Origin of the sequence: uncultured Bacteroides sp. (genome assembly GCF_958445495.1) — a bacterium.
In the GTDB taxonomy this organism is placed as follows: domain Bacteria; phylum Bacteroidota; class Bacteroidia; order Bacteroidales; family Bacteroidaceae; genus Bacteroides.
The window spans coordinates 1-115,343 of record NZ_CAUCSQ010000004.1; the positions used below are offsets into that span (position 1 = coordinate 1).

73 protein-coding genes and 4 pseudogenes (1 of these 77 running past the window's edge) are annotated in these 115,343 nt (G+C 47.0%); 22 read left to right on the forward strand and 55 right to left on the reverse strand.

Annotation, left to right across the window (positions count from 1 at the left end):
• Positions 1-93: 93 nt before the first annotated feature.
• The 8 genes from Q5076_RS02465 to Q5076_RS02500 are packed head-to-tail and all read right to left on the reverse strand — an operon-like array spanning position 94 to position 15,251.
• On the reverse strand, positions 94-927 hold the full coding sequence (locus Q5076_RS02465) for a DUF1573 domain-containing protein (protein WP_303010650.1): 834 nt from the start codon (positions 925-927) through the stop codon (positions 94-96).
• Between the two features lie 13 nt (positions 928-940).
• Positions 941-3,028: a S8 family serine peptidase gene (locus Q5076_RS02470; RefSeq protein WP_303010651.1), complete on the reverse strand. Its 2,088-nt coding sequence runs from the start codon at positions 3,026-3,028 to the stop codon at positions 941-943.
• Between the two features lie 50 nt (positions 3,029-3,078).
• On the reverse strand, positions 3,079-5,061 hold the full coding sequence (locus Q5076_RS02475; RefSeq protein ID WP_303010652.1) for a BACON domain-containing carbohydrate-binding protein: 1,983 nt from the start codon (positions 5,059-5,061) through the stop codon (positions 3,079-3,081).
• A gap of 18 nt (positions 5,062-5,079) precedes the next feature.
• Complete coding sequence (locus Q5076_RS02480; protein ID WP_303010653.1) at positions 5,080-7,806, reverse strand: DUF4458 domain-containing protein; 2,727 nt, start codon at positions 7,804-7,806, stop codon at positions 5,080-5,082.
• Between the two features lie 36 nt (positions 7,807-7,842).
• Entirely contained in the window at positions 7,843-9,801 is a 1,959-nt protein-coding gene (locus tag Q5076_RS02485) for a DUF5003 domain-containing protein (protein ID WP_303010654.1), read from the reverse strand.
• A gap of 21 nt (positions 9,802-9,822) precedes the next feature.
• Positions 9,823-10,734: a DUF4984 domain-containing protein gene (locus Q5076_RS02490; protein WP_303010655.1), complete on the reverse strand. Its 912-nt coding sequence runs from the start codon at positions 10,732-10,734 to the stop codon at positions 9,823-9,825.
• A gap of 18 nt (positions 10,735-10,752) precedes the next feature.
• Positions 10,753-12,288: a RagB/SusD family nutrient uptake outer membrane protein gene (locus Q5076_RS02495; RefSeq protein WP_303010656.1), complete on the reverse strand. Its 1,536-nt coding sequence runs from the start codon at positions 12,286-12,288 to the stop codon at positions 10,753-10,755.
• A 20-nt stretch (positions 12,289-12,308) separates the two neighbouring features.
• Positions 12,309-15,251, reverse strand: a complete 2,943-nt coding sequence (locus Q5076_RS02500) for a TonB-dependent receptor (protein WP_303010657.1) — start codon at positions 15,249-15,251, stop codon at positions 12,309-12,311.
• A 626-nt stretch (positions 15,252-15,877) separates the two neighbouring features.
• Here Q5076_RS02500 and Q5076_RS02505 point away from each other — a divergent pair.
• Positions 15,878-17,803: an NAD(+) synthase gene (locus tag Q5076_RS02505; protein WP_303010658.1), complete on the forward strand. Its 1,926-nt coding sequence runs from the start codon at positions 15,878-15,880 to the stop codon at positions 17,801-17,803.
• Between the two features lie 99 nt (positions 17,804-17,902).
• On the opposite strand, the gene Q5076_RS02510 is transcribed toward Q5076_RS02505, so the two are convergent.
• The 8 genes from Q5076_RS02510 to Q5076_RS02545 form a co-directional block, all read right to left on the reverse strand.
• Positions 17,903-18,466, reverse strand: coding sequence for a dual specificity protein phosphatase family protein (locus Q5076_RS02510; protein ID WP_303010659.1), 564 nt, complete (start codon positions 18,464-18,466; stop codon positions 17,903-17,905).
• A gap of 23 nt (positions 18,467-18,489) precedes the next feature.
• Positions 18,490-19,614: a bifunctional histidinol-phosphatase/imidazoleglycerol-phosphate dehydratase HisB gene (gene hisB / locus Q5076_RS02515; protein WP_303010660.1), complete on the reverse strand. Its 1,125-nt coding sequence runs from the start codon at positions 19,612-19,614 to the stop codon at positions 18,490-18,492.
• A gap of 6 nt (positions 19,615-19,620) precedes the next feature.
• Positions 19,621-20,661: a histidinol-phosphate transaminase gene (gene hisC, locus Q5076_RS02520; RefSeq protein WP_303010661.1), complete on the reverse strand. Its 1,041-nt coding sequence runs from the start codon at positions 20,659-20,661 to the stop codon at positions 19,621-19,623.
• 93 nt (positions 20,662-20,754) lie between these two features.
• On the reverse strand, positions 20,755-22,038 hold the full coding sequence (gene hisD / locus Q5076_RS02525) for a histidinol dehydrogenase (RefSeq protein WP_303010662.1): 1,284 nt from the start codon (positions 22,036-22,038) through the stop codon (positions 20,755-20,757).
• Positions 22,039-22,088: 50 nt separating this feature from the next.
• Positions 22,089-22,940, reverse strand: coding sequence for an ATP phosphoribosyltransferase (gene hisG, locus Q5076_RS02530; RefSeq protein ID WP_303010663.1), 852 nt, complete (start codon positions 22,938-22,940; stop codon positions 22,089-22,091).
• 301 nt (positions 22,941-23,241) lie between these two features.
• Positions 23,242-23,733, reverse strand: coding sequence for a PaaI family thioesterase (locus tag Q5076_RS02535; RefSeq protein ID WP_303010664.1), 492 nt, complete (start codon positions 23,731-23,733; stop codon positions 23,242-23,244).
• A 75-nt stretch (positions 23,734-23,808) separates the two neighbouring features.
• Positions 23,809-25,713: a fimbrillin family protein gene (locus Q5076_RS02540; protein ID WP_303010665.1), complete on the reverse strand. Its 1,905-nt coding sequence runs from the start codon at positions 25,711-25,713 to the stop codon at positions 23,809-23,811.
• A gap of 305 nt (positions 25,714-26,018) precedes the next feature.
• Positions 26,019-26,669, reverse strand: coding sequence for a DUF2490 domain-containing protein (locus Q5076_RS02545; RefSeq protein WP_303010666.1), 651 nt, complete (start codon positions 26,667-26,669; stop codon positions 26,019-26,021).
• A gap of 332 nt (positions 26,670-27,001) precedes the next feature.
• On the opposite strand from Q5076_RS02545, the gene Q5076_RS02550 reads away from it, so the two are divergent.
• A complete protein-coding gene (locus Q5076_RS02550; protein WP_303010667.1) occupies positions 27,002-27,706 on the forward strand; it encodes a pirin family protein in 705 nt (234 codons plus the stop codon).
• Between the two features lie 488 nt (positions 27,707-28,194).
• On the opposite strand, the gene Q5076_RS02555 is transcribed toward Q5076_RS02550, so the two are convergent.
• Together Q5076_RS02555 and Q5076_RS02560 are read right to left on the reverse strand one after the other, a co-directional pair.
• A complete protein-coding gene (locus Q5076_RS02555; RefSeq protein WP_303010668.1) occupies positions 28,195-30,267 on the reverse strand; it encodes a cytochrome c biogenesis protein CcdA in 2,073 nt (690 codons plus the stop codon).
• A gap of 15 nt (positions 30,268-30,282) precedes the next feature.
• On the reverse strand, positions 30,283-30,582 hold the full coding sequence (locus Q5076_RS02560) for a Dabb family protein (protein ID WP_303010669.1): 300 nt from the start codon (positions 30,580-30,582) through the stop codon (positions 30,283-30,285).
• 108 nt (positions 30,583-30,690) lie between these two features.
• Here Q5076_RS02560 and udk point away from each other — a divergent pair, with 108 nt between their 5' ends.
• Both udk and Q5076_RS02570 read left to right on the forward strand, forming a co-directional pair.
• Positions 30,691-31,305 (forward strand): uridine kinase, encoded by a 615-nt coding sequence (udk, locus tag Q5076_RS02565; protein ID WP_303010670.1) that lies wholly within the window; start codon positions 30,691-30,693, stop codon positions 31,303-31,305.
• On the forward strand, positions 31,305-32,717 hold the full coding sequence (locus Q5076_RS02570) for a transporter substrate-binding domain-containing protein (RefSeq protein WP_303010724.1): 1,413 nt from the start codon (positions 31,305-31,307) through the stop codon (positions 32,715-32,717). The genes udk and Q5076_RS02570 overlap by 1 nt, the downstream gene beginning before the upstream one ends.
• 391 nt (positions 32,718-33,108) lie before the next feature.
• On the opposite strand, the gene Q5076_RS02575 is transcribed toward Q5076_RS02570, so the two are convergent.
• From Q5076_RS02575 to Q5076_RS02615, 9 genes are all read right to left on the reverse strand, one after another.
• Positions 33,109-34,662 (reverse strand): sodium:solute symporter family protein, encoded by a 1,554-nt coding sequence (locus Q5076_RS02575; RefSeq protein ID WP_303010671.1) that lies wholly within the window; start codon positions 34,660-34,662, stop codon positions 33,109-33,111.
• On the reverse strand, positions 34,659-34,784 hold the full coding sequence (locus Q5076_RS02580) for a symporter small accessory protein (protein ID WP_303010672.1): 126 nt from the start codon (positions 34,782-34,784) through the stop codon (positions 34,659-34,661). The genes Q5076_RS02575 and Q5076_RS02580 overlap by 4 nt, the downstream gene beginning before the upstream one ends.
• A gap of 68 nt (positions 34,785-34,852) precedes the next feature.
• Positions 34,853-35,452, reverse strand: a complete 600-nt coding sequence (locus tag Q5076_RS02585) for a nitroreductase family protein (RefSeq protein WP_303010725.1) — start codon at positions 35,450-35,452, stop codon at positions 34,853-34,855.
• A gap of 16 nt (positions 35,453-35,468) precedes the next feature.
• Complete coding sequence (gene metH, locus Q5076_RS02590; RefSeq protein ID WP_303010673.1) at positions 35,469-38,216, reverse strand: methionine synthase; 2,748 nt, start codon at positions 38,214-38,216, stop codon at positions 35,469-35,471.
• A gap of 86 nt (positions 38,217-38,302) precedes the next feature.
• On the reverse strand, positions 38,303-38,755 hold the full coding sequence (gene smpB, locus Q5076_RS02595; RefSeq protein WP_303010674.1) for an SsrA-binding protein: 453 nt from the start codon (positions 38,753-38,755) through the stop codon (positions 38,303-38,305).
• Positions 38,756-38,765: 10 nt separating this feature from the next.
• Complete coding sequence (locus Q5076_RS02600; RefSeq protein ID WP_303010726.1) at positions 38,766-39,311, reverse strand: Yip1 family protein; 546 nt, start codon at positions 39,309-39,311, stop codon at positions 38,766-38,768.
• A gap of 37 nt (positions 39,312-39,348) precedes the next feature.
• Positions 39,349-40,113 (reverse strand): hypothetical protein, encoded by a 765-nt coding sequence (locus tag Q5076_RS02605; protein ID WP_303010675.1) that lies wholly within the window; start codon positions 40,111-40,113, stop codon positions 39,349-39,351.
• 82 nt (positions 40,114-40,195) lie between these two features.
• On the reverse strand, positions 40,196-40,696 hold the full coding sequence (locus tag Q5076_RS02610; protein ID WP_303010727.1) for a DMP19 family protein: 501 nt from the start codon (positions 40,694-40,696) through the stop codon (positions 40,196-40,198).
• Positions 40,697-41,289: 593 nt separating this feature from the next.
• Positions 41,290-41,694 (reverse strand): HsmA family protein, encoded by a 405-nt coding sequence (locus tag Q5076_RS02615; protein WP_303010676.1) that lies wholly within the window; start codon positions 41,692-41,694, stop codon positions 41,290-41,292.
• 238 nt (positions 41,695-41,932) lie between these two features.
• Between Q5076_RS02615 and Q5076_RS02620 the strand changes: the two genes are divergently transcribed.
• The 10 genes from Q5076_RS02620 to Q5076_RS02665 all read left to right on the forward strand — a co-directional run bounded on the left by Q5076_RS02620 (position 41,933) and on the right by Q5076_RS02665 (position 57,073).
• Positions 41,933-42,634, forward strand: coding sequence for an iron-sulfur cluster assembly scaffold protein (locus Q5076_RS02620; RefSeq protein ID WP_007759112.1), 702 nt, complete (start codon positions 41,933-41,935; stop codon positions 42,632-42,634).
• A 19-nt stretch (positions 42,635-42,653) separates the two neighbouring features.
• Positions 42,654-43,664 carry a GGGtGRT protein gene (locus tag Q5076_RS02625; RefSeq protein ID WP_303010677.1) on the forward strand — a complete coding sequence of 337 codons (1,011 nt, stop codon included), beginning with the start codon at positions 42,654-42,656 and terminating at the stop codon, positions 43,662-43,664.
• Positions 43,665-43,979: 315 nt separating this feature from the next.
• On the forward strand, positions 43,980-45,077 hold the full coding sequence (locus Q5076_RS02630; RefSeq protein ID WP_303010678.1) for a helix-turn-helix domain-containing protein: 1,098 nt from the start codon (positions 43,980-43,982) through the stop codon (positions 45,075-45,077).
• A gap of 177 nt (positions 45,078-45,254) precedes the next feature.
• Positions 45,255-45,638 carry a LytTR family DNA-binding domain-containing protein gene (locus Q5076_RS02635; RefSeq protein ID WP_303010679.1) on the forward strand — a complete coding sequence of 128 codons (384 nt, stop codon included), beginning with the start codon at positions 45,255-45,257 and terminating at the stop codon, positions 45,636-45,638.
• A gap of 182 nt (positions 45,639-45,820) precedes the next feature.
• Complete coding sequence (locus Q5076_RS02640) at positions 45,821-51,448, forward strand: alpha-2-macroglobulin (protein WP_303010680.1); 5,628 nt, start codon at positions 45,821-45,823, stop codon at positions 51,446-51,448.
• Between the two features lie 54 nt (positions 51,449-51,502).
• The gene (gene pbpC / locus Q5076_RS02645) at positions 51,503-53,881 is read left to right on the forward strand and encodes a penicillin-binding protein 1C (protein WP_303010681.1); all 2,379 of its coding nucleotides are present in this window, start codon (positions 51,503-51,505) and stop codon (positions 53,879-53,881) included.
• Between the two features lie 25 nt (positions 53,882-53,906).
• Entirely contained in the window at positions 53,907-55,082 is a 1,176-nt protein-coding gene (locus Q5076_RS02650) for an MFS transporter (RefSeq protein WP_303010682.1), read from the forward strand.
• Positions 55,083-55,127: 45 nt separating this feature from the next.
• Positions 55,128-55,562 carry a hypothetical protein gene (locus Q5076_RS02655; RefSeq protein ID WP_303010683.1) on the forward strand — a complete coding sequence of 145 codons (435 nt, stop codon included), beginning with the start codon at positions 55,128-55,130 and terminating at the stop codon, positions 55,560-55,562.
• Between the two features lie 168 nt (positions 55,563-55,730).
• Entirely contained in the window at positions 55,731-56,321 is a 591-nt protein-coding gene (locus Q5076_RS02660; protein WP_303010684.1) for a DUF4251 domain-containing protein, read from the forward strand.
• Positions 56,322-56,410: 89 nt separating this feature from the next.
• Positions 56,411-57,073, forward strand: coding sequence for a response regulator transcription factor (locus Q5076_RS02665; RefSeq protein ID WP_303010685.1), 663 nt, complete (start codon positions 56,411-56,413; stop codon positions 57,071-57,073).
• 57 nt (positions 57,074-57,130) lie between these two features.
• Here the strand turns inward: Q5076_RS02665 and mnmA are convergent.
• Positions 57,131-58,201: pseudogene (gene mnmA / locus Q5076_RS02670) on the reverse strand (tRNA 2-thiouridine(34) synthase MnmA).
• A gap of 166 nt (positions 58,202-58,367) precedes the next feature.
• On the opposite strand from mnmA, the gene Q5076_RS02675 reads away from it, so the two are divergent.
• Entirely contained in the window at positions 58,368-59,825 is a 1,458-nt protein-coding gene (locus tag Q5076_RS02675) for a S41 family peptidase (RefSeq protein ID WP_303010728.1), read from the forward strand.
• A 6-nt stretch (positions 59,826-59,831) separates the two neighbouring features.
• Positions 59,832-60,629 (forward strand): DUF4595 domain-containing protein, encoded by a 798-nt coding sequence (locus tag Q5076_RS02680; RefSeq protein WP_303010686.1) that lies wholly within the window; start codon positions 59,832-59,834, stop codon positions 60,627-60,629.
• Between the two features lie 62 nt (positions 60,630-60,691).
• Here Q5076_RS02680 and Q5076_RS02685 read toward each other — a convergent pair whose 3' ends face one another.
• Both Q5076_RS02685 and Q5076_RS02690 read right to left on the reverse strand, forming a co-directional pair.
• Positions 60,692-61,510 carry an alpha/beta hydrolase family protein gene (locus tag Q5076_RS02685; RefSeq protein WP_303010687.1) on the reverse strand — a complete coding sequence of 273 codons (819 nt, stop codon included), beginning with the start codon at positions 61,508-61,510 and terminating at the stop codon, positions 60,692-60,694.
• A gap of 23 nt (positions 61,511-61,533) precedes the next feature.
• Positions 61,534-61,971, reverse strand: a complete 438-nt coding sequence (locus Q5076_RS02690; protein WP_303010688.1) for a DUF2007 domain-containing protein — start codon at positions 61,969-61,971, stop codon at positions 61,534-61,536.
• Between the two features lie 181 nt (positions 61,972-62,152).
• On the opposite strand from Q5076_RS02690, the gene Q5076_RS02695 reads away from it, so the two are divergent.
• From Q5076_RS02695 to Q5076_RS02705, 3 genes are all read left to right on the forward strand, one after another.
• A complete protein-coding gene (locus Q5076_RS02695; protein ID WP_303010689.1) occupies positions 62,153-64,531 on the forward strand; it encodes a TonB-dependent receptor in 2,379 nt (792 codons plus the stop codon).
• Positions 64,532-64,692: 161 nt separating this feature from the next.
• Entirely contained in the window at positions 64,693-66,000 is a 1,308-nt protein-coding gene (locus Q5076_RS02700; protein WP_303010690.1) for a hemolysin family protein, read from the forward strand.
• Positions 66,001-66,060: 60 nt separating this feature from the next.
• The gene (locus tag Q5076_RS02705; protein ID WP_303010691.1) at positions 66,061-66,537 is read left to right on the forward strand and encodes a copper resistance protein NlpE N-terminal domain-containing protein; all 477 of its coding nucleotides are present in this window, start codon (positions 66,061-66,063) and stop codon (positions 66,535-66,537) included.
• Between the two features lie 401 nt (positions 66,538-66,938).
• Here Q5076_RS02705 and Q5076_RS02710 read toward each other — a convergent pair whose 3' ends face one another.
• From Q5076_RS02710 to Q5076_RS02770, 13 genes and pseudogenes are all read right to left on the reverse strand, one after another.
• The gene (locus tag Q5076_RS02710; protein WP_303010692.1) at positions 66,939-68,159 is read right to left on the reverse strand and encodes a glycoside hydrolase family 88 protein; all 1,221 of its coding nucleotides are present in this window, start codon (positions 68,157-68,159) and stop codon (positions 66,939-66,941) included.
• Positions 68,160-68,209: 50 nt separating this feature from the next.
• On the reverse strand, positions 68,210-69,859 hold the full coding sequence (locus Q5076_RS02715; protein WP_303010693.1) for a glycoside hydrolase 43 family protein: 1,650 nt from the start codon (positions 69,857-69,859) through the stop codon (positions 68,210-68,212).
• 232 nt (positions 69,860-70,091) lie between these two features.
• Positions 70,092-71,483 (reverse strand): alginate lyase family protein, encoded by a 1,392-nt coding sequence (locus Q5076_RS02720; RefSeq protein ID WP_303010694.1) that lies wholly within the window; start codon positions 71,481-71,483, stop codon positions 70,092-70,094.
• 33 nt (positions 71,484-71,516) lie between these two features.
• The gene (locus tag Q5076_RS02725; protein ID WP_303010695.1) at positions 71,517-73,067 is read right to left on the reverse strand and encodes an Ig-like domain-containing protein; all 1,551 of its coding nucleotides are present in this window, start codon (positions 73,065-73,067) and stop codon (positions 71,517-71,519) included.
• Between the two features lie 40 nt (positions 73,068-73,107).
• Positions 73,108-74,835, reverse strand: a complete 1,728-nt coding sequence (locus tag Q5076_RS02730) for a RagB/SusD family nutrient uptake outer membrane protein (RefSeq protein ID WP_303010696.1) — start codon at positions 74,833-74,835, stop codon at positions 73,108-73,110.
• A 12-nt stretch (positions 74,836-74,847) separates the two neighbouring features.
• Positions 74,848-78,072 carry a TonB-dependent receptor gene (locus Q5076_RS02735; RefSeq protein WP_303010697.1) on the reverse strand — a complete coding sequence of 1,075 codons (3,225 nt, stop codon included), beginning with the start codon at positions 78,070-78,072 and terminating at the stop codon, positions 74,848-74,850.
• 135 nt (positions 78,073-78,207) lie between these two features.
• Positions 78,208-78,723, reverse strand: coding sequence for a sigma-70 family RNA polymerase sigma factor (locus tag Q5076_RS02740; RefSeq protein WP_303010698.1), 516 nt, complete (start codon positions 78,721-78,723; stop codon positions 78,208-78,210).
• Positions 78,724-79,419: 696 nt separating this feature from the next.
• Positions 79,420-82,200: a two-component regulator propeller domain-containing protein gene (locus Q5076_RS02745; RefSeq protein WP_303010699.1), complete on the reverse strand. Its 2,781-nt coding sequence runs from the start codon at positions 82,198-82,200 to the stop codon at positions 79,420-79,422.
• Between the two features lie 108 nt (positions 82,201-82,308).
• Positions 82,309-83,853 (reverse strand): glycoside hydrolase family 28 protein, encoded by a 1,545-nt coding sequence (locus Q5076_RS02750; RefSeq protein ID WP_303010700.1) that lies wholly within the window; start codon positions 83,851-83,853, stop codon positions 82,309-82,311.
• Between the two features lie 66 nt (positions 83,854-83,919).
• Positions 83,920-84,468, reverse strand: a pseudogene (locus Q5076_RS02755) (beta-galactosidase); the annotation flags it as partial.
• Positions 84,469-84,816: 348 nt separating this feature from the next.
• Complete coding sequence (locus tag Q5076_RS02760) at positions 84,817-87,084, reverse strand: heparinase II/III family protein (protein ID WP_303010729.1); 2,268 nt, start codon at positions 87,082-87,084, stop codon at positions 84,817-84,819.
• A gap of 14 nt (positions 87,085-87,098) precedes the next feature.
• Positions 87,099-89,021, reverse strand: a complete 1,923-nt coding sequence (locus Q5076_RS02765) for an alpha/beta fold hydrolase (protein ID WP_303010701.1) — start codon at positions 89,019-89,021, stop codon at positions 87,099-87,101.
• 64 nt (positions 89,022-89,085) lie between these two features.
• Positions 89,086-91,017 carry a glycoside hydrolase family 127 protein gene (locus tag Q5076_RS02770; RefSeq protein ID WP_303010702.1) on the reverse strand — a complete coding sequence of 644 codons (1,932 nt, stop codon included), beginning with the start codon at positions 91,015-91,017 and terminating at the stop codon, positions 89,086-89,088.
• Between the two features lie 164 nt (positions 91,018-91,181).
• On the opposite strand from Q5076_RS02770, the gene Q5076_RS02775 reads away from it, so the two are divergent.
• Together Q5076_RS02775 and Q5076_RS02780 are read left to right on the forward strand one after the other, a co-directional pair.
• Entirely contained in the window at positions 91,182-91,964 is a 783-nt protein-coding gene (locus Q5076_RS02775; protein WP_303010703.1) for a HipA family kinase, read from the forward strand.
• Entirely contained in the window at positions 91,942-92,325 is a 384-nt protein-coding gene (locus Q5076_RS02780; RefSeq protein ID WP_303010704.1) for a DUF3037 domain-containing protein, read from the forward strand. Before Q5076_RS02775 ends, Q5076_RS02780 begins: the two co-directional genes overlap by 23 nt.
• A gap of 46 nt (positions 92,326-92,371) precedes the next feature.
• Here Q5076_RS02780 and Q5076_RS02785 read toward each other — a convergent pair whose 3' ends face one another.
• From Q5076_RS02785 to Q5076_RS02795, 3 genes are all read right to left on the reverse strand, one after another.
• On the reverse strand, positions 92,372-93,988 hold the full coding sequence (locus tag Q5076_RS02785; protein WP_303010705.1) for an alpha/beta fold hydrolase: 1,617 nt from the start codon (positions 93,986-93,988) through the stop codon (positions 92,372-92,374).
• Positions 93,989-94,013: 25 nt separating this feature from the next.
• The gene (locus tag Q5076_RS02790) at positions 94,014-95,969 is read right to left on the reverse strand and encodes a glycoside hydrolase family 97 protein (protein WP_303010706.1); all 1,956 of its coding nucleotides are present in this window, start codon (positions 95,967-95,969) and stop codon (positions 94,014-94,016) included.
• A 138-nt stretch (positions 95,970-96,107) separates the two neighbouring features.
• Positions 96,108-97,061 carry an AraC family transcriptional regulator gene (locus Q5076_RS02795; RefSeq protein ID WP_303010707.1) on the reverse strand — a complete coding sequence of 318 codons (954 nt, stop codon included), beginning with the start codon at positions 97,059-97,061 and terminating at the stop codon, positions 96,108-96,110.
• Between the two features lie 73 nt (positions 97,062-97,134).
• Between Q5076_RS02795 and Q5076_RS02800 the strand changes: the two are divergent.
• A pseudogene (locus Q5076_RS02800) lies at positions 97,135-97,473 on the forward strand (mannonate dehydratase); the annotation flags it as partial.
• Between the two features lie 654 nt (positions 97,474-98,127).
• Here the strand turns inward: Q5076_RS02800 and Q5076_RS02805 are convergent.
• The 9 genes and pseudogenes from Q5076_RS02805 to Q5076_RS02845 all read right to left on the reverse strand — a co-directional run.
• A pseudogene (locus Q5076_RS02805) lies at positions 98,128-98,499 on the reverse strand (PD-(D/E)XK nuclease domain-containing protein); the annotation flags it as partial.
• Between the two features lie 160 nt (positions 98,500-98,659).
• Positions 98,660-102,103 carry an alpha-L-rhamnosidase gene (locus Q5076_RS02810; protein ID WP_303010730.1) on the reverse strand — a complete coding sequence of 1,148 codons (3,444 nt, stop codon included), beginning with the start codon at positions 102,101-102,103 and terminating at the stop codon, positions 98,660-98,662.
• A gap of 220 nt (positions 102,104-102,323) precedes the next feature.
• Positions 102,324-104,861 (reverse strand): family 43 glycosylhydrolase, encoded by a 2,538-nt coding sequence (locus Q5076_RS02815; RefSeq protein ID WP_303010708.1) that lies wholly within the window; start codon positions 104,859-104,861, stop codon positions 102,324-102,326.
• Positions 104,862-105,028: 167 nt separating this feature from the next.
• The gene (locus Q5076_RS02820) at positions 105,029-106,435 is read right to left on the reverse strand and encodes a glycosyl hydrolase family 28 protein (protein WP_303010709.1); all 1,407 of its coding nucleotides are present in this window, start codon (positions 106,433-106,435) and stop codon (positions 105,029-105,031) included.
• Positions 106,436-106,549: 114 nt separating this feature from the next.
• Positions 106,550-107,848, reverse strand: a complete 1,299-nt coding sequence (locus Q5076_RS02825; protein ID WP_303010710.1) for an alginate lyase family protein — start codon at positions 107,846-107,848, stop codon at positions 106,550-106,552.
• 66 nt (positions 107,849-107,914) lie between these two features.
• A complete protein-coding gene (locus Q5076_RS02830; RefSeq protein ID WP_303010711.1) occupies positions 107,915-109,984 on the reverse strand; it encodes an IPT/TIG domain-containing protein in 2,070 nt (689 codons plus the stop codon).
• Positions 109,985-110,026: 42 nt separating this feature from the next.
• Positions 110,027-111,208, reverse strand: a complete 1,182-nt coding sequence (locus Q5076_RS02835) for a DUF5013 domain-containing protein (protein ID WP_303010712.1) — start codon at positions 111,206-111,208, stop codon at positions 110,027-110,029.
• A gap of 42 nt (positions 111,209-111,250) precedes the next feature.
• Positions 111,251-113,047, reverse strand: coding sequence for a RagB/SusD family nutrient uptake outer membrane protein (locus tag Q5076_RS02840; RefSeq protein ID WP_303010713.1), 1,797 nt, complete (start codon positions 113,045-113,047; stop codon positions 111,251-111,253).
• 30 nt (positions 113,048-113,077) lie between these two features.
• A protein-coding gene (locus Q5076_RS02845; protein ID WP_303010714.1) for a TonB-dependent receptor crosses the window boundary here: on the reverse strand, positions 113,078-115,343 show its 3' portion. The gene runs 989 nt beyond the window's last position; only the last 2,266 of its 3,255 coding nucleotides appear in the window; its start codon lies off the right edge, out of view; the stop codon is at positions 113,078-113,080.

A 115,343-nucleotide genomic window follows, 5' to 3' on the forward strand; every position in this document is an offset into this window, starting at 1 on the left:
GGAACCATATAAACAACTGTACTACAATATTTTAATTTATAGAACTCCTCTTAATTTAAAAATACTTTTCATATCTTCTTTTGATTTTTATCGTTATTCAATACGGTTTATTTTAATATCCAATGTCCGTTCCGACAATGTTCCGCCCACTCCTTCCATGACAATGGGAAAAGCGAACGAATCCCTTTTCTCTGCAAAAAACAATGAAACATCTATCGTAACTATTATATCAGCTTCATTGCCCGGATCAATCATTTCCGGTTCTGTACGAAAACTCATAAACTCCGGCATATCCGAAACCGATAAACGCAACGGTTCCTTTCCGCTGTTACCACACAAAATCCGTTCAGACGGATGCTCACCCGGATTCAAATTCTTAAATTCCATCCGTTTCTGTTTCAACCTTAATTTACCCATCGCATACGGGTAACGTGCCCATCCGTCCGCTGCAGGCAATACATTCCCTATTAGCGTAAGACGTGCCACAGGTATTTTATCTGACAAAGAAAGATAAATAAAAGCATCCGTATCTATCGTTCCGGGATGATTCCTCGGATTGTAAGTCAATGCAATATTTCTTTTCTCACCGACAAGCATTTCCCCGATAAAAGTGTCTGCCGCCGTACAGCCGCAAGTCGTTCGCACACGGATAAGATTTATGGTTTTTCCGCTCACATTCGTACACGCAAAATAAAAGGTTTTCGGAGCTTCATCCTCACTCAATGTCCCGATATTCAGCACCGTCTCTTCGAACCGCAGAATCTGTTCTCCTTGTTCCATCAACGGCGGATTTATCAGTGAATCAACCTTTTCCTGCAAAACGTCTTGCTTCTGTGAAGCAGAACGGACATTCCGGGCTTCAACCTCCCGGAATTGTCCGACTGCCACGCATAATAGAGATAACCGTATCCAAGCAATTGGTTTCATTGATTATCAGGAATTACATCCAACCGTTATTATTAGCTTTCTTGCGGACAGTTGCGGTAATGACCTGTTCGCTCCCATTGCTGACTTTCACTGCAATACGGGCCGTACCGGTCTTTACCCCGGACACCTTCATAAACGTTCCGTTTACAACTACCGCAGCAGTAGTTTCATCGCTTGATGTACAAGTATAAGTCAACTTTTCGCCATCTACAAAATAATAAGCAAGATTCAGAGTCGAAACTTCATTTTCTGCTACATACACATTCGGTACTAACATATCCGAACCGTTCCCCTCGATATTGTCAAGCAATATTCCGGCATCGGCCAATCCCGCTCCCATCTTGCCTACATATCTCGACAAGCTCACCCTTGTGGGCGAACCACCCGGAGAAAGATGGTTACGATAATAAGTTTTCACTCCACCGGTAGTGTACCAACTGTCCAACGGTTTGGCTGATTTTTTCAATAATTCAACAAACTCACTTGCTTTAAAATGCCGGCGTTGTTTAACAGCGTAAGATAATCCCAAAGCCGCCACCCCCGATACATGAGGACAAGCCATTGACGTACCATCCATAAACCCGTAAACCGGAGAGCCATTTTGTATCCATGTAGAGAGGATAGACCCCGAATATATACCTTCTGTCCAACTTTCGGGATCTTCCTGCCCCAACGGATTATAATATTCCGTATCGCCACCGGGAGCGGAAATCGTCACTTCCGTACCATAATTGCTATAGCAAGCCGGAGTAAAATCGGCTGCCAGTGCACTTACCGAAATACATTTGGAATAAGCGCCGGGAAACCCAGCCATTCCCGCGTATTCGTTACCGGCAGCGAAAATAATCAATCCTCCGTCAATCACTCCGTTGGGAGAACCGGCATTATTGATAAAATAGTCCAATGCTTCCTTTTCCAACGGATAAAGATTTCCCCATTCTTCTTCCGATCCCGGACCGGGAGTATATCCGTCAATCATACTGCCCAAAGAAGAATTGTATCCCCAACTGCACTGCAGAATAACGGCGCCGTTATCGGCAGCATATTTGATAGCTCTGGCTTCCGCATCCAATGTGACACCACTTTCTCCGGAAAACACCTGACATGACATAAGTTTGACGCCCGAATTTTTCGAACCGTCGCCGCCGGCAATACCGCAAACCCCTCTGTCGTTGTTGTTCACAGCGGCAATAGTTCCGGCAACATGAGTTCCATGCCCTGAATCACTGGCTTCCGACCATGAAATAACCCCGGTATTACTTACGAAATTGTAACCATATTTATCGTCTTTATATCCGTTGCCGTCAGCATCGGTATCGGCATACAATTCTTCTCCTTCATTTACCCAGATATTATCCGCCAAATCGGGATGAGTATTCATGACACCTTCATCCAATACGGCAACAATGATAGACGGATCACCCGTACATTTTTTCCAGGCTTCCGCGCAGCCGACATCACAGCCCACTTCCGAACCGTTGTGCAATTCATTCATATCGTCAAAATCATTATGCCCGCTATTGGCATAATGCCACTGATAAGACAATCCGGGGTCAGAGAAAAAGTTTGTTTCCGTTACGGCACGCACAGCCGTTTTTTGCCGCAAAGCGCCTTCATTGATATAACTCCGGTAACCATCAGTCCTATAAGCACGCTGAATACGACCGTTGGCCTGTACCTTTGATATTTCACCCAATTTGCCAAGACGACCGGCAGCCTTCTGCAAGTCTGTATCCCCATCGAACTTCACCCGATACCACAAGTGTAACCCGGCGATACGGGTACGTTCTTCGTTTTTGGTATCCACAGGAAATATACGTTCAAAATGATATGCACCCAAAATATCCAGTACTTCATCCGTAGAAGGGATTCCGGAACGGGTCATAGCCCCACCGCTTCTGGTTGCCACCGTAAGAGCCCGGTCAAGAATCTCCGTCATGGCAGGATCAAACTTAATCAGCAACTCACCGGAAGTACCGTCAGCCGGAAGCTGAACTTCCGTCCCCCCTGCGGGGGCGGACGGTTGTTCAATCGGTTCTTGCTCCGAACACGCGGCCAACATCAAGGCAAACAGTGCCGTATATAAGATTTTTTTCTTCATCGCTTCTTTTTAAAATTATTCTCGTTAATGATATTCATTCCGCAATTATGCTAATTTGTCGTATCCGATGATACAAATTTCCTGTAATACAATGGATAAGCAACTCCTTTAACCTTTTGGCCTGTTCCCTGCTCTCCTTTCCCATAGTAATAAGAATAATCGTAATTCACAACATCCACATTATCAAACCCGACAGCACTTCCTAGCGTATTTTTACCATCTTCCTGCTGGTTAAAGACCAGAGTCATCGGATTCCAATATGCAAAATAAGGATGGAACAAAATCCAGTTCGGGACCGTACCGGTCAAAAAATTCAAGTTTAAATAAATGGTACGGGTAAACGGTAACACACGCGGAATATCCTGACCGCAGACCGGAGTTTGTTTTCGGTATGCAACCAGATTATCCTCTGTCGTCAACCATTGGCAAGTATCAGTTGACAATTTATTCTGGTACACGGAAGGAGTAGTAGCCAATTCACTCTCACTAAAGAAATCATCAGCCTGGTAAGTCATAGGTTTACCGGCTGCTTCCAGTGCAACTTTCATTTCCTCATCCGTAGGAAGTTCGCCTTCAATGAAGTTGTTAAACATCATCAGCGAAAGCAAATTGTCCCAAGTAAGTAATTTCAAGAAAGCCTCCCTTTGCGGTTTCCCTTGCGAAATATCGATATGCAACCCTACATTCCGTCCGTTGTATTGATTATTTCCATTAATCAGAGTCAAATCCCTTAATGTTTCCGTAATGCGGCAACCACCCAACGACAAATGTCTTAGATGTGGGAAATTCTTTTCATTCACCGTATTTGTAATGGTTGATAACATCTGAAAATTATTGCCTGAGAAGTCCAAATATTCCAACTTTTTACCCAATTGAGCAAAATTATCCGGTAATGTCTCTATGCCTACAGAGAACATCGTCAGACTCTTCAGATATTCCAACTCGCCGATTTCCTCTCCCAAAGAAATAGTACGTCTCTGTCGATTGGCATTGCTCCGCAATGCAAACGATTCCAGATATTTCAGATGACGGATTTCTTTCGGCAGTGACTCACCGTCTGACAAATCAATCATAGTGAAACTTACAGAACGTACACGGCCTACGGCCTCAGAAGGAAGCTCGCCGTTTTTAATTTCTTTGTCAGTAGCTTCCCAAAGCGTCACAAAATTCCAATTCAACAGACTCTCACTGGTATCAAAACTCATCATGGACTGAAGCTTGCTGTTAATCGTGATAATAGCTAATGAGTCACCTGCGCGGTTATCTTCAATTTTCATAGCAGCTTTCTGTGTTACAGTAAGTATCACCGCGTCTATTTCACTGCCTTTATCATCCACCAGCTTGTCTTCCGAGTTTGCCGGAACCAAATGGATTTTAGCCACACGGGTATATGGAGCCACATTCATTCCCCAACGAAAATCAACCTTTATCGTACGCGGACGCGCTCCCCTGTCAAAGGCCATCTCCAAATCTTTGTTTTCCGGCAACGTTATCCAGTTAGTACGCTCACTTTCCATCTCCAGCTTTTCTTCATTACTCATTGCAGATTCTTCCGCAAAAGAATAATCAATCTTTTCAATCCTGAAACTGACATTTGCCGAAATAGTAGCTCTGAGATAACGTTTCGCATAAATTTCCGAACTCAGAATTTCCACCTCCGGCTCTTTCACCAGAATTTGCTTGCCAAACCCAAACTGCGTGACCGTAACCAGTCTCGGTTCCCGGCCGTCTGCCGTAAAACGCACCTGCGTCGTACGTGCAGTATTGGTCAGTGTAGAATCTATAGCCAGCTCACATACCGCCGAACCCAAACCATTTGCCGGTGAAACCGCTATCCAAGGTTGGGACGCGCGCGCCACCCACTGATTACCGGATGAAACGGCAATCTTCTCCGTACCTCCTTCAGCACCGACGGTAACCTCTTCCCTATCTACTGTTATGCCATCAATTACCGGTTCATCATCATCCTTACACGAAGTTATCAACCCCGCACAAAAAATCAGTCCTAATGTTATCTTATTCAAATATTTCATTCATCGAATCTTTTTATGTTATCGTTCAATACCCAAAGCATCACAACCGCGAATATCCTGCGTCGTGTCATAAAACAACATGTACATGCCTGCCTGAATGTAGGCACATACACTGGTTACGTCAATAGCGATATTCGGATTATCCGCAATATCCAATATATAAAGTTGCGGTGTCAGAGTCTCACTTACTTTACGGATATCATTTGATCCGATTTGCAATTGGAGCAGACTCGGACAAGCAGTAATACCTGTGGGCCATTCACGTAGGATACGGTTACCTTCCGCATCACGTTGATGACGGATACCAAAAGCTTTCAACTGACTACTGTTCAACGGTTGTGTCGGAAATTTGGAGAAACAATTGAAACCGACATCCATATTACTCAAATAAGGCAAAGTCGTTGCCCGGAAGTCATCGGACAAACTAGTCAACTTATTGAAACGCAAATCTATGCTAGTTAATAAATGCGTATTCTTATAGTTCCCGTTTTTAGGTTTAAGCGAATTCTCCGGAATCGATTTCATCAGATTGTTACTCAAGTCGATAGTCGAAATCGGAGAGCCCGCCGCAAATAACTCGGTAGGGAATTTCACGATTTTGTTGTATGACAAGGTTACCGTACTGGCATTAATCCCTTTATAATCCTCCATCGAACAATCTATATTATCACCGTCCAGACCGATTTCATTATATGAAAAATTCACAGACCCCATGATATATACAGACTTGGCATTAAAGATATTCGGAATGTATTTCAGTTTATTATGAGAAAAACTCAAGCCTTCAACCTGCTCGGTAAATGCACAAAAATCTTCCGGAATTTCCTCAATCCGGTTATAGTCCAGCATAAGCTCCGACAGCTTGACATCCGTACCGAAAGCTTCCACCCGCTCTATGTTGTTATGAATGCAATCGAGTAACCCCAGCTTTACCATTTTCCGCAAAGATGCAGACTCCGGAAATCTTTCCAGGTTATTATAACTCATATAAAGAATCTGCAGCTTGGGACCTGTATTTTCATTATCAGCCAACCTTGTCCAGTCCGCCCTTAACTGAACGGGGCCAATCCCTTTGTTACAAGCAATATTCAACAGTTGCAACTCCGGCAAAGCATATATAAATTCCGGAATCTGCGTTAGATTCCGACAGTTATATAATTCCACATCCGTCAAATCTTTCAGATTACTCCAACTCAATTCCTCATCCGCATACTGTTTGGCATATTCAGAATCGGCATCCTCCCATTCGGTAGCGATGTTCTGGAAGGTGATGGGCGAATTCGCCAAATACAACATCCGTAATTTAGTCAACCGCTGGATAGCTTTTGAAACAAATGTGATATGATTGGTAAGGCCGCCTATTTGCGTATCCTTCAATGTGATGCGATTATTTTTCTTTATCGGTTGTTGTTTGCCGTCACGGTTTATACCATCCTGTATCAGTTCCGACATATTCAGACGCGGGTCATAATCTAAAAATGTCTTCTTGTAATGCATACGTATTCTCTGCTTCTGCTCCTCGTTCATGTCCGGGGTCATTTCGTCTTCGCCGAACAACCTTCCACTCAAGGTCTCGCCGTGAGTTCCGAAAGCAAGCGTCTGTAATTCGGTCAACTGTCCGATAGCGTCAGGAACACTGCCTTTGGCTCCGAATCCGGCAAACGAAAGTCCTATGACACGGCCGTTGTCATCCAATTCAACTCCCGGCTGATTTCCCCACAAGTCCAATTCCTTATTGAAATTCCAATTCGAGCTGTAGACTGTATTATTCACGACACCACTGTTATATTTCCAATTCTTTCCATCCAATGCTTCCCAGATTTTCTTCAAAGCCTTATAATCTTTGATATATTCCGCAGTTTCCATTAACTGAATAGGCACATTAGCATCTTTCGTCCACTCATTGTCTTTCACGACAAAAGATTTTCCCCTGACAGACTGGGTTTCCAATTCCGGCCTTGTAATGCCTTTCTGGGAATAAGTAGTATATGACACAACTTGATAAGTACCGGCAGGAAGCCATACGGCAGAATCACACGTCGCCACGCCGGTATCCATATACTTGTCATTGGGATTATCCGGGTTCTGATGTTTTTCAGAGTCTTCCTTATAAGTGACTTTCATTCCCTTCAACGGAGTTACGACACGATTGAAAGTATTCATCACCGTAATGTCAACATAACGGATATTGCTGAACAAATATTGACCGGCCGCACGTGTGACAGTTCCGTTGCCAAGTCCTTCTTTTGTCAATTTGAAGGTTACAGTTCCACGCGATACCGCGTCTACAGTCAATGCCTGCTCCCGAAGTCCTCCGCCGACAACGGTAAATTCATTGTCCTCTCCGGCAGGTCCAGCGAGCAAAACATCATCGAGTTTACCATACAGATAATAACCGACAATCTTATAAGTACCAGCCAACAGTTGCAATTTATCACTACGCAATCCATATTCCGCATTGTCCGCATTATATGCGTTCAAGGGCAAAGTCTGCGAAACGGTTGTCCCGTTATGCATCATCACAACCATTATCTTCTGTGCGTCCGACAGCGATTCGAGTTTATCCGTCACGCGAGTGGTTGTTCCTCCTTCAAAAGATGCGCTCTTATAGAGCCTGAACTGCACATAACCATATTGGCTTTGCAGCGCCTCGTCATCGTCGGAACATCCTGTTGCCACTGCCACCAGCAGCAAGCCGGCAACAAGAGGCAAAAGGAATATCGAGTATAATTTATGTAGATTCATTTAATCTATATTATTCGTTTGCTATTAATATATCATTCAGTTTCCATTCTTACTGGCTACTATCCCATATATTTCATCATTTTCGCAAGTAACCGCAATCAATACGGTTTTACCTTCAAGAGAACTGCCTCCACCGAACCATACATTTATTTTCCCTATCTGCTCATTACCGAAATCATTATATCCCCATGCGCAATCTGCAGACGAAGATGCCGTTATATCAGTTCCGTCTCCACTGCTCAAATCATAAACTTTAAACGACCGGATGGCGGAAGGAATCATTTCGATATCCATTGATTGGCCCGATGTTTTATAAATACCCGTCAAGTTATGCATATTGATAAGCGTTTGCGCATCACTTCCGTTATACACAACAGGAGCAGTGCCATTAGCCACTACGAATTTTTGCTGCTCATCTCCGCCTCCGGAAACATGGCTTGTCCGGACAATCAGCATCGCTTTCTCATTAGCCGCCTCACCCGAAACAACAATAAAGATATCTCTGCCATTAGCAGAAGCGGCCGACACGGTTATCAGATTTCCCGAACCGTCTATGACACCAACCGCATCTGTTCTATCGTCCAAATAATAACACCTATAATCCATAAATTGGAAAGCAACGGTCACATACGTAATATCTACCGGTTGCTTGATTTCAGTAATTCCTTGCACTCCGTAAACAGACATCAAATCACTTGCATCATCCCCCGTATAGGTTGTACATTCAATACTTGCTCCGGTATTTATATCCTGTGCAGAAAAGAATTGTGTTTCACCACCGCTTTTTATTTCCTTTTGAGTAAATTGGAAGACAAGATTCGCCTGTTCATATTTTCTAACAATTTCTTCACCATCAATAATTGCCGCTTCCAGATTCTCTTTTATACTTTCATACTCCACAGCAGAGAACACGAGTACATACCCGACACGTTCAGCGGGTTCCCAAGACTCCGGAGCATATGCATCCACAAGCAATTTAACATTACCATCCCCGTTGTCATCCTCACAACTCATCCATTCCTCATCAGGACTCACGACATACAGTTCATCATTGAATTTTCCTTTTTCAACAAATACAACCTTATAAGCATCTTTCAAAGTCTTTACAGTAAACGGCAGGCGGTTTTTGAAAGAAATGCCGCTGCCTCCCGTACCTGCAATTCCACCTCCACTTTGAGTAAAAGTCTTTCCGTCCAAAGATACAACCCAATCATATTGATTGGAAGACGGACGAGTCAAATCCATTACCCCCGGAGTCATGCCTTCATAAAAGACTCTGAAAGACCGGAAGGCTCTTCCTTCTTCGTCGGAAAACGTGATTACATTCTTTTCACTGGCTTCAACCGGATACTTCTCACGACTCTCATTTTCGATTATTTTCAGACCGCCTTTTACTTTCTGGTTCACAGCTCCTACAAGAGAACCTCCTTCCAACTCTACCCATCCCGGCAAATTCGTTGCAGCAAAACGGAAATTAGCCTGTACGCTAAACTGGGCAAAATCTTTGTACCCGACTTCAAGCTCTCCGTCTCCGGCAATCTCATTCCCGTCTTTATCGTATATCTTTAATTCATAATTCACAGCCGAACGGGTAACCTCTCCGATTACAATTGTCTGCCCACCCATTGTCAATTCCAATTTAGCTACACTAATATTATCCACCTTCTGATTATCATCGGTAACTATAAGCGTCACGGTATATGTGCCTGCAATTCCGGACAGAATAAACTCTTCCGTATCATTCGTTTGTAATTTACACCAAATAGCAGAAGAAGCCAGACTCCAATCGGCATTCGCCGTAAAAGTAAACTCCCTTGTTTCGCCGGCATTGCAAATAAGGTTCTGCTTTTCGGGAAATACCGGGACCACTGTATCATCATCGTCGTCCGAACATGCAGCCAGGCAGAAAGCCATGAGCAAGCCGACAAAGAGGTAACTCTTGCATAATGTTTTTATGCCGGAATCTCCCAGTAATTTTAAACTTAACTTTTTCATATCCATCATTTATATTGCTTTTTAATATCCTTGTTCTTTTAATTTCTCAGCTTCTGCCTCATCTATCCATTCTATAACATTGACAAATGTGCCTACCGTACCATATAGTGAACCGTCTCTGTTATTCACGCTTAATGTAACATACTGTAAAACATAATCTTCGTTGGTATTATAGAAAGAACTATAGGCGGCAGGCTGACTAATCCTCAACTTGCCGTCTCCGTGAATGGTATTGAACACCTCTCCGGTTGTCGCGCAAACCTGCTCTTCCATTTCGAGCGACGGCTTCAAAACATCTTTCCTGTTGAAAGTTATTTCTGTATCATAACCGTCGAAATAAAGTCCGTGTATGGCAACCGTATTCTCCTTATCCTTCACAACATCGGAAGTCACAAGACGCAAATCGACTTTTTTCGGACAGTAATCCGATGAGAAATAAGTAGAGGTAATCTTACAATACCCGGTAAAGTTCTTGACATCAAACGGACAGACCTTCTGTATCACGACCTTTGTCTCAGTTCCGTATTCATACATCCCCCATTGTTCCGCATCCGGAATTATAAGCCGTAAAGCAAAACCGAGCGAATCGGTAATCTCGATATTCTCATAAACGCCCTGTACCTCTATGTCGGCACTTCTCTCACCCGCCTTAATAGTAAGGGTATTAGATAAAATTCTATAATGTTTGCCTTCAACGGCATTACTTTCCCGCTCTACCACCTCGACGGCAAAAGTACGGTCGTAATTGGCAGAGACCGTGGCGGAGACAGGAACTTTGAATATTTCATTTGTTTCTTGCACGGCATAAGTATAAAGCGTGTCAGAAAACATAAGATAATTGTCCTCGCTGTACACCGCCTTGTCCTGCTCGCATCCGGAAAAAGTTGCCAGAGCCATGACGACTGCCATACATCCTATTAATAAATTCTTCATCATCGTATGCTTTTAATCTTATTTATTACTTTCATTCGGTTTAATCTGCGAACCGGGAGCATCCAATTCATGTTGCGGTATAGGCCATACAAATAAAGGATCGTCAGCTTCCACCTTCAGGCTGTTTCCGTTTGCCAGGGACTGGTCTTGCGGTTTGCGTTCGAATCCTTTATGCCAACGCTTCAAGTCGTGCAGACGGAACCCTTCCATATATAGTTCCTTCACACGTTCGGCCTCGATGACATCCATCGCGTTAGAAGCATTTAAAAGGGTAGAACCTCCATAAGTGGAATAACGTGCCGTACGGAGAGTCGTAATATCTTTTCCGGCACGTCCGTAATCCGGCTGCTCTTTTTGCACATAAGCTTCAGCGCGTATCAGATATTGTTCCGACAAGCGCAAGACTTTCGGCATGGAAACGTGAAGAATACCCGCATCATAAAACGTATCGTTACCAAAATATTTTATCAGTAAAGGCCATGAAAGATGGTGGCTATAACCGGTAGTATATAACTGGAAAAAAGTAGACGCACGCAAGTCATTATTATCATACGAATTGATAACCCAGGTTGCCGGTACGTAGTCAGGACGGACATTACTGTAATCATAATTAAAGAATATCTCTCCCAAACGTCCTCCGTAAGAGTTGACCGTGAATCCCACCTTCCAAATAACTTCGGTAGAAAGGTCCTTGCTCCACATATATTTATAATAACTTACACCGGATGAATATTCCTTGGTACAACTGGACAAAAGGAAGTAATCGCTGTCTATTACCTTACCGGAATACTTGATAGCCTCATCCCACTTTCTCATATAAAGGGCTACTCGTGCACGCAAAGCATAAACGGTATATTCGTTGAAATAAGTAGCATTATTAAACAAGGCATTATCCCCGGAAGGAGTATAGTCTTTATCCAATGCCAGTAACTCTGCAGCCCGGTCGAGGTCTTCAAGGATAAACTGATAAGAGTCTTTCAATGAAGCGCGTTTCATCTCTTCATTTCCCAAATAATGTCTGGTCAGGACAACCCCAAGTTGATTTTCTGCATCTTCATCGCTCTCATAAGCCTTACAGAAAAGCTTTACCAATTCCGAATAAGCAAGCGCACGGGCCAGACAGGCTTCCCCGCGGCACTGGTCAATTGTCTCCAAATCTGCATCGTCTGTCGTATTTTTTATAACTCCGTCTACACGGTCAAGCAGAAAGTTACAACGGTTGATAACAATGTATAATCCGGCATAAACAGCCTCAATACTCGTATTGGTAGCCAGAATATTTTTCCATCGCCAATTATCCCCATATACATTCGTATTTCCATTTACCCCATACACAAAATCAGCCTGTAAGTCGGGTAGCAAGGTAAGTTTTCCGGAATATAAGGCACTATTTTTAAAAGCGTCATAAATACCCACTACTGCCAGATTCACATCATCTACCGTCCGGATAGCTTCATCGAAAGGAATGGAGTCATCAGGCATCTTGTCGAGACAAGAAGCAGCGGAAAACACTACAACACTCAATAGGATGTATAATTTAAATTTCTTAATCATCTTTCTTTAATATACTATAGTTAGAATGAAACTTCAATACCCAAAGTAAACTGACGTGAAGCCGGATACTGCGCCCGATAAACATTATTGGCAACTTCCGGGTCAAGTCCGGTGAAGCCAGTCCATGTCAGCAGATTCTGCCCTTGCAGGAAAACACGTGCAGATGTGAAGAAATTCGTTTTCCTTAACAACGGTTGCGGAAGCGAATAACCTAGCGTCAAATTCTTCAAACGGAGGAATGAAGTATTTTCAAGAAAACGGTCGTCAAGTTGCGCTACCACTCCATAGCGGGGAATATCCGTCATATCGCCCGGCTTTTTCCAACGATCATACAACAGGCGTTTAGACTGGTTATATGAACTATACAGACCGTTGCTTTCCTCGAAAAAGCGGTCATTATTCATCACATAACGCCCCGCCATCCAAGTGAACTGCACCGATAACGAAAGTCCTTTCCACGAGAGGGCAGTCCCGAATCCGCCCGTCCACGGCGAATCATAAGTCTTGCCGGTCATAACCTTATCTCCTTCACGATATTCGGTAGTCAGTTCACCGTTTGCAGTGTACCATAAAGCATCTCCGTTGACAGGATTCACTCCGGCATAACGATTCAGGAAAAATTCATGTGTGGGATGTCCGACTACATATTTTAGTCCGGTAGTTGAATTTACATACTCCTCTATCCCATTGTAAAGTTCCAACAGTTTATTCTTATTATAAGAAACATTCGCACTCAAATTCCAGATAAAATCTTTCGTATGGATTACATCACCGTCAATCGCAATTTCCACACCCCGGTTCATCATAGCTCCAATATTCTCCCAACGGCTGGCTTCACCGGTCGCAGCATATGACATAGGAACAGACATCAGTATATTCGTTGTTTTCTTATGATAAAAATCAACGTTTACATTCAAACGATTAAAGAATCCCAAACTTACACCGACATTGTTTGCCCAAGTCTGTTCCCAACCCAAGTCTTCATTTCCGCTCTGTAAGGGATAAAGACCGGCCTGGTCGTTATAATTGGCTTTTCCGGAAACAAGAGCAAGATGGTCATAATAAGGTATATCCGAATTGCCCGACGTACCGGTACTCAATTTAATCTGTGCATGGGTCAACCATTTCACATCTTTGAGGAAAAGCTCGTTCTTGATATTCCACATAAAGCCCAATGACCAAAAAGCTCCCCAACGGTGGTCTTTACCGAAGCGGGAAGAAGCGTCCGTACGTACGGCGGCTTCAGCATAATACAGATCCTTAAAATTATATTCGCCACGAAAGAAAAACGACAAATAAGAGTAAGCATTCGTAGAATCAATCCATGAGGAGGCGCGTGTACCGGAGGTGACATTGGTTAACCTGTCATGATTCTGTCCCCTCGTCACCACCTGAAAACCGGTCGAACGATAGTCTATTCCCTCTTGTCCGAGTAGGAAATTAAAAGAATGGTCTTCATCCGGCGTCCAACGGTAATTTGCCGTAAGAGTTTCGGTCAGATTCAGGATATCCGACGAACTGCGTCCGGCACGACCGGATTTATTGTTAATGACATAACTCGGATAAGACCGCATAAAAGCCGTAGAATGTGCATAATCAGCACCAAACTGTGCACGGACCGTCAAATTCTTAATAGGGGTTACCTCCATAAAGACCGTAGACAACAACTTATATTTTTCATGGCTTACAGGATTATTTGCCATCCATTCAATAGGATTCTGCCCTATCCCTGCCCAAGTTCCATCGTTTTCCGATGCCAAAGAGCCGTCTTGATTATAAGGGCTCCAATAAGGCAACATAAAACGCGAACCGGAAATAGGAGTATAAAGCGCCATTTCACCTTCTTCAGCCTGCTCGACTTCTTCATAAGCCATCATTGTGTTAGTACCTACTTTTAACCAATTACTCGCCTTAACTTCTGCATTAGCCCGGAAATTATAACGACGGAATGAAGAATTCTGGGCAATACCGTCCTGGTCATAAAATCCTCCCGAAACGTAATAGTTCAAACGGTCGGTGGCACGGTTGACAGATAGTTCGTAACTTTGCAAAGGAGCACGGTCATTAAAAACCTCATCCAGCCAATTGACGTCGGTGCGTGAAAGAAGATTATAATCCTGCCCCGCATCCAAACCGATTTCTTTTTCAAACTGAATACGTTCCGGAGTGTTCATCATCATCCAGTTATCCTCCGATGCCAACTGCGAAAAGCCCCACTGCGCACGCATAGTCACCTTTGCCTTGTCTAACGCCAATCCGCGTTTGGAAGTTATCACAACCACTCCGTTTGCCGCACGGGCTCCATAAATAGAAGTGGAAGAAGCATCCTTCAATACAGATATGGATTCTATATCCCCCGGACTGATTGTATTAAAATCGGCACTGGAAATAGGCACGCCGTCTAAAATAAATAACGGGGAAGTACCCGAATTGATAGAATTAGTGCCCCGAATCTGGAAAACCGCCGATTTACTGGGTTCCCCCGAATTGGAGATTACTGTCAACCCCGGCGTTTGTCCCTGCAAGGATTGGTCGAACCCGGCCGCAGGCACATTTTCCATTTTTTCGGCCCTCACGGTAGATACGGCTCCGGCAATCGTTCCTTTTTTCCGGGTTCCATAGGCTACCACTACAACTTCGTCTATCAATGCAGCATCCGAAACCAGGCGGATATCCAGCGTACCGGTTCGGGCGTTAACTGCATGTTGTTGAGATTGCATACCGACATAAGAGAACAGCAAAACCGTATTTGCCGTACCTTTAATCTCAAGAGTGTAATTACCATTAACATCGGAAATTACACCATTCGTCGTACCCTTCTCCAATACAGACACCCCAATCATCGGCTCATTGTCTTCAGCCGAAACGATGTGTCCCGTTACCTTATATCCTCCCTGTGCAAAAAGCACGAAAGGGATATTCAGCAGAGTAAAGAGTACAAACAAGAGAATTGATTTTCTCATCTTTGATACTTGAATTTAAATTAATGAAATTGATTTATTATACAGATTTAATCCACTCTAATCAGGAGGATATCATAAAGTAAGGGTATAACATTCCCTTTAGGACAATAATAAATGCAATTTCATTATCGGCCTGCAAGACATTAATAATCTTACTATATAAGACAGGAGGAATTAACTTGGTTCGTTCTTTATATTACGCCAAATATTCAAATAAATTTCTTCTGTAGCAACAATACAAATAAAATGTGTGTCCATCTCTCTTAAGTTATAAAGTACAATATCGTTTGTCCGGTGTTATTTGTCGATATTCTTAATTTGGATACAAATATAAATATTATAGTTAAATAATGAAAACAAAATGTCCCATTTTTTATACCAAATTTCTATGATTGTCTTTTTTATCTTAAAATCCTTGAATATCATTCAATAAAGTGTAGGAAATCCTCTAAAAGTATTCTCTATTCAAGCTACAGCTTACTTTTTGACATATCATTGACTATTCAAGAAAACGATAACAAGAATTATGAAAAATGTCTCTCAAAGAGGATTCAGCACGGAAAGGGGGAAAATTCAAAACTATTTCCTACTTTTGTACCTATTATATATAAATAATTAAGTGTAAGATGAACTACGGATTCGTAAAAGTAGCGGCGGCCGTACCACATATAAAGGTGGCGGACTGCAAATACAATGCTGAGAAAATAGAAAGTCTGATTGTAATAGCCGAAGGCAAAGGAGTGCAATTCATTGTCTTTCCGGAAATGAGCGTTACCGGATATACGTGCGGAGATTTATTCGGCCAACAGCTATTGTTGGAAGAGGCAGAAATGGGATTGATGCAGATTTTAAACAATACCCGCCAATTGGATATCATTTCTATTGTCGGTATGCCCGTAGTTGCCGGTTCAACGGTTATCAATGCCGCCGTAGTCATTCAAAAAGGCAAAATACTGGGAGTGACAGCAAAAACATATCTCCCGAATTACAAGGAATTCTACGAACAGCGATGGTTCACTTCCGCTCTTCAACTGACGACAGATCATGTGCGGTTATGCGGGCAGATTGTCCCCGTAGGCGCCAATTTGCTTTTCGAGACAGCAGATACTACTTTCGGAATTGAGATTTGCGAAGACCTTTGGGCCGCCATTCCTCCCAGTTCTTCACTGGCACTGCAAGGAGCGGAAATCCTGTTCAACATGTCTGCTGATAATGAAGGTATCGGGAAGCATAACTACCTCTGTTCTCTTATCAGCCAGCAATCTGCGCGTTGCATCGCAGGATATGTATTCTCGTCCTGTGGTTTTGGAGAATCCACTACGGATGTGGTCTTTGCAGGCAACGGATTAATCTATGAAAACGGCAGCCTTCTCGCACGCAGCGAACGTTTCAGCATGGAAGAACAACTTATCGTCAGCGAGATTGATGTGGAACGGATACGTGCAGAACGCAGAATAAATACTACTTTTGCCGCTAACCGGGCGAACCTCAATCATCAAAAGGTTATTCCCATCGCCACGGAATTCGTAAACAGCAAAGCGCTTGCCTTAACCAGAAGTTTCAACCCGCATCCGTTTGTTCCGCAAGGTAACCGGCTGAACGAACATTGCGAAGATATATTCTCCATCCAAGTGGCGGGTTTGGCACAACGCCTTGTCCATACGGGAGCGAAAACTGCCGTAATCGGTATCTCCGGTGGGTTGGATTCAACATTGGCATTACTTGTCTGCGTAAAGACTTTCGACAAATTAGGATTGTCACGAAAAGGAATTCTCGGAGTCACTATGCCGGGCTTCGGCACAACCGACCGCACTTACCACAATGCTGTCAGCCTGATGAAATCATTGGGGATATCCATTCGCGAGATTAGCATAAAAGAAGCTTGTATCCAACACTTTAAAGATATAAACCATGACATAAACGTACATGACGTCACGTATGAGAATTCCCAGGCACGGGAACGTACGCAAATCCTGATGGACGTAGCCAATCAAACTTGGGGAATGGTTGTCGGTACAGGAGATTTGTCGGAACTTGCATTAGGATGGGCAACCTACAATGGCGACCATATGTCAATGTATGGCGTAAATGCGAGTGTTCCCAAAACATTGGTAAAATACCTGGTGCAATGGGTAGCCGAAAACGACATGGACGAAGCTTCCAAGGCTACACTGCTTGACATTATAGACACCCCTATCAGCCCGGAATTGATTCCGGCAAATGAAAACGGGGAAATCAAACAGAAGACGGAAGATTTGGTGGGTCCCTATGAATTGCATGATTTTTTCCTTTATTACTTCTTGCGGTTCGGTTTCCGTCCTTCCAAGATATTTTATCTGGCAAACATGGCATTCAAAGACATTTATGATGAAGAAACTGTCAAAAAATGGCTTTCTACTTTCTTCCGGCGTTTTTTCAATCAGCAGTTCAAACGTTCCTGCTTACCCGACGGTCCTAAAGTAGGCAGCGTCTCCATTAGTCCAAGAGGTGACTGGCGGATGCCCAGCGATGCAAGTTCAGCTATATGGCTCAAAGAAATAGAGGACTTATAAAATATTCCATTAATAACAGACAGTATGCCACTGCCTTGTCACAACCATGCCATCGATAAGGCACAATTGTGACAAAGCGGTGGCACAACTGTGACAAGGTTACGGCTCTTCGTCCGCCATCACTTTCTTCCGGACTTGCTCTATATCCGCCTCTTTAATCTTCCGGATAAGATTCCTGTAAATACGATGGAATCCAAAACCTCCTTCAGTCATTTCACGGATTGCATCTTCCTTCGAAACGTTTTGAAATACAATGCGGTAAAACGCACATACGGCTCCCGTACGGTCCGAACCATGATGACAATGAATGACAATAGGCGTCTTGCGGTTCTTTATGATACGCAGGGCTCTTATCAACTGTTCTTCATTCACCGAATGCGCTTTCATTTTTACACGATGCAGTTTCACATTTGTCCCTGCCGCTTCATCGTCATCGCTATGCCTATTACGAAGATTGAGGACTTCTCCGATTCCGTATTCTTCCAAAGCCTTAAAAGCCGCATGTGACGGTTGTTCGGAACGATACACACCCGAATCAATTTTATACAGATTGTTCAACTCACCGCCGGGAAGGATAATCTTTTCCGCTTTTACACCTTGGGCAAAAACAGAAAACGAAAAGATTATCCCTAAAAACAGACTTAACAGGATTTGTTTCCGCATAAACCTATACCATTGTTTAGCAATCAAAGAATCCCTTTACTGGAAGGAAGCTCAAAATGATAAATATCCCTTTTGACCGCCATCTTCAAAGCACGTGCCAAAGCTTTAAAGATTCCTTCTATTTTATGATGTTCATTCTGCCCTTTCGCCTTGATATTCAGATTCATTTTCGCCGAATCACTCAATGACTTGAAGAAATGAAGGAACATTTCAGTAGGCATCTCCCCGATTTTCTCTCTTTTAAATTCCGCATCCCACACCAGCCAGGGACGTCCTCCGAAATCCAGACAAACCTGACAAAGGCAGTCGTCCATAGGTAAAGCATAACCATAACGCTCAATGCCCCGTTTATTTCCCAATGCCTGATAAATACATTCTCCCAAAGCAATGGCGGTATCCTCAATAGTATGATGCTCATCGACCTCCAAGTCTCCCTTTACATGAATCACCAAATCCATACCGGAATGTTTGCCGATTTGTTCGAGCATGTGGTCGAAAAAACCGAGACCGGTGGAAATATCGCAAGCACCGTTTCCGTCCAAATTCAAAACCACGTGAATATCGGTCTCTTTTGTTGTACGGCGAACTTCCGCTTTCCGTTCACCGGCAAAAAGGAATTCAGCGATTTGGTCCCAGTCGGTGGTTGCAAGCGCACAAACACCCTCCAGCCCCTTTTCCTTTAGACTTTCAGATGAATCCTGCAAATAAATCGCACGACACCCCAGATTCCGGGCAAGTTCCACATCCGTAGGACGGTCACCAATCACAAAACTCCCGGCAAGGTCATAATCCGGATTATCGATATATTTCGCCAACATTCCGGTACGCGGCTTGCGAGTCGGCGCATTTTCTTCGGGAAAACTACGGTCTATCAGTATATCGTCAAAAACAATCCCCTCTCCCGCCAATGTCTTCAACATCAGATTATGGGCAGGCCAGAACGTTTCTTCCGGGAAAGACGAAGTTCCTAAGCCGTCCTGGTTCGTAACCATGACAAACTCAAAATCAAGCTTGCTACGGATAAAACTCAAATTACGGAACACCTTCGGATAAAATTCCAATTTCTCCAAAGAATCCAACTGATAATCGACGGGCGGTTCAATTACCAATGTCCCGTCTCTGTCAATAAACAAAACTTTCTTTTTCATACATGCCTATCCCTCATATTTTTTAAGCGCCTCCAGCAAAACGTTATTCTCTACCCGCGTACCTACCGTGACACGCAAGCAATTGCAGCAAAGCGAAACCGAATGACGATTGCGGACAATGATTCCTTCACCCACCAGATAATTATAGATTTTCACGGCATCCGTTACTTTAGCCAGGAAAAAATTCGCATCGGACGGAAACAACCGAACTGTGCAAGGCAGCTTTTCAAACTCTTTTTCCAAATATTCGCGTTCTTCCTTCAACGTCTTTACCCAACGTTCTATCTCATAATATCGGTGTAACATGGAAATTGCCTGTTGCTGGGTCAACTGATTGACATTATAAGGATACTTTATCTTATTCAGAATACCTATTATTTCCGTTGATGCAAAAGCCATTCCCAAACGGATTGCGGCACATCCCCACGCTTTGGAGAATGTCTGAAATACGACAAGGTTCGGATATTTATCCAGTTCTTCGAGGAAAGAGGGAGCATCGGAAAAATCATTGTAAGCCTCATCAAGCACCACCAGCCCTTCAAACCCGCAAAGCACCTTTTCTATTTCAGAACGAAGCAGGTCGTTTCCCGTCGGGTTATTAGGCGAACAAAGAAAAATCAATTTAGTATATTCATCCGCGGCCGCCAGCAATTTGTCAGCCGAGAACTGGAACTGTCCGTCCAACAACACCTTCCGGTATTCCACGTCATTCACATCCGCACAAACCTGATACATGCCGTAAGTCGGGTCAATCGCTACGACATTGTCTTTTCCCGGTTCACAGAAAGCCCGAAAAACAAGGTCAATGGCCTCATCGCTCCCATTCCCCAGAAAAATATGTTCGGAAGATACTTTTTTGATTTTTGACAGCAATGACTTCAATTCACACTGCATCGGGTCCGGATAACGATTGTGAGGCGTATTATACGGATTTTCATTCGCATCCAGAAAAACAGAAGCCGTAACTCCCTTATATTCATCACGAGCCGAAGAATAAGGTTTCAACTTCCAGATATTCGGCCGGGTCAATTCTTGTAATGTTTTCATCTTTATCATTTATTTTTTTGAAACGCGGATTGACATGGATTTCCGGTAAAGCCAATCGGAAACCGGCCTCTGTCCGCGTTTCATGCCAATTATTCAAACCAAGCTTTTCAAACGGACCGTAACGGCATTTTTATGCGCATCCAAATGTTCATTGGCTGCCATTTCTTCAATAGCCGGTCCGATTGCCGTTATTCCTTCCGGAAGAATCTCCTGGAATGTAATCTTACGAATGAAACTGTCTAGACTTACGCCGCTGTATGCCTTAGCATAACCGTTAGTCGGCAAAGTATGATTGGTTCCGGAAGCATAATCGCCCGCGCTTTCGGGAGTCAGGGCTCCTAAGAAAACAGAACCGGCATTAACGATACGTTCGGCAACCTCCAGGTAGTTTTTCGTTTCTATTATCAGGTGTTCGGGAGCATATTCATTGGTAAGTTCAACCGCTTCATCCAAATCTTTAACCAGAATCAGCTTACTATTCTCCAAAGACTTTGCAGCAATCTCCCGCCGGGGTAACTCCGCCAGTTGCCGTTCCACCTCCGTCATCACTTCCGTCTGAAGTTTCTCTGAAGTCGTCACCAATACAGCCTGACTGTCTACGCCGTGTTCCGCCTGCGACAGCAAATCTGCCGCTACAAAAACCGGATTTGCCGAAGCATCAGCCAACACTTCCACCTCCGAAGGACCAGCCGGCATGTCAATCGCCACATCACGCAAACTAACCAGTTGTTTGGCGGCCGTCACATACTGATTGCCGGGACCGAAAATCTTATAGACTTTAGGCACACTCTGCGTTCCATAAGCCATAGCGGCAATGGCCTGCACGCCTCCCGCTTTAAAAATCTTACTCACTCCCGCCAATTGGGCGGCAAACAGAATAGCCGGATGAATATTCCCTTCCCTATCCGGCGGAGTACAAAGCACGATTTCCTTACACCCGGCTATTTTAGCAGGAACAGCCAACATCAGTACAGTCGAAAAAAGCGGCGCTGTCCCTCCGGGAATATACAGTCCGACCTTCTCAATGCCGACAGCTTTCTGCCAGCAGGTTACCCCTTTCATCGTCCCGACCTTCTTCCCGACAAAACGTTGTGAGGAATGGAAGGTTTCAATATTCTGTTTAGCCAAAGAAATCGCCGATTTCAACTCGTCACTGACCAATGTCCCGGCAGCTTTTATCTCTTCCGGAGTTACGGCAAGCGAGGACAAAACAACTCTATCAAATGCAGCCTCATACTCAAGCACGGCCTTATCACCCTCCGCTTTCACCTTATCTATAATGGAACGGACAGTATCAAACAGACTTTCCGTATTCAGTGCCGGCCGTTTCAGCAACCCGGCCCATTGTTCTTTTGAAGGATATTTAATCAATTTCATTTTTTACCACAGATTACACGGATTTATATAAGATTATCCATCTTTCCGGATTACACAATCATTTTTTCTATAGGCAGCACCAGAATACCTTCCGCACCCAATCCTTTCAACTTTCCGATAATCTCCCAGAAACGTTTTTCGTCAAGCACCGTATGAACCGAACACCACCCTTCCTGCGCCAATGGCATAATGGTAGGGCTCTTCATACCCGGCAACACGGCTATTATCTCTTCCAGCTTATCTTTCGGAGCATTCATCAGCACGTATTTCTTATCTTCCGCCGTCTTCACCGCATCCATACGGAACAACAGCTCTTCCAACACTTCTTTCTTCTCGTCACTCAATTCTTTATTGCCAATCAGCAGGGCTTCGGATTTCATCACCACTTCCACCTCTTTCAAACGGTTACTGACTAATGTGGAACCAGAACTTACAATATCAAAAATAGCATCCGCCAGTCCAATACCCGGAGAGACCTCCACCGAACCGGTTATAACATGTATTTCCGCATCCACACCGTTATTTTTTAAGAAGTTACGTAGAATCACCGGATAAGACGTCGCTATCTTCTTCCCGTTAAACCATGACAAACCGGGATAATCAATATCTTTGGGCATAGCCAATGACAAACGGCATTTGCTGAAACCCAGACGTTTAATGATTTCAGCATCTTCCTGCTTTTCCATAAACTCATTCTCACCGACAATCCCCAAATCCGCCACACCGGTAGCCACCGTCTGCGGGATGTCATCGTCACGAAGAAATAATACCTCGATGGGAAAATTTGAAGACTGCACCAACAAAGTACGTTTAGTAGTGCTTAACTTAATGTCCGACTCTTCTAAAAGTGCCATCGTCTCTTCAAAAAGACGTCCTTTGGCTTGTACTGCAATTCTTAACATGCTCTTATTATTTAATTACTAATTATTATTTGTTTACCATTTACAATCATCCGCCCACTACCCGTCCACGCTTCTCAAAGATTCATCTCTTTGAAATAAAAAAGGCTTACCGTATTCGGCAAGCCTTCGTTATCGTTATATAAAGAATACACAATATCATCCACGCCCACCGAGTCATTCGTTAGGAAAATGATGATGATGATGTGTAGCTGTATATTTCATATATTTTTTATTTTGCGACAAAAGTAAAGTATTTGTCTCATACTGCCAAATATTTATCACAAAAATTTAAGTTTTCATTTCAAATTAAAGGCAGAATCTCTTCCGGTTCTACATCGCAATGCAAAAAGTGCATTTCATTTTTCGCCTTTTCCTGCGAGAAAGTAAAATAAGTGCAGACAGCTTCCGTACACAGTTCTCCATCCTTATTATACAGTCTGGCCTCAATAATGGCAATATTTCTCTTGATTTCCTTAATGGAAGCACGCAATACGACATGGGAATCTTTCGTATCAACCGATTTCCGGTAACGGGTCTCCATCTTGGAAGTCACTCCCGTTGTCTGCAATTTACGAAGCACAGTCCATGCGCAGATTTCATCAAGCAGAACAGCCTGAATCCCCCCATGCAGGGTGTCAATCCATCCCTGATATTCGGGACGGGGTTTCCATACACTCACAATTTCATCACCGTCTTCATAAAATTCCATTCTCACTCCGGCTTCATTATCAGGAGCACAACCGAAACAGTTATATCCTTCCAGGCCTTTCCAGGGATTTATTATCTTTTTCATAATGACTATCTGTTAGTTTTATTTCATTCCCCAAATATAGGCAAAATATGAAAAAGAAGAAACATTTCCAACGGTTTACTTTCGAATGCAGCGGATAGCAAAAGCTTTCGTATTAACACTTGTATTGGATTTCTCCACTGTATTCAGCCCGCTGTTCAGGTAGAAAACTTTTGCGTCAATCTCTGCATTTGTATCATTCACGGTCCAATATGACAAATATTTACCCTCATAATCAGATTGGAAAGTACCCACATACATTCCCACAGGAAGCCCGTTAAATCCGGATAAATTATTTGCAGGCTGTACTATCTCCTCGGATTTCATAGGCAACCAGGTCCCCGATTTCAACAAAGAAGCATCCTCCTTCAGATAAGCTTTCAGAATATCCCAGTCTTCCCAATTCGGAAGGTTCCAACGAACCGGCAACAAATCCGGAGACAACGCCGTAGCAGCCATATAAAAATAATTCCCCGTAACAGATTTCAAACATCCCGCCACATTTTCAGTAACAGCGGCCAACCTGGGAATTTCAGCACCGGACATATCTAAAGACGCCTCCAGATTATCCCTCATCCAATACTGCGTCCCGATTTTTACCACCGGGTAATTGTGAATCATTCCCCCGCGTACATCCCGGACGACATCGTCCAACGCCATCACCGGCAATACATCATCCGCCGCAGTTACCGACAAAGACAGTTCTCCGTCAGCCAATACATAAACGTTTTTACGCACCGGCAAGGTGCCGGGAATATAAGTCAGCGAATGATTCACCGCATCCCAGGATACACTCCCACCATGCACTTTTCCGGATTGTGCCAAAAGTTGAACAACCGTCCCCCGGCTCAAATCGGCGACGTTATCCTCTGTCATCGGATAGGCAACGATAGCCTGAGAAGAAAAGTTCGGAGTAACTAAATACTCCTTACATATTTCCGCAACTTGTTTACCCCGGTTCAAAACCCTACAAACATTCGACTTCTCGAAAGTCAACTTCGATACATCCACATATTTATGAAGTATTTCCGACATAACATGATCGACATCGGTTCCTTCCCAGTCATCAATTCCTCCGCTGACCTGACTCATTAAAACATCTTCGGTTGCGACAAAGGTTATCTCCAATTCCCTTTGTTTGCCGCTCTGCAAGTGTAAACCGGAAGGCAACAGGCTCGTATATGTCTTGCCACCGGCCTCCAAAGTGATATACTGGTATCCCTCAGTCGTTTCCTGCGGTATCAGGATAAGTTCTTTTCCGACCAGCCGGCCGGCCTGTTCGCTCCATTCCCCTGCAGGAACAATATCTTTCTCCGTGGAATAGCTCAAAAAAGTCTTTTCTTGAAAATCATACATCACCTTTGTATAAAACCCGCTTACCGAAAGCACAGGTTTGGCAGCCAGCATAGCTTCTGCATCTTCATCCTTACCGGGAACCAATGCGACCTTTAAACGAAAAAATTTATGATTATAAGTCAAATCCACTGCTGTTTTACTGGCAGATACATCTTCTTTGAAAGCAACCAGAAAGTCAGAACGGGAATAATCAATTTGTGTATCCTGACTTGTCGCAACAGTCACCTGCATCGTACTTTCTCCCATCGCCACCCCCTCCTGCCGATAAGGATAATAACTGATTAAAGTAAGAGTCACGCCATCATCCGGATAAAAGACCGACTCATCCGATGAAAATTCATCTCCGGAAGAACAAACAAAATGAAGATTATCCACATAACGTTCTTCCTGCATTGTGGTAGAACCTGCAAGCGCAAACAATCCCACTTCATCCCCCACCTCAAATTTATTATTCGTCATACGGGTATTAGACAACTCATGAATGTTTGCAATAAATTTCAACGGAATATTCCCATCATCGGTTGTTGCTTCATCTTCCTCCGAAATATGGTTCACACAAGCTATTAACAAGATGGAACCAAGAACAAATAAACCTATTCCTGCAAACAGGTTATAGCGTGTTTTCATTTTTTTTCTTATTAGTTTTAAGATGAAATTTCGATTGAACAGAAAGAATGCCATAAAAGGAAGTATTCACTTTCGGTTATGAGAAACTATACAACACGTCTGCTGTTACTGTAAAGCCCTAAATTTCCAACATTCCAGTTTGAAATGCAGAGGCGAAAGTAAACATTATAATCAACATAAAAAATATTTTCAGTAAGAAAAATCCATATTTTACATAAACGACAACGAATCAACCGTTTACATTTCACCTACAACAGTAAGGCATTTTAAACTATACATTATTATACCAGATACCCTCCTTCATTTCAAAAAGAATAACCTACCTCTATTCCTGCAATATGCCTGCCTTGCGAAGACGCATATTGATAGCAGTAGAATACTTCCAGCGACCAGGATTCAGCTAAAGCAATCTCTATCCCCGGCCGATAACGCATACGGTCGGCCCTCCAGAAAGAGGCATCATCCAGGCTTTGATAGAGTTCAATAAGGAAATAAGGCGAAACAACCCCTTTCGCAGGGACATAGGATAATTTCAGGCGGGAACGTAAACGAGTCTCAGGATTGCCGCAATCAAAAGTTTGTTGAAACCTTTCCCTTAAAGACACCCTCAACCACTGATAGCGAACACTGGCAGTGACATTTATATGATAACGATGTCTGAATTTCCAGTCCGAATTATCCGACCGAAGATGAGTTTCATATCCAATCCCCAAATCCAGAAAAGAACAGGGCCGGTAACTTCCCCCAATACCGATTCCCCAACGATCCAACCGCCTGACATCATCCTTCATTCGCAATTCCAAATCGCTTGAAACCGAAAAGCGGGAATCAATTTTATGTTTTACCTTGAATTTCGTCCATGTATTAAAATCGCCACTCTGCGCTTGTACGGAAAAAGACATTCCAAGCAACAGCATAAGTAGCCAGGTCCTAGTGTTTAACAATATTCTACTCATTGATTATCAGGTTAAAGTCGCAAAGATAGGAAATTATCTCTAGCAAAGAAAATGCTTGATAACGAAATAATCTCGAAAAAAGAATCGTGTTATTTCAGAAAACTCCTACTATCAAAAAAGAATAAAAGAGTTCTATAAAAAGAATCATAAACAAACAACCGGAATATAAGAACATAGGGTTTAAAACAAGATACGAAAAACACCATTGAAAATGCCACCTCCACATTCGTCGGGAAATAGCCTCTTGTGAACTTTGCACTCCTTTCAATTGTTATCCACTATAACAGTGCAAACCAAATGTACTGCATCATTATAAAAAAGAAAGGAAGATTATGAAAAAAGTAATCGACAGGGCTTCTTCAAGAGGCTATTTTAACCACGGCTGGCTCAAGACTCACCATACCTTCAGTTTCGCCAACTATTACAATCCGGAAAGAATTCATTTCGGAGCATTGCGAGTACTGAATGATGACAGTGTAGCTCCCTCAATGGGATTTGACACACATCCTCATAAAAACATGGAAGTCGTTTCCATTCCCCTGAAAGGATACCTGCGACACGGTGACAGCATACAAAATACGGAAACAATTACCCCCGGTGACATTCAGGTTATGAGTGCAGGCAATGGTATCTATCACAGCGAATATAACGGAAGTGACAAAGAGCAATTGGAATTCCTGCAGATATGGGTATTTCCACGGGCTGAAAATACCAAACCCGAATACAACAATTTTGATATACGCCCGTTGCTGAAACAAAACGAATTGTCGCTGATTCTCTCTCCGGACGGTAAAACCCCCGCTTCCATCAAACAAGACGCATGGTTCTCGATAGGTAACTTCGATATGGATAAAACCGTAGAATACAAAATGCATCAGGAAGGAAACGGAGCCTATATCTTCATCATTGAAGGAGAAATCACAGTCGCCGGAGAGCGGCTTTCCAACCGTGACGGTATCGGAATTTGGGAAACGAAATCATTCCCGATACGCATATCAAAAGGGACACGGCTTCTGCTGATGGAAGTACCGATGTAATTCCATCCACATTTCAATTCTATTCTATTAAAAAGCTGCCTCAGAATAAAAATCAATGCCTCTCAGAAGTTATCCAACTCCCAGGAAGCATTTCAAACATAAATAAATGAGACAGCCTTATTTATATCCTGCAAGTCGGAACATGACAATCTTCCCGTTTAAATCCGGCACAAGATGTTATCTGACACAAGACATTATAGAATAAGAACGAAGAAATTCTCTTTTCAAAGATTCCAACCCGTAAGATTTCCGGCTTATAAAATCCATTTCAGGACCAACCCGCCTGGAAGTGAAGTGCCCCCAAAAAGTTAGATACAAAACTTTTTGGGGGCACTTCAATAGACCGGTTTCCTTTTTACCTTAACCTGCCGGACATTCTTATAAATAATGCCAGCTCCGGCAAAAAGACTTGCATTCGAATGATTCCGTTCGGAAACAATCTACAATCCATCTTCTTTTTTATGCCGTCAACACATCCGGAAAGAAAATTACTTCTCTTTCCCGTAATTTTCCAGTCCGACTTGTAGAAAGTCAATATATTTAGGAATATCCTCGTTGTAAGCATACGACTTGTTCAACGGCCTGCCCTGATTATCCAACAACACATAGAAAGGCTGGGCATTAGCGCCGAACTTCACGCGCTGCAAATAACTCCATTTGTCGCCGACAGTACGCAATGTACGCTCCGTTCCGTTCTCCACAACCTTTACAGGTTCCGGAAGCGGCTCTTTATCATCCACATATAAAGATATGAGCACATAGTCATTATTGATAATATCGCTCACCTTTGAATCCGTCCACACGGCAGCCTCCATCTTACGGCAATTCACACAACCATGTCCGGTAAAGTCAATCATGACCGGCTTACCCTGCTGGCGGGCATATTCCATACCCAACTCGTAATCCTTGAATTTAGGATGCACCTCATTCTCATACAGATTAAAGTCCTGCGTATGCATAGGCGGAGCAAAAGCGCTGACCGCTTTCAACGGCGCTCCCCACAAACCGGGAACCATGTACACAGCGAACGCCAAAGAAACAAGCGCCATGAAAAAACGGGTGACCCCCACCTTATTACTGTCATCATCATGCGGAAACTTGATTTTACCCAACAGATAAAATCCGAGCAATGCAAAGATTACAATCCATAAAGCAAGGAATGTTTCGCGGTCAAGCAATCTCCATCCGTAAGCCAAATCGGCAACCGACAAAAACTTGAGAGCAAACGCCAGTTCGAGGAAACCCAGCGTCACCTTAATCACATTCATCCATCCGCCCGATTTCGGCATAGACTTCAACCATGACGGGAACAACGCAAAAAGAGTGAACGGCAAAGCCAACGCAATGGCAAATCCCAACATTCCGATTGCCGGAGCCACCACGCTACCCGTTGTAGACACCTGCACCAGCAAAAAGCCGATAATCGGACCTGTACAAGAGAAAGACACCAGCGAAAGCGTAAACGCCATCAAAAAGATACTCAATAATCCGGTAGTCGATTCCGCCTTGCTATCCACCGCATTGCTCCACTTCGAAGGCAAAGTAATCTCGAACGCCCCGAAAAACGATGCGGCAAAAACAACCAACATCAGGAAGAAAAGAATATTAAAGACCGCATTGGTAGATAAAGCATTCAACGCGCTAGCGCCAAAAATCAACGTAATAGCCAACCCCAATACAACATAAATCACCACGATAGAAGCGCCGTAAGTCCACGCATCCCGAATCCCTTTCTTCCTGTCCTTGCTACGTTTCAGGAAAAAACTGACCGTCATCGGTATAATCGGCCACACACACGGTGTAAACAACGCCAGCAATCCGCCCAGAAAACCCGTTACGAAGATATAAATCCAAGACATATCTTCCTGAGTATGTTCCTCACCCAATGACTGCAACTCATTAATGACCGGTTTCCAAAGCTCGCCGGAAGCGACAGCCGGTTGAATGTCTGCGGCAGTACCCGCCGCAGCAGCTTCCGCTCCCTGCTTCACCGCAACTGCGGAATCCTTCGGAACCTCCGCTTCCGCCACCACCTTTTTTTCCGCTTCTTTCTTATCCGCTTTTTCTGCCGCCGGCTGTTCCTGCCCGGCAGGAGCCGCATTCACCTTTTTCGCCACACCGGAATATGCAAACGGAACCTCGGTAGGAGGAAGGCAACTCTCGTCGTTACAAGCCCCGAACTCAAGATAACCCTCCAGTTCATAAGCTCCTCCGGCGAATCTCACCTTCTGGACGAACTTGGCAGAATTCTCAAAATAGCGCACTTTCATCTCGAACAGTTTGTCGAAAGTAGCTATCTCCTTACCGACCGGTTTCAACTTTCCCACAAGTTCCACCCCCGCTTTTTTATCCACATTGAATGTTGCGGAAATAGGTCCACCGTCTCCAAGGTCGGTAGAATACACATGCCACCCTTTGTCAATGGCAGCCGTAAATACAATCTCCGCCTCCGTGTCCGAAAGAGTGTTCAACTCAGTCTTGAACTTTACCGGCTCTTTAATCTGCGCTTGCAGTGCATACGCCACCACACTTAAAAGCAGACAAGAAATTAATTTTTTCATTTTCTATAATTGGGGTTATAATTCATAATCTACACACGCACGGCTTTCCTTTGCCGCAGCTAAAATCTTTCCGGCGGCAACATGCTCAGGATGAGTCGCATAATACTTTACGTCTTCCAAAGTATCAAACTCGCTGTAGAGAGCTATGTTCCAAGTCTCCTCCGGATTCATATTCAAACCCACCTCAACCTTACGAATCACAGGGATTTTAGCAGGAAGCGCCTCTATCGCTTTCTTAAAATCAGTCATGACTTGCAGTTTCTCTGCCTCTGAAACCTCGTCTTTTAACTTAAATAATACAATGTGTTTTACCATTACGTTGTTATTTTAATGAATTGTTTCTATATTTGTCTTGTTAATGCGTTTACCACATTAATAGTAATGCAAAAATACTCTATTTGGTTCAAATATACATTTAAAGAGATGTTAATTATAGGAATAGCAGGCGGAACCGGTTCCGGAAAGACTACCGTCGTACGAAAAATCATAGAAAGCCTCCCCGCAGGAGAGGTCGTATTGCTGCCGCAGGACTCATACTATAAAGACAGCAGCCATGTTCCGGTCGAAGAACGTCAAAATATCAACTTCGACCATCCGGACGCTTTCGAATGGAGCCTGCTCTCCAAACATGTCATGATGCTGAAAGAAGGAAAAAGCATCGAACAGCCCACTTATTCCTACCTGACATGCACACGCCAGCCCGAAACAATCCATATCGAGCCCCGCGAAGTAGTCATCATCGAAGGAATCCTCGCCCTATGCGACAAGAAACTGCGCAACATGATGGACCTCAAAATATTCGTAGATGCCGACCCGGACGAACGCTTGATACGTGTCATCCAAAGAGACGTGATTGAGCGGGGACGTACGGCGGAAGCCGTCATGGAACGCTACACACGGGTCCTCAAACCCATGCACCTGCAATTTATCGAACCCTGCAAACGCTATGCCGACCTCATCGTGCCGGAAGGAGGCAACAACCAAGTGGCGATTGACATACTGACTATGTACATCAAGAAACATTTGAAAGATGAATGATGGGAAACAGAGAGTCTAAGATAAGCGCCGGAACCCTACTTATCCCCTTATGCCTGATACTGTTCTGCTTCATGTCCGGATGCCGGAAGCAACAACCCGGCAAAGTGAACGAAGCCGTGCATGACCTCCCGCAAATCAAAGACAGCGGCGAACTCGTCGTACTGACACTCTACAGCTCCACCTCATACTTTAATTACCGCGGCCAGGAAATGGGATTCCAATATGAACTCAGCGAGCAATTCGCCAAAAGCCTGGGATTAAAACTCCGGATTGAAGTAGCCGACAATGCCGACGAGCTAATCCGGAAACTACTGGCAGGCGAAGGAGACATGATTGCCTACAATCTTCCCATAACCAAAGAATGGAAAGACAGCATTCTCTACTGCGGAGAAGACATCATCACCCATCAGGTAATCGTGCAACAAGGAAAAGAGAAGCGGAAAATCTTAAAAGACGTAACCGAACTGGTGGGAAAAGACATCTATGTAAAACCGGGAAAATACCATGACCGCCTCGTCAACCTGAACAATGAACTGGGAGGAGGCATCCGTATCCACGAAGTAGCAAACGACAGCATCACTACCGAAGACCTGATTACGCAAGTAGCTCAGGGTAAGATTCCATACACGGTGGCGGACAACGATTTGGCGAAGTTAAACAAAACCTACTATCCCAATCTGGACATCAGCCTGCCCGTCAGTTTCGACCAGCGCTCTTCATGGGCTGTCCGAAAAGACAGTCCCGAACTGGCAGCCGCCGTCACCCAATGGCATCAGGAAAATATCACCTCTCCCGCCTATACAGCGAGTATGAAACGCTACTTTGAAAACAGTAAAATGATGCCCCACTCCCCTATCCTCTCACTGAGAGAAGGGAAAATATCCCATTACGACGATTTATTCAAGAAATACGCCGAAGAAATCGGATGGGACTGGCGCATGCTCGCCTCCTTAGCCTATACGGAATCCAATTTCGACACCACAGCCGTTTCCTGGGCCGGCGCAAAAGGCCTTATGCAGTTAATGCCCGCTACCGCACGGGCGATGGGAGTTCCTCCCGGCAAAGAGCAGAACCCGGAAGAAAGCATCAAAGCAGCCGTCAAATACATTACCGCGACCGACCGCAGCTTCGGTATGATTTCCGACAAGCAAGAACGGCTCAACTTTATTTTGGCATCATACAATGCCGGACTGGGACACATATACGACGCAATGGCACTGGCCGAAAAATACGGGAAGAACAAATTAGTATGGAAAGACAATGTAGAAAACTTCATCCTGCTTAAAAGCAATGAAGAATACTTCACCGACCCCGTTTGCAAAAACGGTTATTTCCGCGGCATCGAAACCTACAACTTCGTCCGCGACATTATGTTGCGCTACGAATCTTATAAAAAGAAAATCAAAACATAAAAGAAAATATCCCCCAAGAAACATTTCGGTAATACCCCTATTCCCGGAAATACGGAATGAAGCCTGCCAAGCTCACTCTCATTAAAACTCTTGCGATATTTTTCCAGAATATCGAATTCTGTAAACCCCAAAGTCGGGTGAATTTCTGAAATATTTCGTATCTTTGCCATATCTTGGTTTGGGAATTTCCCCCGTTTTGGCTACCAAACCTTGTTTGCGGGGGAATACCTAAAGATACAAAAAAGCCAACTAATTCGCAATACTTTAAGTATGAATTAGTTGGCTAATTTTATACTATTTACTGAATGTCCCTATTCCGTCCTCCGACGGAAAACAAGCGGGATTCACCGTCCCCTCCTACAAGGCAAACATCCCCAGGCATTCCCGGAACCTATCGCTTTCTCTGACAAGTCAGCAGGCTGATTCCGATAATAGCCGATACAGACAAAGGCAATGCGAACAATATCGGGTCAATCACCGGAAAAGGATAAGCGGTAATCAGCACATCCCTCCCGAATAACGCCTTACAAATGCCCAACGCCGCAGATTCCTTCTGGTGGAGGAACACAAGAGCGAACAAACTGCCGACTGTCCCTACCCAAAGACTAGCCATGACACCTTGCCTGGTAGCCCTCTTCCAATATAAAGCACAGAAATAAGCGGGAAGGAAAGCCGCCGCACAAATTCCCATAAAGATAGAAGTCCCGCGGGCTATGATATCATGAGGCAACATGTAGCAAATAACATAGCTGACTAGAATAGAAAACAATACCCCCAAGCGAATCACATTAGTCAGCTTACTCCGCGAACGGGGTTTATAAGTGCCGTAAATATCAGACCCCACCGAAGCGCCCATCGTATGAAACTGCGAACTTAACGTAGACATGCTGGCAGAAAGGATGCACAACATAAAAAGCGCGGCAAACCAGTCGGGCATCGCCTTGTTGATAAAATACGGGATAATCTTGTCGATATCCTGCACCACTTCGGTAGCGACCGCCCCTTCCGTTTTCAGGAAGAAAAGGTTGCTCAACGCCCCGGCATGATAAATAGCCCCTACCGTTATAATCAAGAAGAAACACCCGATAAACACACCGCGGTTCAACTGTTTGCTACTCTCCACAGTCATAAAGCGGACCACCAGTTGAGGCTGTGCCAGACAACCTATCCCAACGCCCAGAATAAGGGAAGTAACCAACGAATACCATTGCGGCGAACCCGTGACCGGCATCGCAGTCCATCCCTGATGCCCCAACGCCTTGAACTTCTCAGGAACCAGAGGAGCGATAGCAGCCAACTCCTCGTTAGCCTCCGTGAAATTCATGCCAAGCACCCGGTACAAAGAAAAAAGCAGGAACAACATACAGGCAAACATGATAACCGCCTGCAAAGCATCCGTGTACATCACCCCCTTCATCCCCCCGGCAACTACATAAGCAGCAATCACCAACGTAAATATCAACAAAGAGACATTGAAATCAATCTGGAAAATCTGTTCGATAAACACCGCCCCGCCTTTCATTACCACAGCGGCATAAAGAGGCATCCCGATGAAAATGACGGCGGCGATAAACACCTGTATATTACGCGAGCGGAAATGGCGTCCCAACAATTGCGGGAAAGTGCTGACATTCAGTTTCGCCCCCATACGCCGGGTACGCAGGCCGAAAAAGATAAAAGCAATGACGACCCCGACAAACATATTGAGAAAACAAAGCCACTGGATACCCATGCCGAAAGCGGCCGCCACTCCTCCGAACCCCACGATAGCGGATGCGGAAATAAAAGTAGCGCCATAAGAAAGCGCCATTACGACAGGATTCATCTGACGTCCGCCTACCAGGTAATCACTGGCGCTCGTCGTCTTTTTATATCCTAAGAAACCGAGATAAGCAAGTGACAGCAGATAAGCTATCACAATCAGACCGAGTGTGAATGTATTCATTGAGTTTTGTCTTTTTCATCGTCCTTATTCCAATATTTCAGCCCGAACCACGCGGCAAAAATTACACATGCCACGGAAAGCAGGTAAGGGAGAATAATGAAAGGGTCGTCTATTCCAAACATTTGCGCATTAGATTTTAATTATCTGCGCAAATGTAAGGAATTTATTGAAAAGACAAAACTTTTGTTTATTAAAACTGATTATAATGTATCTTTTTCTCGTCAAACTTCTGTTTCGGGTTCTCTTTGGCAGCCGGATAACCGAAAGGAATGACACAAAGCGGAAGAATGTTTCCAGGCAGGCCGGTATATTTGCGTACCGCTTGCATACGCTCCTCATAAGGATAGGCAGCCGTCCATACAGCTCCCAGTCCCAGACTCTCGGCAGCCAAAAGAATATTTTGGGCAGCAGCCGAACAGTCCAAATACCAATAAGACGAACGGGCGGAATCACCGCAAACCACAATGGCATGCTGCGCCTGCGCCAACATCTTCGCATAGGGAAGCGCGGCAGCCATCGAATCCAGCCGGGCACGTTCGGAAACCACGACAAACTCCCACGGACGGATATCCCTGCCCGAAGGAGCAGCCATCCCGGCACGAAGCATCCAGTCTATCTTCTCCTTTTCCACTTCCCGATTTTCGTAAGCACGCACGCTTTTACGTTCTAAAATATTATCCAGCACGGCATTCCCGGCTCCGGAACCCCCTTTTTCTTCTTTTGCAGAAGAACACGAACCCACGGCAACCGCCGCCACGAACAGACATAAGAAAGAGAAAATTTTTTTCATCATGACACCGTTTTATTTAAAATAAGTTCAATTTGTTTTTCTTCGCCTCCTCCAGCGAAACAGTTTCCCTACGCAATGACCCGCTCTTTTCGCGAAGCGCTTTATATTCCGTCTCCAACTCGCTGACCAGCTCCGCTTTCAGTTGCGGGTTCAACAAACGGGAAGCGACACCCGCATTCTGGGAAGCATCCTTCAGATGTACCACCGGAGCATGATACACCGGAGCAATCTTCAATGCCGTATGCATTTTCGAAGTAGTAGCCCCGCCAATCAGAAGAGGAATATCCAGCCCCGCTTTCTCCAACTCAAGAGCCACATGCGCCATCTCTTCCAATGAAGGCGTAATCAAACCGCTAAGCCCTATCATGTCCACCTTTTCCTCAATAGCCCGCCGGACGATTGTCTCCGCAGGAACCATCACCCCCAAATCAACAATATCATACCCGTTGCACGCCATTACCACGGCAACAATATTCTTCCCGATATCATGCACGTCCCCTTTCACCGTGGCAAGCAATACCTTCCCGGCAGAAGCCGCCCCCTCCGTCTTCTCCGATTCAATGACAGGTTGCAGGATAGCGACAGCCTTCTTCATCGTACGGGCAGTCTTCACCACCTGCGGAAGGAACATTTTTCCCGCCCCGAAAAGCTCGCCGACATAATTCATTCCATCCATCAACGGGCCCTCAATCACATCCACCGCCTTATCGTAAAGCGGCAATGCCTCCTCCAAATCCTGTTCCAGATAATCCCCGATACCCTTCATCAAAGCATACTTCAAACGCTCCTGAACAGGCTCATCCCTCCATGCGTCATGCTTCGCCGCAGGTTGCCCGGCAGAATCACCCGCCGTTTTCTTCAAGACCTCAGCCAGTTCGATAAGACGCTCCGCCGCATCCGGACGACGGTTCAGCACAACATCCTCTATCTTTTCAAGGACATCTGCCGGAATATCGCTGTAAAGGACGGAAGTCCCCGGATTGACAATCCCCATATCCATCCCCTGCTGGATGGCATGATAAAGGAATACGGCATGCATGGCCTCGCGGATATAATTATTGCCCCGGAAAGAAAAAGACAGATTGCTTACCCCCCCGCTGACATGCGCGCCGGGAAGATTTTTCCGAATCCATCCGGTAGCTTCGATAAAATCCACCGCATAATTGTTGTGCTCTTCGATTCCCGTAGCCACGGCAAGCACATTGGGGTCGAAAATAATATCATGAGGATTAAAGCCGACCCTATCGACCAAAAGCCGGTAGGCACGCTCGCAAACTTCTATTTTACGGGCAGCGGTATCCGCCTGCCCTTTCTCGTCGAACGCCATGACTACGGCCGCCGCACCATACCGCTTGACAGCACGGGCATGTTCCAGAAAAACCTCTTCCCCTTCCTTCAAAGAAATGGAGTTAACGACCGACTTGCCCTGGAGACATTTCAATCCGGCTTCGATGACCTCCCATTTGGAAGAGTCAATCATAACCGGCACACGGGCAATTTCGGGTTCAGACATAATCAGATTCAGGAACGTAATCATCTCCGCCTTCGCATCAAGCAACCCGTCGTCCATATTGACATCAATCACCAACGCGCCGTCTTCCACCTGCTGGCGGGCAATGGACAAAGCCTCGTCATACTTCTTCTCATTAATCAGACGAAGAAACTTCCGCGAACCCGCCACATTACACCGCTCCCCGACATTCACAAAGTTAATCTCCGGCTTCACCTCCAACAGCTCCAGACCGGAAAGCCACATACAGCCGGGCTTGGCAACCGGCACACGAGGCCTGGCGCCTTCCACCAAAGCGGGATACTCGGCGATATAAGCATCCGTCGTACCGCAACAGCCGCCGATGATATTAACCAATCCCTCCTGTATATACTCTTTCACCTCACCGGCCATATCCGCAGGAGTCTGGTCATACTTGCCGAGACTGTTCGGCAAACCGGCATTCGGATAAGCGCTTATATAATAAGGTGCACGGGAAGCCAACCGTTCAAGGAAAGGCTTCAACTGACGGGCGCCGAACGAACAGTTCAAACCGACAGAAAACAGGTTGGCATGCTGCAGGGAAGCAAGAAACGCATCCAGGGTTTGCCCGGACAAGGTACGTCCGCCGATATCGGAAACGGTAACAGACAACATGAGCGGCACTTCGACACCGGTTGCTTTCATAGCCTGCTCCGCAGCGAAAACGGCAGCCTTGGCATTCAACGTATCGAATATCGTCTCTATCAGAATCGCATCCACCCCCCCTTCAAGCATAGCCTCCATCTGCTGCCTGTAAGCAACCGCCAATTCATCATAAGTCAGAGCGCGGCAAGCCGGATTATTCACATCCGGACTCATGGAGCAAGTCTTGTTGGTAGGTCCTACGGAACCGGCGACAAAACGCGGCTTTTCGGGAGTCTTCGCCGTATATTCGTCGGCAAGTTCGCGCGCCAGCTTCACGGCGGCAAGGTTTATCTCACGCACATATTCTTCCACATGATAATCCGCCATAGACACCGTAGTCGAACTGAACGTATTCGTTTCAATTATATCCGCCCCGGCCTCCAGATACTTGCGGTGAATATCCTGAACCACATCGGGACGTGTCAGGCATAAAAAATCATTATTCCCTTTCAATTGTCCGGGAATATGCCTGAAACGCTCGCCTCGAAAATCTTCTTCCTTGAGATTGTATTGCTGAATCATCGTACCCATCGCTCCGTCCAGAATGAGGATGCGTTCGGATACGACCTGATAAATTGTCTTTTTCATTACCCTATCACATTAATGCCTGAATTACTTTCCGCCTGTCTGATACGCCTACCACAGCAGCCTTCCTTCCACGCCGGACGGTCTCTTTACCGCTTGAACATCCGCGCCATGTCCCGGCGGTCGTCCTTTTCTTTTATAGACTCCCTCTTATCATACTCCTTCTTACCTTTCGCCAGAGCGACAACCACTTTCGCCAGCCCCTTTTCATTGATAAAGAGACGTACCGGAACAATTGTAAAACCGGGGTCTTTCGTTCCCCGCTGGAGCTTTTCCAACTCTTTTTTATTAAGCAGCAACTTCCTGTCCCTGCGCGCCGTATGATTATTGTAAGAGCCGTAAAAATATTCGGCGATGTGCATGTTCTTTACCCATAACTCGCCTTTGGCAAAATAGCAGAACGTATCCACCAGGCTCGCCTTTCCCAGACGAATGGATTTAATCTCCGTACCGGTCAATACGATACCTGCCGTATAGGTATCTATCAATTCATAATCAAACGTCGCACGTTTATTCTTTATATTTACAGAAGGTTGTTTCATCTTCACACAATTAATTAAGTATGGCCGTCAGTTTGTTAAACACGAATTGAATCACCGCCGGACACAGTATTAACAAGACAGACGAAAAAAGGGTGTATCTGAGCCGCAGTTTTTCTTCTACCTTCATCAATACGGGAGCCCCCTCCCACACCACATAAACAATGTAGAACTGCAACAGCCAGGCAATAATCCTAAAGTCAGGCAACAGCCCGGTCACAATTTGAAGCAGGAACGATACCACAAGGGCGTATCCTGCAAACTGCTGCGCCAACGGCATATCGGCACGCATGCCGAACCACCTCGTTCCCATTTCATGAATGGCGTAAGCCGCCAAAAAATAGCCTCCGAATAAGGCTACCGCCACCGCACAGCAATTAGTCATGGCTATCTGGAAGCTTTGCGGGCCTCCCCACCCGTTAGTCAATAACGAACCGATGAAAACGGACAACCCGCATAAACCTATCATAGGATAGACAAAAGCCATAAACACTTTTCGCCTATCCTCTTCCATAGAAATTTCCTCCCAGGCCTTGGCCGGAGAGGAAATCAACTTCATTGCTATGTTAAACAGTTCCTTGTAGTCCAATTCCCGCTTATTCTTTATATGGATATTCCAGTTCCAATGTAGTATAAGTATCGTCTTCCTTTAACTTGTCCTCACTTGAATTCGTATAAGCCCGCAACACAATATGTGTAGGCTTCTTTCCATGCGTCTTGTTTAAGAATTCCGATAAAGCACCGCTCAACGTATATGCCTTATAAAGGCTTGTCTTATTCTTTCTCTCAACCTCGTTCTCACCTTCGTCACCTTTATTAAGCACATGGTTAATCGTAAGCGTCAACTTCGTATCGTCCTCTTCAATGGCATTCGGGTCATAAGTAATATAGAACCAATGCTTCTCCAGTTCCTCCGTAGTCAATTCATTTTTACAATAGAAGGTAACAGGCATAATCAAAGTATTTTCATCCCAAAAGAGCATTCCGCTCTTCAGGTCCTCATTCAAGACATAAAGCGGATTGGTTGCTTCCCGATCAGAGGGTGAAGGGTTTTCTCCTGATTTCGGGTCGATACAAATCGGGTCAGCCAATAAAGAGACAGAAAGAGATGTAGAATTTTCTGTTAATTGCGAAAAGTCATACTGACAATAAATATAATAGTATGTACCTGTCAGTAATGTATTCATCCCGGAAGTAGGAATTATTTTCATTCCGTCAGCAGCCTCGAAAGAAGAAAAACTGTTTTTAACGAATATTCCTCCGGTAGCGATATTATTATCCTCCCCGTTCATACACGAAGTGACCGATACCCCCATCACGGCTGTCATTAAAGCCACCAATAAAAATTTCATTTGTTTCATAAACATATTTTTTAGATTTTGCAAAGATATAAATTCTAACTCACAATTAATAAATGCAAGCACTTAAAAAATACTGCATCTCTCATTTTATTATTTTTGCAAAAAGTTCTAAATGCTCATCTACATAACTCGCAACCAATGCGGTAACCTGCTCTTCCAAATCCAAATATTTCTCTTCCAGCTCATCAAAAGCCTCGTATTGTTCATACATTGCCATGAATTCATCGTCCGTCCGCTCCTTTTCCAAATCCTCCCGGTTGGCATCGTAGATTTTCTTAGCCTTATAGACCAATTTGGAAAATTCATCCGCTCCCCACAAACGCATCACCTTGGCAAACGGATTGTCAAAGATATAGCCGCCATAGCCGTTTTGAATTAACTGGCAGAATCCTCCATGCATCACTTCATCACGAAAAATCCGATAAGCAAGCAACGAATGCTGTTCTCCCGTTAACAACGACATCGTTTCGGCAGTCCATTCATCCCCAATCACTTTCTTATACGCATCGGTAAACACCTGGATAAATTCATCCATTCCCTCACCCGCAGCCTTCTGTAAAGCAGACTCTAACACTTCTATCATAACTTCACTCAATAAATTACGCGGCAAAGCTACGAATTTTATTCTACATCCCAACACATTATCAGGCATAATCACGAATATATATGTTTTCCAAAACAAATCCCCCTATAATTACTCCTCCACCATCCCCCTCTCTACACCAATAAAATTTCATTTTCATCTGTCACCTGTCACAGTCCCCCTTCAAACCGTTTATTCATCGTACTTTCCCACGGTGACAGATGAAAAAACATCTGTCACCTCAATCTGTCATCTGTCACAGTGCATCGTCCGGATTGGGCCGACAACCTTCTTATCTCTGCAATACGGGTGCAATCCAGGTGCTTATCTTCTTGTCAGACAAGCGGTAAAGTCTTATTTTACCGGCCTCGTTCCTTGATTATACCGCCAGTATTTTTCGATTATCACAACTATGATAACTGCTTATCACAGACATGATAAGTATCTTTCACAATAATGATAAGCAGTTATCACTACTGTGAAAAGCCTGCACGACCGGCATCTTAATCGGCAACCGCCCGCTTCTTTCCGGATAAACGCCTCATTCCCTCTCTATTTCCTGCCGTGTATTTGCATCGCGCCTGCAATCCGCCCTATGCATGTAGACGCATTCCCAAATACATTCCTATAAAATAAGGTATAAGCCAAATGCACCAGACGGCAATACTGAAACGGTTAAAATGCCGTTTCGCTTTCGGCGAACCTTTTACATACGTCCAGATAGCCCACAAAACATGCACGAACATCAGCAGAATGGCAATTATCCCCGTTATTGCATGAAGTTCGTCATGCAGCCGCGCCTGTTCGGCAAGATGCTCCATCAGGCTCGTGCCGACGGCATCGGCCACCAGACCGAAAAGGAAGAAAGCAATGTGCCAAGACTTGAGCTTCTTCTGCAACCTCTCTCCCCAGACGCCGACCGTATAAAAAACGAGCGCGGAAGAAATAACGCAGATTGCCGCAATCAAATAATGCATGTCCGTTTGATTCAATTCCATAGTTTCCTGTTTTTCAATAACAACAAAGCGTCAAACGGATGGTTCGGAAGAAACGAATCTTTCACAAATGCAATCCCGACTTTACAAACGATAAAGAAAGGTAAACCGATTTGTCTCTTTTCACAAAAAAGTAATAAAAGGCGATTTGCAGAAACAAATAAATCGACTACCTTTGTGGGCGATTTAGAGAATCGTGACTACGTATTTTTAATTATATCACTTAAAAAAAGAGCTAATTATGACTTATTCACACGAAGTGGAACACATGTGTGTTGTAAAGAAGGGTCCTAACCACGGACCGGCTCCCATACCCGAAGAAGGCAAATGGGTAAAATCAAAAGAAATCGTTGATATTTCAGGTTTGACACACGGTATCGGTTGGTGCGCTCCCCAACAAGGCGCCTGCAAACTGACGCTGAATGTTAAGGAAGGTATCATCCAGGAAGCTCTGGTAGAGACTATCGGATGTTCCGGTATGACCCACTCTGCCGCTATGGCCGCTGAAATCCTTCCGGGAAAAACCATCCTTGAAGCGCTGAACACCGACCTCGTTTGCGACGCTATCAACACTGCTATGCGCGAACTTTTCCTGCAAATCGTTTACGGACGCACTCAATCGGCTTTCTCCGAAGGCGGCCTGATTATCGGCGCCGGCCTGGAAGACTTGGGCAAAGGCCTGCGTAGCCAGGTAGGTACTCTCTACGGTACTTTGGCAAAAGGTCCCCGTTACCTCGAAATGGCGGAAGGTTACATCAAACAAATCTTCCTGGACAAAAACGACGAAATCTGCGGATATGAATTCGTACACATGGGCAAATTCATGGACGAAATCAAGAAAGGAACCGATGCCAACGAAGCGTTGAAAAAAGTTACAGGTACTTACGGCCGCGTAACAGCGGAACAGGGAGCAGTTAAATCTATTGATCCACGTCACGAATAATATAAGGAGGAAAGAAACTATGATTAGAGAAGTAAAATTCGAAAGCCAAGACCGTCGTATCAAGCAGATTCTCGCTGCGTTGAACGCTAACGGCATCAAAGATATCGAAGAAGCCAATGCTATCTGTGAAGCTCATGGACTTGACCCTTATAAAACATGTGAAGAAACTCAGCCTATCTGTTTCGAAAACGCCAAATGGGCTTACGTGGTAGGTAGTGCTATCGCTATCAAGAAAGGTTGTACAAACGCTGCCGAAGCTGCCGAAGCCATCGGTATCGGTTTGCAGGCTTTCTGTATCCCCGGTTCCGTAGCTGACGACCGTAAGGTAGGTATCGGCCACGGTAACCTTGCCGCCATGTTGCTGCGCGAAGAGACTAAATGTTTCGCGTTCCTGGCAGGACACGAATCTTTCGCCGCTGCGGAAGGCGCTATCAAAATCGCCGCCAAAGCGGACAAGGTACGTAAAGAACCTTTGCGTTGCATCCTGAACGGACTCGGAAAAGACGCCGCTCAGATTATCTCCCGCATCAACGGCTTTACTTACGTTCAGACTCAATTCGATTACTTCACGGGCGAACTGAAAGTGGTTCGTGAAATCGCTTACTCCGACGGTCCCCGTGCAAAAGTAAAATGCTATGGCGCCGACGATGTTCGCGAAGGCGTGGCTATCATGTGGAAAGAAGGCGTAGACGTATCCATCACAGGTAACTCTACCAACCCGACCCGTTTCCAACACCCGGTTGCCGGTACTTACAAGAAAGAACGTGTTCTTGCCGGCAAACCCTATTTCTCTGTTGCTTCCGGCGGCGGTACAGGACGTACCCTTCATCCGGACAATATGGCTGCCGGACCGGCATCTTACGGCATGACGGATACGATGGGCCGTATGCACTCTGATGCTCAGTTCGCTGGTTCTTCATCCGTTCCCGCTCACGTGGAAATGATGGGATTCCTGGGTATCGGCAACAACCCGATGGTAGGATGTACGGTAGCTTGCGCTGTGGACGTAGCACAGGCTTTGAGCAAGTAATCCGGATAATTTAAAACCTATTTATATCACATGCAAAGGCTGTCTCGTTTCTTATTGAGACAGCCTTTGTTTTTGTTTAAAGGCAATCCGGACGGAGAGCAGCCACAGTAAAAAATAGACCTCCCTGTATCCGAACGGACAGATTCAAGAACCGGCTGAAAATGACCTGTCTGAAAGGTACGAAGCACACAATACGGGCAAATGGCCGCGAAACCGCATATTTCTTATTTGCCGGAATCCCTATTTTGGCTATCTTTGCATAAAAAATAGAAAAGACCTGCACACTTACAGCAAAGAATAGAAGCTGCCGGAACTATGGGAATACTATATCTGTCTGTTGAACTTACGCTTGACTTGATTGCCTTGGTAACGGGAATCATCCTCATTATCCATGCAAAAGACAACTATCCGAAATTATACTGGGGCATCATAGCAACGGGGATAGGCATTATGTTTTCGTGGGAAAATATCGGATGGCTGACAATTGTCACAGACACCCCCGAATATAATTTTACGGAACTGCTCAATATTGAGAAGATGCTCAAATGGTATGCGCTGGCAAATATCGTAGCGTTATTCCCCCTAGCTTCCTTATCGCCCGGATATTTCAACCATTTCAGGATATTCACGTTCCTGCTGCCTCCCATCATCATCATAACCGTAGGAATCTGCTATCTGGGATTCAACGGAACAATCACATCCGTCAGTTCGCTGAACGAAATCATGCCCAACATCAACCATACGGACATCAAAGTCAGGATATGCATTTTCCTGTTCTCCGTCCTCACGCCGCTCTTCACACTGGTCTACGCCATGTTCAGCAACAAGACCTACCGGAGGATAAACAACAATATGTATTTATTCATCGGTTTCCTGTTTCTGTTTTTAGGCATATACATCCTGTTCACCTTAAACATCAACGAATTTATCTTCAATCTGTTCGGCATCACGGCAATCGTATTCACCGTTCTATTTTCAATATTGTATTTGCGTCATGAGAATCCGTTTTCAGACCATATCGAGATGGTGTGCCCTGCAGAAAACGCAATGCCGCAGGTGGAAAAGACCCCCCGGACGCATCCGCTCTTTCCGATGATTGAGGCATATCTGAAAGAACAGCATCCTTACATAAACAAATCTTACACAATAGAACTTCTGGCAAAATCCCTGAACGAGAACGAACATGCGGTTTCAACCGCAATCAAAAGCAAAGGTTTCACAGGTTTCCGGGAATATATCAATTACCTCCGCCTGGAACATTTCAGGCGGTTAGCCACGGAAGACCCCGGCAAAAACGTAAAGGAACTAATGTATGCATGCGGTTTTACCTCCAGGGCGACCTTCTACCGCATTTTTTCAGAAAAGTATGGGATATCTCCTGCCCGATTCATTGATAACCAGAGAATAAAGTAACATAAGCCCCTGTCCTTTCCGGGTAATTTCCCGGTATCAAAAAGTGTCTCATTTCATTAATGAGACACTTTTCCGTTTTTCCAATTAAAAACATTCCTCTATTTTTGGCGGGTGATAAAACTATAGGACCCGGATAACACATTAACCGCATAACTAAAATTAACCACATAACTAAATATGAATACCGGACACTGTAACCAGGAAGACATTGCGAAGAACCAAGAACATATTTTCATACATACCACCATCACCGGAAACCTGCAATTAATCCATCTGGAGCATATCGTATATTTCAGTTATAATTCCAGAAACAAATTATGGGAAGCGGTGTTGTACGACGGACGTACGCTGGGGCTAAGAAGAAACACGAATTCACTCAAAATACTGAGCCTGCACTCCAATCTGGTCCAAATCAGCCAGTCGCACATCATCAATATAAGATACCTGTCTTCCATTGAAAGCAACAACTGCATCCTGCTTCCTCCTTTTGACGAGAAAGAGCCGTTACAGGTAAGCAAATCTTTCATGAAAAAATTAAAGGAAAAGTTTCCGTGTATCTGACAGGGACGGAAACGGAAACTTTCTTGAAACATCCGCCGCACCGCACCTGCCAATCTCCACATCCGCATTCCCTCCTTCCCGCACGCAAATAAAAGGGTGAAACACATAAAAATAACCGGAACAGAGAAGAATCCGGCATAAAAACCGTATATTTGTTTATCGAACCGTAAAACCTCATCGCCATGAGACAAATAGAAACTAAACATAGCGCCAGTATTACCGGACTATTCCTGTTTATGGTTATCGCCGCATGCCTTTTTTCCTGCACACGTACCCGAAAGGACATTATCCCTTCCGCCGAATACGCCCCGTATGTAAACGCCTATACGGGAGGGGTTATCTCGCAAAGCTCGACGATTCGGATAGAGCTTGCCCATGACCTTCCGATGGTGGATATAAACAACGAAATACCGGATAACCCGTTCAGTTTTTCCCCGTCCTTAAAAGGAAAGGCGTACTGGATTAACAACAACACCGTCGAATTTGTCCCGGAAGAAGGGAGCTTGAAACCGGGAACCCTTTACGAAGGGACTTTCCGGCTCGGAGACTTCATCGAAACGGACAAGAAACTGGAAGAATTCAATTTCTCATTCCGCGTGCAGGAACGCAACTTCACCCTGCAGGCGGCTCCCCTTTCCGTCACGGCGACGCAACCGGACCGGATAGATTTGGAAGGAGAGATTCGTTTCAGCGACATCATGAAAAAAGAAGAGGTCGGGAAGATGCTGACAGCCGGCGACGGCAAGAAGAATTATCCGGTGGAAGTCATCGCTACCAGCAACCCCGCCCGTTATCAATTCCGCATCAGACAGGTTCCAAGAGAAGCGGAGGATTATCCGTTGACTATAACGGCGGACGGCGAACCGGCAGGTATCGGCCGCAAGCAAAGCGAAGAAGTGCTGATACCGGCGAAGGACAGTTTCCGCCTTCTGTCCGCCACACGCATCGACCAACCGGAGAACGGGATAGAAATCGTTTTCTCCTCTCCCCTGTCTGCCACACAGGACTTGAAAGGGCTGGTCGAGATTCCGGAAGTCCCCTCCTCCATCTTCCAAATCAACGGGAACAGAATCCTTATCTATTTCGAGTCAAACCGGCTGGGCAAGCTCACCCTCCATATCCACGAAGGGATAAAAGATTATCAGGGCAAGCCCCTGGGAAGCCCGCATACGATTTCTTTCAGCGAGGCGAACCTGAAACCGCAGGTGGAAATGTCCGCCTCCGCCGCCATCCTTCCCGATTCGAAAAGTCTGATTATCCCTTTCCGCGCCGTCAACCTGTATGCCGTAGACTTGAGCGTCATCCGCATCTTCGAAAACAATGTGCTGATGTTCATGCAGACCAATTCACTCACCTCCGCCAACGAATTGCGCCGTTCGGGAAGGCTGGTCTGCAAAAAGACATTGTGGCTTGCCAAAGACACTTCCAAAGATATCCGCCATTGGGAAGACTATTCAATAGACCTCGCCGGACTGATTCGTCAGGAACCGGGCGCGATATATCGTGTGATACTTTCGTTCCGGCAGGAATATTCCGCCTATCCCTGCGGAGGAAGCGAGAACCGGGAAATGCGATTTGCCGACGGCAACGCTTCCGACGGGCTGACAAAGGTGAGCGGAAACGTCTTGTCCGAAACGGACGAAGCCGTCTGGGACACTCCGGAAGCATATTACTACTACAACGGCGGAACAATGGACTGGAGCGTGTACCGGTGGGCAGAACGGGATAACCCCTGCCATCCTTCTTATTACATGAACTCAGACCGGACGGCCGCGTGCAATGTCTTTGCGTCCAATCTGGGAATGATTGTGAAGCGAAACTCGCTGAACAAGCTGTGGGTTGCCGTAAACGACATCCTGGATACCCGGCCGATAAAGAAGGCACGGATAACGGCATACAACTTCCAGTTGCAGCCGATAGGCAAAGGAGAGACCGATGAAGAGGGCTTTGCAGAGATTACCCCAGACGGAACGCCTTTCATCGTCGTGGCGGAATCCGGAAAACAGAAGGCGTATGTCCGGGTCGCAGACGGTGAGGAACAATCCGTCAGCCGGTTCGATGTCGGAGGAAAAGACATACGAAAAGGACTGAAAGGATTCATATACGGCGAAAGAGGGGTATGGAGGCCGGGAGACACGCTGCATGTCTCTTTCATTCTGGAAGACCGCGAAAAGAGAATCCCGGACAAGCATCCCGTCACACTGGAAGTCTACAACCCGAAAGGGCAGTTTTACGCTAAAATGATTTCAACGCAAGGCATGAACGGGTTTCATACGTTTGACATTCCTACACAAGCAGACGTTCCGACCGGACTTTGGAATGCTTATGTCAAAGTGGGAGGAACCGCTTTCCACAAAAGCCTGCGCATAGAGACCGTAAAGCCCAACCGCTTGAAAATCAATCTGGCGCTTCCGAAAATCCTCCGGTCTGCCGACAAGGATTTCTACGCCCCGCTCACCTCGGCCTGGCTGACGGGGGCCACAGCATCCGGCTTGAAAGCCAAAGTCGAGATGTCTTTGTCCAAAGTGAATACGCAATTCAAGAATTACGGGCAATACATCTTCAACAATCCCGCCACGGATTTCAGTACTGTCAAGACGAAGGTATTCGACGGGACCCTCGATGCGGAAGGAAGAGCGGGAGTGACATTAAAGGTTCCGGCAGCGAAAAATGCGCCGGGCATGCTGAACGCCACTTTTACCACACGTGTTTTCGAACCGGGAGGAGACGCCAGCATTTACACGCAAAGCGTTCCATTCTCACCGTTCACGTCATACGTCGGCATCAACCTGAACCAACCCAAAGGGAAATACTTGGAAACGGACAAAGACCATGTATTCGACATCGTGACCGTCACCCCGCAAGGGGAACCGGCGGACCGCTCCGACCTGGAATATAAAATATACCGTATCGACTGGAGCTGGTGGTGGGAACACGGCGACGAATCCCTCGGCACTTATATCAACAACAGTTCCGTCACTCCCGTCGCCGGCGGAAAGCTGCAGACGACGGGCGGAAAAGCATCTTTCAAGTTCCGCGTCGATTACCCGTCGTGGGGGCGTTATCTGGTTTATGTGAAAGACAGGGAGAGCGGACATGCCTCCGGCGGGACTGTCTACGTAGACTGGCCGGAATGGCGGGGACGTTCGAACAAGACCGACCCCAGCGGCATCAAGATGCTCGCCTTTTCGCTGGACAAGGACTCTTACGAGATAGGGGAAACGGCGACGGCAATCATTCCTGCCGCGGCTGGAGGACGCGCACTGGTATCCATAGAAAACGGTTCGTCCGTGTTGCGGCGGGAATGGATAGAAGTCTCCGACCGGGAAGATACGAAATATACATTTAAAATCACGCAGGAAATGACTCCGAACGTGTATTTGCACATCAGCCTGTTGCAACCTCACGCTCAAACGGTCAACGACCTGCCTATCCGCATGTACGGCGTTGTCCCCGTATTCGTAACCGACAAACGGACTGTTTTGCAGCCGCAAATACAGATGCCGGAAGTATTGCGACCGGAAACCGCCTTCCGTGTCACTGTCAGCGAGAAGAGCGGGAAACCCATGACCTACACGCTGGCTATCGTAGACGACGGGTTGCTGGACCTTACCAATTTCAAGACGCCCGACCCGTGGAACGAGTTCTACTCGCGTGAGGCGCTCGGCATCCGGACATGGGACATGTATGATAACGTACTGGGAGCTTCCGCCGGAAGTTACAGCCCGCTTTTCAGCACGGGCGGAGACGTGGCGCTGAAACCTGCCGATGCAAAGGCGAACCGCTTCAAACCGGTTGTCAAATTCATCGGGCCTTTCTATCTGGGCAAAGGCAAGAGTCAGGTTCACACCCTGAAACTTCCGATGTACGTGGGGTCGGTACGCGCCATGATTGTCGCCGGACAAGACGGCGCATACGGCAATGCGGAGAAAACGGCAGCAGTCCGGGCTCCGTTGATGTTGTTGTCTACTTTGCCGCGCGTACTCAGCATTCAGGAGGAGATTTCCGTTCCGGTCAATATTTTCGCAATGGAAAACCAAGTAAAGGACGTGACCGTATCCATCCAGGCGTCCGGCGGAGGAGTGGAGATTGCGGGAGACCGGCAACAGTCTGTCACATTCGGCAAACCGGGAGACCGGCTCGTATTCTTTACTTTAAAGACCGGCAACCGGACCGGAAAGGCGACTGTCCGCCTGACGGCAAGCGGCGGCGGGCAACAGACGAAAGAAACCATCGAAATAGAGGTACGCAACCCGAATCCGGCGGTGACCCTGCGCAACAGCGAATGGATAGAGGCAGGGCAAAGCAAGGAGTTGCCTTACAACTTGAGCGGCTCTTCCGCAAACAGCCGGATGAAGCTGGAAGTATCCCGCATACCTTCGGTAGACATCAGCCGACGGTTCGACTTCCTGTACAACTACCAGCACCATTGCACGGAGCAATTGGTTTCCAAGGCATTGCCCCTTTTGTTTGTCGGACAGTTCAAGGAGACGGACGGCGAGGAAACCGAAAAGATAAAAACGAATATACAGGAGGCTATCCGGCAGATTTACGGCCGCCAGCTCCCCAACGGCGGCTTTGTATATTGGCCGGGGAACGCTGTCGCCGACGAATGGGTCAGCTCATACACCGGGATGTTCCTCACCCTGGCGCAAGAAAAGGGATATGCCGTCTATTCAAACGTACTGGACAAGTGGAAACGTTTCCAATGCGCCGCCGCCAAATGCTGGCACATGCCGCAGGACGCAAGCAGTTGGCAGCAATGGCAGGCAGAATTGCAACAGGCTTTCCGCCTGTACACCCTGGCGCTAGCCGGAACACCGGAATACGGAGCGATGAACCGGATGAAAGAACAGTCCGGGTTGTCTCTCCAGGCCAAATGGCGGTTGGCAGCCGCGTATGCACTCGCCGGAAAGATGAAACCCGCCGAAGAGCTTGTGTTCCATGCAAAAACGACTGTCAGTCCCTACTCTTCCATGAACCAGATTTACGGTTCATCCGACCGGGACGAAGCCATGATTCTGGAAACACTGCTTTTGATGAACAGGGAACACGATGCCTTGCAACAAGCGAAAAAGGTTTCCGCAAACTTGTCGCAGGAAGACCGGTTCAGCACGCAATCCACCGCTTTCGCCCTTATGGCGATGGGACGTCTTGCCGAGAAGTTATCAGGTACGATGGATTTCACATGGACATGGAACAGCAAACGGCAACCTGCCGTCAAATCCGCCAAAGCCGTATTCGAGCAAGAAATCGCCGTTTCTCCGAAATCCGGAAGCATCACCGTGGAAAACAAGGGGAAAGGAATTCTTTACGCTGACCTTATCACCCGCGTGCAGTTGTCAAACGATACGCTGCCGGCTGTCAATGACAATCTTCTCATGGAGATAAGATACGCACACCCGGACGGTACGCCGATTTCCGTAAACGATATCAGGCAGGGAACCGATTTTACAGCGGTTATTTCCCTAACGAACACAAGCGGCGTTTCCGATTACACCCATCTGGCGCTGACACACATCCTGCCCGCCGGCTGGGAGATTTACAATGAAAGAATGACTGTTCCCGAAACGGGGAATGCAGCCGCGCCTTCCGGAAGCCCCGCGGGTAAATATGCCTATCAGGATATCCGTGACGACCGGATATTGACTTATTTCAACCTGCGCCGCAACGAGAAAGCGGTATTTACGGTCAGGCTGCAAGCTGCTTATGCCGGCAACTTCATCCTGCCCGCTGTCCAATGTGAGGCGATGTATGACGCCAATGTGCTGGCGCGGAGCAAGGCAGGAAGGACAACCGTCAGCCGTTAGCCACCGAAACATGGGAAAAGGAACACGGGAAAAGGTTTAGCGGAATATCGGGATATGAAATCTATTCATGCATTCTTCAAACGGCTGTCCGTCACCGGGAAAGCAACGTTCCTGCTCGTTGCGTTTCTGGCGGTGGCATATATATTCTGCCTTCCCCGGCAACTGTTCCATGTCCCCTATTCCACCGTCGTAACCGACCGGAACGGAGAATTGCTGGGGGCGCGTATCGCTTCGGACGGCCAATGGCGGTTTCCCCCGCGGGAAACGGCGCCTGAAAAAATCAAACGGTGTCTCATCGCCTTCGAAGACAGGCATTTCTATCATCATTGGGGAGTCAACCCGTTATCCACCGCAAGGGCCCTTTACCAGAACCTGAAAAACAGGCGCATCGTAAGCGGAGGCAGCACCCTCACGATGCAGACGGTACGGCTTGCCCGGAACAAACCGAGAACTTTCCGGGAAAAGATAATCGAAATGCTCTGGGCCACCCGCCTGGAGTTCCGGACTTCCAAAGAAGAAATCCTCTCCATGTACATATCCCATGCACCGTTCGGGGGAAATGTAGTGGGACTGGATGCCGCTGCCTGGCGTTACTTCGGCCATTCCGCCGAAGAGCTGTCATGGGCGGAATCGGCCATGCTTGCTGTCCTGCCCAACGCTCCCGCCATGATTCACCTGTCTAAAGGACGGGAAACGCTGCTTTCCAAACGCAACCGGCTGCTGAAACAACTTCTTGAAGAAGAAGTTATCGACACCTCGGCCTATGAGCTGGCTGTCAGCGAGCCGTTGCCGGACGAGCCGCATCCCCTGCCCCGGACGGCGCCGCACCTGGTCAGCCGTCTCTATCAGGAGAAAAACGGGCGGCATATCCGTTCAACCCTCGACAAAGGAATCCAGACCCATATAGAGAGTCTGGCAGAACGGTGGAGCGACGAATTCAGCCGAAGCGACATCCGCAACCTGTCAATCCTAGTCATAGATATCCGTACCAACCAAGTGACGGCTTATTGCGGAAACGTGCATTTCGACCGTCCGCAGGGAGGAAACCAGGTAGATGTGATTCAGGCTCCCAGAAGTACGGGCAGCATCCTGAAACCTTTCCTATACTATGCCATGTTACAGGAAGGGAGCTTGCTGCCTCATACTTTGTTGCCGGACATACCCGTCAACATCAACGGTTTCAGCCCGCAGAATTTCAGCATGCAGTTTGAAGGAGCTGTCCCTGCGTCCGAAGCCCTTGCCCGTTCATTGAATATCCCCGCCGTAACCATGTTGCAGCAATACGGCGTAGCGAAATTCCATAACCTGTTACGGCAAGCGGGATTCAAGACTATCGACCGGGCTCCTTCCCATTACGGGTTGTCCCTGATTCTGGGAGGAGCGGAAGCTACCCTATGGGACGTGACAAATGCATACGCGCAAATGGCAAGGAGTCTTCTTCCCGCCAATTCCGTTTCCGGCAATCCCGTTTCAAGCAGTTACGTTTTAAATGATTCGGTTTCCGGGACTTCCGTTTCAAACGGATTCGGGACGGGTGGCAGGAACAGTGCGAGACAAAAGGGATATGTATGGGACAAGGGAGCCGTATGGCAGACTTTTGACGCATTGAAAGAAGTTAACCGTCCCGAAGAAATCGACTGGAAGTCCATTCCTTCCATGCAGGCGGTTGCATGGAAAACCGGAACGAGTTACGGATTCCGCGATGCCTGGGCGGTGGGTGTGACTCCCCGTTACGCAGTCGGCGTATGGGTAGGAAACGCGACCGGAGAAGGGAAGCCCGGACTGGTCGGTGCACAGACGGCGGGTCCCGTATTGTTCGACATCCTCAACTATCTTCCTTCTTCACCGTGGTTTGAACGCCCGGAAGGAGTCTTTATCGACGCGGAGATATGCCGACGTTCCGGCCATTTGAAAGGGCGTTTCTGCGAGGACACGGACACCATGCTGATTTTACCCGCCGGATTACGTACCGGGGCATGTCCTTACCATCATCCCGTCACCCTATCCGCCGACGAAAGCCGCCGCATTTATGAAAACTGCGCGGATGCAGAACCTACTGTCCGGAAATCCTGGTTCACCCTGCCGCCCGTATGGGAATGGTATTACAGGCAGCGCCATCCGGAATACAAGCCTTTGCCACCTTTCAAAGCCGGATGCGGCGAAGGCTCTTTCCCGTCCATGCAATTTATCTACCCTCCGGCAAACGCCCGCATCAAACTGCCGAAGCAACTGGACGGCAGCAAAGGGTTCATGACCGTCGAACTGGCGCACAACAACCCCGGCACCGCTATTTTCTGGCATCTCGACAACACTTACCTGACGCAGACGCAGGATTTCCATAAAATATCCCTGCAACCGGCTCCCGGCAAACATTCCCTGACAGCGGTAGATACCGAAGGCAACACAGTTTCCACCACTTTCTTCATCGAGTGAACATCTTATTTGTTATCTTTGCGGCATGAAACAGCCATTAAAAGAAAACGGGGGACTGCCGGCATCCATCCTCTGGACACTTGCTATCGTGGCGGGTATCTCGGTAGCCAACCTATACTATAACCAACCGTTATTAAACATGATACGCCATGATTTGGGAGTATCGGAGTTCAAGACCAACCTGATTGCGATGGTGACACAGATTGGTTACGCAATCGGGCTATTTTTCATTGTTCCTCTAGGCGACTTGTACCAACGCAGGAAAATCATCCTTACAAACTTCGCTCTGCTGATAGTTTCCCTGCTGGCTATCGCTTCGTCGCATAGCGTCAACCTGATTCTCGTTGCTTCGCTGTTCACGGGAATCTGTTCTATGATTCCACAGATATTCATCCCCATCGCCGCCCAGTTCTCCCGTCCGGAGAACAAAGGCAGGAACGTAGGCATCGTCGTATCGGGATTGCTGACCGGTATCCTCGCTTCCCGCGTTGTCAGCGGATTTGTCGGTGAATTGTTCGGATGGAGGGAGATGTATTATATAGCTGCCGGTCTGATGCTCGCATGCGCGGTTATCATACTCAAAGTCCTTCCGGAGATTCAACCCAATTTCAAAGGGAGGTATGCTAGCCTGATGAAATCCCTCCTATCCCTGTGGAGGGAATTTCCGCAACTGCGCGTCTATTCTGTCCGCGCGGCGCTGAATTTCGGTTCTTTCCTCGCCATGTGGTCTTGCCTCGCCTTCAAAATGGGGCAGGCTCCGTTTTTCGCCGACAGCGACGTAATCGGGCTTCTGGGACTCTGCGGAGTAGCAGGGGCGCTGACTGCTTCTTTCGTGGGCAAATACGTGAAACAGGTGGGCGTACGCCGTTTCAACTTCATCGGTTGCGGGTTGATTCTCCTGTCCTGGCTGCTGCTTTCTACCGGAGAAAATACTTATGCGGGGATTATCGCCGGCATCATCACCATCGATATAGGGATGCAATGTATCCAGCTCAGCAACCAGACAAGCATCTTCGAGCTGGCCCCGCGCGCTTCGAACCGCATCAACACGATATTCATGACTACCTATTTCACCGGCGGTTCTTTAGGCACGTTCCTTGCCGGAAGTTTCTGGCAACTGTACGGCTGGCACGGAGTGACAGGTGTCGGAACCGTTTTAACCGGCATTTCCCTGTTCATGACTATTTTCTTTAAGAAGTAAGCCAACAAAATGAGCCATAAAACCGTTTATTACAAAAAACGACCGATGAAATACGGGGTTAACAGACAAATCTTACTGATTACCGCAGGCGTCGTCTGGCTCATTGCAGGCGGCAATATATTACGGATAGGGATTGTGACCTGGATGAACGACTCACAGGACTGGATGTTCAAGATAGGGGAAGCTACCGTCGTTTTCCTGCTGTTCTTCATACTGGTTTTCAAAAGGCTTTACTATAAACATACCCGCCGCATCGAACAGAAGAAGGAAGACCGTAACTGTCCCTTCTCTTTCTTCGACGTAAAAAGCTGGATTATCATGATATTCATGATTTCACTGGGAATCATCGTCCGAAGTTTCCACCTGCTGCCCGAAAGTTTCATTTCCGTATTCTACACGGGATTGTCCGTAGCATTGATTCTGACAGGGATGCTTTTCATCCGTTACTGGTGGCTGAAACGCAAAAAAGAAATCGGTTGAACAATATGAAACTGCTGCACGGACGGAAGGTGCGGCCATCTGCCTCTTTCCGAAAACATTACCGCTGCTTCTGCCGGACATAAATTACAGGACGCCTGTGAACAATCCGCCACAGACTTTGTTTTTGCAATAAACGGACAACGTATTAAACCTAAACAAAAAAAAGTTATGAAAAAGTTTATTGCATTAGTAGCATTAGTATTAGTCAGTGTAAGCACAATGATGTATGCACAGGAAAGTAATGCAGCCTCACGGCGTGCGGAAAGAAAAGCCCAACGGGATGCGGAAAGAGCCAAACTCCGCGCCGAAGAACAGGTGCAGGACATGGCAGCATATCAACAAGCCGTGCAAGCGCTGAAAAACAAACAATTCGTATTGGAGGCCAACCAGGTCATTTTCCGTAACGGCATGAGCGCCTTTGTCACCTCAAACACCAATTTTGTCCTGATGAACGGCAACAGGGCCACCGTACAGACGGCATTCAATACTCCTTACCCCGGCCCTAACGGGATAGGCGGGGTTACCGTGGACGGTAACTCTTCGGATATGAAAATAAACATTGATAAAAAAGGGAATGTGAACTGTTCATTCAGCGTCCAGGGAATCGGCATCTCCGCCCAGGTTTTCATCAACATGGGCAGCGGAAACAACAACGCATCGGTTTCCATCAGCCCGAACTTCAATAACAACAACCTGACGCTGAACGGAAACATCGTTCCGCTCAACCAGTCAAACATCTTCAAAGGACGCTCCTGGTAGTCCGGACAAAGAATCCGGGAACAACTCCGTTGCAAGTCACGCAAAATGCGTACATTTGCAACGGAGTTTTTTTTATTCATCTGTTTCCTATGAGAGAATATATCATCGCAGACAATCAGGATATCAGCAAAGCGGGCATGATGTTCCTGCTGAGCGGGCAGAAAGAGGTATCCGTCCTTCTGGAAGCCGGCAGCAAGGCCGAACTGGTCCGGCAACTCCGGCTGCATCCGCAGGCAGTGGTGGTATTGGATTACACGCTGTTCGATTTTGCGGGAGCGGACGAACTGATTGTCCTGCAGGAAAGGTTCAAGGATACCGACTGGCTCCTGTTCTCCGACGAATTGAGCATCCATTTCCTCCGCCGGGTATTATTCGGCAGCACGGCATTCGGAGTGGTGATGAAAGACAACTCGAAAGAAGAGATACTGACCGCTATCCGGTGCGCCAACCGCCGGCAGCGGTATATCTGCAACCATGTGAGCAACCTGCTCCTTTCAGGTGTTCCGGCCGCCGGCACGGTTACGGCAGATACGGAAGACCGCCTGCTGACACAGGCAGAGAGGAACATCCTGAAAGAAATAGCCCTGGGAAAAACGACGAAGGAAATAGCCGCGGAGAAAAATCTAAGTTTCCATACCGTCAACAGCCACCGTAAGAATATCTTCCGCAAATTAGGCGTGAATAACATACATGAAGCTACCAAATATGCGATGCGGGCGGGGATTGTGGATTTGGCGGAATATTATATCTGACGCAATCGCCGGAAAGCCTCTCCGCCGATAATCCGCACCTGCCGCCGGGAAGCCCGCTTAACCGGTTATCTCGCCGCTTCCCACGCAAATCTCCGAACTGCTGTCATAGACAACCCCGAACTGTCCGGGAGCAATCCCCTGCAACCTTTCGGAAGAGAAGACATGATACCGGTTCCCTACTTCCCGAACCAGCTTTCCTTTGACAAATCCGGGTGTATGGCGAATCTTGAAAGTAATATCGACTCCTTCTTCCAAAGACTCTCCCCACGGATTATCCGTGATAAAATGGAAACCGTGCATCCGGAACTCATTGCCGTACTGCGCTTCCGTCTCATAACCGCGGGAAACGTAGACAACATTCTCCTGAATGTCTTTCCCGGTCACGAACCAGGGGCCGCCTCCCAATCCGAGCCCCTTACGCTGCCCGATGGTATGAAACTAATACCCGCGGTGCGTCCCCAGCTTTTTTCCCGTCTCAAGCTCGACAACCGCCCCTTCTTTCTCTCCCAGAAAACGGCGGACAAAATCATTGTAATTAATCTTCCCCAGGAAACAAATCCCCTGGCTGTCTTTTCTCCGGGCAGTCGGCAATCCCGCCGTATCCGCTATCCCGCGTACTTCCTTTTTGAGCAGCCCTCCAAGAGGGAACATCAGTTTGGAGACTTGCAGAGAATCGATTTGCGCGAGAAAGTCTGTCTGGTCTTTCACCGTATCTCTTGCCGTGCCCAGCCACGTCCTGCCGCCGCGTTCCAGCGTAGCGGCATAATGCCCTGTAGCCGTATAATCAAAATCTTTCCCGACGCGCCGTTCAAAACAGCCGAACTTAATCAGCTTGTTACACATCACGTCCGGATTGGGAGTCAATCCTTTTTTTATCTTGTCAATGGCGTAAGCCGCCACATTCTCCCAATATTCCCGGTGCAAATCCACCACTTCCAGAGCCAGGCCGTACTTACGCGCAACGGCGGCCGACAATTCAATATCCTCTTCCGCCGAACAATCCATATATTCCGCCCCGTCCATGCCTATCCTGATGTAGAAAAGAGCCGGTTTGTATCCCTGCTCGCAAAGGAGATGCACGGCTACCGAACTGTCTACGCCCCCTGACAACAATACTGCTATATCCATCTTGAAAACCCGTTAATACTTGTTTGACAAATCCGCTCACATCCCGGACGGGACAAAGATAGAGCTATGCCTGCTAACAGCCAATCACACATTAAAGGCATTTTTATACCATAAATGTGGTAGATAAGCAAAGTATTTCCTACATTTGCACAGTGAAAAGCTTTTTATAATGACGAAATTAAGAAAGATACTCCTCATACCCGCCCTGATTATCGTGTGCATCAGCGGCTTTTTCTCCTGCGGCGTCGACCGGTGGCCGGAATACGCCCATCAGACCGCATTGGATACGTGGATGTATGACATCATGCAGCAGAATTACCTGTGGTATCAAGATTTGCCTTCCTATGACGACATAAACCTGTTTCTGGAACCGTCTTCATTCCTGTCTAAAGTAAAAAGCAGCAAAGACAGCTACTCATTCGCGGACTCGGTGATGGCGACTCCTCTTCCGACCTATGGGTTTGACTATTCGCTCGTCAGGAACCCGGACAACGACACAGCCTATAACGCACTGATTACTTATGTCATTCCCGGTTCACCCGCAGCTTCAGCCGGCCTGGAACGGGGCGACTGGATTGTAAAGGTGGACACTTCCTATATCAGCAAGAAATATGAAAGCCAATTGTTGCAAGGCACGGAACCGATAGAAGTGACATTGGGGAAATACCAAAAAGTCACGCCGGAAGAAACGCCGGGAGAAGACGGTAAGGAAGAGACGGAAGACGGCAAAGAGGAGACGGAAGACGATGAGGAGGAAGAAGATATCTACCGGGTGGTAATCACGGGCGAACCGGTAGAGATAGGGGCTGCAACGCCGTTGACGGACAACCCTGTCCACTGCAAAAAGATACTTCCGCTGACAGACGGAAGCAAAGTCGGTTACCTGATGTACAACAGTTTCACGGCAGGTACAAAGGAGGATGCGGAGAAATACAATGACGAATTGCGGGAATGGTCGAATGAGCTTGCACAGGAGAATATCCGCAAAGTCATACTCGACCTAAGGTATAACGAAGGAGGAAGCATTGATTGCGTCCAACTGCTAAGCACCATCTTCGTACCTTCTTATTATCATAACCAGACTATGGCATATCTTGAATACAATGACAAGAATACGGACAAGAATACAACGCTGACATTCAATACGGAACTGTTGAAGTCAGGCAGCAGCCTGGAATTAACGACGCTTATCGTCCTGATTAGCGGTGAAACGGCGGGAGCCCCGGAAATGCTGATGCACTGCCTGAACGGGAAAATCCAGCAATTGGTAGCCATCGGCAGTTCGACCAAAGGACAGAATGTGGGAACGGAACAGTTTGTCAATGAAGAATTCCTATGGTCGGTCAATCCCGTAGTATGCACGATTTACAATTCGGAACATGACACTTATTCAGGATTCAAAGCCACTTATTCCGTCAACGCTTCTACCGACTACCTGAATTTTCTGCCTTTCGGCAATCCGGAAGAAACCTTATTGAGCGTCGCCCTCGGATTTCTGAACGGTACTTACCCGCCCAAAGAAGAGGATAAAGACAAGACCGCCCGGAGCTTGAAGATAGAAAAGAGCGTAAACAGTTCTGCCAGCCGGATATTCATCGGAGGAAACGGGTTGAGAATCAAATAAAACAAAATGAAAAAACTGTCATTGTTATTAATCGGCCTCCTGATTTTCAGTTGCTCCGACGATGAAGAAGGAAACCCGGAGGAGTCCCGTTTATGGGACATCATCCTTAACGAAACCATGACAAGCGATGCGGCTTCCGTATATAAAACGGAAACGTTCTCATTTGACCGCAGCCAATTAATCCAACGCCGCATCAGCCAGAAAGTCCTGGAAAGCGAAATCAACTATGAGGCCGACCTCAGCTATTCCGGAAACAAGGTAACAGTGGCAACCGAGGGCATCACCCTGGCGTATGAGCTGAATGACGAAGGATACGCCGCCGCATGCACGTACAGCACAGCCGGTCAAAACCGCGAATATACATTCTCATATTCCCCGGAGGGATATCTGACGCAGATAGACGAAAACATCGGCAACCGGCATTATTCCGCCACGGTCCTGGCTTATGAGGACGGAGACCTGATATCCGTCACTTCCTCCCTGAATGGCGTCTCCAACACAATCCACTATTCTCCTTCAGAAGAAAGCAGCCCGTTCTATATGCCTTGCCTGACTTTATTGGATACCTATCCCTTCACCCTGCATGTAGAAGCCCTTTATGCGGGATTGTTGGGAAAAGCTCCCCGCCATCTGACGGCCCGCACCCGTCCCGAAGGCAATGACAGCGAATACACCGCCTACACGTACCGTTTCGATACGAAAGGGAACTTGGTGCAAATCGACAGCCGGACGACCGGTGACGGAAAAGAGGATTATCCCTACTCTTATCCTTGTTGGCGCAAGCTTTCAATCGCCATTCAATAAGCTCCGCCTTTGAGAGAAGCCTTTCCGGCACGGCACGCCTTTTTCCTGCATGCCGAAGCCGGTCATTTCCTGAAAAACTTATCGAAGAACAGAATCTGGTAGTCAATGGAATTATTCCAATACTGCCCGGTATGCCCACCCGGACGAGTGATAAAATCATGGTCTATCTTTCTAGCCAACAACCGGTTATGCAAATCCTTATTCACATTCAGGAAGAAATCCGACTCGCCGCAATCAAAGATAATCGCCAAATCTCCATTTTCAATCTTATCAATCTGGTTAATGACCGTATGCTCGTCCCACACTTTCTTGTTCCGGGCAAATTCTCCCAACTGTTTCGGCATTTCCCAATTCAACGGGAACGGACGGATATCTACCCCGCCGCTGGTACTGCCCGCAGCGCCGAACACATCCTTATGGCGGATGGCATTCCACATAGCTCCGTGCCCGCCCATGCTCAATCCGGTTATGGCACGTCCTTTCCGGTCGGCAACCGTCTTATAACGGCCGTCGATATATTTCACCAGTTCCGACGAGACAAATGTTTCATAACGATAGGACGGATTCTTCGGGCTATCCCAATACCAGCTATTCTTCCCGTCCGGGCAAACGAAAATAATCCCTTTCTCGTCTGCAATCCGGGGAAGGTCCGGCTTTATGCCAATCCACGTGTCGGCATTTCCGCCATAACCGTGCAGTAAATAAATGACAGGACAAGCTACGGCTTTCTTTCCCGACGCGGCATCCGGAGCAACCACTATAACCCGGACATCCTTATTCATGGAGGGGCTATTAACCGACAAAGTATCCACCCGCGCGGCAAAAGAAGGCGCCGCCAGTACTAATAATAAAACAGCTAACAAAAAATTTCTCTTTTTCATTACAGGTATATAATTAGATAATGTTATTCTTCCGTCTCCCCCCGCGAAGAAGGAAATACAGCCACAGGCGTTTCAAAGGTGCGGCGGCACTGCCCGCACGTATATTCCCAATGGTTATCTCCCGGAGGAGCCGCCGCCAACATCGAAAGAATGGCCGCCCCTACCGCGCGCAACCGATGTCCTTTCCGCAGCACGAACTTGATGTCCGGCGAACCGCAGTACGGGCAGAGCGTCAGCTCTTCGGGCCAACTTTGGTTTTCCTTCAACACCCGGACCGCCTTCTCATAATCCTCGTCCGCAACCAGTATGTCCACCCCCGCTATGCTGCTTACACAACTTTTATATAAAGTAGAAAAATTCTCATTATGCAGAATAGATTCAATTCCTTCATTCTCCAACGCCCCTTGAAGGATGTGTGCTTTCATCGCATCATTGCAGGTAATCAACTTAACGGTCCTCATAAAAAATCAAGTTTTAATATTTCCTACAAAAATAAGACATTAAAACGAAACGTAAAACAAAATCGGGTTTACTTTGTCGGGAAAGCTCTTCCGGACTACCGGCACAAACGCCGTTTTATTCACGGAACCGTATCTTCCTTTCATACATTTTTCGTATTTTCGCAAAGTAAACTGTAACCGTATGAAAAGACTATTGGCTATTTCCCTGTTTCTCCATATCCTATTCTCCCTGCTGCAGGCGCAACCCGTGCACCGGATAAAAGGGACGGTAATCGATAAAAATACCCGGGTTCCCCTGGAATTCATCAACGTAACGGTTATCGGCCTGAATAAGGGCGGCGTCACCGATGCGGAAGGACGTTTCACCATCGAACAAGTCCCTCCCGGCATCTACTGCCTCCGGGCGACGGCAATCGGCTACAAAAGCGTCGTCACCCCCGAATATATCCTGTCTACCAAAGACCTGAACGTCCCGATAGAAATGGAAGAAAACCGGACCGAACTCGAAGGTGTGACCATTACCGCTTCCCCTTTCAGGCGGGATGTGGAAAGCCCTGTCAGCCTGCGCATCATCGGAATACAGGAGATAGAAAAAAGCCCCGGAGCCAACCGGGACATCTCACGCATCGTACAATCCTATCCGGGAGTCGCCTTCTCGCCGATAGGCTACCGCAATGACCTGATTGTACGCGGAGGGTCGCCTTCCGAGAACCGTTTCTATCTCGACGGAGTGGAAATCCCCAACATCAACCATTTCAGCACGCAGGGAGCCTCCGGCGGCCCGGTAGGAATCCTCAATGCCGACCTGATACGGGAAGTCAACTTCTACACCGGCGCATTCCCCGCAAACAAAGGAAATGCGCTCAGCTCTGTCCTCGACTTCAAACTCCGCGACGGAGACATGGAACGTAATTCATTGAAGGCGACGCTCGGAGCCTCTGAGGTTTCCCTCGCCTCCAACGGGCATCTGGGCAAAAAGACTTCCTACCTGGTGTCCGTACGGCAATCCTACCTGCAATTCCTGTTCGATATGCTCGGTTTGCCTTTCCTGCCCACTTTCACCGATGCCCAGTTCAAAATAAAAACCCGGTTCGACCGGCAAAACGAGCTGACCGTCCTGGGACTGGGAGGGATTGACAACATGCGGCTGAACACCGAAGCCGACAGTGAAGACAATGAATATATCCTTAGTTATCTCCCTAAAATCAAACAGGAAACGTTTACTTTGGGAGCCGTGTACCGCCATTATGCCGGCGCACACATACAATCGGCGGTAGTCAGCCACAGTTATTTGAACAACCGCAACACCAAATACAGGCAAAACGATGACAGCAGTCCGGACAACCTGATGCTCCGCCTCCGCTCTACCGAACAGGAAACCAAGTTCCGCTTCGAGAACAGCACCGTTTTCCGAAACTGGAAAATCAATCTCGGCGTCAACCTGGATTACAGCCAGTATGCCAATACGACTTTCCAACGGGTATATACCGACCAGTCGCAAACTTACGACTATCATACTTATCTGGGTATTTTCCGCTGGGGACTTTTCGGAACAATCAACTACACGTCGACAGACGACCGTTTCACCGCTTCTTTGGGATTACGGGCAGATGCCAACAACTATTCATCGGCCATGAAAAGCCTCTCCGACCAACTGTCTCCACGCCTGTCGCTCTCCTATCAACTGACAGACCGCTGGTTTCTCAGCGGAAACGCGGGACTTTACTACCAGTTACCCGCATATACGGCCCTGGGTTTTAAAAACAACTACGGAACGTTTGCCAACAAATACAGCCTCCGTTACATGCAAGTCAGCGAAGGAAGCCTGGGAGCCAGTTGGCGGAAAGGAGACACGTTCGAAGTGTCTGTCGAAGGATTTTACAAAGACTATGACAAGATTCCGTTGTCGGTAACAGACGGCATTCCTCTAAGCTGCAAGGGAAACGACTACGGGGTAATCGGCAACGAACCGCTGACTTCGACGGCGCAGGGACGCTCTTACGGCGCGGAACTTTTAGTCAAATGGCTTATCGCCAAGAAACTAAACCTGGCTTCATCCTTTACCGTTTTCAAAAGCGAATACCGGAAGGACAAAGAGAGCGAATACATAGCATCCGCCTGGGACAACCGGTATATCTTCAATTTGCGGGGAACCTACTCCCTTCCGCACCAATGGAGCTTCGGACTGAAAGTGAGCTGTATCGGCGGCGCTCCATATACCCCCTACGACGAAGACAAGTCATCGCTGGTAGCAGCGTGGGATGCGCAGGGAAAAGCCTATTACGACTATTCGAGATATAACCGGGAACGTCTCCCCGCTTTCGCGCAGATGGACATACGCATCGACAAGACCTTTTACCTGAAACATGGCATGCTGGGATTTTACCTCGACATCCAAAACATCACAGCCAGTAAACTAAAACAACAAGACGTACTTATGAGCACCGGCGTTATCGAAAACCCGGAAGCTCCCGCCGCCGCGCAACGTTACAAAATGAAACGTATCGGACAGTCAAGCGGCACATTGCTCCCGACATTGGGAATCACCTTCGAATATTAAAACCGCAGGCAACGGCATATTCTCAAACGGAACATGCCTTTTTCCCGTTTCAGATACAAAAAAGACAACAGTATTATTAAAATTTCATTAATATATTACACAAATTTGCATCGTGTCGTGATTTCATGTAATTTCGGAGCAATAACCATTTAAATCCATTTATGGAATTTCTTATCATTATTCTTTTACTCGTACTGAATGGCATTTTTGCCATGTACGAAATCGCGCTGGTATCTTCCAGCAAAGCACGTCTCGAAACTCTTGTAGCCAAAGGCAACAAATCCGCCCGCGGAGTATTAAAACAACTGGAAGAACCGGAAAAGTTCCTGTCTACCATCCAAATCGGCATCACGCTGATTGGCATCGTATCCGGTGCGTATGGCGGCGTAGCTATCGCCGATGACCTTGTGCCTTTCTTTTCCCTCATTCCGGGGGTAGAGATGTACGCACGCAATCTGGCTATGGTGACTACTGTAGCGGTCATCACCTATCTTTCTCTCATCATCGGTGAGTTAGTTCCCAAATCCATCGCGCTCAGCAATCCCGAACGGTATGCAATCCTCTTCAGCCCGATTATGATTCTGCTGACAAAAATATCGTATCCGTTCGTCTGGCTGCTCAGCGTTTCCACCCGCCTGTTAAACAAGCTAATCGGACTGAAGAATGAAGAACGCCCGATGACGCAGGAGGAGATTAAGATGATTCTCCACCAAAGTTCGGAACAGGGAGTAATCGACAAAGAAGAGACGGAAATGATACGCGACGTGTTCCGTTTTTCCGACAAACGCGCCAATGAGCTGATGACACACCGCAGAGACCTCGTTATCCTCCATCCTGACGATACGCGGGAAAAAGTCTTGAAAACGGTTGAAGAAGAACATTACAGCAAATATCTGCTGGTGGACGAACGGAAAGATGAAATATTGGGAGTGGTATCCGTAAAGGATATCATCCTGATGATAGGCAACCGGAAGGAGTTCAACCTGCGGGAAATAGCCCGTCCTCCCCTCTTTATTCCGGAAAGTTTGTATGCGAACAAAGTTTTAGAGCTGTTCAAGAAGAACAAAAACAAGTTCGGAGTTGTTGTTAACGAGTATGGCAGCACGGAAGGCATCATTACCCTGCACGACCTGACCGAAAGCATCTTCGGAGACATCCTTGAAGAGGACGACACGGAAGAAGAGGAAATCGTCACCAGGCAGGACGGATCGATGCTGGTAGAGGCTTCCATGAACATCGACGACTTCATGGAAGAGATGGGAATTCTGTCTTATGAAGACCTGGAATCCGAAGATTTCACAACTCTGGGCGGACTGGCGATGTTCCTGATAGGCCGTATTCCGAAAGCTGGAGACGTATTCACCTACAAAAACCTGCAATTCGAGGTGATGGATATGGACCGGGGACGGGTAGACAAGTTGCTTGTCATCAAAAGGAATGAGGAAGAGGAGGAAAAAGAAAAGGAATAGGACCAAAGGATGAACCGAGCAATAGCTCACTATATTTATATTAACTTAAAGCACTTAACGATGAAAAAAGTAATTATGTTAGCAGCGGTGGTAGCTGCTTTGGCATCTTGCCAATCAAAAGCCAACAAAGCCGCAGAGGCGGAAGCGGACAGTCTGGGCATTGCCATGACTCCAATCACTGAAATGACAGAAGTCTATGCAGGCACCCTTCCTGCCGCCGACGGACCGGGAATAGACTACGTACTGACCCTGAATGCGGCAACCGACGGCGTGGATACCGTTTATACGCTGGATATGACTTATCTGGATGCGGAAGGCCAGGGCAAAAACAAGACTTTTACTTCCACCGGTAAACAACAGACATTGAAAAAGGTAGTAAACAAGAAACCGGTCACCGCCGTCAAGCTGACGCCCAAAAACGGTGAAGCGCCGATGTATTTCATGATTGTGAACGATACGACTCTGCGCTTGGTAAACGATAGTTTACAGGAAGCTGTCAGCGACCTGAATTACGATATTGTCAAAGTAAAGAAATAACAACCCGAACCTGTTAAAAAGAGATGTCTCAAACTGGAAATTGAAAGTTGAAAATCTGATAGATTGAAACCTTAAAAGGAAAAATCCCCCTATTCTTACCTTGCATTCCGATGAATGAAGGCTCAAACAGGGGGATTTTTATGTTATAACTCAATAAATCAAAAGAAAGGCTATCTTATCGTTGAAATGAACCCTAAAAGTTTTTTGTCTGACTTTTAGGGTTCATTATTTTCATACGGCCCGTTTTTTCATCCGGTTAACGTTTTCGTTTATCCGAGTACTTATTCGGTTTTCATCCAAGCATTACTTTATCCTTCATCCGAACACTTTCTTTCTCTTTCTCCGAACGATTTCTTTTTCCTCCATTCAAGCAGTTTTTCGACCTTCTTCAAACACTTATCTTACCCGAGTACCCCTTTTCCTTCCTGCAGGCGCTTCAATCTCAACAACGCCTCAATATAATAATAATCGGCATAAATAATGGAAGCGTCTATTTCCGAACGGGCCGGCCAATGTCCTACGCTATGCAGTAAAAAGGAAGGTTTGCTTTTACCGCTCCGATACTTTTCGGAACCCAGGCTTGCCAACATGTCTATCGCGGCATCCTTATAACGTTTGCCCGTACCATTGGGAAGATAGACAGACAATTCAAGCAAAGCGGAAGCGACAACCGATGCGGCCGAAGCGTCACGGGGAGCATCAGGTATCCCCGGAGCGCTGAAATCCCAATAAGGCACTTTGTCTTCCGGCAGACGTTCAAGATAAACATCCGTTACCTTCTGCGCAAAATCAAGATATTTGGGGTCTTTCGTCTCACGGTAGACCACAGTATATCCGTAAATCGCCCATGCCTGCCCGCGCGCCCACATCGTACTGTCTGCATATCCCTGATGAGTTACCCCCTTAATCAGGTTGCCCGTAATCGTGTCATACACCGCCACATGATAAGATGTGTAATCGGGACGGAAATGGCATTTCATCGTTTTATCGGCATGGGAAACGGCGATGTCGTACAAATACGGGTTTCCTCCATTCTTAGCCGCCCAGAAAAGCATCTCAAGGTTAATCATATTATCCATGATTGTATTGTGGGGCCAATTGCGCGGTTCCACTTCGCGGGGCCATGAAAGCATTGTCCCCACCACCGGGTTAAATAAAGTCGCCAGAGAATCGGCGGTATCCAGAATGACTTTCTTGTAAGCCGGATTATGCGTCAGGCGGTAACCGTTTCCGTAACTACAAAATATCAGGAAACCCAAATCATGGTCATAAGCAGGAATCCGGGAAAGGAACTCAAGAGAAGCCGTAAACTTCTCCGCTTCTTCCAGAATGGATTTGTCTTGCGTATATTCGTAATCGTACCAGAGCACTCCCGGCCAGAAGCCGGCGCACCACTCCTCTTTCGTTGCCTTGCGGCAGTTCCAATGTTGTTCATCCGCCATAATATTACGCGGCATCATCGTGTAGTCAATCCCCGAACCGGTTTTTAATTCCGCAAGCGTACGCTGCGTCTGTTCCGCACAATAATCCAATGCCTTATTCACGTCCAATGTGCCGGAAGGCCTATGAGTACACGTACAGAACCCTAACATCACAGCCAAACCTACTACAATCTTTTTCATCTTAGTTCAATATCTTCGCGTTAATTCTTTATTCTCTGTTTCATTCTCTGTTATTCGGTCATCCGGAACCAGTCTACATCCGCCCATCCGCGGTTTCCCTCATTGGGAGTCACGCAAAACACCCCGACTTTGGCCCCAATCCATTTACCTTGACGGGCTTTGAAAGATTCTCCCGCCGCCATGTATTTCTTTCCGTCCAGGCTATAGGCGAACGTGCAGACAGCGCCTTTGCGCACCTTCACGCGCAAATAAACTGTTTGCCACTCATTATCCGCCACCCCCGGCATTTTCAGGTATTTTACAGGAATAGCGGCGAGCTCTTTCACCTGTTCGGGATTCCGCATCTCCGCATCCTTGCATATCGCCTGCTGTAAAACAAACTTATCGCCTGCTTTACGAACGGAGAGATAACTGTAGTCCCATCCCATTATAATCAGTCCGGCTTGTTCTCCATCCTGTTTGGCGGTGAACGTCAGCTTTGCGGTAGCGGTGAACTCTTCCGCCGGGAATTTCTGCATCAGCAAGTTGGGTACTTCCCAGAAATTCACGAATTCTTTGGAAAGGCTGCCCGCATACAAACGGATGTATCCCAAGTCCGTAGTAAAACCGTAAGTATCCTGTTTATTGGCATGCCATTGCCACTGCAATCCCAAGTGGCGGGTATTGAACTCATCGCTTTCGGGAGGAGTGGCGACCGGGTAAGCTTTGCCGACATCCGGCTTCCTGTAGGTACTGACCGGTTCCCCGCACCCATCTTTGTCCTTATCTATACCGATGACCGGCCAATCCGCTTTCCATTCCATCGGATTCAGGTGAATCACCCGTCCGTAAGCTCCTTTATCCTGGAAATGGACAAACCAGGATTCTCCCGTATTCGTATCCACCCACGCCCCCTGATGAGGCCCGTTGATGTCCGTCTTTCCTTGTGCCATCACAATCTTCGACTCATAAGGACCGTAAATATTCTTCGACCGGAGTACTAACTGCCATCCCGTGGCTACACCTCCCGCCGGGGCAAAAATGTAATAATACCCGTTACGTTTATAAAGTTTCGGCCCCTCTACGGTATGGTTCTTTCCGTCATTCCCGTCAAATACCATGACAGGAGCGGAAATCGCTTCGGTTCCTTCGGCATTCAGTTCGCAAATCACCGCAATGCTGTTTATCCCGCTCCGGCTGGCCGCATAAGCATATACGAGATACACCTTGCCGTCTTCATCCCAAAGGGGAGTCGGGTCAATCATTCCTTTCCCCGCTTTTACCAGCACGGGTTTACTCCATTTCCCTTTCGGGTCTTTTGTTTTTATCATGTAAATTCCAAAATCAGGGTCGCCCCAGTAGATATAGAATTCCCCGTTATGAAAACGGATAGACGGTGCCCATACCCCCTTTCCATGCTGCGCCTTATCAAAGAAATCCTCCGGTTCCTGTACCGGCAACGCATAATTCACCAACGACCAGTTCACAAGGTCATTGGAGTGGAGGATAGGAAGTCCGGGTATGCAATTGAAACTGGAAGCTGTCATATAAAAGTCGTCTCCCGCCGCACATACGTCCGGGTCGGAATAATCGGCATGAAGGACCGGGTTCCGATAAGTACCATCGCCCTTATCGGCAACCCAGGTCCCGGATATTTCCTGTGCGCCTGCCAGAGTACAGCAAGCAATCATCCCTGCTAAAAACAGAATCTTTTTACGCATAGTAATTTAACTAATACTAATTAATTCATTTAAAATAATAAATCGTCATGCCTAAAAACATTTCTTTTTGCCTTTCCTGAAAATTAATCATACGGAAAACCGAATCCGTCTCTTTTCCTAATCTAAAAAGCAATCCTTTTTAACTTGTTTGCATATATATACGAAGGAGATTAGATATTTACCTAATCCCCTTCCATAACTTTTTTTCAGTTATCGGATAATTGCACGGGAACTATTCACGATATAACATCAAAGTAGCCCAGCCTAATTGGTCGAAAGCGCCGCTATTGGAACCGTAACGATTAATCGGTTCGCCCGGACCGCCTTCCGGACGCATTTTGTCCGCCAACATCTGAGCGTACTTATATCCGCTGCCCAAACCTTTTATTTTGGCATAATGGGTATAGTAAATTTCCCATCCCGGACGGACTTCACCACGACCGTCATCGGACACCTTCGTATGGTCTTGCCCGTGATTCTTATCTGTACAAACACAATCCATGCAGTACTTATACTCATTAAAAGGTATTTTGGCAATATCAATCAGCCACGTACCGTCGGAATTATCATTCTTTATGCCGTCTGTGGCATTGCTAAGCGCCACATATTCCCCCATTTTCATCACGGCATTATTGTCAGCCGCAAAGAAATCCAATTGAGGTACGTCTTTATTATCCTGATAGAACGTATAAGCAATCTGGCAAAGATTGGCAGTTACGGCAGCCGACATCTGAGCGTGTCCCTGGTCACGCCCGCTTTCCTGGTTCTGGCAGATTTCCTCACCGGATAAAGGGTCAATATGAGTACCCTGAATCAGGTTGTTCAAAGCTCCATTTCCAACCCCGTTGTAAAAATAGTTGACAACATAGTTAATCATATCGTCATTTTCCGTCAAAATACCGATGGACAAATAAGAACACATATTTACCAAATCCCAGTTCGACCAATAATGTAAAGCGCAATTATTGCTACCTTGATGATTGTCCAGGAAATCTTTGTTTTTGGAAGCAAACACATCTACAATCCATGTTTTAAATGCATTCTTATCCGCCTCTTCCCAACCGTCATAAGTCTGCATTATTTCCGCCGCATTGGCAAAAGTATATCCCTGCGCACCTGCCGCAAGCTTGTGGTTAGCGTCATTTGACGTAACTTCCGTACAAATCGCAGCCCACTGGTTCAATATATTAATCACATTCTCGGCATATTGTTCGGTTCCGGTCAGTTTCCACAAAAGTGCCATTTGATAAGCGGCTGCCGCATCTTCCATCGCGGAGGAATAATTTTCACCTTTAAACCCGGTTCCTGTCGCATCCCCGCGCACTATCTTGGATGTCGGACTCGGAACGTAAGAAGAAATCGTATAAGTCGAATTCTTCAGATTCTCAAACTCCTCTTTCACTTTCTGCGGCGCACTTCCGTCATCCAGCATATTCTTTACCCGGTCAAAATCCGCTTGAGAAAACATTGCACAAGGATGGTTATAGGTGTACTTCGCTTCCACCGGTTCATATACTCCCTCCGGAAGTGTTAAATCCACTACTCCGAATTCATTCTCACGGCAGGAGGTCTGCACTGTTAACAACAGTGCAAAACCTATTACTCCAATTATATTTTTATTCATAGAATCTGTTTTAAACTTTAGTTATTAGTCCGATTACTTTATCACCTCATAGGTCAGGCCTTCCGACTTGATATATGCCTGTACATCCTGCAATGTCTTGAATGTCTGTATCCAATAGACATTATAACTTACCGCCGCAGGAGAAACAATATCGGCATATTTAAACTGAAGAGTCGTAAATGACGCAACGGAAGTTGTCGGAAGCAAGCCATCACCATTAGCCCATTTCTGACGGGTCAGGTCATAAATCAATACATGGCTGCCATCGCTGCACTTGTAATCATAAAGCCATTTATTATTGTTTCCGTCCAACCCGCCTGAATATTTATTGCCGTTACATGTTCCGGACGCATCAAATGTTATGTTCCTTGCAGTTACTCCCTCGTAATCTTTCACATCATCCATACGAACTGCAAAAATAGGATAGTTACCCGCATGTAACCAGGATGTCACACTTTTACATACCAAGTCTCCACGATATTTAGTGCCGCTCATCTTGGTATTGATTGTAATATATCCCTCTTCTTTATTCCATGTATGGGAATCTGCATTCGAAGCATTAGACCATGTATAATTCTCATTACGGAAAAGTTCGCGTATCAATCCTTCCGCCAAATTCAACTCAATGGATGAGCTTTTTCCGGTTTCCGGACAAGAAGCGGTAATGGTAACCTTGCCGAATACTCCCTTTGTGTTAAAAGTAACCACACCGGCTTCCACCGTAGCGATTGACTCGTCACTTGAGGTCCATTCTATCAACGACAAAGTACAATCTTCCGGTACTGTCGTAAAGTTCAACGCCACACTCTTCTCTGCAATAGCAAATTCATAACCGTTATCCGACGAGTATTCCTGGTCGATAGTAACATTCTCCGGCTGCACTATCGAATTTACAGTAATAACTTTAGACGCTACCACATCCGCACCGTCCAAAGAGGTCGCAGTAATAGTCACGCTAACAGCAGAACCTTTACCGCTATCCTTTCCTGTAACGAGCCCATTTTTGTCAACCGTAGCAACAGTCTCGTCGGAACTTGCCCATTTTACAGTCTTGTAAGTCGCGTCAGACGGCAAAATAGAAGCGGAAAGCTGCAATGTCTCTCCCGCATATACTGCATCCGCATCAGAACTAATCGTGATGCTTTCCGCACTAACCAGCGAATTGGCGACCAACACCTTCAAAGCGCTCGCCACGTCACTTCCCGAATAATATACACTCGGCGCAACCTGGATTACGGCAACACCCGTACCGTCACCGCTCACGGCATTGACCGTACCGTTCATGTCCACCGTAGCCACACTCTCATTGCTGGAAGTCCAGTTCACTTCATTATAAGTCACATCTTCAGGCGTTATCTTATAACCTAATTCCACTTTCTCGCCTTTAATTAAAGGCAATACTTTCACTTCCGTATCATCCACATAAATAAGCTCCTGCAATTCTTCCGAGATAATCATCTCAACCGATTCCGGATAAATAGCCTTGGAAAGTGGAGCTACTTCTTCATCATTGCAGGACAGGAATGTAGAAATAACCGTTGCCATAGACAGACAACCCAATCCATATTTCAATATCTGTTTCATATGTATTTTTTCTTATATTCATTAATTATGACAATTTATATCAATTCGTCCATCCCGGATTCTGTCCCAACTGCGGATTCAACTGCAACTGGTCGGAAGGCAGAGGATAAAGATAGAGTTTATCATCCCAAACACGGTCAGTATAGAGAATAAGACAACCGTCACTGCTAAGCGAACGTTTGTGGTCGGTCCAGTTGGTTTCAAACCAGGTTCCCGTCACTTTCACTCCAAGCTGGTCTTGCGGCATTTCATCCGGAGCCGTAGCCCAACGTTTTAAATCGTCGATACGGAATCCTTCCAGAACCAATTCTACGGTACGTTCCCTACGAATTTCCTCACGCATTGAAAGGTTATTCGCAGAAACCAACGCATTGCTTAATTTAGGCATATCCGGATTTACGCGAAGACGGACCAAATTCAGAGAATAATCCAATTCCGAATCCGTAATGGAACCGTTCAACTCATAAACGGCTTCCGCATAATTCAACAGTACTTCCGCATAACGGATAACCGGAAAATCATAAGATTCATAGTAATCATCCACCTGGCGTTCAGTACCCCACTTGCGATTCTGGTAACCGCTACCGGAACGTACGTTGGCAGTCAGGCAATTCTCCAAATCCGCATCTGTCCAGGTTGTACGCCATTTTCCGTCATTATTCCAATATTGCTGTCCATGATACAGCATGTTATTCCCCATACGGTTATCCCGGTTCTGGAACTCATCGGTGACTCCGGCATATTGCTGGAATTTAGATGATTTCTCAATGGGAAGACCATCTGAACAAAGATACATGTTCGCCAGTTTGCGAGTTACATAACAAGCGTTTGCCACCATGCCATGAGTCAGGTTCCACGCAGTCTTGTCTCCATTACGATGACGCTTTACAAAGATATATTCCGTATTGTCGCTTTTTGACAAGTTGGCCGGATTACATTGCGCCCCATCTTCCAAAGTGAACATATAACGATAGCTTTCATTGCCCAATTTTTCATTATAGAACAATTTATATTTCCTCCCCTTAATCACCTCGTCAGCAGCATTCTTGGCAATAGTCAGCAACTCCGTACTGCGGGAAGTGTTTGAAGCGGCATCTTTCCCGTTCGTATGGAATTTCTGCCAAGTACCTTCATACAACGCAACACGTGACAACATGGCGTAAGCGATATATTTATTCAGCCTTCCTTCCTCAGACGAGGTTTCGGGCAAGCTGCCGGCTGCATCCTGCAAATCCCTAATCACCTGGTCGATTACTTCACCGCGCTCATTACGTTTGCCGTAAAGTATTTCCGAGTCCAAATCTAAAGGTTCCATAAGGACAATCGCGTCACCGTAAAGCTGTACCAATTCAAAATGGCTATAAGCGCGGAAAAACTTAGCCTCAGCCACAGGAATCGCAATATCTGCGGGCGTATCAAAACTTTCGGCATTCTTCAACAGTAAATTAGTGTAATAAATGCGCTTATACAATTTGGTATAATTACCGTCCGTAGCCGGAATGGCATTTGTTCCCTGGCTATATATATTCATGGATGAACCGGCAACCAAGTCGGAACGGTAGTCGCTGTGCGGACTGTCTTCCGAGACAGCACGTTCAAAATCATGAGGCCAACCGTAAAACTGATTAGCGAACAACTGGAAATTCGTCGCATTATTCCATACCAGATTATCGCCCATATCCGATAACGGCTCCAAATCCATACAAGAAGTTGCCACTGTTACGAAAGAAAAAAGGCACGCAGCTTTTATATATTGTTTCAGTTTCATATCGTCAACTATTTAAAAGGTTAAATTAAGTCCAAAGGTGAAATTACGGGTAAACGGATAACGTTTTACCCCCTTAGCAGCCTGACTGGAATTACTTGTATCACGAGCCGACGCTTCCGGGTCCCATCCGTCCTTTATCTTGGTAGTTTCCCATAAATCCGCACCCGTCACATATATGCGGGCTGCTGATATTACTTTTGTCTTGCTCAATAATTTAGAAGGGAAAGTATAACCCACCGTCACGTTTTTCAGGCGGAGGTAACGCCCGTCCTGTGCGGTTAAAGAGGACGCTTGGTAATTATAATTATTGATATTGCTTTCATTGGTATATGGGGCGTAATAGGCATCCCGGTTATTTTCGCTCCACGTATTGCCTATGGAAGCGGTACTCGTATTAGTGTAATTGCTACGGAACGGAACAGTCCAGTTATCAATCGGACGATAGACAAAACGATTGGCGGCTCCCTGGAAAATAACATTAATGTCAAATCCCCTGTATTCCGCTCCCAAATTGAAAGAGTAAGAAATTTCAGGAGTATCACTGCCCAGATAAATATAGTCTTTTTCATCCAACACCCCGTCTCCATTTTCATCGCAGTACATATTATCTCCCACACGCAGGTTGGAAGGCATGCCAATACCGTTGTTGGTATAATACTTAGCTTTGTAAGCAGCCAACTGCTCCTCATTCTGAATCTTTCCGCCATACCGTAAACCGAAAATAGAATTCAGGGGATAGCCTTGCTGTGTTGATACATAACCGGATTTCAGGACTGTCGTGCCACCGTAATCCACCAGCTTATTGCGGGCAAAAGTAAAAGTACCGCCCAAGTGATAGTTTACCTCCCCAATCTTATTCCGGTAATTGAACTGGCCTTCATATCCCCAGCCTTTAAATTTCCCGGCATTAGCTTTCGGCGCGGAATCTCCCAATGTTCCGGGGAAAGTGACGCTCACCAACATATTATCGTTACGTTTCATAAACGCCTCGACAGAACCGGTCAGAGTTCCATTCAAAAAGCCAAAATCAATACCTATATTATAATTCTTGACACGTTCCCAGCTACGTGTGGTAGAAGCCAGTGTTCCGTTAGTCTTGATATAAGAAAGTTTATTCGAACCGATATATGCACCGTCATCCCCTGCCGCAACCAGATTGTAAAGCTGTACTCCGTCATAGTTTCCAATACCGCTCTGATTACCGACTTCCGCATAAGAAAGACGTAACTTCAAATCACTCAACCAATCGACATCCTGCAGAAAAGCTTCTTGTTTCATGCGCCATCCCAAAGAAAGGCCGTAGAAAAAGTCCCAACGGTTTTCGGGCAGGAATTTGGAAGAACCGTCATAACGTCCATTCAATTCCAATAAATAGCGGTCGTCATAATCGTAATTGAAACGTCCGAAATAAGAAAGATTGGCATTCTGATACTTTTGTTCGTCACCGGTCAAAGTCACATCTCCCGACCCGTTTACTATTTCTAAACCGTTCTGGACGTCTTTTACCATTACACCGAAATAAGTGTATTCTTTAAATTCATACTGCGCACCTAATGTTAAAGACAATTTATGTTTCTGCGCGAACGTTTTATTTGCTGCCAGATAACCGGAAATTGAATAAAAATCTGTCCGTGCGCTTGTTTGTGTATAAGTAGAATTCGCTTGAGTGGGGTCTGTACGTACCTCTACGTCACCCTCGTAATTATAATAAGTGACAGCATTGGAGGTCTTATTGCGAGACGCCGTACTCGTGCTATATCCTATATTAGCGTTGGCTGACAACCAATCAAAAATCTGATAGTTCAATGTTTCACTCAATGAAATAGCGGAAACCGACAATTTATTGCTCCCCCCGTAACTAGCCATGGCGGCAGGAGACCCCCATGTTCCCCATGCATAAGGTTTACCGTTCAACGATTCAAAAGGAAGTCCCGGCATAGGCAGGGTAGCGGACAAAGCAGATTCAATCTGCGTCGGAGCGACCTGTTCCTGCCGATTGTACGAAATAGAGGAATCCAATTTCAGGTTCTTCGTAAATTTATACGTATTATTCATACGGAAGTTATAACGCTTGTTGTTATTACTACCGAACTGCAAGGTAGAACCATCATATAAGTAGCTCATTGATATACGGTAAGATGATTTATCCGTTCCGCCGGAAACACTTAAACTGTGTTCCGTACTCCATGTATCGCCAAAGAGCGTATCCAGCCAATTTACGTCATCCGTAAAAACAAAATCCGCCACATCTGTAAAGTTAGTCGAACCGAACGGATTAGGGCTATAACGCATATCGAGGTAAGAACCTTTATATTTTTTCGCCAATTCCGCGAAAGTATACCATACATTAGATGTATTCTTATCATTAGTTAAAGCCGTCATCACTCCATCCGCCCATTGGTCGATGTTCATCGCCGACGGCATCAGACCCACAGTCTTTAATGTAGCGCTACCGCTATATTCAACCTTCGGTTTACCTTCAGCACCTTTCTTCGTAGTAATCAACACGACACCCCCGGCAGCACGCGAACCGTAAATCGCAGCAGCACCGTCTTTCAAGAAATTCATTGATTCAATATCGTTAGGATTTAATAAACGAAGCTCATTCACGCTTTCATATGCCACCCCGTCTATGATTATCAAAGGCTCCGTACTATTCACAGACACTGAACCGCGCAAACTCAATCCCCAACTTTCGTCACCCGGAGCAGAAGAACTGCGGGTTATCATAACGCCGGGCACTTGTCCTTGTAAAGCTTCCAACGGACTGGATAGCCCTCCTTTTTCCTGAAGCATTTTAGAACCTACTACAGCAACTGCACCTGTTAACGAAGATTTCTTTTGAGTACCGTATCCTACAACTACAACCTCATCCAATACCTCCGCGTCTTCTTGCAATACAATTTTCACAGGCGCACCACCATCCACTTTTATCTCCTGGCTCTTATAACCGATATAGGAAACAACCAATATTCCCGGATTGACATTGCTTAGTATGAAATTTCCATCTATATCTGTTATCGTACCGTTCGTAGTCCCTTTCATCAGTACACTTGCACCGATTATCGGTTCATTATTAGCATCTAAGACAGTACCCTTCACCGTTACAGTCTGCGTAACAGTCTGCGACCCATAAACTTCCGCATAGGCTTTCTGAGGTATCCCCGTCAACAATGCAGAAGCAACCACCATTGAAAATAAAATTCTTTTCGGTGAACATTTTAAGATATCGTTCATAACATTAAATTTGAGATTTAAAAATAATATTAATTTTTTATTTCTTGAGACAAAATAAGGCGTATAAATACCTCTTTTTAAATTCCGGCCTTTCTTTCCATAAGCATTAAAGTGTTTATTTCATTAATAAATAAATTATATACAATTCCGGAAGAACTCACGCATTTCACGGCGTCCCAGGAACAAGTGGTTTTCCACCGTCCGGCAACTAAGGTTCAATTCATCGGCAATTTCGGGAGAGGTCTTATTTTCGAACCGGTTTAATATATAAACTAACTTGCGCTGTTCGGGCATCGCCTGTAAACGCGCCCGTTCCATTGCCAGCAAATCATCGCCTATCACTTTCTCTTCCGTCTCATTGGTAGAAACAGAGGCGGTATCATAGATGTAACTGTCAATCTCCTGTTTCTTATAGTAACGGCGTATATAATCAGTCACTATATTGCGCGCAATAGTGAAAAGGAAATACCTCACCGTATCCGGACGAAGCATCTGCTTATAATCCAGTAGACGTACGAATACATCTTGGGTTAAATCTTCCGCTTCATAACGATGAGTGATACGACAAGTTATATAAGTCAGAATCACCTGATAATATTTTTCATAAGAACGGGTGATGATGTTGCTGGAAATGTTAGCTGTTGTATCCATAATACTATATTTTCGGTTTTAATCACAATGCAAATATAAAGGCGATTCCAGATATAAAAGTCAAAAAACAAGACCGATGAATCTCAACAAATCTCAATAGACTCATTTACGAATATTCGCCTAATTATCAACACTTTACACATAAACATACTGAGTCTCATTTTATAAAGTGAGACTCAATATACCCCAGTCAATGCATTTTCATCCGAGTTACATCCGTTCTTCTTATTCCTTCCGGTCCTTTCGCCTCCTTCTTTCACTGTATTTACCGCTCCAATGCCCCGCCAAAGCCGTTTCATGGAATACAAATATAAGACGGCAAGTTTCGTTTCATCAGAAATAAACTTGTTTTCATCCTATTATAAAGTCTGTTTCGGTTAAATGTAAACTATAAATGCAAGCTGCATTTATATAATTGAAAGCTTTGTTTTCATAAACGAATATTGCATTCATAAAAACAAAACTTACGTTTATCGTTTCATCCTACGAAAAAGAAGTTTGCAACAGGAATAAAACAAACTTGCATAAGGGGAAAAGGTAATTATCTGTTGAGAATTTACAGGAAAGGAACGGTCAAAGAAGGTTTCCCCGGTGAAAGGAAGGGCTTCCACCCCCTATCCCCGATGAATAAAGGAATATGAAGGAATGAAAGACACACGATAAGAAATAAAATCCGGTGAAAGCCGACCGAAAAAATCACTCTTCTTTGGCAGTTCCGCCTATACTGCGGATGTATTCGTTCGGAGTGACTCCCGCACTCTTTTTGAATGACCGGAAGAAAGAAGCGCGTGAACTAAATCCGCAAAGTTCCGCCAATGCAGTCAATGTGTAACGGGAATACTGGCTGTCTGCCACCATCTTCTTGAATTGAGCGACACGGTATTCGTTTATAAAATCATAGTAAGACTGATTAAGATATTGGTTCAATAGGTACGACAACGAATGTGAAGAAGTATCCAAAGCAGAAGCCAAGTCGCCCATCTTCAAATCGGGGTTAATATAAGGCTTTTCTTTCTCCACATAAGCCACCAATTTCTTATGAAGCTCCTTACATTCTTCATCAGTCAGCCTATTGGTCTTGTATTTCTCTTCGGTAACGGCAGAATGCCGGTCAGCAGTTTCTTTCGGCTCTGAAACGGCCGGAGCGGAAAAAGCGAGCAAATAACGCAGGTGTTTCCACACGTAATACCTGATGAGGAACACGATTCCTACAATCAATGCAACAAAAAGCCCCCATCCCCACCAAGGTATCATAGGACGTACCGTCACTTGACAAATGGCTTCCGACTGCTCATTTCCCGGAAGACGCACACGAAAGGTATAAGTTCCGGAGGGGAGACCGTAATAAGACACCTCATTCTGCGCTGCCAACAACTTCCAGTCTTTGTCCACTCCTTCCAACCGATATTCATACAACAAAGCGGAAGGGAGTCCATAGGCGAAATCCGTAAAACAGAAAGTCAGATTATTCTGGTTATATTTTAAAGAAGGATTGGCGAAAGGAATACCGTTAGCCAATATGTCCGTAAAAACAATCGGACGAACCGTACCGCGCACTTCGTCTACACGTTTCGGGTCGACATAAATCAGCCCTTTGGTGTTGCCGAACCACAACACCCCTTCTTCATCCTTATAAGCAGCCCCGTTTGTAAAGGTAGGCCCCGGTACTCCGTCATTGTAAGTGAAAGCGTCATACTCTTCCCCGTCTTCCTTGATACGCAACAAACCGTCATTGCAAGCCACCCATAACCATCCCAGATTATCTTCCACAACGGACATCAATGAATTATCCGGAAGTGTGGAGAAGACAGAGCGGTTCTGGAAACGGTCCATCGTTAAAGTGGATGTGAACAAGCTTCCTTTTTCACGGATAAAATAAAGCCGGTGTGCGGCATCTTCATAGATAGTACGCACCTTGTCTTTGTTTACGAATCCTTCGGGAAACACATTGGAACGCAAGCTTCGGGACGCGGGGTCATAGATACACATGCCGGTTTCCGTGGCAATCCATCCTTTACCCGTAGAGTCAAAACTCACTTCATATACATTCCCTTCCGGCAGTTGGGAATTGGCGCTGGTAAAATGTTTAATCTGTTGTGTCTGCTTGCTGTAACAGAAGAGTCCTTGTGAAGTGCCTATCCAAAGATTTCCCTTTGCATCCGGCTTCACACAGAAGATATGCCCTTTCTGAAAAAGTTCCGTATCGCCTTGGGTGAAATATTCAAGGGACAGAGTTTCAGGACTCAATACCATCATACCTCCGCCGTATGTACCGATATAATATTCACCGGCATAAAAACAGATGGTCAGTATCAAGTCCGAAGTCAGGACAGGTTTCACAAAACTTTTCACGACTCCGGCAGCTTCGTCGATATAGAACAAACCGTCACGCGAACCGATTACTTTCTCACGGCCTCTGTTCACGAAGGAACGGATGGAAAGATTGGCAGAATTGAACAAGGGAGGGTAAGCATATGTATGAAAAAGGCCGTTCTGGTAAAGCGAATAGTCCAAGCCCGCCTGAAAATGTCCCACCCAAACAGTTCCCCTGTCATCTACAAACAGCGAGTAAACAGAGTTACTGCGGATTCCCTCCTTGTCATTTACATCATGATAAAAACGGCGTACCACCTGTTGGTCCTTATGAGAAAGAAAATGGACGCCATTGCCGTCTGTGGCTATATATACGTTTTCCTCCCCGTCTCCGGAGATATCGGAAATAACATCGCAACCTAAAGATACGGTATGGGAAAATGTCTTCTTTCCAATGTCGAAACGGACTACTCCCTGGCTCATCGTCCCCAGATAAAGCGTTTCCCCGATACGGGTCAGGCACCGGAAATAATCGGCTTCGGGCACGTTCTCCCGAAAATGCCAGGAGCCTGTCTTACCGTCTTTCAGCGAATAGGAGAACAAACCCTGCACCGTAGCCAGCCATAATGTACTCTTATCTTCATTCAGGCAAATATCCATGATTCTGTTACAGGCGGCCAGCATATTAGGGTCTGTCAGCACTTGCCGCAACTGCCCGTCTTTCTGGATAAACAATCCTTTTTCCGTCCCTATATAAAGCATATTGCCGTCCGCCAGCAGCGCATTGACGGCAAAGTCTATCTTTTCGGGCACAATTCTGTCTAATTGGTTGTTAGTGCGGTTCAGCCGCCAAAGCCCGATACCATTGCCTACCCAAAGCTGATTATCGGCAGTCTCAGTAATGCAGTTCACCCGTTTCTTCCGCCCGGACTCCATTCCCCGGAATTCAAAATGCCGTACTTTTACCCCGTCGAAACGGTCGAGACAATTATCGGTTCCCAACCACACGAAACCTTCTGAATCTTTATAAATAGCATTCACCAACAATCCGGAAAGACCGTCGGACATTACCACATTGCGAAACGTGTAATTCCCCGCTTGCGAAGTTACTCCGCAAGCCCAATACATGATAAAAAAAATCAGATATTTAATCGTGCCTTTCACCTATCAACAGTCCCTTTCATATTAAACATGTGACAAACTTACATAAAAATCTCCAAATGAGAATATTTCTTTTATTAAAATGAGAAAAATCCCGCCCTGATATTGCCCTTACTGTTCTATTTGAACTGTCAACTTCGAATCGATATGCGCATTCGATACTTTATGTAAAAATACCTCAGGTGATGAGTTTTGCCCGGCAGTCAGTTGCTTCACATACATTTCATCCACATCCACTGCTATGACAGGAATACGAGGTTCCGGCTTTTCTGAAATAAATGTTCCATTATTCAACGTCAATTTCGCTACATGTCTGATAAACAGCCCGAAACTAGGAAGATTCTTCCATACAGTAGGCTGTGGATAGCCTTTTTCATCTTCAATGACATCTCTGAAAGAAGCCCAGTATTTATCCGGATACATGTTCTTATCCATATCATGCCGCTCCCCCTTTATAAGTTCTTTTGTCAGGAAATTCCCTTTTACCAGACCGCCCTTATTTACAAAATGAAGATTGCTCAGATAAATATTCTCTATTTTATGTCCGGGAATGCCAGTGATGGAGGAACAAAAATTTCCGGTACCATAGGCAGTTATATTACTGATTTGAATATTCCTCATGACTCCCACCGGAGGTACGGGAACGCTGTCGATATGTTTGCGTCCCCTGTCAGCCAAACGGACATACAGAGGACATTCGGTCCCTTCAATCAGTATATTATCAATACTCACTCCTTCCATCACGCCTCCATCGACAACTTCCAGAGAAATAGCCGTTATGCCGGCAGGAGTTGACTGAATGATTCGTTCACCTGCAAAACGGCTCGGTTTCACTATGCAATCCGAAATAAGGATGTTGCGGAAACCTCCGGTAGACTCCGTCCCGCATTTGATTGCATTGGCAAAACTACTGACAATGCAATTATTTATCACAATATCCTCACAAGGAGCGGTTCCTGTGCTCTTCAAAACAATGCCGTCATCATCGGAGTCGATAATACTGTCGGACAATATAAATCTGCGACAACCGTCAATATCAATACCGTCATTGTTTCCGTTAGCATGGTTAAAGACTTTAATATCTGTAACTGTCACATCTTCACAATCCAAATAATGCTGGTTCCAGATAGCAGAATCAAGCATGGTTATCCCAGAAACAGATACATTTTTACAAGATATGAAAAGAATATTACGCGGCCGACCGTTACAGTCTCCGGCAACTCCCTGAACCCGTCCCTTCCTGCCTCTGCCTTTTCCATCAATCGTACCTTTTCCCGTGATACTTATATGGTTGGCTTTTTCGGCATAAATTAATGCAGACCATCCCCCGGCATCTTTCAACGAACGATAAGCGGCGGGTGGTAAAAGAGGAAAATCGGCATAGTCATTGCTAGCTTCCAATACGGCTCCGCCGGACAGGTGCAGTTCTACATTATCTTTCAAGAAAATGGTACCCGACCGGAATCTTCCGGCGGGAATTACCACTTTTCCTCCTCCATTCCGAAAGGCGCTATCAATAGCTTTATTTATGGCTTGCGTATTTACCGCCAATGTATCCGCGCCATAATCCAGAATATTATAGACCCCGTCTATGCTTCGGGCAGATACTGTGACAGTGTATGCCATAAGTATCAATAATACCAATTGTCTCTTCATATTCGCTATACGTTTATAGACAAATACGAAGAGGCAATCTCATTTACTCAATCTCATTTGAATTATTTACCGGCCAATCAATTCAATCATATAACTATATGTATATTTCTTATCAAGCAGCCTATATTGGTTGTGCGGATACATTCCCCAACTATTATCACCTCCCAGCCCACGCTGTTTCAAATCTATATGCAAAAATATATTCTTTCGGGGGACAATGTCAACAGTATGTTGCAGTTTACGGGTAAGTCCCGGGTCAAGGTCTTCCGGTGCAAAATGCAGGGCAGAAAATGCAATAGGCTGCAAACCAGTGATTTTCACTCCTTGCCCGTCATTATCCAGTAAAGACAACCAACGGACATCTGTTTTGTTACCGGTCAGACCAATACTTCCCGTCACAATGACAGAACCATTGTCACGTATCAAATATTCCATAACATACGGAACCCGGATGTCACTCAATATCCAATTAACCTTTACAGACAACCCCTTCTTATTTTTTTCGTCTATTGTCACACTTTCCACATAACGGTTGACATGAGCAGTTCGCCAGACACCTGTCAGAGCCGGCATTTTATTCCCGAAATCATTATCGACCGGAGCACGCCAGAAAGCGATATGTTCCAATTGCTCCGTCAAACCGTTCCACAGAACTTGCCGTACCAATCCAGACATACCCTAAAGAATCTTTATAAAAAGTACTGACCATTAAATCAGAAAGACCGTCGGTTTCGGAAAGGCTACGAAAAGAAAGAGAAATAGAATAAACAGACAAACTTACAAATAACAGACAAAGAGTAAGAACAGGCTTCACCGTATATCGTATTAGATTGCGCATAGGAGACTCATATTTAACAAAACAATGCAAACCTACATAAAATATTTCAGATTTCATGTAGGTCTGCACAAAAACAGAACACCGGCTTCACTATAAGTTTCCGGAGAAAATCCTTTCCCTTTACTTCACAGTCTCACCTTTACCTGTGTCCCCCGATAGACAACCGGGATTTTCTTATCATTCACTTCTACGGCTGCAGGTTTGCCGGCACTTCTGAAAACAGCATTCATCTTCGGCTGTCCGTCCAGCCAGAGCCTGAGTTTCTTACCTTCCGTTTTCCGGATGGCAAACAGCTTGGAGAGTGATGAAAAATATGTTTCGCCGTCCCGCCTCAACGCGCTTCCGTAAGCGATGAAGAAATCTTTAGCATCCTTCGCTTCCGTACCCTCCGGATAAGAGACAGCAAACATATAAGCGTCGGTCATCCAACCGTCCGGCATAATCCACGAATTACTGTGCATCAGTCTTCCATCAGCCAATTGATTGATATACAAATCGGTAATTTTACCTTTATGGCGGATACGGAGACCTATCCAATCCTGCCCCTCCCTTCTTTCCATTTGAGGCAGGTCTTTTTCATCGGGAGTATCTTTCAGGATAATGGCAGTCAATCCTTTCACCCGGTTCACCTCTGCGGGCAAATGGAAAGAATAATAAGTTTCCGTACCTTTCAAGTCTTCCGTAGGAGCTTCCAGCTCTTCCCAATACAAATCTTCGGGATAATCATGGACAAAATCGGACTTAGCCAGCATGCGGGGATACAGAGGACGAATGACTACCGAGGAATTTCCATTCGTCACATTCACGTCGATGCCGGATTTCTTATAAACGCCGTTGGTGTGCCACAACCATTCAAACTGTCCTATCTTATGCGTCTTCAAGTCGTCAATCATATAAATCACATTATCCATCCAGAGGAAATGGCGGAAATTGCGACTGAAATTGTCAGAAACAGGACCGGTTCCGTTCGCCAGCACATATTTCACATCGCCCGCATCCAGCAGATGATGTAAGTACCCTCTCAACATAGAACCGCCGTACTGCTGCTCGCGCGACTGTCCTTTCCCGTTGAACAGCACTACATTGTGCGCCTGACTTTGAAAGAAATAATTGCGATAGGCAGGATTCGGATACCAGCAGTTTCCCGCATCCTTTATGATATCCACCCCTTTATGGAAAAGGATAAAAGAATTGGCATCCGCATGAGAGTGGTTCCAGGTATGGCCGCTCTTCACGGCAAGCATTGTGGCATCCTTTTCCCATGAGTCACGCATAGTGGCCCAACCGAAATCCGAAAACAGTTGCGAAGTTTTCAGTTCGGGAGTTACGGGGGCCTTACTCAAATCAGGCGTATAAAGAAAACCCGTCGGACGGTTCAGGAAAAAACCGTCGCGGTGCTGGCCTTGCTCCACCTGAGTTATATACCACAGAATAATCGGGTCTTTCAGTCCCAACGCATACAACAGCATCATACTGGATTCCGCCGACACGTTTTTGTGGCTATCTCCGAAATTCAGACTATACAGCATTCCCGTACGCGGATAACAGACTTGGGAAAAGTAGTTCGGCAGTTTCGCCAATTGAGGAATATCACCGGGATTCTGCCCGGGATGAGTATTTATCCACGCTATCCGGAACAGCAGGGCTTCCTGAATGCCAAAATTCGCATAATTCAGACTTTCATACATTCCACCGGACTCATCGAAACTCTTCGCCTTCTGTTGCAACACATCACCGGCAAAATCAAACCATTCGGGAAGAGACTCGTGAAGTTGCTCCACCCATTCCCTTGCTTCCGGAAGTTCATTTTGAAGGCTCAATGCCAATAATCCGCCCTGGCACACACAGGAAGTCCACCAGTTATGCCCCATGGAATTCAAGGAATGAATGCGGGAGGGTTCTAATAACCAGTCGCCCAAAGCCGGTTCTACCGCCAACCGTTTCAAGCCGCCGGCTATCTTTTTCCTTTCCGAAGAAGACATCACGTTATAAGCTGCATCATATCCTAAGGCAGAAAGAAAACTCTTATGTGCCATGCCCAGTTGGGAACGCCACACGGGGATACGCGCCATCATCTCCATATCTCCCCATGACTCGGCTTCCACTGCTTTCAAAAGGATTTCTTTAATCACATCCGCATATTCTTTATCATCCGTCATCAGATAGGCCAACGAAAGATAATCGAGCCGGTTGAAGTCTTTCTTCCGCAAAGCCTCATCCGCAGCCTTTTTAATATCTTCCCAGGCTTTCTGCAACTCCGGTTCATTCTGCATGCGCTGTTTCACCTGCTGAATGCGTTGCGGGGTATATAAAAGCGAAGGATGTTTTATCTTTTGCGCATATACGGACATTGTAAACAACATTCCGATTAAATACAGGATGATTTGTTTCATGGCATTCATTTCTTCTATTTTAAACGTTCAATATTGATTAAAAACTCTTCCAGAACCACATTAAACTCTTCCGGACGCTCCATATTCATCATGTGTCCGCAATCCTCAATCACTTTCAACTTCCCGTTAGGAAGATAATCGAGGATTTGAGGTTTCTTTGAGAACCGGTTATCAGGCGAATGCCCTTCCACAATCAAAGCCGGTACGTCAGGATGGCTCCTTTTCAATCTTTCAATGGCATCCAGCCCCGCTACCACCCGCACTTCCTTATGCAAGGGTTGCCATGCGTCCCATTCGTCAATCATCCGCCACAAAGGCGCGCGCATCCGTTCACGCCGGCTTCCCCCGGATTTCATCAACCCCTCAAACCACTCCCGTTTCATGACATCCACCCCTTTCTTTTTCAAAGCAGCAATTTCTTCGTCGCGTTTCACGGCTTCCTCTTTTGTCATAGGCTGGCTCGGTCCTTTGGACTTCCGTATGTTTCCACTGGCTAAAAAAGCGGACAACATCCGTTCCGGGAAATACGCCAGCATATCGGCAGTGACGAACCCGCCCAGGGAAAGCCCGACAATATGCGCCTTCCGGATATGCAGGGAGTCCATCAAAGCAACCAAATCCTCCGCATGCGTGAATTGATAATCTTCCGTTTGAGGGGAAGAAACGCCGTATCCCCTCAAATCATAACGGATAACGCGATAATTTTTCGCAAACACAGAGAATTGCCCATCCCACATACGATGGTCGAGAGAATGTCCGTGAACAAAGATTAGCGGTTCGCCCCGGCCCGCCTCTTCATAATACAAGGAGCCGTTTCCTACCTGAATACGTCCCTGCTTCACAACGGACGGATTGCCCTTTACGATTTCCGATACTGTCCGTGAAATGACCGGGCTGCCGAAAAAAGAAGAGAAACCGTCTTCTTTGACGGACGAACCTGCCACATGGGCAATGAAGAATCCGTAAACCTTATCGCGTTTATTGAGCCACGGATAAGCGCCGGCCCATCCCGGAGAGCTTATCTGAAAAGCTTCACCTGTTTTTTTATCTACCAGCTCACGCCATTCTCCCAATCCGTAGATTCCGTTATGAGATTGTCCCAATCCCTTCATCACATAATTATCAGAAGGGATTGCCGCACCCCTCACCTGGTCGGCCTGCATCTCTTTCACCGTTTCCGCCGATACAATCCGCTTGCCCTCATACGTCCCGTCGTGATAAACCATAGACAGAAAACGCATATAATCATTCAGTGTGGTACACAGTCCCCCTCCCAGCATAGGCGCATGGCCGCCCTCCGTATTGACCGGCGTGAAATGGGAACTCTTCATACCCAAAGGTTGCGCCAGCAACTCCTGAAAAAGGGTTTCGAACTCTTTCCCCGCCGCCTTCTCCGCCATTCTTCCGGCAATCTGCATGGCAAGTCCTCCATACTCAAAACGGCTTCCGGGAGCAAAGACCGTATCCAAAGGAAGGATTTCCACAATCGCCGAATCCAGATGATTGTAGTTGTCTATACGAGGTTCCGGAAGATACGGGCGCACCCCCGAAGTATGGGACAATAATTGCCGCAAAAGGATTTTGCCTTTGGCATCTCCCTTAAATTCCGGCAGCCACTTCTCTACCGGGTCTTCCCATCCTAAATCCGTACGGTCGACTACCGCCCCGACCACGGTTGCCGCCACCCATTTTCCGGCGGAAGCGACATAGACTTTCGTATCGGACGTATAACCGCCGTAATCTTTCCGAAAAACTACAGAGTCGTTCTTCACCACGCAAACGGATGCTCCGGGATAATACCCCTTATCCACCCATCCCCGTATGAGGGAGTCCAGAGGCGAGAAATCATACAGTCTTTCCCTGCCGGGCGACACCTTGCAGGAAACGGCAAAAAAGCAGAGGCACGCAAAAGCGGCAATTAACAAGCGGCTGTTCATTTTGTCATTCGTTTAATTTTTCTTTATTTTCCTTTATTTCCGACAGACCTGTCACGAATACACCCTATTCCGGCTGCAAGTCCCAATATACCACATAACGCTGGTGATGCAAATCATAAAGCGGACGAATCACATCTCCCTGCTCGGTCGTAAACTTCAATTCATCCCCCTCACGCTGCAATGCACGTTCCGGATGCTTTACGTCTATCTTCAACGAAGTACGCAGCCCGGCGGGAACATGAAAATCATAAGTATAATAGTCATTATAAAGAGCGGGATTTGAAAAAGGAGCGGGCGCCTGCATGCCTTCAGTTCCCCGTTCTCCCGCCAATACCAACGGCCCGTACAGTAAAGCCGCCTTAGCCGGATTATCCGGAGTAGGCTCCAGCCTGAACTGCATCGGATAAGTCACAGCAATCCGGTCGCCTTCTTTCCATTCACGGGTAACGGCAATATAAGAACCCGGTTTCTGCCTGACGGCTATTTTCTTGCCATTCACCGATACTTTCACATTTTTGCTCCATGAAGGATAGCGCAGGTAGATAGTTGTGCGGACGGGTTTCCCGGTATGCAGGCTGAAATATGTCGTTTCATCCTGCGGGAACTTCGTTTCCTGACGCAGCGTCAATCCTTTTTCTTTCCATGTCACTTGAGAAGGGATAAACAGATTTACATATATGCCTTGACTATTGTGGTAATAAATGGCTTCCCCGTATTTGGCATGGCTTTCAAATCCGCTGCCGACACAACACCAGAAAGAGTTTTCCTTAGTGCTGTACAACTTGTGAGAGCCGGAAAGCAGAGGCAGGAAATAAGCCACCATCCCGGTTTCGGGGTCTTGCTGTCCCAAGATGTGATTGTACAAAGCCCTCTCGTAATAGTCCGCGACAGATGCGTCGGCCGTCCAACAGAAAAGGTGGCGGCTCAGTTTGAGCATATTATAGGTGCAACAAGTCTCTCCGGTATAACCCGTCAGATGCAGGGAGAGTTTCTCCGGGTCAAAGTAATGTTCTTTGTCGCTGCTACATCCCGGCGCAAAAGTATGGCGATCAATCATCGTATGCCAAAAAAATTCCGACAGTTTTTTACTTGTCTCGTTTCGGGTCAATTCATAGTTGCGGGCTTCCGCTATCACTTTCGGGATGAATGTATTGGTATGCTTCGTCCCTAAGTCGTCACGAGACTCTTTCAGCGGGTCAATCACGTCATTGTGATAGAAGTATTCCGCCAGCCAGCGGTAACGCTCATCCCCCGTCACCGAATACAAGTTGTAAAACGATTCGTTGATACCCCCGAATTCATTGCGAATCATAAGCCTGCGGGTTTCCTCACCAAGCGGTTTCAGTTTGTCGTATGCCCAGTCGCCCATACGGGTTACGATAGCCAACGCTTTCTGATTGCCGGCATACAGGTACTGGTCTATCAGGCCGGAAAACAGCTTATGCAAAGTGTACCAGGGAGCCCAGACACTCTTTCCCCGAATGTTCCGGTTTATCAACTCTTCGGGCCATGCACTCAAGTACCCGTTTTTCAACGCATTCTGCACTTCCTCCAGCCCGTTAACCAGACTGTCGCCTTTTAACTTGAAGATTTCACTGCCGGTAGCCGCATACATCAGACCGAGTGCCGAAAGCATGTGTCCGGTGGTATGTCCGCGAAGCTCGCAATCCAAAGACTCCCATCCGCCGAGCTTCTTCACGGTCATATATCCGCCCTCGCGCCCGGCAAACACGCCGGCATTGGTACGGAAGCTGTGTAACAGGCGGTTGACGTCTATTGAAGTCATCCAGGCGGAATCCCGAAGCATATTATCACGGAAACGGCTCGGCAGCAGACGGACGTCTTTCAGGTCGAAACTTTCTGCCTGTACCGGAACGATTGTCTCTTTCTCCAGTTTTCCCCGATGTTGTCCGGGATATACGGATTGAGCGGACATGACACCCGGAAATACCGATGCCATCCCTAATAATGTCGTAACTAAAACTTTTTTATTCATATTATTTCCATTTTTTACTTATTAGATACGAACAAAGCATTTCAAACACTCAAAGCCGCAAAATTATTTAATAAAGCTGCAATTCTTTAATTTAACGCGCATTTTCTCATAAAATTCACTCAAAACATCCTATCTTTGATTCCCGAAACAAAGAAAGGAGCTGCATGGATTTACGAACGGCAAATGTAACAAGATATATTCTTCCTCTGCGTGAGGGAGGCTCATTGCCCGCTTTAGCCGAAGCTGACGACGGATTCAAGTATGTAGTAAAATTCAGGGGAGCAGGACACGGGACGAAAGCGCTGATTGCCGAGCTGATTGGTGGAGAAATAGCCCGTGCACTGGGTTTCAGAGTCCCCGAAATAGTCTTTCTGAATTTGGACGAAGCCTTCGGACGGACAGAAGCGGATGAAGAAATACAGGATTTGCTCCAATGGAGCCGCGGGTTGAACATAGGATTGCATTTCCTTTCCGGCTCACTCGCCTTTGATCCGGCAGTACACACGGTAGACGGGAAAACCGCCTCGCAGGCAGTATGGCTGGACGCCTTGCTGACCAATGTGGACCGCACCGTCAAAAATACCAATATGCTGATGTGGCACAAAGAACTGTGGCTGATTGACCACGGAGCTTCCCTCTATTTCCACCATTCCTGGGCTAACTGGCAAAAGCAGGCGCTTGTTCCTTTCGTACAGATAAAAGACCATGTATTGCTGCCGTCCGCCGACAAACTGGAGGAAGTAAATACCGAATTCAAGCGACTGTTAACTCCGGAAAAGATACGGGAAATTGTCAATGCCGTCCCCGACGACTGGCTGAACCGGACGGAAGGAACGGAAACGCCCCAGGATTTAAGAGAGGTTTACATCCGTTTTCTGGAAGAAAGAACCAAGCATTCCGAACTATTTGTAAATGAAGCGCAACATGCAAGAAAGGCACTTATATGAATACGCAGTCATCCGTTTCGTTCCCAGAGTGGAACGTGAGGAATTTATCAATGTAGGGATTGTGCTGTTCTCCAAACAAGCCGGTTACCTGAAATCCCTCTATACGGTAGATGAGAACAAACTGAAACTGTTTTCTTCCGAGTTGGATACCGGTTGCCTGAAAGAAGGATTACGGGTATTCGATAAAATATGTTCAGGAAACAAGGAAGGAGGGGCAATCGCCGGTATGGATATTCCCGACCGGTTCCGATGGCTGACTGCGGTGAAAAGCTCCTGCATACAAGTATCCCGCCCGCATCCCGGACTCTCGGCCGACCTGGACAAAACATTAGAGAGATTGTTCGGGGAACTGGTTCTCTGACTCTCCCCCGGACAATTTTCCAAACCGGCGGCAGGCGGCACACCGTTTAACGGGCAGTGATATAAAAGCTCTGTTCCACGGCATCGGCTGTCTGTACTTTAGGCTCTACGCTACGCCCGTACTGCCAGGCCACAACCGTGACTTTTACCGGAAACTTCGCACGAGGAGGAATCGGAGTGAACACAATCCGGTCACCCGCTATTTCCGCCGGTCCTTCCTTTATATAATAGTAAACCGGAAGTCCTGCATCCGAAGTGCCATTTAAAGCGACTTCTCCGGTCGAAGCCTTGACGTCCCGCAGCTTGGGAAAAGTGATATGCTGCGGCATTCCTTCCTTATTCCGGTAAGGAATGCGGATTTCCACTTGCTGGACAGCACTCCGATATATATCATCCTGCTTTACGGAAGCCATCAGGCAGATGTTTCCCGTACGTTTCGGATTATCCAGTCCCATCCGGTAGAAACGGACCGTAAAAGTGGTATCATCCACCACTTCCACCGGACCGCAGATTCTCGACACTCGAATCGGGCGCTTGCCGTGCTCTTCCGAGTACGTCCTCCTCAGCGTATCTGTGTACACAGCTTTCAGGCGGAAGGTGACTCCATCTTCTTCGGGTTGGAAAGAGGGTGACATACGTACATGGGATTCCGGATTGAAAGTTACCAGTTTCCCTTTTTGCTCGAAACCGATGTATTGTTCCTTCTTTCCGCGTTCGCCGGCATAATACTTTTCCGTAGCGTCTGCCATTTCCTTATCAAAATACCAAAATGCCTGCTCCTTGTTTCCTTTATACTTATCATATGGAGCGGCATCGGCTGCGGGAATCTCATTTTTTCTCCAACGGTCTGCGAGCCAGCCGTCTTTGGCTTCCACAGGAATCAGTCGGACCGGAGCATCCAAAGGAGAGCGTTCCGGCAATCTGTATCGTACGGCCTTTTTCAGAAAGAGGGAAAGGTAGTCGACCAATTCGTCGGAAATATCGAAATGCCCGTGTCCGGCATCCGCAAGGAATGAAAGAGGGGCGTTCGGATATTCGCGGCGATAATCGAAAGAGGTTATCAACCGGTCTTCCCACCATTCGTCCTCTCCCATTACCATCAAAGAAGGAATGCCTTCAATCGTGCGGTTTCCCCAATCCAGATTCGCACGTCCGTAACCCGTCAGATGAGTCCTGGGCGAGTCACCGTGGATAGACAGGACGGCCAAGGTGCGTCCGGGATTCCAGGCGGCAAAGTTCCACGGATAAGTCGCCATTGCCGAGTGGCCGACAGGAATGACCGGCGCAAATTCCAATTCCGCATACCCGCTTATTTCAGACAGGTTTTTCATCATCGTCTCAAAGATTTGCTGCGTGCCTTTCGTTACATCCCAGCGTTGGTCTATTCCGGGAGTTATCCATATCTCCGCAATCCCAAGCTCGCTCATATTTTTCCGGAACTCCGGATGTTCGAAGATAGTCTCTTCGGTCATGTTATGTTGCCCTACCACAACGGCACGGACTTGCCTGCAATTCTCCGGTATCCACAGGTAAGCGGACGGATGCGCTTTCGTTTCTTCCGAAACCAGCTCTTTTATCTCTACCGACCATTGCCAGGGAGCTGCCGGGACCGGGGCTGCCTGCAGCAATAAAACAAACAAAGCCGCAAAAAAATATCTACTCATGATGTTTCTTTTAATTGTAAACCGCTTATTCACTTTCCAGCGGGGTGAAATGCAATGCAGCCCCTCCACTCGCTTTCAGCTTCAAGACGAGCTTATCCCCGGCCTTTACCTTCTTACGGACACTGCGCACTTTCGTCCGCGTATTCAACCTGTCGTCATCTTCATACAAGTAGAGCATATACTTCTTCCCCGGTTCCAGGAAATCCGCAGTCAACGTGACCGTACGGGCCTCCGTATTTGTCATAACTCCTACGAACCAGTCATTTCCCGAACGACGTGCCTGGACGATATACTCCCCGATTTCCCCGTCTAACGCACGGCTGTCGTCCCATACGCTCGGAACGGCTTTCCAGAATTCCAGCTCCTCCTCTCCTTTATAGAATTCCGGCCGGTCATACCAGAACATAAACTGCAAAGGGCTGTAATATACCGCCGCCATCGCCAACTGATGCGCTTTCGTATTCTTCACCCGCCCATTGAAATAACAGAGAGTATAATCTCCCGCACCCGCCAGGAAACGAGTGAAAGGAAGAATCGTATTGTGCGTCGCATCCGGCATTTCCTCGTTTCCGCGAATACCTTCCTGTGTCATCAGGTTGGGATAAGTACGGCTGAAACCTGTCGGACGGTATTCGTCGTGAATATCCACCATCAGACCGTATTCTCCGCACTTGCGGACCGCATCGTGCAACCACGTGCTCCAATGCTGATTGCCAATCTGTACAAAGCCGAACTTGATACCCTTCAATCCCCATTTTTTATACAAGGGCAACAGAGTATCCAACTGCTGCACCAACGCACGCTGATTGACATACACCATGAGTCCGACCCCTTTCGATTCGGCATACCTGCACAAAACAGGTATATCAAGGTCTTTATCCGGAGAAACAGAAGTAGCGTCCGAACTCATCTTCATTTCCGGACCGTACCAACCGGCATCCAAATGTACATACTGGATGCCACGTTCCGCCGCAAAGTCAATGGCAGCTTTCACCCTATCCTGTTTCAAGTCGCCCGAACGGAATACTTTTCCGGGTTTAATCCAGGAAGTGTCGGCCAGTCTGCAAGCCGGGTTCAGATTCAAGACGATATCATTATTGTTAATCAAGTCCACCGGACGTTCGCCGACCATGATTACGCGCCAAGGAGTACTGTAAGGAGAAATCACATCGACACTGCCATACAGGCTCGTTTCCAAAGTGGAAGGTTTTTCCGAAGACAGGCGGAACTTGCCGCGGGCATAATCCACCATCTCCGCTTCCAGCAAGGCAACCGACAATCCGTCAGGCAGTTTCAAAGTCAAAGGACGTTCACTTTCCTCTCTCCCCCATCCTTTCAGCGGACGAAGCTCATAAGGCCCTTGCGCCCAACGTTCATAATAAGCCATTGTCCCTTCAGGCATCGTGAAACTAGTCTGCTCGCCGACGATATGCAGGAAAAGCCCGTTTGTCAACTCCGGAAAATGATAGCGGAAAGCAACTCCTTCATTATAGGCGCGAATGATAATATTCATAAAGTAATTCTTACGTTTATCATAGCCGCCGTCCTTATTGCCATCTCCTTCTCCTTTCCTGAATTTGAGAACCATCTCATTGTAGCAGTCACGGACTTCCGCACGTTCGCCATACACGGGCTGCCATGTTTCGTCCGCCTTCCGCCGTTCAGTCCCCGTCAATTTCAGATTCTCACACCAGAAACGGCAGGTATCGTTCGGAATGCCCAACGCAGATTCAAACAACTGGTTCTCAATCAGGACTCCCAGTTTACTTTCCTCAATTACCGGACGGTTCTTATAAGTCAAGGTATAATACATTTGTGCATCACCCTCTCCCACCGCACGCTGATAAAAGGTAAAACGATAAGCTCCGTCGGGAGACGCCAGTTCCCGGCGGGTTTCCGTCATCACATCCTGAGCTTTCGCCAATACCGGTATTGCCAGCAACAAAAGCAAAATTCTTTTCTTCATTTTATTTACGTTCATGTTTATCTGTCTTTTCCATTATATACGAACGAGGAAGAAATTATACTCAACATCAACTATACGATAAAAGACAAAAAATCTTTGTGAAGAGGTGAAAGACACTATCTTAAAAGATAGAATTCCATCTGAACTTTGGCATTATTCCATCTGTTCCCTATAAAAAGTCGGCGTCATTCCTGTCAGCCGTTTAAAGATGCGATTAAAGTGTACCGATGATTCAAACCCGCAGGCCGCACTGATTTGAGAGACATTCATCACACTGTTATTCAACAATTTACAAGCATATCCGATACGCATATCGAGTACATACTCTTTGAATGTCTTTCCTGTATTTTCTTTAAAGTACCGGCAGAAAGCAGCGGGATTCATCGCTGTGTAAGAAGCAATTTCATCCAAGCCGACGGATTCGGTATAATGTTTGTTCAGATAGGCAATCACCTTTTCCATCCTTTCATTACGCATGATGGAAGGAGCCGGGGTATAATGGGAAGTCGTCAGATATTTCCTGCGGTTGCCGGCAGCCATCATTTGCAGAAGTGAAAGCAACAGGATGATTTGTTCCGCCCCTTTGGCGGAAGGAATCCGTTGCAACAGCTTGAAGATTTTTCCCGAACGGGCAACAGTGAATTTAATTCCCCTGCAGGCATCCTCCAGCAAATTCCTGATGGGAATAAACTGGGAATATTGAGAAATGGAATAATGCATAAAGTCTTTCTCGAATTGGATATTCACTCCTTTCACTTTCGGTTCGGGTTCTTTTCCATTGCCCAATTCCTCCCTGCTACCGGATTCTTCTCCATTATCCGGCCTTTCCCCGTTATCCGTTTTTTCTCCGCTATCGGATTCTCTCCTGTCCTCCGGCGGACTCTGCATGCTATGAGGCAGTTCGGAACCGAAAAGAATCAAATCGCCTTTCGAATAAGGGATAATGCTGTCACCCACCAGGCAATCCCCCTCTCCCTTCTCCACATAGATAATCTCATACTCACTATGAAAATGCCACGGATACGTAAAACGCGGATATTCATAAAAGCGGGCGCGGACGGGATTGGAAGCCGTAATAGCCAACTTCTCATTCATTATCTTCTTCATAAATCTCCTTGCTGAACTATTTTTGCAAAGATAGGCAAATATCTTGCAAAAATACGCATCATAGTACATGCAGAGTGCGGGCAAGCACAACGACACCCGCAAGCTGGCAAAGAAATTTGCAAAGAGAACTCATTTCGTACATCTGCGCAGTACGGCTGCCATGCCCGGAGGAAACTTTATCGAAAGTTCCCATCTCACGGGAAGAGGACATCTGATTGACCTCATCCGTATCTTCGAGCATGAGAATCCGGGATTGCCGATGCGTGTAGACCACGGAAGAATGATGCTGGGAGATGAAGACAAAGGCTACAATCCGGGATATTCTTTCCACGGACGTATGTTGGCTCTCGCACAGGTAGAAGGAATGATGGCTGTGGTGGACGATGAAAAGGAGCATCGGATGAGACTGTAATAAAAAACAATAGCCATTATTTTCATCTCTTCCGATTCCCCTTCTTCGGAGCATCGGATTACGACAAAATTACCTGCTGCCGGCACTAGGCGTAGAATAGTGTACGAATGACCGTTTCGGTATCAAACCGGATGGCAACCTCTCATGGCGGGGAAACGAAACAGGAATGAGACAAATCTCTCTACATATAATTATATTTAGTACCAACTGCTGTCATCTGTCACACAACGTACAGTAATACACTGATTATAAACGAAAAAGACCGTGACAGCAAGCTGTGACAGCAGCATTAAAGAGAAGAAATGCCGTCACCTGCTGTCACGCAATCAATATCCCCGCCATGTGTAATACAAAGAACATTAGTTTCGTTATTTGTTTCTCGGCTTGAAACTTTAGTTTCAAAGGCTAGAAACTCTAGTTCCAAAAGCTAGAAACCCTAGTTTCAAGAGCTAGAAACTCCAGTTCCAAGAGCTAGAAACTCTAGTTCCAAAGGCTAGGAAACTCCAGTTTCAAGAGCCAGAAACTCTAGTTTCGAAGGCTAGAAAATTCTGTTTCGAAGACAAGGAACTACCTTTCCCAAACAATGAAACGCTTAGGAACAAAGCATAAGACAAATGCTAGAGTGTAGAAGTAACAAATATCAGGCACAGAAACTCACGCTATCAACCATTCTCCCAAATTCCTATTTACCGCATCAAAAGAAACACCGACTTTCACTAACCGGCGTCCATCCGCAATATATGGAATGAGATAGCCTTTTTCGTCAATCTGTTGCAAAGCTTCTTCCGCCGTGCCGTCCAGCTTGAACTCAAAGACATAGATACAATCACGTGTCTTTACTACCGCATCCGCACGTCCGATAGCACTTTGCACTTCCGACTGTATGAATTGCCCCATCAATTTGAAAACAAGATAGAAAACAACCTGGTAATGACGTTCCGTCTTCGTATTCAGCTCGTATGGAAAATCGGCAAAGAAGGCACGCAGGCGGGTAAGGAAGGTTTTTACATCGCCATTACGAAGTTTCTCAAAGCTCTGTATGCCTACCGGAAGCTTGCGGGGCAGGGATGTTGAAGTACGATTTATATTCATAACGTCATCTCGACTTAATATGATTGCAAGTATGCGTCTACAAAAATACAAAAACTTTCAGGATACAGGAAAGATAGGAGACTTTCTTCCGTCTTTATTGAATTTTAAAGGAATACCTGCCGGACAAAAGCCGCAATACCACCTTTCCGCCTTCCGTCCCTACATATTCTATCCCTTTACTCTTCTTCAACGCTTTATTCCCCTCAACGATGTTCTTCACGGAAGCGGCGGGAAGATATAACGTCGCGGTCGTGTTGGCCGGAACCGCGCATTGATAAATGACGGCGTCCTTCTCCACTCTCCAACCGCTCTCGATATGCCCGTACATGGAATCGTAATACCCTTCGGCGTAAGTCATGCCGCCGGTAGCGTCCACTTCCGGCTTCAATACAAACCGTTTGAATCCGGGAGAATCTTCATCCCGTTCTATGCCCAAAGAATAATTGTACATCCATGCACCGACCGCACCGAAAGAATAATGGTTGAAAGAATTCATGCGGTTATTCCCCCCGAATCCATCCTCGTGGGTATAGGAATTCAGCCGTTCCCAGATGGTGGTGGCTCCCTGCTCCACCGAATACAGCCATGACGGATAAGCCGTCTGCTGCAACAGCCTGTATGCCGCCTCGCTGCAACCGTTGTCCGACAAGGCTTTGCTAATCCACGCCGTCCCGATAAAACCCGTCATCAACGAATAAGGAGGACACTGCTTGCCTTGCTCCGTCTTATTCTCCCTGACGATTGTCTCCATCAGGTTCTTGACAAACTTCGGTTTATTCTCCTCGTCAATGATGCCGAACACTAGCGGAAGCACATAAGAAGTCTGCGTATCCACCAGAGTCCCCCGCCTCTCCGGTATGAAAGCGGAATGGATGGTCTTGCAGGTTTCCGGTTGCAGGTAAGTACTGTTAAAAAAAGCCTTTCTCTCGCCGTGCAGCTTCCGGTACTCCTCCGCATCCGCAGTCTTACCCAGAACGGCCGCTATCTTGCCCATCAGCTCCAAATCGTAAATGAAATAAGCCTCCCATAAGAGGGATTTATCATTCCTGCTGTCTTCAGGCCCCAACCAGTCGCATAAATCACCCCATACCCGGTTCTGCACAAGCAGGTTCGTCTCCGGGTCGATAGTCTTGTCGAGAATATAAGAAACATACCGTTTCATGGCGTCGTAATGTTCTGCCAGCAATGCCTTGTCTCCATATTGCCGGTAGCACTCCCAGGGTACTGTGATGCCGGCGCTTCCCCATAACAAACCGCCGAAGCCGCCGCCCAAAGGCGCAATGTCCGGGAAACGCCCGTCCTTGCCTTGCACGTCGCGCATGGAACGGAGATATCTTCTCAGGAACTGCGGAACATCCGCCAGATACGTTGCCGTGCGGGAAAAGACGGAAATGTCTCCCGCCCATCCCAAACGTTCGTTCCGTTGAGGGCAGTCGGTCGGGACAGACATGAAATTGGCGAAAGAGGACCAAGTGATATTTTCCCACAACCTGTTTACTTTCGCGTTCGATGTCTCGTAACGGGAGGCCAACTCATGGATGGAACTCAGCACCACTCCTTTCACCGCTTCTACGGGCAGGGGCTTGTCAATGCCCGTTATCTCCACAAACCGGTAGCCATGATAGGTGAAGCGGGGAAGAACCGTCTCCTCACCCCCTTTGGCGATATAGATGTCCTGCGCCATGGCAGCGCGGATATTCTCCAACATAATCATTCCGATATGGTCTTTATATTCGGGCAGGTCCGGATATTTCACCTCGGCAAAACGAAGACAGACTTTCGTTCCCGGCTTCAAGCCGGACAACTTTATTTTGGGGACTCCCGCCATGTTCTGTCCCATGTCATAAACAAACACGCCGGGACGCACTTCCTCCATCGAGAGCGCGGTCAGTTCCGTCCTCGCTTTTACGGTCTGCCCGAACTGCCCTATCAGTTCAAAACCGGAATAGTCGTTTACCCAGGGTTGGTCCGGGGTTCCGTCCGTACAGATATTACCCTCCAGCGCAACTTCGCAGGCAGGCTTCCACTTCGCGGCATCGTATGCAGCCGTGCTCCACCCTTCTACCTCCGCATCACGCAAAGCGTCATACACTTCGCCCTGAAAGAAACTGCCGTAACAGACAGGGCCTTTATCATAATATTGCCAGGAAGAGGGGTCGGTTACGATTACTTTCTCCCGCCCGTCCGCATAAGTGATTACCAGTTTTGCCAGCAATGACTGACGGTCGCCGAAGAAATTCCAGTTGTCTCCCGTAAAAGTAGCTCCTCCGCTCCACCATCCTTCAGACAGTAAAGCACCGAGCGCATTCCGCCCGGAACGGATATGCTCCGTCACGTCAAATGTCTGATATAAGTGTGTTTTATTGTATTGGGTGATTCCGGGATTGAAATAGTCGTCTCCCACCCGTCTGCCATTCAGATAAACCTCATAGATGCCGCGTGAGGTAACATACAGCCGCGCTTTCTTCACCTTTGCATCCAAAGAGGCGAAGACCGTCCTTAACATCGGCGCCGAACGGGGCTCCGGAGTGAAGATGTCGAGAACTCCCGAAGAAGCGCCGTCTATGCGGCATACCGTATCCTGCAATGTAGCGATTACATTGGAAGGGCTCCGGAAGTCGGCTATTTCCACTGTCGAGAAAGAGGCCGCCTGTCCGGCAGGAACAAAGTAACCCATATCTCCCGCTACGGGGAAAGTGATGAAATCACCGCCCCGGCCCAAAGGATTCAGGTTGGCAGAGCCGATTTCTTTCCCGGCATTATCCACATAAAACTGCGTAAAGCCCAAATTCGAGCGAAGGCTTATCTTATGCCAGCCGTATTTATTACGCTCGTTGACAAGCTCCTGCGGAATGGCGAAACTCTTATAGGGAATGTCTTTCCTGTCATTCGGATGATAACCTGCCCGGTACACGTTCAGCACCGCCTCTTTGCCCGAAAGCAACGGGGCGATATCCAGTTCGACTCTGATATATGACTCGTCTTTTTTATTTTCCAACCGGTAGAGGTTCTTATACCGGTTCATCAAACGTCCGTCATTCGCCCCGTAAATAAATCCGGAACGGGTGGTCCGGGACGCTTCGTCCAACCGTAAAGAGAAGTCCAGCCTAAAAACCGGAAGATAATGGGAATAGAACGTCCTGTCTTCATCTCCTCCTCCAATCCATTTCGCACCGCTCCATCCCTGATAAGCGCGGTCGCTGCTCATCAGCCCGGTTTCAAACCAGGAAGAAGCGGAGGCTTCTCTGTGTTTCGCATCCCACACGCGAACCGTCCACAGATAACGGGTGGCTGCTTTTAAAGGAAGTCCGGCATATTCGATGTTCAAGGAATTGCCATCATTGATTTTTCCCGAATCCCACACTTGCATCCCTGCCTCATCGGTCACGACGATTCGGCAAGCCGCCTGCGACAGACCTCTTTCGTCCGCCGTTGCCTCCATCCGCCAACTGAAACGGGGGTTTTCCACGTCAATCCCCAACGGAGTCGTAGCATATTCCACTTGTAGTTTTTTGAGTTGAAAAGGAGTGTCGGCCATGCCTGGCAAGCTGTTTACCAACACAAAGAATAAAAAGCAAACGTATTTTTTCATTTTGTATCAGTGTTTTTTGTCAATTCCATTAAAATCCGCAAGGGCTTCCTTCCGCAATTCCAATCGCCGGAACAGGGTTAACTAATTCACAATCCGCGCAAAGATAACACATCCTGCACAAACCCGAACAGAACACAAGTTTTTTTATCCGAAACCGAAGCCTTTTTTACATTTCAGGACTAACGTCGAAGCGGAAACACGAATCGAGAGAGACGATATTCACCTGTACCGATGGCGTCGGAACATACTTCCTTTTATTTTCCCTCCAATAATCCTCCAGTTTATCCACCTCTTCGGCAGTCAGATGTATCACGGCTCCATGCTTGGGAGAAGTAAAACGGCTTGTTTTCATCACTCCCTCATTGAAACGTCCCAGATTCTTGAAATTCACGAAATCCGACGTTTCGACAAAAGCAAAATTATGAGGATGAATGCTATATACATCGTACATCAATACCCATTTATCCTCCCCGATACGTTTCCATACATGAGGAGCCTCGCAAGCTTTGGGTTCCGAATCGTACCAGCGGGCATCAAACCTGTAATCTCCGTCGATTCGGTCCGAAACGGCCTGCTTGATACCTGCCTCCCCATCGTGGGAGACATAAAACAAACGATATGTATCCCCTACCTTCGTTATGTCGCCGTCTATGGCCGAAACCTTTTCGCTAGGATACTCGAACAAAATCCGCGGGAGCGTTTCTATCCTGTCAAATTCGTCATTCACATACACGTAATAAAGCTTGTTCGCTTCATTTTTGAAACGCATGGTGAAATAAATCATCAGTTTTCCTTTTTTATCGTCGTATGCCACTTCCGGAGCCCAGACGCAACCAATCTCGCCCAATCCGGCAGACAACTTGTCAAAGCGGATATTCGTGCGTTTCCAATGTATCAAATCCCATGACTTCATCAATACCAACGCCCGGTTGTTGCCCCAGCCGTATTCACGCCCGTCACGTTCCCATTCCGTATCCAGATAACCGTCTCTTCGGGCAAACACGCGCAAATCGGTCATGGCGAGGTAAAAGGCGCCGTCCGGCCCGCGGAAGATATGCGGGTCGCGAATCCCTTTCTGATAAGCGATTGTATCTCCGGCAATGACCGGTTCGCCATCATTCAAAGCCGTAAAAGTATAACCGTCACGGCTGACGGCCATATAAAGCCCGTGAGTCTCGTCTTTGTGGAATACCATCAGGTAAGCGCTCATATCCTTTTCCTGAGGAACCGCATTTTTATAACGGAACTGCCTGAAACCCGCACTTCCCTTTCCCGCAGAGAGCAGGCCGATACGCAAAGCGAAAAAGCCGTGGTAGTTATTGTGGTGAAGTTGCGAAACATCTATATTCTCCGCCAGAGTGGTCCATGCCCCGTTACCTTTGCCAACCATAATCCGAACGTTATTTCCCTGATTCTGAAGTCTTACGGTGAAGCGCTTCCCTAATGTGTTGGGCAATTCGACTTTCTTGTCCGCATTTTGACAGACAATGAATTTCTCACCGTCGGACATCACGCCCGCATAAGCTTTCTCACGATAGAACAAGAGCAGCCCCGCTATATTCTTTTTACCGACATGGACCTCAACTTGCACCTCATAGTTTTTATCTTCGGGAGTCGTCAACAGCAACCGTCCGTCATCCGGACCGCTCCCCTTGGCGTCCACCCGCAAGGTTTGTCGCCCGAACGCCAACGACTGGGGCGCATATTCTTTCCAGAAAGTCCATTGAAGGCCCAATTCCGGACCTTCAAAGTCGTCGGACAGACACAATCCGCGCTTTATCCGCTTGTCCTCCGGCATCGGGGCAGCGGACAGTATCGGGTCGGCGGACGGTTTCGTCCGGAACCACCCGTCGTCGGTCCATTCGACAGGTTCAAGCAAAGTTTGCCGTCCCAACGTGTGATATCCTTTCGCATAAGCATGGTACACAATCCACCAGTTGCCGTTCACATCGTCAATCAAGGTTCCGTGTCCCTTGGACCACCAGTTGTCATTCCCGCTATAAGTATGGACAACCGGATTGTAGGGAGAATTTTCCCAAGGACCCGTAATGTTCCTGGAACGGGCGGAAACAACCATGTGGCTGGTGGCAGGCCCTGCCGTTCCCCCCTGTGCGGAGGTCATATAATAATAACCGTCCTTATAATTCAGTTTGGGAGACTCCAAGCACATGCATTCCGTATCCCAGCCCTTCGGATACTCCCAACCGTCATAAACCTTTTTCTTTTCACCGGTGACGGACAGGCCGTCATCGGACAGGCGGACGACTTCCCCTTCATTCACATACAGATAGCGGTTGCCGTCCACGTCGGCAATATGGCCGGGGTCAATGCCGCTTATTTTCAAATCGACCGGCTTACTCCAGGGGCCTTTGATATCATCCGACCAAATCACCCAGTTCGTTCCGGCAGCCGGATAATAGATATAAAAACGCCCTTTATATTTTACCAAATCCGGAGCCATGGCAGAACCGTCCCAATCCGGCAGGGCACGGCACACCGGTTCCCAATTTATCAAATCCCGCGAATGCCAAATCAAGAAGCCCGGCGCGTAGTAAAAAGGGGAATGTGTCATATAATAATCTTTCCCGTCACGTATTATCGAAGGGTCGGGATAGTCGCCCGGAATAATCACCTTGGGATATTCCTGCGCATACAATATCCAACTTGACAAAGCAAGGAGGAAAAACAAAACATTTTTTTTCATGGTATTCAAATTAAGACAAGACCCGGTCTTGCATATCTCTTCATAAATTCCGTCACAAAGATACAAAGCACCGCCAAGTTATTCAACTTTTTTTTCAACCGCGAGAGTAAAGGTAAGGGCAGAGCCGCCTTCACTCTGCCCCGCATACGTCCTTTACAATGGAAAAGCTATTTTACCCTCACATTCTCTACAAAACCTTTCCTGTCCGCGTTCAATTCCTCCAGTGAAACCACCCGCTTGCCGTTCAGCACGATATTTTCGAACAGGATGTCACTGACCTTGCGGTTTTCGTCATACCCTTCCATCAGTGAAGGATTGACATACTTGCCCGTACAGGAGATATTGCGGAACACGATGTTCTCCACGCCCCGTCCCGGACCGGTATTGTACTTCCGGTTATACATCACCCGCAGGTGGAACAATTGCCCCTCCTGGATGTTCTCCACCCGGATATCCTCGAACGTGATGTTACGCGCGAGATTATGGTCTCCCACGTTGATTGCCATGCAGCCCTGATAATTCCGGTCGTCCTCATCATGTTCCAGAATGTCTATGTTCTGAAACACCATGTCCTCAAGCACCTCGTCGCCGGTCTTCGTATTGCCGTGCGTGCCTATATTGACAGGATGCGCGATGTCGGCCCAAAGGGTCGAGTTGCGGACACACACATTGCGGCAATCTCCGTAAAAATTCCAGCGATGGGTATAGAAAGCAAGGCAATCGTCGGAATTGCGCAAAAATACATCGTCGATGACAATATCGGAACAGGACATGAAGTCCAGCCCGTCACTCCATCCCTGATAGCTGAACGACTTCAAGTTCCTGACGGTAATTCCCTCAGACTGCCCGCCGGAAACGGTGTAATGACGCGGATTGACAACGGTAATGCCGTCAATCAGCACGTTTTTGGAATATGCCACCGATATTCCCTGCTGCGGTTCGAGCAACATGCCGTGCCCAAGAATCTTCACGTTCTCCACACTGTCGCAGGCAAGGCATCCTTTCAGGACGGCTCCCCCCTCCAGATAGACGGTCGTGTTGGAAGGAATGCGGAAACATTTTCCCGCCGTATCGGCAGGCTCATGGATGCCGGCTTCGAAATACATCACATTCGGGTCGTTCCTGTCAGGCACATCCGCGATAATCGGATTCGCAAAAACATGCAGGTTGTTCAGACGGTCTCCGTTGAACTCCACGGACAGCTTTTGCGGCTTATCCAATGTAAACAGGAGGAAGTTTCCGTCTATCTCCGGCCGGATGCCTTTGGATAAAGGACGCACCACCGCCGAACGGATGTCTCCGTTGTTTTTCCGTATCAACACTTCCACCTTACCGGAGAAGTCGAACTGCACCATTGTGGCGTCAGACCGGGTATCCATGTCCACCTTCACGTTGTATTCGTAAAGGTCTATCCATTTTTCCTCGCCGGCCTGCCGTATCCTCACCGTGTAGTCGTCGTTATGACGGGCATAATAGATACCTTGCGGAACCGGATACGTCACAATTTCCGCCCGTGCGGACACGGCTGCCATAACAAAAAGAACAAACAATGTTATTTTCCTGATTAGTTCCATCTTAAAAACAATAATACCGATTGTTAGAAATTCACCGCAGACTATACGGACAACCGTTGCCGGAAACCTTGCCGTACGGACGATTCCGCAGAACCTGCGGCAGTATGTCTCTTTTTATCTTGTGTACATCAATGTGCCAAAACCCAAAGCATCAAATCCACCGGAGTTCTCGCCGTAATTCCCTCCTCCGCCTTCGATGCCGCGTGTTTCTACCGCAATGTCCAGATATTTAATCTGTTCGTCTTTAATTCCTTCCGCGTTCTTATAGTGGTAATAAGGAAGCGCCCAGATGGGACGGTCTTGTCCGCGGCTCCCTTCGCCGATGGCCGTGCATTTTTCTTCCGACACTCCGTTCCACTGATTGGTGTAATAGCGTATGTACGTAATATACGGCACTTCGTCTGTGGTATAATTATAACAAGCCACATATTCACAAGCTTTCAGGAACATATTTTCCTTATATTTGAAGAAGTCGTCTCCCTGATTGTACGCCAACTGGCAAATGGTTCCCAGCAGCCCGACGCACATCAGCGTATGTCCCTGGTCGCGCCCGCTTTCCTGCATTTGGGCGAAGTTCGCGTATTCACCCGTGAAAACATGATAGATGGCTCTTGTCAGGCGTCCGTTGGTGCTGCCTGTCTGGAAATGTTCAATCGCCTCGTTATAGATGTCCCGCCGGTCGGCAAGGATGCCTATCGCCATAACGGAAGCGACGTTGCAAAGCCCCCAGTTCGCCCAGTAATGAAGGTCGGTCGTCCCGTGGTGACGCACCAGGAAATCTTTGTTGGCGGGGTAGAACACGTCTACCATCCAGTTCTGGTAATCCGTAAAATCTTTGGCGTTCCATCCCGGATAGTCACGAAGCAGCTCGCCCGCTATCGCAAACTCGTATCCGTAGATACCGGCCGCCAGAGAGACGTTGGAGTTTCCGCCCAAACCGGTACAGACATCCGCCCACTGATTCAGTATGTCTACCGCTTTGGCGGCATATTCGTCATTCTGCTCTATTTTCCAGCGCAGCCCCAACTGATAGGCAGCCGCGGCGCCCCTGGCGGCATTCATGTAGTTCTCGTCTCCGCTCACCCCGCGCTTAATGGTCTCCACAGGAGAAGTCACGAACGACAATTGCGCATATTTGCTACTCTTCAACAGTTCGTAGCCTTCCTTCCACGGCGATTCCTCCAAATGGGTGCGGATACGTTCGAAATCCTCTTCCGTATGCAATCCTCCCACATGCTCAAACGGCACGGACAAAGCCTTCGACTCCACTTCCACCAAATTCTCCTCATCTTCTTTAAGCGGGATATTCTCCAAATCCGTTTCCGCATTTATATCCGGCAAATCGATGCCGTCCCCGCATCCGGCAATTACCGCGGATGCGACAGCTATAATCATATAAGCTATTTTTCTCATAATACTGTCTTTTTTATATTGGTATAAAATCAAGAGAGTTGCTGCAATCCGGTAAAATGCATCCTCCTACTCTTTCAAAAGAATCTCAACGGACGATACTTTTACGCATTTGTTATTGACAAACTGTACGACAAAGCCCAATGTCGATACGCCGTCATAATCTATCTTCACGTCTTCCTGCGAGAACCGGACATTCTTGCAACTGCCTTTTTCCGTCAGATTAATGGAAGCTTTTATGCTCCCGTCATTGTCCTCCCACTGGAATTTGCCTCCATCCAGGTTAGAAGGCTCGCCGCCGCCCTTCTGAATCAGGAATCCCGCCTGTTTTCTGCCGCCTGCGTCCACGTTGACCTCCGCAACATTCAAAACAATATCGTAAGTTCCTTTAGGAAGTTCTATCGCCTGCCACATTTTTCCATTCTGCTTATTCGGCAACCCCCATCCTGCCTGAATCACCAACAGCCCTCCGTCGGCATCCATGAACAAGCCTTCTCCGGGACGGCCCGCCAGACTCTCGTCATGATAGAACCCGTCATTGCCACTGCCGTAATTGAACGACCAGCCGGCAGGAGTGCAATGTCCGCTTGCCGCTCCTTCTACGGAAACAAACGGCCGCTTACCGTTGACAAGCACATATTCCGATACGTCGCTGCCTTTTTTCAGCATATTCAATTTACCGGTACTGGCAACCTGTGTCCCGACACCTTCGAAATGCAGGACGACCGCACCTTCGCCCGCTTCGCTGTCGGCGGAAACGCTTGCCGTGATTTTCGTATCGCTCTCAACGGTAAAGTCCAGCTCCTGTCCGTTGAAAACGGCGCTTGTAAGGGTGCTGTTCTTAAAACCGCTACCTTCGATTGTAATGACATCACCTGCCCGGACAGCATGTTCACTGAATACGTTATCGGTAACTACCGAGGTTATCACCGGCGAACTCAACACTTCAAACACGGAATAGTCTTCTCCCAACTCTATTTCGGCTCCCTGCATGGACAGAGACAAGGCGGTCGCGCCAAAATCCGTCAGTACCGGTACTTTCACCAGAAGGGCTCCGCCTCCTTCCGCCAGTTTAATATCCGTAGCGGGAGTCTCCCCGAATTTCACTTCAATGTCTTCCACAGAACGGACGAAATTCTTTCCGGAAATCGTAACCTCCGTACCTACATATCCTTTAAGGGGAGTCACGCTTTCTACTACCGGTTTCGGCAATACGACATATTGCAATTGCGTCTGGACCGTTTCAAACGGAGTGATGACAGTAACCGTATAACCGCCCGCTTCCAAAGAGGCGGGAACCGTAAGCGGAATGCTGTTTTCCGTCAGGTTCTCCCTGTCTATCACGGCATCCGCCGGCTCTTCCCCGTCCTTGCTGAAAAGAACTCTCAAAGTTCCGGGCTCTTCAACGGACTCATCCAGCAATTCCTGTACAAGGTTGGTTCCCGTTATGGTAAACACGCTTCCCGCAAAGCCCGAAGGAACCGGCTCGCCCTCTTCCGGCACATCGAGCGCGGCATGCCGGAGAACCGTAAAGGGATAAGAAGAGAGGTCTACGCTCTGCCCGTCTACAACCAGGGAGACTGTCCCGCTCGCCGCCGTTTCCGGAACCTTCACGGTAAATTTTCCTTCTGCCGGTTCTCCTATGATTTCCGCCTTATTCTCCGTATCGTCGCCGAAATAGACCGTGTATAAAGAAACGGCCGTCACCAAATCGTGACCGATAAACGTAATCTCATCGCCGGGGAACCCATACTGGGGTTCCACCTTGCTCACTCCCGGCTTGCCTAGTACCTGATAGATGAAATCCGTCTCTATCCGTTGTCCGTACACATCGACGGTAATCTTTCCGTCCGTGGCGTCGGCAGGGACTTTTACGACAATCTCTGTTTCGGTACAAGAGAGCACCTCCGCTTCTTTCGAACCGATATAAACATTCACCATATCCGCCCGGATGCCGAATTCAGTCCCCGTTATGGTGAATTCGCTGCCGGCATATCCGGAATAGTAAGATAGTTTCTCGACCGTTGCCACCGGGTCCGTGTGGCTCATGGAAATAATTTCCTCATTGTCCCCGTCACAGGAGGTTATCATACAAAATGAAAAGAAGGCGGGAAACAACCAATTATATATTTTCTTCATAACAATCTTAACCGTTTTATCCTTTTTGCTTAATTAAATCCTTCATTTAAGAACCAGTTTCACGTCTGTCACCTTAAAGTAGGTATTGCTCGAACCGACCGTCATAAGGAAACCGATTACGACATCCGCGGCTTCATCCAAAGTTATCGCGGGCGTAACCATCGTGCCCGAAACCGCATTTGCATCCGGATTCCAATTGTCGAAAGCGACACATACCCCTCCCAGGTCCGTAACAGAAGCGATGTCTTCCACATTCGGGATGGCAGTATCGTCGGTTCCGGGGATTATCACCGCATAAAGCGCGTTATTGTCACTGTTCGGGAAATACGTTTCGGCATAGGTGACTTCCATCGTATAGGTTCCTTTACGCAAATGGACGGCCTGCCATACTTTTCCGTCGGTCACGGCGTTCTTCCCCCATCCTCTCTGGAAAGTGAGGAATGTGTTCGTTCCTTGCTGCTGCCTGCATCCGGTAGGATTCAATGAAGCCGCATTCTGATTCCAGCCCACAGGTTTGCTCCAGTCGCCCGGATTCTCCTCTTCGCTGGCAAACGGCTGTTTATAGTTCTCAAGGTAAAGCACTGTCACATCTCCCTTGGAATTCGGGTTGAGCATGGCGCCTGCCGTCAAATCGTACCCGTGAATCGTAACTGTCACGTTGCCTGTCTCATACCCGTCGGGAGTGACCGCCCTGATAGTCTGCCCGTCTACCAGCGTAAACTCGGCAGGCGTTCCGTTGAAACTGACCGAGATGTCCGAAGCGTCCGTCCCGAAGTTTTTCCCGATAATAGTCACGATATCCCCGGCATCGGCTACGCTGCTCCCGTCTTCATTGTCGGACTCCATGCTTATGATTACGGGGGTAGGCAACACGGTATAATGGCCTATATTTTCCAGTTTATTGGTATAAACCTGCAATGAGACATCGCTGCTGACCGCCGTCTCGGGCACTTCAACCACAATGCGGTTGTTCTTGCACATCAATATCTCGGTTGCCTGCACCGCACCGAAGAACACCTTTACGGCTTCCGCACGGTCACCGAAGTTCGTACCCGTGATAACCACCTGCGAGGCGACATATCCGTCGGTCGGATACATCTCCGTCACTTCCGGCATGGGGTATTCGTAAACTCTGTACTTGGCGTCTTGCTCACAGCCGAGAAACAGTGCGGAAAGGCAAACAAGCACCGTCAAGTGAAATGAGTATGTATATAAATGTTTCATATATGCTGCTTTTTATTGTATTCGAATCGTTTTAATCAAAAATCAATATCCCGGATTCTGCACCAGATTCGGATTCAGGTTTATCTGGTCTTGCGGAATCGGCCATAAATAATCCATCTTGTTGAACGAACAGTCGGTAGATTTGAGAAGTACCACGGCCGGTAACTTGCCGAAAGGAGTATCCACTTCTTCCGTTCCTTTCGTATAACTTGCCGGCTTATACCTGTCGGACACGGCGTCGCCGTCGGAATCTACAAACACGGTCGGATAATCGGCGTTCCCCACTATCATGCCGCAACGCGACTCATTCAGCTCTTCCTCGGCAATGCCCCAACGTTTCAAATCGTCGCAGCGGTAACCTTCCATATAAAGTTCCAACGTGCGCTCGCGGCGAATTTCATCCAGCATCACTTCGCTCAAGGATTTATCCGCATTCTCCGCCACTCCGTTTTTAATCTGTGCGGCCAGCGCATTCGTCAAGTCGGCTATACCTGCACGTTCGCGTATCTTATTAATCGAATTGTCCAACTGCTCGTCCGATATTTCACCGTAACGCTCCATCACGGCTTCCGCATAGTTCAGGTAGACCTCTGCCAGGCGAAGCACCGGATAATTGGCCGATTCGTCTTTGTTGTTATAACTGATGTCGGTCACTGCGAACTTATAAGTGCCGTAACCGGCGTCTCCGGTCAGATTGGTCGATTCGTCGGGTTTGCCGATATAAGATTCCAGGCGGTAATCGCGGTTTTCATACTCGTCGCCCGGTGTTTTATATCCTTTGAACTTGTCGGACATCGAAATGGGAAGCCCGTCCGAACACAGAAACATGTCTACCAGTTTCCGGCTGGGACGCAAGGTGTAGACGATACGGCTCAACTCTACCTGCCCTTTACGGGTATCCCGGCTGTAAACGGCCGCGATGACAAACTCTTTGTTCGTGTCCCTTCCCGCACCCGCCGGATTGCTTCCCGCCTCCTCGATATTGAACAGGTAACGGTTGCTCAGATTCTTCATCGCATCCACATTATTGTAGTTCCAGAGCGAATAATTCGTATCGTCCATCACTTCCTTCGACAAGGCGGCGGATTCTTCGAGAAAAGAGTTCACCTGGTCGGAAGAAGGTCCTGCCGACCCTTCGAAGTCCGTAGAAGTGCCATTGTATTTCCTCCAGGTAGCTTCATACAACAGTACCCGCGCCTTGAACGCCTTCGCCGCCTGCTGGCTGATTCGCCCTTTATCGCCGGCAGCGATATTTTCTTCCCTCGGCAGGACGGCTATGGCGGCGTCCAAATCGGACAGGATAAGGTTGACAACCTCGTAACGGCTGCTGCGGGCTCCCATCAATTCCGGCGAATCGACATCAAGCACGCCGGTCACAATGGGCACGCCGCCAAAGAACTTCAGCAGATAGAAATAATTATAAGCGCGGAAGAAATGCCCTTCACCCGTTTCAACTTGGATGTCCTCCCGGCTGCCCGAATAGGTTTTCGCTTTCTCCAGCAGGATATTCGTCGCGCGGATATTGGCGTAACAGTTCCCCCAACGGCTGTCATTCCCGCCTGCGGAAAGATTGCCTGTACCGACTCCGTAGGAATACTGGAAATTTGCGGAAAGGTCTGAAGATACATCCATATGGTCGAAGATGCTTCCGTAACCGGACTGCCATCCTATCAACTGGCTATAAAGCCCGTTGGCGTATTCGCGGAAATGCTCCTGCCTCTTAAAGTAAATCACATCGGTCTTTGCATCCAACGGTTCCAAATCAAGAAACGTGTCCATGCAAGAAGAGAGTCCTGCCATACAGGCACAGGCTAATATATAGTTTCTTATCTTATTCATAGCTTCTGTTTTTATCTATTAGCAAATCCATTACAAAGTAACATTCAGGCCGAACGACCAAGTACGAGCAAACGGATAGCCGTTGTTATTGGAGCTGGCTCCCATTTCCGGGTCAAACCCGTCTTTGATGCTGGTAGCTTCCCACAAATCATTTCCGGAGAAATAGACGCGCACTTTTTCCAGCTTTACCTTACGTGTCCATATCTGCGGCAGCGTATATCCTACAATCAAGGTCTTCAAACGGATATAGCGGTTGTTCTGCAACATGAAATCATTATTCTCGTAATTCCAGTGCGACACTTTCGTATTAGTAGTCAGGCGGGGATATTCCGAATGTGGATTCTCTTCCGTCCACGTTTTCCCCAGGAACCTCGGATTCTGGTTGGAAGTACGGGACTGGAACGGGTAAGCCATCCAGTCGTTACGCATCACGTATTGCTTTCCTATCCCCTGGAACAGGGCGCTTACATCTATCCCTTTCCATGAACATCCCAGGTTCAGCCCGAAATTGAAGTGGGGATTGGCATCGCCGATATACTGCAGGTCGCTGTCGCCGCTTCCCACACCCGTAACCTTATAGTCGCCGTTCAGGTCAATACGTTTGGTGTCTCCGGGACGTAAGGCGTTCGAGCCTTGCTGCTCCATGCCGATGAGGTCGCTGCCTGTCCGGTAATACAGTGCATAATAACGGTCTACCTCCGCCTGGTCTTTGAAATACCCGTCCGTACGGTACAGGAAATACGAATTCAGCGGATACCCGTTCACCTTCGCATTCAGTCCCGCATTCCAGGTGTCGGCGCCTTCCATGTCTTTCAACATGCTTCTTGTGTCGCCGATGTTGAAGTCTACGTTGTATGAGAAATCTTTGATGCGGTCGCGCCATCCTATCGTAAATTCCCATCCTTTCACATTCAGGTGTCCGCTGTTGGTTTTCGGCGCGGTCCCTCCCAATACGGAAGGATAAGTGACATTAATCAACATGCCGATATTGTCTTTGATGAAATAGTCGAAAGAGGTACGCAGGCGGCTGTCGAGGAAGTTCAGGTCAATACCGAAATTCTTCTGCTCCACCCGTTCCCAAGTACGGTCGTAGGAAATCAGGCCGCTGTAGCTGGTAGCTACCTGGGTGGCGGGTATCACGCCGAACTGAGTCGTTCCTTTGCCGATTGTGCCGACATAATCGAAATCTCCCAATCCTACGTTATTGCCTGAGTTACCGTAGCTGAACCGCAGTTTTCCGAAATTAACGACAGGAGTAACGGACTCCAGGAATTTTTCCTGCGTAAACACCCATCCCCCGGAGATGGAAGCGAAGGTTTTAAAACGGTATCCTTCGGCAAACCGGGAATCTCCGTCACTTCGCCCCAGGAACTCAATCAGGTATTTGTCCGCATAATTGTAGTTCAGCCTCGCGATGTATGAATACGTGCCGTTCTGTGACTTGCCTCCGCCGTTGCCTTGCGTCCCGCTGGAGAGGTTCAAATCGTAGATTCCCACATCTTCGAACACTTCGCGGGCGGTCACTACCTTTTTGGAAGTATATTTCGTGGCTTCAATGCCGAACATGGCGTCTACATTATGTACATCGGCGAATGTGCGCTTATATTTCAACATTCCCGAATAATACTGATAAAAATAATTATTGGCTTCCACCAGGTAACCGGGTTGGTGGGAATCTTTCAGATTCAACACGTTTTCTGGAGTACTCATTGTCTGTGTCGTTTCATACACAAGCTTCGTGGCTTTCTCTCCGAACCAGTTGTATGTCTGTACCGGCAGCGACCATCTTTCCCTACGGAACTCTTCATTCTGGAAAGAGGCTATTCCTTCAAAACTGATTCCTTTCCATATATCCACGGTCGCCTTCACGTCGAGACGGGTAGTCAGGCTCGCTTTATTGTCGCGTCCTCCGTCCGAAGTGGCCGCCGCGGCATTGCGGTCACCCACATTACCGAAATTGGCGTACCATTGCCCGTAAGGATTCTTGGCGGGGAAGAAAGGCGCGTCGTTTCCGTAGAGCGTCTTGTCGATACCGTGCGACGGGGTTTCCGTATCTGTCTTAATCATACTGGCGGAAGTGTCCAGCTTGAACCAATCCGTCAATTTGACACCGTAATTCAAACGAAGGTTCAACTGTTTCTGGCCGTCATAGGCGGTAGCCAGGTTGCCCTGATTGTCGGCATACGCCAATGACAGGCGGTAGTCGGACTTTTCCGTAGCGCCCGACACGCTCAAGTTGTGCTGGTAAGAGTAACGCCGGGCGAACATCTCGTCCAGACGGTTGGCATTGCCGACA

Excerpts from the sequence above, each read along its gene's own strand:
- Q5076_RS02495 (WP_303010656.1), bottom strand. The coding sequence starts at position 12,288 with ATGATTAAGAAATTTAAATTATACATCCTATTGAGTGTTGTAGTGTTT.
- hisG (WP_303010663.1), bottom strand. The coding sequence starts at position 22,940 with ATGTTAAGAATTGCAGTACAAGCCAAAGGACGTCTTTTTGAAGAGACG.
- Q5076_RS02575 (WP_303010671.1), bottom strand. The coding sequence starts at position 34,662 with ATGAATACATTCACACTCGGTCTGATTGTGATAGCTTATCTGCTGTCA.
- Q5076_RS02470 (WP_303010651.1), bottom strand. The coding sequence starts at position 3,028 with ATGAAGAAAAAAATCTTATATACGGCACTGTTTGCCTTGATGTTGGCC.
- Q5076_RS02715 (WP_303010693.1), bottom strand. The coding sequence starts at position 69,859 with ATGCGTAAAAAGATTCTGTTTTTAGCAGGGATGATTGCTTGCTGTACT.
- Q5076_RS02570 (WP_303010724.1), top strand. The coding sequence starts at position 31,305 with ATGGGAAACAGAGAGTCTAAGATAAGCGCCGGAACCCTACTTATCCCC.
- Q5076_RS02695 (WP_303010689.1), top strand. The coding sequence starts at position 62,153 with ATGAAAAGACTATTGGCTATTTCCCTGTTTCTCCATATCCTATTCTCC.
- Q5076_RS02785 (WP_303010705.1), bottom strand. The coding sequence starts at position 93,988 with ATGAGTAGATATTTTTTTGCGGCTTTGTTTGTTTTATTGCTGCAGGCA.
- Q5076_RS02635 (WP_303010679.1), top strand. The coding sequence starts at position 45,255 with ATGAATACCGGACACTGTAACCAGGAAGACATTGCGAAGAACCAAGAA.
- Q5076_RS02685 (WP_303010687.1), bottom strand. The coding sequence starts at position 61,510 with ATGAAAAAGAGAAATTTTTTGTTAGCTGTTTTATTATTAGTACTGGCG.
- Q5076_RS02810 (WP_303010730.1), bottom strand. The coding sequence starts at position 102,103 with ATGGCCGACACTCCTTTTCAACTCAAAAAACTACAAGTGGAATATGCT.
- Q5076_RS02630 (WP_303010678.1), top strand. The coding sequence starts at position 43,980 with ATGGGAATACTATATCTGTCTGTTGAACTTACGCTTGACTTGATTGCC.
- Q5076_RS02505 (WP_303010658.1), top strand. The coding sequence starts at position 15,878 with ATGAACTACGGATTCGTAAAAGTAGCGGCGGCCGTACCACATATAAAG.
- Q5076_RS02540 (WP_303010665.1), bottom strand. The coding sequence starts at position 25,713 with ATGAAAACACGCTATAACCTGTTTGCAGGAATAGGTTTATTTGTTCTT.
- Q5076_RS02770 (WP_303010702.1), bottom strand. The coding sequence starts at position 91,017 with ATGAATAAAAAAGTTTTAGTTACGACATTATTAGGGATGGCATCGGTA.
- Q5076_RS02580 (WP_303010672.1), bottom strand. The coding sequence starts at position 34,784 with ATGTTTGGAATAGACGACCCTTTCATTATTCTCCCTTACCTGCTTTCC.
- Q5076_RS02820 (WP_303010709.1), bottom strand. The coding sequence starts at position 106,435 with ATGGAACTAATCAGGAAAATAACATTGTTTGTTCTTTTTGTTATGGCA.
- Q5076_RS02650 (WP_303010682.1), top strand. The coding sequence starts at position 53,907 with ATGAAACAGCCATTAAAAGAAAACGGGGGACTGCCGGCATCCATCCTC.
- Q5076_RS02710 (WP_303010692.1), bottom strand. The coding sequence starts at position 68,159 with ATGAAAAAGATTGTAGTAGGTTTGGCTGTGATGTTAGGGTTCTGTACG.
- Q5076_RS02485 (WP_303010654.1), bottom strand. The coding sequence starts at position 9,801 with ATGAAAAAGTTAAGTTTAAAATTACTGGGAGATTCCGGCATAAAAACA.
- Q5076_RS02535 (WP_303010664.1), bottom strand. The coding sequence starts at position 23,733 with ATGAAAAAGATAATAAATCCCTGGAAAGGCCTGGAAGGATATAACTGT.
- Q5076_RS02690 (WP_303010688.1), bottom strand. The coding sequence starts at position 61,971 with ATGAGGACCGTTAAGTTGATTACCTGCAATGATGCGATGAAAGCACAC.
- Q5076_RS02545 (WP_303010666.1), bottom strand. The coding sequence starts at position 26,669 with ATGAGTAGAATATTGTTAAACACTAGGACCTGGCTACTTATGCTGTTG.
- Q5076_RS02780 (WP_303010704.1), top strand. The coding sequence starts at position 91,942 with ATGCAAGAAAGGCACTTATATGAATACGCAGTCATCCGTTTCGTTCCC.
- Q5076_RS02640 (WP_303010680.1), top strand. The coding sequence starts at position 45,821 with ATGAGACAAATAGAAACTAAACATAGCGCCAGTATTACCGGACTATTC.
- udk (WP_303010670.1), top strand. The coding sequence starts at position 30,691 with ATGTTAATTATAGGAATAGCAGGCGGAACCGGTTCCGGAAAGACTACC.
- Q5076_RS02610 (WP_303010727.1), bottom strand. The coding sequence starts at position 40,696 with ATGATAGAAGTGTTAGAGTCTGCTTTACAGAAGGCTGCGGGTGAGGGA.
- hisD (WP_303010662.1), bottom strand. The coding sequence starts at position 22,038 with ATGAAATTGATTAAATATCCTTCAAAAGAACAATGGGCCGGGTTGCTG.
- smpB (WP_303010674.1), bottom strand. The coding sequence starts at position 38,755 with ATGAAACAACCTTCTGTAAATATAAAGAATAAACGTGCGACGTTTGAT.
- Q5076_RS02760 (WP_303010729.1), bottom strand. The coding sequence starts at position 87,084 with ATGAAACAAATCATCCTGTATTTAATCGGAATGTTGTTTACAATGTCC.
- Q5076_RS02735 (WP_303010697.1), bottom strand. The coding sequence starts at position 78,072 with ATGAACGATATCTTAAAATGTTCACCGAAAAGAATTTTATTTTCAATG.
- metH (WP_303010673.1), bottom strand. The coding sequence starts at position 38,216 with ATGAAAAAGACAATTTATCAGGTCGTATCCGAACGCATCCTCATTCTG.
- Q5076_RS02840 (WP_303010713.1), bottom strand. The coding sequence starts at position 113,047 with ATGAATAAGATAAGAAACTATATATTAGCCTGTGCCTGTATGGCAGGA.
- Q5076_RS02600 (WP_303010726.1), bottom strand. The coding sequence starts at position 39,311 with ATGAAGTTGATTTCCTCTCCGGCCAAGGCCTGGGAGGAAATTTCTATG.
- Q5076_RS02615 (WP_303010676.1), bottom strand. The coding sequence starts at position 41,694 with ATGGAATTGAATCAAACGGACATGCATTATTTGATTGCGGCAATCTGC.
- Q5076_RS02555 (WP_303010668.1), bottom strand. The coding sequence starts at position 30,267 with ATGAAAAAATTAATTTCTTGTCTGCTTTTAAGTGTGGTGGCGTATGCA.
- Q5076_RS02620 (WP_007759112.1), top strand. The coding sequence starts at position 41,933 with ATGACTTATTCACACGAAGTGGAACACATGTGTGTTGTAAAGAAGGGT.
- Q5076_RS02625 (WP_303010677.1), top strand. The coding sequence starts at position 42,654 with ATGATTAGAGAAGTAAAATTCGAAAGCCAAGACCGTCGTATCAAGCAG.
- Q5076_RS02790 (WP_303010706.1), bottom strand. The coding sequence starts at position 95,969 with ATGAACGTAAATAAAATGAAGAAAAGAATTTTGCTTTTGTTGCTGGCA.
- Q5076_RS02835 (WP_303010712.1), bottom strand. The coding sequence starts at position 111,208 with ATGAAACATTTATATACATACTCATTTCACTTGACGGTGCTTGTTTGC.
- Q5076_RS02725 (WP_303010695.1), bottom strand. The coding sequence starts at position 73,067 with ATGAAACAGATATTGAAATATGGATTGGGTTGTCTGTCTATGGCAACG.
- Q5076_RS02660 (WP_303010684.1), top strand. The coding sequence starts at position 55,731 with ATGAAAAAGTTTATTGCATTAGTAGCATTAGTATTAGTCAGTGTAAGC.
- Q5076_RS02680 (WP_303010686.1), top strand. The coding sequence starts at position 59,832 with ATGAAAAAACTGTCATTGTTATTAATCGGCCTCCTGATTTTCAGTTGC.
- Q5076_RS02700 (WP_303010690.1), top strand. The coding sequence starts at position 64,693 with ATGGAATTTCTTATCATTATTCTTTTACTCGTACTGAATGGCATTTTT.
- Q5076_RS02825 (WP_303010710.1), bottom strand. The coding sequence starts at position 107,848 with ATGAGAAAAATAGCTTATATGATTATAGCTGTCGCATCCGCGGTAATT.
- Q5076_RS02605 (WP_303010675.1), bottom strand. The coding sequence starts at position 40,113 with ATGAAACAAATGAAATTTTTATTGGTGGCTTTAATGACAGCCGTGATG.
- Q5076_RS02490 (WP_303010655.1), bottom strand. The coding sequence starts at position 10,734 with ATGAAGAATTTATTAATAGGATGTATGGCAGTCGTCATGGCTCTGGCA.
- Q5076_RS02775 (WP_303010703.1), top strand. The coding sequence starts at position 91,182 with ATGGATTTACGAACGGCAAATGTAACAAGATATATTCTTCCTCTGCGT.
- hisB (WP_303010660.1), bottom strand. The coding sequence starts at position 19,614 with ATGAAAAAGAAAGTTTTGTTTATTGACAGAGACGGGACATTGGTAATT.
- Q5076_RS02465 (WP_303010650.1), bottom strand. The coding sequence starts at position 927 with ATGAAACCAATTGCTTGGATACGGTTATCTCTATTATGCGTGGCAGTC.
- Q5076_RS02665 (WP_303010685.1), top strand. The coding sequence starts at position 56,411 with ATGAGAGAATATATCATCGCAGACAATCAGGATATCAGCAAAGCGGGC.
- Q5076_RS02750 (WP_303010700.1), bottom strand. The coding sequence starts at position 83,853 with ATGAAGAGACAATTGGTATTATTGATACTTATGGCATACACTGTCACA.
- Q5076_RS02765 (WP_303010701.1), bottom strand. The coding sequence starts at position 89,021 with ATGAACAGCCGCTTGTTAATTGCCGCTTTTGCGTGCCTCTGCTTTTTT.
- Q5076_RS02560 (WP_303010669.1), bottom strand. The coding sequence starts at position 30,582 with ATGGTAAAACACATTGTATTATTTAAGTTAAAAGACGAGGTTTCAGAG.
- Q5076_RS02585 (WP_303010725.1), bottom strand. The coding sequence starts at position 35,452 with ATGAAAAAAATTTTCTCTTTCTTATGTCTGTTCGTGGCGGCGGTTGCC.
- Q5076_RS02655 (WP_303010683.1), top strand. The coding sequence starts at position 55,128 with ATGAAATACGGGGTTAACAGACAAATCTTACTGATTACCGCAGGCGTC.
- Q5076_RS02705 (WP_303010691.1), top strand. The coding sequence starts at position 66,061 with ATGAAAAAAGTAATTATGTTAGCAGCGGTGGTAGCTGCTTTGGCATCT.
- Q5076_RS02510 (WP_303010659.1), bottom strand. The coding sequence starts at position 18,466 with ATGCGGAAACAAATCCTGTTAAGTCTGTTTTTAGGGATAATCTTTTCG.
- Q5076_RS02795 (WP_303010707.1), bottom strand. The coding sequence starts at position 97,061 with ATGAAGAAGATAATGAATGAGAAGTTGGCTATTACGGCTTCCAATCCC.
- Q5076_RS02830 (WP_303010711.1), bottom strand. The coding sequence starts at position 109,984 with ATGAAGAAAATATATAATTGGTTGTTTCCCGCCTTCTTTTCATTTTGT.
- Q5076_RS02480 (WP_303010653.1), bottom strand. The coding sequence starts at position 7,806 with ATGAATCTACATAAATTATACTCGATATTCCTTTTGCCTCTTGTTGCC.
- Q5076_RS02740 (WP_303010698.1), bottom strand. The coding sequence starts at position 78,723 with ATGGATACAACAGCTAACATTTCCAGCAACATCATCACCCGTTCTTAT.
- hisC (WP_303010661.1), bottom strand. The coding sequence starts at position 20,661 with ATGAAAACATTACAAGAATTGACCCGGCCGAATATCTGGAAGTTGAAA.
- Q5076_RS02730 (WP_303010696.1), bottom strand. The coding sequence starts at position 74,835 with ATGAAACTGAAACAATATATAAAAGCTGCGTGCCTTTTTTCTTTCGTA.
- pbpC (WP_303010681.1), top strand. The coding sequence starts at position 51,503 with ATGAAATCTATTCATGCATTCTTCAAACGGCTGTCCGTCACCGGGAAA.
- Q5076_RS02475 (WP_303010652.1), bottom strand. The coding sequence starts at position 5,061 with ATGAAATATTTGAATAAGATAACATTAGGACTGATTTTTTGTGCGGGG.
- Q5076_RS02720 (WP_303010694.1), bottom strand. The coding sequence starts at position 71,483 with ATGAATAAAAATATAATTGGAGTAATAGGTTTTGCACTGTTGTTAACA.
- Q5076_RS02500 (WP_303010657.1), bottom strand. The coding sequence starts at position 15,251 with ATGAGAAAATCAATTCTCTTGTTTGTACTCTTTACTCTGCTGAATATC.
- Q5076_RS02815 (WP_303010708.1), bottom strand. The coding sequence starts at position 104,861 with ATGAAAAAAAATGTTTTGTTTTTCCTCCTTGCTTTGTCAAGTTGGATA.
- Q5076_RS02550 (WP_303010667.1), top strand. The coding sequence starts at position 27,002 with ATGAAAAAAGTAATCGACAGGGCTTCTTCAAGAGGCTATTTTAACCAC.